The organism is Streptomyces sp. NPDC047017, from assembly GCF_040644175.1.
GTDB lineage: Bacteria > Actinomycetota > Actinomycetes > Streptomycetales > Streptomycetaceae > Streptomyces.
On the sequence record NZ_JBEYVW010000010.1, the window covers coordinates 66,562 to 181,904 of the forward strand.

Here is a 115,343-nt window from a genome sequence, read left to right on the forward strand (position 1 = left end):
CCCGCGCCCGGACGCCACCGCGCTGATCCTGACGCACGGCTGGCCGGGCAGCATCGCCGAGTTCGTCGACGTGGTGGACGAGCTGGCGGACCCCGAGGACGCGGACGCGCCGGCGTTCCACGTCGTGGTCCCGTCGCTGCCGGGTTTTGGTTTCAGTGACAAGCCGGCCACCACCGGGTGGGGCATCGAGAAGATCGCGGCCGCCTGGGTGGAGCTGATGGAGAGGCTCGGCTACCGCGAGTTCGTGGCCCACGGCGGCGACTGGGGAGGTGTGATCACCACGGTCCTCGGCGGCAGGTACCCGGGGCACGTCCTCGGCATCCACACGACGACCGCGCAGGCACCGCCCGGGCTGACGGCGGAAGGGCTGACGGCGGCCGAGCGCGCGTGGACCGAGGAGACCCGCGATTTCTGGCGGCATCGCGCGGCGTACGCGAAGCAGCAGGCGACCCGGCCGCAGACCATCGGATACTCGCTCGTCGACTCACCGGTCGGGCTCCTCGCCTGGATCCTCGACAAGTTCGCCGAGTGGACCGACACCGAGGACAGCCCGTTCGAGACGATGTCCAGGGACCGCGTTCTGGACGACGTCACCCTGTACTGGCTGACGCGGACCGGCGCGTCGTCGGCCCGCATCTACTACGAGAGCCACGACTCGCTCGATCCCGGACTCCGGGTCGATGTCCCGTCGGCGATCAGTGTGTATCCCCGCGACATCGAGAAGTGTCCGCGCGCCTGGGCGCAGGAGCGGTTCCGGCGGATCGTCCGATGGCGGGCGCCCGAGGCCGGAGGGCATTTCCCGTCACTGGAGGTTCCCGGATATTTCGTCAAGGATCTGCAAGAGGGCCTCGCGGCCGTGCTGGCCGCCCGTGGCCGCCGGTCATGAGGCCGTCGCCCCGCCGGGTCCGGATCACTCCGGGAGGGGCCAGGTGTACGGCCCCTCCGGGTGGTCAAGCCAGGCCCAGGCGCGCGGGCCGCGCACGGTGATGCCGTAACGCTCCCGGCGCGGGCGCCCCTCGCGCTCCCACAGGGCGTACGCCTGGCGCGGGTCCGTCCGGCCGCCGCTCAGCGCGAGCAGGAAGCGGAACAGTTCGTCCTCGCGGCCCCGGGCGGGCACGCCCGCCAGGCTGGGCGCCGCCGGTCCGCGGCCGCCGGTGCCGCGCAGCGGGACGAAGTAGGCGGGCGAGTCCAGGAAGCGGCCCTCGGCGTGCGCGGCGCCGTGGACGGTGAGCGCGGCCAGGCCGGTGGCGAGCGGGGTGAGGACCCGGCCGCCCGGGGCGCACTGGGCGAGCCAGGCGCGCGGGACCGAGGGCAGCTCGCAGGTGGCGATGATCCGCTCGTAGGGGGCGCGTTCGGGGACCCCGCGGGCGCCGTCGCCCGTGACGACGGCCGGCCGGTGCCCGGCGGCGGCCAGGTGCCGGCGCGCCGACTCGGTGATCTCCGGTTCCAGGTCGACGGTGGTGACCAGCGCGTCGGCACCGAGCCGGTGGGCGAGCAGGGCCGCGTTGTAGCCGGTGCCGGAGCCGATCTCCAGTACCCGGTCGCCGTCCGTCACCCGCAGCTCGGCCAGCATCAGCGCCATGAGCGAGGGCTGGCTGCTGGAGGAGACCAGTTCGCCGTCGCGCAGCCGGGTGGCCAGCGGCACGTCCTCGTAGGCCCCGCGCAGCCAGCGCTCGCGGGCCTTCGGGTCGGGGCTCTCGCTCCACCGCCGCTCGTAGCCGCGGGCCGTGGCGACGTAGTAGTACGGCACGAACAGGTGCCGCGGCACCCGGGCGAACGCCTCCCGCCACACCGGATCGGCCGCCCAGGCCCCGCTCGCCTCGATCTCCCGCACCAGCCCGGCCCGCGCCGCGGCGGCGCGGGCCGTCCGGTCCTTCTCCTCGCTGCCGTCCGCGTGCGCGCCCATGGCTCCACTGTGCTGTGCGATCCCCCGCGAGGCGAGCACCCGCGCCCACCGGCGCGTGGCCGCGGGCCCTGTCCGCCCGGTGGTCCTCAAGTCCCCGGTCCTGCGCCGGGCCGTCTGAGACGATGGAGGCGTGAATGAGATCCGTCGCGGCACGCTTCAGGAGCAGACCTTCTACGAGCAGGTCGGCGGGGAGGAGACCTTCCGCCGGCTCGTCCACCGTTTCTACGAGGGGGTCGCCGGCGATCCCGGCCTGCGGGCCATGTACCCGGAGGAGGACCTCGGCCCGGCGGAGGAGCGGCTGCGGCTGTTCCTGATCCAGTACTGGGGCGGCCCGACGACGTACGGCGACCAGCGCGGCCACCCGCGGCTGCGGATGCGGCACACGCCCTTCACCGTCGACCGGGCCGCGCACGACGCGTGGCTGCGGCACATGCGGGCCGCCGTCGACGAGCTGGGCCTGTCCGAGGAGCACGAGCGGACGCTGTGGAACTACCTGACGTACGCGGCGGCGTCGATGGTCAACACCGCGGGCTGAACCTCCCGGGACCACCGAAACCCCCGTCCCCCTTGCCCCCCCCCGAGTCACCCGGAGTCCCGAATTCCGGTCGTTCGACGCCGATGTCCGGTCACGATCCGATCAAGCTCGTGCTACCGGCGCTTACCGCGCACCGGTCTCCTCTGACAGCATCGCCCGCGGGTCCGGACAGCTTCGGGGGGAGCCGGGTGGCGGGATTCACGGCGTTCGTCCTGTCCCGGGCGCGCGCACACCGGCTGCTGCTCACCGCCGCCGTGCTCGCGGTGCTGCTGACCACGGCGGTGCTGGCGACGCTCACCGCCTACTCCGGCGCGATCGGCGACGCCGCGCTGCGCCACTCCCTGCGCGATCCGCGCACCGCGGCCGGTACGACCCTGGTGGTCAGGGCCGACATACCCGCGGCCGGGCGCGCCGCCGCCGACGCCGCGGTGCGCGAACGGGCCCGTACCGCCTTCGACGGGCTGCCGGTGATCGTGCGCGGCCTGGTCCGCTCCGGCCCCTACGCCCTGCCCCGCGCGCTCCAGCCCGCCGCCGAGCGGTCCGGCGACCCCGGCCTGACGTACTTCGCGGCCCTGGACCCGGCCGAGGTGCGGCTCGTCGCCGGACGCCTGCCCCGCCCCACGGCCACCGGCGAGCTGGAGGCCGCACTGCCCCGGTCCGCAGCCCAGCGCCTGCGCATCGGGCCCGGCGCCCTGCTCACCCTGGAGGACCGGCTCGACGGCCCGAGGGCCCGGGTGCGGATCACCGGGCTGTACCGGCCCGCCCGCGCCGACGCGCCCTACTGGCGGCTGGACGACCTCGGCGGGCGGGGCGTGCGCAAGGTCGACTTCACGACGTACGGCCCGCTGCTCGCCGACCCGTCCGTGCTCACCGGCGGGAAGGTGAGCGCCGGGCAGACCGCCTGGCAGGCGTCGGCGGACTTCTCGACGCTGACCACCGGGCGGACCGGCGCGCTGCGCGGCGCGGTCCGCGCCGGGGCGGCGGCGCTGCGCACGGCGGCCGGCGCGGGCGGCACGGCGGAGGTCAGCACCTCGCTGCCCGACGTCCTGGACCGGATCGACCGCTCCCTGCTCGTCGCCCGCTCGACCCTGCTGATCGCCGCCCTGCAACTGGCCCTGCTCGCCGGTTACGCGCTGCTGCTGGTGGCCCGGCTGCTGAGCAGCGAACGGGCCGGCGAGACCCGGCTGCTGCGGGCGCGCGGCGGCTCCCGGGCCCGGCTGGCGGCGCTGGCCGCCACGGAGGCGCTGCTGCTGGCCCTGCCGGCCGTGGCGGTGCTGCTGCTCGCGGTCGGGGTCGCCGTCGCGCAGGCGTGGTGGACGGGCCGCAGGGGCTCGGTGCGCGAGCTGCGGGCGGGGGACGCGGGATGAGGGGGCCCGCGCGGCACGCCCGCCCTTGCGGGCCTGCCGTCCCTTCCGCCCACGCCGCCTCTTCCGGCCGTACGGGCCCTCCCGGCCCGAGCCCCCGCCCCCACCGCCGTATCCGCAGCCGTATCCGCAGCCGCTGTGCAGGAGTCCGAGGAGTCCTCCGATGACGACGAATCCCACCCTCGCGGACCTGGCCCGACGGGCCGCCGCGGACCGCACCGGACCGGCCTACGGCCACGACGCCCTGATCACCTGCGACCGGCTGGTGCGCGTCTTCACCGCCGACGGGGTGGAGGTGCAGGCGCTCCAAGGACTCGACCTGCTGGTGCGGCAGGGTGAGCTGATGGCGCTGGTCGGTGCCTCGGGCAGCGGCAAGTCCACCCTGATGAACATCCTCGCCGGACTGGACACCCCCACGGCCGGCGCGGCCCGGGTCGGGGACCACGACCTGCTCGCGATGACCGCCAAGGACCGGCTGCGCTACCGCCGCGAGGTCGTCGGCTTCGTCTGGCAGCAGACCGCCCGCAACCTGCTGCCGTACCTGACCGCCGCGCAGAACGTCGCCCTGCCCATGCAACTGGCGGGCTCCCGTGGCCGCGCCCGCCGCGCCAAGGCCGAGCGGGCGGTGGAACTCCTGGAGCTGCTGGAGGTGGGCGACTGCCGGGACCGGCGCCCGCACCAGCTGTCCGGCGGCCAGCAGCAGCGCGTCGCGATCGCGGTGGCCCTGGCCAACGATCCGGCGGTGCTGCTCGCCGACGAGCCCACCGGCGAACTCGACTCCCACACCGCCGAGCAGGTCTTCGCCGCGTTCCGCACCGCCAACGAACACCTGGGCACCACCATCGTCACCCACGACCAGGCGGTGGCCACCGAGGTCCGCCGCACGGTCGCCATCCGCGACGGCCGCACCTCCACGGAGGTGCTGCGGCGCAGCGAGGTGGACGCGGCGACCGGCGACGAGCGGGTGGTGAGCCGGGAGTACGCCATGCTGGACCGGGCCGGCCGCCTCCAGCTGCCCGCCGAGTACACCCGGGCGCTCGGCATGCGCGACCGCGTGGCGCTGGAACTGGAGCCGGACCACATCGCGGTACGCCCGGACGACGGCGACCACGGCTGACCGCCCGCGGCCGGCGGATCAGCGGGCCGGCGGACAATGGCTCAGCGGACGCTGATGCCCAGCGTCCCGAGTCCGGCGGCCTGCCGTACCGCGATCGACCCGTAGGGGGTGCGCAGCCGCAGCCAGGCCCCCGACGCGAACAGCGCGAGACCGCCTTCACCGGCGGAGGCGGAGGAGGCCGAGGCGGAGGAGGCCGAGGCGGAGGAGGCCGAGGCGGAGGCGGATGCGGACGCGGCGGCGGCCCGCAGGAACCCCAGGGACTGGGCCGCGTGCACGGCCCGTACCGGCAGCCGGGTGCGCCCGACCGTCCGGGACCAGATCTCGTGCCCGATCCGGTCGAGTTCGCCGCGGGTGCGCCGCTCGGGCGGCAGTTCCCCGGTCCGGGAGCGGAACTCGGCGACGGCGGCGGACACCAGCGTGCGCAGGGCCTCCACCGGGGGCAGCCCCGGCTCCGGCCGCCAGCCGCCGCGCGGCGGCAGCACCCCCGCCCACGGCGGCCCGGTCACCGCGGCGGGCACGGCGGCCGTGGCCGCCGTCTCGTCGACCGACTCCAGCAGCTCGCCCGCGGAGACGGTCACGTCCAGGGTGACGTCGAGCCCGTTCTCGTACGGCTTGGCCAGGCGCACCGCGCGCACCGCCAGCACCTCGAAGGAGGCCGGCCGGCCGAAGACCGCGAGCGCGGTGCCCGCCGCCTGGAGGCGCACGGCGGCGGCCCGGTCGTAGTGCAGCAGCCGGGAGAGGAAGGCGGCGAGGTCGGCCGCCTCCGTCCCGTCGGCGAGGTGCAGCACCGTCATGCGGCGACGGCCTCCCCGGCCTCGTCCGCGTACTTCCCGAGCCACTCGCGTTCCTGGGCGGTGATCCGCCGCGGCCGCTGCTCCTCGAAGTCGAACGGTACGACGACGGTGGACGCCCGCACGTACACGGCGTCCGCGTCCTTCACCTCGCAGGAGAGGGTGAAGGACGCGGCCTTGATCTCCGTGACCCACAGCTCGATGTCCACCGGGTCGGGCCGGTGGACGAGCTGGCGCCGGTAGTCGATCTCGTGGCGCGCCACCACGGACCCCTCGGGCGACCGCGTGTCCCGGCGGGACAGGAAGTCGATGCGGGCCTCCTCCAGGTAGCGGAGGAAGACCGCGTTGTTGACATGGCCGTACGCGTCCATGTCCGACCAGCGCAGGGCGCAGCGGTACAGGTGGCGCAAGCCGATCAGCCCCGGGTCAGCTTCTTGTACGTGGCGCGGTGCGGCCGGGCGGCGTCCGGTCCGAGCCGCTCGATCTTGTTCTTCTCGTACGACTCGAAGTTGCCCTCGAACCAGAACCACTTGGAGTCGCCCTCGTAGGCGAGGATGTGGGTGGCGACCCGGTCGAGGAACCAGCGGTCGTGGGAGACGACCACGGCGCAGCCGGGGAACTCCAGCAGCGCGTTCTCCAGGCTGGAGAGGGTCTCGACGTCGAGGTCGTTGGTGGGCTCGTCGAGGAGCAGCAGGTTGCCGCCCTGCTTGAGGGTGAGCGCCAGGTTGAGGCGGTTGCGCTCACCGCCGGAGAGCACCCCGGCCGGCTTCTGCTGGTCCGGGCCCTTGAACCCGAACGCGGACACGTACGCCCGGCTCGGCATCTCGACGTGGCCGACGTTGATGTAGTCCAGCTCGTCGGAGACGACGGCCCACAGCGTCTTCTTCGGGTCGATGTTGGCGCGGCTCTGGTCGACGTAGGAGATCTTGACGGTCTCGCCGACCTTGATGTCGCCGGAGTCCGGCGTCTCCAGGCCCTGGATCATCTTGAACAGGGTGGTCTTGCCGGCGCCGTTGGGGCCGATGACGCCGACGATGCCGTTGCGCGGCAGGGTGAAGCTGAGGCCGTCGATGAGGACCTTCTCACCGAACGCCTTGTTCAGCTTGTCGACCTCGACGACCACGTTGCCCAGGCGCGGGCCCGGCGGGATCTGGATCTCCTCGAAGTCCAGCTTCCGCATCTTGTCGGCCTCGGCGGCCATCTCCTCGTAGCGCGCGAGACGGGCCTTGGACTTGGCCTGGCGCCCCTTGGCGTTCGACCGCACCCACTCCAGCTCCTCCTTGAGGCGCTTCTGCCGCTTGGCGTCCTTCTGCCCCTCGACCTTGAGGCGGGTGGCCTTGGTCTCCAGGTACTTGGAGTAGTTGCCCTCGTAGCCGTGCAGCCGGCCGCGGTCGACCTCGCAGATCCAGCCGGCCACGTTGTCCAGGAAGTACCGGTCGTGGGTGACCGCGACGACGGTGCCCTCGTACTTGGCCAGGTGCTGCTCCAGCCAGTTCACCGACTCGGCGTCGAGGTGGTTGGTGGGCTCGTCGAGCAGCAGCAGGTCAGGAGCTTCGAGCAGCAGCTTGCACAGCGCCACGCGGCGCTTCTCGCCACCGGAGAGGTTGGCCACGGGCCAGTCGCCGGGCGGGCAGCCCAGCGCGTCCATGGCCTGTTCCAGCTGGGCGTCGAGGTCCCAGGCGTTGGCGTGGTCCAGCTCCTCCTGGAGCTTGCCCATCTCGTCGAGCAGCGCGTCGGAGTAGTCGGTCGCCATCAGCTCGGCGATCTCGTTGAACCGGTCGAGCTTGCCCTTGACCTCGGCGACGCCCTCCTGGACGTTCTCCAGGACCGTCTTGTCCTCGGTCAGGGGCGGCTCCTGGAGCAGGATGCCGACGGTGTAACCGGGCGACAGGTACGCGTCACCGTTGGAGGGCTGCTCAAGGCCCGCCATGATCTTCAGCACGGTCGACTTACCGGCACCGTTCGGGCCGACGACGCCGATCTTGGCACCCGGAAGGAAATTCAGGGTGACGTCGTCGAGGATCACCTTGTCGCCGTGCGCCTTGCGCGCCTTGCGCATGGTGTAAATGAACTCAGCCAAGAGAAACCGTCCGGCAGCTTGAATCTGGCAGTGGGCAGATACACCCCATCTTGCCTGACCGCCACCCCTGGATGGAAACCAGTGCGTCGGCAGGGCTGTGAGCTGGTGCTTTTCCGGTGACGGCTGCGACTCGCTGCCACCGTCGGTCGCAGTTGTCCGGTCTTGGGCACCGTCGTGCGGCCCTGGGACGACCCAGTAGGTGATCACTCGGTGGGCGACGACGGGAGTTCCCGCGCTCGGGACTCGGGGACCACCTCGGCTTGAGCCGCTACCCCCAACCGTCACAGCTCGGGAACTCTGGGAGGGTCTCCTAAGATCCTCGGCCCACGCTCTGCTGCCAACCGTCCTCGACGCCAGCGGCCTGAACTTGGCCGTCTCGCAGATGGAACCATTGCAGCCGGGGCGGCCCACCACGGCCATCGAACTCCAGGTAGGCGGCCTGACGGTAATGCAGCTCACGCAGATAAGCGCGGAGCTTGGCGAGATCGAAGTCACGGTCACGACGCCGGGGATGCCCTCGCTTGGCCTCCAGAGCGAGCAGGTTGCGCTCTTGGAAGCAGCCATGCGGGTCATGGAGGATCAGATCCGGGTACACGGACCTGCGATCCGCTGCGTCGGAGCCGTCGACGTACAGGGCCTTCTTGATCACTCCGAACTCGGGGTGATGCCACCGGTCGTACTCGACGTCCACTCGCCATGGCCCGCCCCAGGACGTGATCGCCGCCTGCAGTGCGAGTGCGACGCGGGCGATGACGGCGCGCTCGTTCACACCCTCGCTCACCAGATCCGACTCCGTTGTCCACACCGTGAGCAGCGCCTGTCGGAGGGCATCGCGAATCTGCTGGTCAGTGACCGGGGCTGGAGGTCCCGCCGGCAGGGCGGGCTGGTCGGCCACGTCTCACTACTCCGGGCTGTCGCTCAAGTGGACGGGCTCAGGGGTACGCGCCCCGAGCCCACCGCCCAGGTTCCATGCGACGACGTCCAGAACGCGCAGCACGCTCACGTCGTCCGGGACACATGTCATCAGCGTCTTCCACGTATCCGGCTGCTCGTCCAGGTCACGCGCCATGGCATCGCCGAGAAGCCGGAGGAACTCCGCCCAGGTGCGCTGGGGCGACTTCTTGATCGGATACTGAGCAGCAGGCCCGCAGTAGCAGGCGTAGACCTGGGTGTCGTAGAGCGGCAGGAACAGGGGACGCTTGCGGTGCATGATCTTCATCAGAATCGTCCCGCCCACCCCTCGGAGCGGGGCCGGGCCATCGAGCATCCCGCCGATACGGTGCAATGGCTGCGCGTGCGTGCCGGAGGCGACCGCATCCTGCAGGGTGAGCCTTGGCGGGATCGCCGCGAGTACCGCCTCCAGGTCCGGGCGCACAGCTTGAAGGTTCAGGACGGCGTGCAGCTTCGGCGCGACGTTGAGCAGCACCGGTGCCAGGAGGTCCCCGTCGTTGAGTTCGTTCGGCCCGCTTCCGGTGTCCATCCGGTCGTAGGCCGGGAACGCATACGGTCTGCCCTTCACGGCTGCCGCAGCCGCCCGGTTCGCCTCAGCGTCGAAGTACTGGCATATCCACTGCGTGGCCTGGTCCAGCGCCACGCTTCGGCCGCCGACACGCACAGTCTCCCCGCTCATGCCCCTCCCCGCGCCCGCGCCGCACATGCGGCAGGGGGCAAATTATCAGGCAGCGATTCCCGCAAGGGAGCGGCCGCCTCGATATGCCACGGCTGGACGCTCGGATCATAGATCCGGCCTTGCCTGCCTTGGGCAACACGGTCCCCAACCTTGATTCCGTGATCGTCTTTTCATTGCTGACGGGACCGCAGGCGAGCACGCGGCCCGATCCTGTGCGAGTCAGGCCTGGGCTATGTCGTGGAAGTGCGATCCAATCACCAGGTCACCACTCCGGCCGCGAGGCTGAGCGTGCTCCGGACCGCCAACCGGCTGCCGACGCGGTCCTGGCAGCGGATGCGGACCGGCGCGGGACAAAAGGGGTATACGCGGCTGAGGCCGGGCGATGATCGTGGTCACCACCCTCGGCCGCGTGTCATCACCCAGCACGCGCTTCGAACAGCGGAAGCCATGGCTGCCCGTCCCCTCACTCCTGGGTCGCCCTCTTCTTGTGGATGATGCTCAGGACCGTGCCGCCCAGGACCAGGAGGCTGAGGCCGATGGCGGCGATCAGGGGGGTGGTGCCGGTGCTGCCGGTGTCGGCGAGGTCGGGGCCTGCCGGGAGGTTGCCGGCGGTGACCGGGGTGGGCTCGCTGAGGGTCTGGGTCCTGGTGCCGATCGTGCTGCCCTGGGTCTTGCAGTCGAGGACGCCGGTGAAGCGGTGGCCGCGGCCGTCGGGGCCGTTGACCGTGAAGTCGTAGGCCTGGTCCTCCTGGAGCGGGACGGTGACCGTGCGGTCCGTGCGCGCGGGGACGCTGTACCCGGTGCCCGTCAGGGCGAAGGCGAACGCCGCGTCGCCCTTGTTGACCACCCGGATGTCCAGGCCGCTCCTGGCGCAGTCCTTGGCCGCGGACAGGGCGGGTATCGGGCCCTGGGCGCCCCAGGCGGCGGTGGCGGTCGCGGAGACCGTCGACTCGCTGGAACCGGCCAGGATCTGCGTCTGGCTGCGGCTGTCGGCGCTGAAGGCGCGGCCGACCGGGACGGTGGTGGAGGCCTGGACGGTCAGTGCGGCCGAGCCCGCCGCGCCAGGCCGGACCGGCGCGGTGTCGGCGCCGGTGGCGCTCTTGGGCACGTCGAAGAACAGCTGGGTGCCGTTCCTGGCGGAGGTGACCGGCCTGCCGTTCTTGTCGACGATCCGTACTCCGCCGGCGGCGGCGTCGGCCGAGGGTGACACGGCCACGCTGCCCGCGCCGGTGCGGACCGTCACCGGGCCCAGCCGCTGACCGGGGTGCCCGGAGACCGCGGGCGGGTCGAGGCTCAGCGAGGCCGCCGGTTCCGCGACGCTGCCGGCCTCCTTCTGGAGGTAGCCGGCGAGTTTCTCCGCCTCCGGGTCGACGGCGTCGACGTGCGCGCCGTCGGAGTAGCGCCAGATGGCCACCTGGGTGCCGGCCGCCGCGTCCTGCTCGGTGAGGTTGCTGACCCCGGCCTTGGCGGCGAGCGCCGCCAGGTCGTTGACCTGCGGGTAGGAGTTGCGCAGGATCCAGCCGATCTTCCCGGCGTTCTTGTCGGCGCCGAGCGAGGTGCCCCGCCACGGGGTCTCGTGGTACTTGGCGTCCCGCTGCGCGGGGTTGTGGATGTCGACGCAGTACGTCTGCAGCATGCCGCCGCCGTCCACGGACATCTCGAACAGGCCCGCCGACATCGGATGGTCCCCGGCCGCGTCGTGGAGGACGGCGGCGCCGTACGTCTTCAGTCCGCCCAGGGTGGCGGTGGCGCCGCCCTGGCTCTGCGGCTCCGTGTCGGCGGCGGCCGCGCCGGCACCGGCCAGGGCGCCCGCGGCGAGCAGCCCGGATGCCAGGGCCGTGGCGGCGAGACGAGCCGCCCCTCGCCTGCGCGCGGCCGACGCAGCGTACGAAGCACTCACAGAATTCCCCTTCGAGCAGGACCCGTTGACGTGGGGGTGCGGTCCCACCAGCAGAAGCTTCAAGCTCACAGAGCTACTTCGGCATCCTATGGATCTCGCGCACCAGGGCTTGCTGTGTGATCGTCAGATGGGTGATCCGAATCGGAATCGTTATCGCCGTATCACCCGAAAGCCCGTCGTGAGCAGGGCTTATCGACAAATCCACCCGCGTGGGGAGCGGGTGCGCGTCCGCCGACAAGCCGTCGCTCCGCGGCCCGCCCGTGGTGACGGGCTGTCGCCGTCAGGTGACGGTGGCCGGCTCGCGCCGCGGTGTCTCCCAGGCCGGCTCGGGCTGCTCGGGCTGCCCGGACTGCTCCGGCGCGGTCGTGGTCCCCGTCGCGGCCGGTGTGCCCGGCTCAGCGCGGACGGAGCGGCGGAACGCCGCCGTTCCCCTCGCCAGGTCGTGGCCGATCGCCACGGCGTCGATGTCCGCCCAGGTGCGCGGGGCGCCGTCGCGGGTCTCGGTGCGCACCTTCAGGCGGCCCTGTACGACGACGGGGTCGCCCACGTTCAGCGACGCCACCGCGTTCGCGGCGAGCTGGCGGTTGGCCCACACCGTGAAGAAGTTGGTGTGCCCGTCGGTCCAGGCGTTCTTCTCGCGGTCCCAGTAGCGCGAGGTGACCGCCAGGCGGAACCTCGCCGACACCCCCGACGCCGGCTCCCGGTACATCGGCTGCGTCGCCACGTTGCCCACGACGCACAGCATCGTCTCGTTCATGGTCGTCCCCTCCCCCGTCCGGCCGTCCGGGCCGGGCGGACACACGTACGGGCCCGTCCCGTACGGCTGCCTCTGCCGCGGTGACCGCGTCCGTCGCGATCGCCGCGGAATCAGAGTGCCGGTACCGGGACGAGCCCGCCGGGCCCTGTGGACCGCCGCCCGCCTGTGGACAACTCCCTCACCCGGACGGGTGACGGCGTCCGCGTCCATGCTCTCGGCGGGTGCCGCTCCGCCTCATCCCGTGCCCGCCCCCGCGACCCGCGCGTACTGCTCCCGCACCTCCCGGTAGCGCAACAGCTCCGAGGCCACCGGGTCGAGGACCCGGGCCCGGCCGCACCCCGCGGCCGCCTCCCGCAGCCGGCGTTCCGCCTCCTGGCCGTAGCGCCGGGCCGGGCCGCGCGCGGCGATCCGGCAGCTCCACTCCACGATCGGCCCGCCGACGATGCCGGCGATCATCAGCAGCACCGGCACCCCGAGGTTCGGCGACAGCACGCCGGCGATCTGCCCGACCAGCCACAGCCCGCCGACCACCTGGAGGATCGTCATCGACGCCTGCGCCAGCACCGCCGCCGGCCACCAGCCCGGCCGCGGCGGGCGGCCCGGCGGCAGTCCGGCCCGCGCCGCCAGGTCGTCCAGCGCCTCGGGCAGCCCCTGGGCGCCGCGTACGGCGGCCTCGCGCACCGCCAGCGCCCACGGCGCCGGCAGCCCGGCCGCCGCCCGGTCGGCCACCATGCGCACCGCCTGTTCGACGCGCTGGCGCGCGGTGGCCTCCTCGTCCGGCTGCGTGCGCACCGGCAGCCGTCCGGTGGGGGGTTCGCGCCGGTCCTGGTACCAGCGCCACAGCCGCAGCCAGGGCGTCCCGCACGCCCGGCCCGCGTTGCGCAGCCAGGCGCGTTCGGCGGCCTCGCCCGCCGCGACGGCGCCCACCGCGTCCGCGAGCCGGGCTGCGAACTCCTCGCGGGCCTCCTCGCTGAGCCCGGCGCGCCGCCCGGTGGCGTAGACCGTCCGCAGCCGGGCCGCGGCCGCGTCCACGTCGGCGGCGATGCGCCGGGCCGCGGCCCCGCGCTCCGCGACGAACTGGCCGAGCGCCTCGCGCAGTTCCCCGACGCCGTCCCCGGTCAGCGCGGACAGCGCGAGCACGGTGGCGCCCGGCTCGCCGTACTCCCCCAGGGCGACCCCGTCCTCGTCGAGCAGCCGGCGCACGTCGTCGAGGACTTGGTCGGCGGCCTCGCCGGGGAGCCGGTCGACCTGGTTGAGGACGACGAACATGACCTCCGCGTGGCCCGCCAGCGGCCGCAGGTAGCGCTCGTGGAGGATGGCGTCGGCGTACTTCTCCGGGTCGACCACCCAGATGACCGCGTCGACCAGGCCCAGGATGCGGTCCACGTGCTCGCGGTGCTGCACGGCGGCCGAGTCGTGGTCGGGCAGGTCGACCAGGACCAGGCCGCGCAGCTGCGGGTCGGCGTCCGGGCCCTGCACGGGGCGCCTGCGCAGCCGGCCGGGGATGCCGAGCCGGTCGATGAGGCCGGCGGCGCCGTCGCTCCAGCTGCACGCGATGGGCGCGGCGGTGGTCGGCCGGCGCACGCCGGTCTCCGAGATCGCCACCCCGGCCAGCGCGTTGAACAGCTGCGACTTGCCGCTGCCGGTGGCGCCCGCGATCGCCACGACGGTGTGCTGCCCGGAGAGGCGGCGGCGCGCCGCCGCCTCGTCCAGGACGCGTCCCGCCTCCGCGAGGGTGCGGCTGTCCAGCCGGGTGCGGGAGAGGCCGACCAGTTCGCGCAGCGCGTCCAGGCGTGAGCGCAGCGGCCCGTCGTAGGCCAGCGGCGGCACGGGCAGGGACCGGGCGGGCCGCGGGTCGGCCTGTACGAACTCGGGGACGGCCGGGCCGGTCTCGGTGACCCGGCGCGCGATCAGCCCGTCGTCCCAGACCCCGTCGGCCTCGGCACGGCCCCGGGCGTCACCGTCCCTCCCGCGCGCGGGACGGTGGTCGTCGTCCCTCCCGCGCGCGGGACGGTGGTCGTCGTCCCTCCCGCGCGCGGGTCGGTCGTCGGCGTCCGCGCGCGTGGGGCGCTCGTCGCGCCGGGCGGGGGCGCGGTCGGCGGCGGTCCGTACGTCCGGGCCGTCACCGGCGGGTACGTCGTGGGCGGCGGCCACGGGGGCCGCGGGGCCACCCGGCCGGCCCGCGCGGGGCGGCCGGGCGCCCTCCGCCTGCTCCCTGGCCCCCCGTGGCCCCGGGGACCGCTCCGCGCCCACCGCCGCCCCCGCCGCCCCCGTCGTCCCCGCCGCCCCCGCCGTGCTCTCGGCACCCTCGGCCCCGTCGGCCCTCCGGGCACCCCTTCCGGGCCGCGGCCCCACCGGTTCCGAAGCACTCCCTGTGCTCCCGGCACCCCCGGTTCCCCCGGCACTCCCAGCGCTTCTGGTACTTCCGCCACTCCCGGCACTTCTGGTGCTCCCGGCACTTCCGGTGCTCCCGGCACTTCCGGTGCCGCCGGTGTCCGATGTCCTGTGTCCGTCCGTGGCGGCCGTGCCCTTCGTCCGAGCGGTGTGTTCCGTAGGGTCCTGATCAGTGACGGCGGTCACTGTCACCTCTCCTTCAGCAGTACGGACAGCGCGGCGATGAGTTCAGCCTGGGGCTCGGGGTGCACTTCCAGGGCGTCGAGCGGGGCCAGCCGGCGTTCCCGTTCGGTGTGCATCACCCGGTCCAGGTAGTCGGCGAGCAGCCGCCCGGCGCGGTCGCGCAGCCGCAGCGCGCCGTGCGCCCCGATCCGCTCGGCCAGGCCCTCGCCCGCGGAGCGTCCCCGGCGGCCCCCGAGCAGCCCGGTGGCGGCCAGGGCGGCGACGACCTCGGGGTCCGGCGCGATGCTCCGGTCCAGCTCGCGGACCTCCTCCTCCGCGAACTCCTCCAGCTCGCGCCGCCAGCGCCGTACCGCAAGACCGATGCGGTGCTCGGCGCTCTCCACGGCGGGCGCGTGGTCGCCCAGGCCCGGGGCGCCCGCGGCGGGATCGCGCCGCCAGGTGTCGTCGATGCGCTCGTCGGCGGCGGTCACGGCGCACAGCAGCAGGGCGCCCAGGCTCTCCACGAGCGCGTCGAGCAGTTCACCGGCGGTGCAGTCCAGCGGGAAGGCACGCCAGCGCTTGAGGGCGTCCCCGGCGAGCACGGCCCCCGACTGCAACCGGCCCCGCACGCGCGCGTGCTCGCCGTCGTAGGCGCAGTCCACCGCCGAGTTCAGCCGCAGCGCGGCCGAGTGCTGCGCGGCGGCGGCGCCGGCCAGCTCGGGCATCCGGGACTTGAGCGAGTCGAGGAGGCCGTGGGCGGTGCGGGCCATCGCGTGCTGCCGGGCGGCGGGGTCATGGGCCTGGTGGACGAGCCAGGTGCGCAGCGGCGCCACGGCGGTGGCGGGCAGCAGCCCGCCGCCCCAGGCCGACTCGGGCAGTTCGGGCACGGTGAACCGCGGTACGTCGCCGAGCCCGGCCTTGGTGAGCAGCGCCCCGTACTGCCGTGAGACCTCGGAGACGACCTGGTGCGGCACCCGGTCAAGGACGGTCACCAGGGTGGCGTCGTACTCCTTGGCGGTGCGCAGCAGATGCCAGGGGACGGCGTCGGCGTAGCGGGCGGCCGTGGTGACCATGACCCAGATGTCGGCGGCGCAGATCAGCTCGGCGGCCAGTACGCGGTTGTGGGCGATCAGGGAGTCGATGTCGGGCGCGTCCAGGAGGGCGAGGCCGGGGGGCACGGTCTCGACGGTCTCCACGCGCAGCACGCGCGCGGGGTCGTCCTCGGGTGTCGCCAGGTCGTCGCCGGGCAGGGCCGCCGCGGGTTCCTGGCGGGGCACCCACACGCGCGCGAGGTCGGGCAGCACGCGCATCCCGCTGAACCAGTGGTGGTCCTCCGGATGGCAGACCAGCACCGGGGTCCGGGTCGTCGGCCGCAGCACGCCCGCCTCGCTGACCCGCCTCCCGACAAGGGAGTTGACGAGCGTGGACTTCCCCGCGCCGGTGGACCCGCCGACGACGGCCAGCAGCGGCGCGTCGGGTTCCTTCAACCGCGGCACCAGGTAGTCGTCGAGCTGGGCGAGCAGTTCGTCGCGGTTGGCACGCGCGCGTGGGGCCCCCGCGAGGGGCAGCGGGAAGCGTGCGGCGGCGACACGGTCGCGCAGGGCGGAGAGTGCTTCGAGCAGCTGAGGCCGTACGTCCAAGGTCACCACATGCGAAGAATGCCCAATTTTAGGGGAATTCTGAAGCATATGAGCATGTCTGCGTGCCGACAGAACACAAGGGATGGAAGGGACGACTGGGGCAAGGGCACAGTCCAGGCATAACGAGTGCACAACACCCGGTACGCCAGGCGCCAAAAGCGATGCGCGATTCGCACCTGCCTGCGATTATCAGGACCGCTTCACCGAACCTCCACATCGAGCCACGGAGGCGAAGCAACAGGGGCAAGGACCCGGGAGCCCTATCCTTGTCCCCGGCCCCCACCAGGCCCCCGTAGCTCAGTGGATAGAGCAGGCGCCTTCTAAGCGCTTGGCCGCAGGTTCGAGTCCTGCCGGGGGCGCTCCGCTCACGCGGTGTGCGCGCCCTCCCTCCGGGAGGGCCTTTTTTTCGCGGTCCGGGCATCCGTGCCCCGCGGCCCGCTTCTTCTCCTCCGCCCGGGTTCCCGCAGTTCCTCCGCCCGGGTTTCCGCAGTTCGAAACGGGTGATCCCGGCCGATACGCCGTGACCGGGACGGTACGACCGCGTTGAAGGGGGCGTGCGGACGCGCGACCTGCTGCCGCACTCACCGAATCAGTTAGGAGAACGTGATGTCTCGCATCGCGAAAGCGGCTGCCGTCGCCCTCGGCACGGGGGCCGTGGTGATCAGCGGAGCCGGTCTCGCCATGGCGGACGCCGGCGCCCAGGGTGCGGCCGTCGGCTCCCCCGGCGTCGTGTCCGGCAACACGATCCAGATCCCGGTCAACGTCCCGATCAACCTGTGCGGCAACACCATCGACGTGATCGGCATCCTCAACCCGGCCTTCGGCAACACCTGCGCCAACCTGGGCCACCTCGGCGCGGGCGACTCCGGCGGCTACGGCGGCTGACGTCCTACGCAGGCACCGGACCGGCCCGTGAGGGCAGGATTCCCGGAAGAGCCCCGGCACCCTGAGCGCCGGGGCTCTCCCCGTACGCCTCACCGGTACCGGTAGATCCGGTCCACGTTCTCCAGCCGGTCCGGGGTGATGTCCCACGGCGGCAGCTTCTCGTGCCGTGCGACGATCCGGCCGTGCTGTACGTCGCCGGGGCCCGGCGGGTTCGCGGGCAGGTAGCGGGCGCCCTTGTGGCGGCGCTGCCAGCGGGTCCACTGCAGGTCGATGAAGGCGTGGTGGAGCCAGAACACCGGGTCGTTGACGGAGGCCGCGCCGAGCATGGCGCCGCCCACCCAGCGGTGCACCCGGTTGTGGTTGCGCCAGGAGGCGCTGCCCCGGCCGGTGCCCCACCCCTCCAGCTTGTTGCGGAATCCCCGGGTGACGGTCGAGTCCCAGGGCGCCGCGTCCCAGACGCCGTCCTTGAGCGCCCCCTCCAGCTCGGCCGCCGTGGGCAGGGCGATCGGGTCGCGCGAACGCCCCAGGTCCCGGGTGAGGAACTCCCCGTCGGTGACCCCCTCCCGGATGGTCCAGGCGCCGTGCGCGTAGGCGAACGGGCCGGTCGTCACCCGGCGGTCGGAGGGCCGGCCGTCGCCGCCCATCAGGTCCGCGCTCCAGGGCGCGGAGCCGGTCGTGCGGTCCCGCGTCCAGTCCCAGTACGGCACCGTCACCGAGGAGTCCACCCGGCGCAGCGCCCGCTCCAGCTCCAGCAGGAACTGCCGGTGCCAGGGCAGGAAGGAGGGCGCCATGTGGGCCGGGCGCAGCCCGCTCTCGCCGTCGGTGGTGAAGTACGCGATGTGGGTGCGCACGAAGTCGTCGTACTCGCCCCGCCGCTTGACCTCCAGCAGCGCGTCGACGAACCGCCGCTTCTCCTGGCGCGTGAGCTTGCTGACGTTCTTACGCGTGTACGCCACCGGGCTCTCCCCCCCTGTGCGGGTGCGGTGCGCCGAGGGGCCCCGGGGCCAGGTCGCGCAGCCGCCGGCCCGGGCCCATCTCGTCGACGGCGCCGCGGGCGGCCTCCAGCGGCGTCCGGTACGACCCGTAGTGGTCGACCATGCTCAGCCAGGTGCCGTCGGCGCGGCGCATCAGGTGCAGCGGGCGGCCGTCCACGGTGACGTACCACTGGCCCGCCCCGGTGGCGCCGTGCTCCCGCTCGGGGGTCCACACGCCCTCGATGCGCCGACCGCGGTAGGTCTCCTCGAAGGCGGTGCGGTCCGGGGCGTCCCACGGGCCGGCCGCCGGGCGCGGCGGCCGGGAGGCGGCGACCAGCGGGGCCGCCGCGGCGACGGCGGCGGAGGCCAGCAGGCGGCGGGTCACCTCCCGGCGTGTTCTGCCCGCGGCGGGCGCCGGTTCCGTCCCGCCCGCCGCGTCCACCGAGCCCGCCGCGTCCCCTGCGTCCGCCGCGTCCGGCGTGACCCGTGCTCCGCCGATGCCGTCGACCATGGCTCACTCCTCGTCCGGTTGTCCGGTTGTCCGGGTTCGGTTGTCCGGAGCCGTAACCGCCGAAGGCGCCGCGCGGTCACCGCCGTACGGCCAGAAGGGGAGCGGGCGGGGTCAGCGCGGGCCGGGGCCCGCCACGAGGTCGGCGCCCGGCGAGGCCCGCAGCACAGGGGCGAGGACGCCCAGCTCCGGCCGGGTCAGGTCGGGCAGGCCGGCCTGGCCGGGCCGCGGCGCGGTCAGCGGGGCGCCCAGGGACAGACCCGGCGACAGGGCCCGCAGGTCGGAGGCGGGCGCGTCCACGCCGACGTGGTCGAAGCCGTCACCGAGGACGTGCTCCAGCGGGGCGGTCGCGTCCAGGCCGGGCAGCCCCGCGTCGACCGGCAGCCGCGGCACCGCGCTGTCCGGGACGAGCCGCCCCTCGGTGAACCGCGGCCCCTGCGGGCCGCCCGCGGTCGGCACCGGAAGCTGCCCGCCCACCCTGGGCAGTTCCGTGCCCAGCGCGGTCTCGGCGCCGCCCAGCGGGACCGGGACGGGGACCACGCCGATCGCGGCGGCGGGCGTCGCGGTGGCGGCGCCGACGGCCGCCGCGACGCCCGCGACGACGGCGGCAAGGGTTCCTCGGGTGGTCGGCTTCATGACAGGCACGGCCCCTTCCAGGCTCGGTGACTCGACGTCCGAACGGTCAACGAGCCCGGTTCGGCCACCAGCGCACAATTCCCCCGGCTGCCGCAGTAGTACGACGGGTGGGACCCGTAGTACGTCGACGGGTACGACCCGTAGTACGTCGACGGGTACGCGCCCCCCGGCGACGGCAGCGGATCAGCCGGTCCAGAAGGTCCACCAGCGGGTCAGGACCAGCAGGCCGACCACCGCGAGGTGCAGCAGCGGCAGCACCCAGGTGAACTCGGCGAGGAAGGCCCGTACCCCGTCCGGAGCGGGCAGGCAGCCGGTGCGGACGGTGTGCGAGGCGACGTACCAGAACAGCGGGATGGTGGCGGCCCACGCCAGGCAGCACCACAGGCACAGCGCGCCGATCCGGTACAGCGACTCGAACTGCAGCCAGGACACGAACACGATGCCGAACAGGCAGCCGGCCGTGAGGAGCAGCCAGTACCAGCGGGGGAAGCGGGCGCCGGCCAGCAGGCTCACGCCGACGCAGACGACGACGCCGTAGGCGACCAGGCCCAGCATCGGGTTGGGGAACCCGAACACCGACGCCTGGGCGCTCTTCATGACGCTGCCGCAGGACACCACCGGGTTCAGGCTGCACCCGGGGGTGAAGTGCGGGTCCTTCAGCAGCTTGAACTCGTCGAGGGTGATCGCCCAGGAGGCCACGAGTCCGGCCGCCCCGGCGAGCGCCACCAGCAGGGCGAGCGCGCGGCCGGCGTCCGTGGCCTGGGGGCGGGGGTGGTCGTGCGGGCCGGCCGACACTGCGGGCCGCTCAGCGCTGCAACGGCAGGCCGCCGAGCAGCGGGGTCTCGTTCAGCGACTTGGTGGCGCCGTTGACGGTGTGCAGCAGGGAGCCCTTCTTCTGGGTGTCGAGGGCGTCCGACTGGTGCTTGATCGGGCTCACTACGTCGATGGGGTCCTTGGTGAGCGCGTTCACGGCGCCGTTCAGGCTGGTGGGGGTCAGGTCGGCGTCGTGGGCGAACGCGGGAGCGGCGGCGCCCACGGCGACCAGGGACCCGGCGAGGACAGCGGCGGCCTTCAGGGACTTCATCGTGTTCCTTTCCGCGGCGACGGCGGTCGCCGGAGGGGATGGGTCACCGTGCCCAACGAGTCCCGGGCGGAGCGGAAACCCCGGGGCGGGAGATTGCCGAGTCGTCATATGAGATCTTCCGCCGCCCTGTGAGTTCTTTCGCCGCTCTGTGAGTTCTTCCGCCGCTCTGTGAGTTCTTTCGCCGCTCTGTGGGCGGTCGTCCGCATACCGCAGCCGTCGTGCCGCCCGGGGCGGGCGGCACGACGGCTGGGTGGCTGGGCAGCGGGGTGGCTGGGTCTGGGTGGTCTTCGGTTCGCGGCGGCCCCTGCGGGGCCTGCGGGGCCGACGGTGGGTCAGGAAGCCGGCGCCGCGGGGGGCTCGGCCGGGAGCGTGATGTCGGGGATGGTGAGGGCCGGCAGGGTCGAAGCGGAGACGGCCGCCGGAGCCGTCGCCGAGGTGCTGGGCAGCGCGGTGAGGCCGGTGTCCGGCACGGCGGAGCCGACGAGGTCGGTCAGGCCCTTCATCAGGCCGGTGACCGCCGGCAGCACCTGGCCGGTGTCACCGGAGGTGACCGCCTTCAGCAGGTTGTCGAGGGCCGTCCGCAGCGCGGTCAGCGCGTCGCTCGCCGGGTCGGCGGCCCGCTGCCGGGACGCGGGGGCCGCGCCGGGGGCGGCCGCCCGCACGGCGGGCGCGGGCAGCAGGACGCTCCTCTCCGCCGGCGCTGCCTGGGCCGCCGCGGTGGTGAAGGGGACCGCCGGCGCGGACCCGGCGCGGGGGGCGGTGGCGGTGGCGGCCGTGGCTGCCGCCACCGCCGCGTCCGCCTTGGCGAGGGCGTCCTTCGCCGCGTCACCGAGCTTGGTGGCGTCGGCGGCGGACAGCGCGCCGGTGCCCGAGGTGAGGACGGCGGTCAGCAGATCGCGGATCGGGGCGAGCCGGCTGTCGAGGTCACCGAGGTTCTTGACCTGGTCGAGCAGGGCGTCGGCGTCCGGCAGCGGGGAGCCCGGCGCCGCCGCACGGCTGTGCTCGCGGGTCGAGTCGGCCGCCATGGCGGCCGGAGCGCCGATTCCGGCCAGGAGGGCGGCGCAGAGTGCGGTGGACGCGGCACGGCGGGCGGGCAGACCACGCATGGGGGTTCCTTTCGACGGACGTCGGATCTTGGAACCCACCGTGAAAGCGCTTGTCGCCGCCCGCAACCGAGCGCTCACCCGCCGTGCGGCCGTTCGGACGAACGACGACGGCCGCCCTCCCGGGGGGAACCGGCCGGGCCGAGGGGCCCGGCGGAACCCGTGAGGCCGACGGAACTCGGGGAACCGGGCCTCGGGGAGAGCGGCCGAACGAGCGAACGCGCGCGAACGTCAGCCGTTCACACAGGTGTTGCCGAACGCCGGGTTCAGCAGACCGATGACGTCGATGGTGTTGCCGCAGACGTTGACCGGGATGTGGATCGGGACCTGGATGACATTGCCCGAGATCACACCCGGCGAGCCGGCGGCGACGCCGCCCGCGCCGGCGTCGGCGGCGGCGATGCCGGCACCACCGGCGACAGCCGCCGCGGCGGCGGAGGTGAGGACCAGGGCCTTGGCGATACGCGACATGGAGAGGTGCTCCTTGAATTGACGCAAAAACATCCGGGCGGGAATGCCCGGCCTTGTGTCAACGCCTGGGATCGCCGGGAGTTGTGCCGCCGAAAGAGTGATCTCCGGAGCGGCGCGGCTTCACCAATCCGACACACTTGTCCCATTTCACGGCATTAATCCGATTCACCACTAGAGTTGCGGATCTCTCGGCCCACCTCTTCGACGGACACCCGGAAGAGGCGACGACGCGCGTTCCCGTCCCGTCCCGAGCGCCTTCTGAGCGAGGAATCCGCGCCCATGCACCAGTCACCCACCGACCACCGGCCGCGGATCCTGCACATCACCCAGCCCGTGGACGGCGGGGTCGCGCGCGTCGTCACGGAGCTGGTGCGGGCTCAGCTCGCGGACGGCTTCCATGTCGCCGTCGCCTGCCCGGACAGCGCGCTCGGCAGAGAGCTGCGGGGGCTCGGCGCGGACGTGCGCCCCTGGCACGCGACGCGCGCGCCGGGCGCGGAACTCCCGGGGGAAGTACGCCGGCTCGTACGGCTGATCGAGAGCGTACGGCCGGAGCTGGTGCACGCGCACAGCGCCAAGGCCGGGCTGGCCGGACGGCTGGCCCTGCGCGGGCGGGTGCCCACGGTGTTCCAGCCGCACGCCTGGTCGTTCGAGGCGGTCGGCGGGGGCGCCGCGGTGCTCGCCCGCGCGTGGGAGCGGTGGGCGGGTGCCCGGTGGACCGCGCGGGTGGTGTGCGTCAGCGAGCGTGAGCGTACGACCGGCGTGCGGGCAGGGATCGCCGCGCGCTGGTGTGTCGTGCCGAACGGGGTCGATCCGGAACGGTTCAGCCCGGACGGAGCGAGGGCGGAAGCGGAAGCGGAGGCGGAGGCGGAGGCGGAGGCGGAGGTGAACGGGCTCGGAGGGCCGGGCGACCTCGGGGTGCCGGACGGGCTCGGGGCCGTGGGCGGGGCGGGGGCGCCGCTCGTCGTGTGTGTGGGGCGGTTGTGCCGGCAGAAGGGGCAGGACGTGCTGCTGCGGGCCTGGGAGGCGGTCGGTGACCGCGTGCAGGGCGCGCGCCTCGCGTTGGTCGGGGACGGGCCCGAGCGCGACCGGCTGCGGCGGCTCGCGCCGGACTCCGTGCTGTTCGCGGGGGCCGTCGCCGATCCCGCCCCCTGGTACCGGGCCGCCGATCTCGTCGTCCTGCCGTCCCGCTGGGAGGGCATGGCGCTGGCCCCGCTGGAGGCGATGGCCTGCGGGCGGCCCGTGGTGGTCACGGACGTCGACGGCGCCCGCGAGAGCCTGCCGGCCGCCCTCGCCGCGCGGTGCCTCGTCCCGCCGGGGCAGCCGGCGGCGCTGGCGGCGGCGGTCACCGCGCTGCTGCTCGACCCGGCGCTGCGGGAGTCCCTCGGCCGGGCCGGGCGCCGCCATGTGCTCGCCGCCCACGACGTCCGCCGTGCCGCCGCCGCGATCACGGCCCTCTACCGCGACCTGCTCGCCCCCCTCCCCCGCCACGCGGTGGCAGCACCCCTGCCCGCCCATGCCGACCGCCCGGCCGGGGCGGACCTGGCGACTCCGGCGAACCTGGCGACTCCGGCAGCCCCGGCGACCCCGGCAGCCCCGGCGACCCCGGCGAACCTGGCGACTCCGGCAGCCCCGGCGACCCCGGCAGCCCCGGCGACCCCGGCGACCCCGGCGGCTCCGGCAGCCCCGGCAGCCCCGGCAGCCCCGGCAGCCCCGGCAGCCCCGGCGGCTCCTACAGCTCTGGCAGCCCCCGCTGACCCGCCCACCCCCACCGAACCCCCTGTGCCCCCCATGTCCCCTGCGCCCCCCGCGCCCCCCGCATCCTCCGTGCTCCCGCCCCTCCCACCCCTCCCGTCCCCGCCCCTCCCGTCCCCGCCGCCCCCGGCGTCCACCGCCGCCGGGACGCCCCGGTCACCGGCCGACGGGGCCGAGGTGCCGGGGTCGGGGGCGGCGCCGGGGGTCTCCCCGGTGCCGGCGGGGCGGCACGACGTGCCCACCGAGCCCAGGGAGTCCAGTCACTCGTGACCGCGGAAAGCACCGTCCCCTCGCCCGGCCTGGTCCCCGGCCGGCCACCACGGGACCACGGAACAAGGGCCGTACCGGTCCTCCCGCCGCGCGGTGCGGCCACCGGTTTCCGCTTCCCGGCCCGGCGGCGGCCCCCGCTGCGGCGGACCGTGCCGGCCGCGCTGATCGCCGCGGACACCGCAGCCGCCCTGCTGGGCACCCCGGCGTTCACCGAGGCCGGGCGGCGCCCGCTGCTGGCCGCCCTGCTGGTGGCCGCCTCCCTGCTGCTGCGCCCGCAGCCGCCGAGCCCGCCGGTGCCCTCGCTCCTGGACGAACTGCCCGCCGTGTGCGGCCGGATCGCCGTCGCGTGGCTGGCGGTGGCGGCGCTGGTGGCGGCGTACGGGCCGCGGCACGCGCTGCCTCCGGGCACCCTGCTGGCCGGCTTCCTGCTGCAGAGCGCGGCGAGCTGCCTGCTGCGCGGCGCCGTCCACGGCAGGCGGCGGGCCGCGCTGCTGCGCCGGCCGCAGGCCGCCCTCGTGGTCGGCCCGGCGGCGACGGCCCAGCGGGTGGCCGCGGCCGTGCTGCGGCACCCGCGGTACGGGATGCGGCCGGTGGGGGTCGTCGCGGAGCACCCGGACGGCGGCGCGGGCGGACTGCCGGTGCTGACCACCGGTGAGGAGGTCGAGCGGGCGGTCATCCAGAACGGGGTGCGCGCGGTGCTCGCCGTGCGCCCCGCGGCGCGCGGCGCGCACGGGCCGCTGCTGCGGGCGCTGGCCGAGTCGGGCTGCGCGGTCTGGGAGATCGACGCGGACTCGCCGTCGTACGCCACGAGGCAGCGGCTGGCCGGGTTCTCCTGCCGGCGGCTGCTGCTGTCGGGCGCGCGGCGCGGCAGCGCCGGCAAGCGGGCCCTGGACGTCCTCGTCTCCGGCGCGCTCCTGCTGCTGGCCGGCCCGTCGCTGCTGGTGTGCGCGGCGGTGCTGCGGTGGGCGGACGGGCCGGGCGTGCTGTTCCGCCAGGAACGGATCGGCAAGGACGGCCGGCCCTTCACGCTGCTGAAGTTCCGCACCCACCGGCCCGCCGACGCGCACGAGGCGGCGACCCGGTGGAGCGTGGCCGACGAGCACGCGATGCGCCCGTTCTGCCGCCTGCTGCGGCGCACCTCGCTCGACGAGCTGCCCCAGCTGTGGAACGTGCTGCGCGGCGACATGAGCCTGGTCGGCCCGCGCCCCGAACGCCCTTACTTCGCCGCCCTGTTCAGCCGGACCCACCCCGGTTACGCGGCCCGCCACCGGATGCGTACCGGTATCACCGGGCTCGCCCAGGTGCACGGGCTGCGCGGGGACACCTCCATCGAGGACCGGGCCCGCTTCGACAACGCCTACATCGACAACTGGTCGCTGTGGCAGGACGTCTGCATCCTGCTGCGCACCGCCGTCGCGCTGCTGCGGCCCACGGGGAGCTGACCGCGGTGACCCACGCGCTGCCCGTACGGCCGCCCTCGCGGCCCGTGGCACCCACCCGGCGGCCAGTGAGGTCCGTACGGCCGGTGGGGGCCGTGCTGCCCGTGGTCGCCGTCCTCGGGGCGCTCGCCGTGCCGTTCGGCGCGGGCGGCGCGGGCGGTCCGGGGCCCGCCGACGCGGTCTCCGCGCTGCTGGTGCTGTACTGCGCGCTGCGGCTCGCGCGCGCACGGCGGCGCCCGCTCGCGCCGGTGGCCGCCGTGGTGCTGGGCCTGCCGGTGGCCGGGATCGCCCTGGCCGCCATGGGCGCCGGGTCGCCGGCGGCGGGGTTCGCCGGGCTCGGCCGCTATCTCCAGGTCTTCGTCCTGGTCCCGGCGGCCGTCGTGCTGCTGGTCCGGGACCGGTCCGGATTCCGGCTGGTGGCCTGGGCGTTCGTCGGGCTCGCACTGTGGCAGGGCGCGGTGGGCACGCACCAGTACGTCACCGGGACCGGCGCCTCCTACCAGGGCGCGTACGTCCGGGCCGTGGGCACCTTCGGCCCCGCGGACGTGATGGGCATGGCGTCGGTGGTGGCCCTGGGTGTGGTGTGCGCGGTCGGTCTCGCCCTCGGCGGGGAGTCCGGCGTACGGCGCCGGGTGGCGGCCGCCGGGTGTGCGTTGGTGCTGCTGCCGCCGCTCGCGCTGTCCTTCAGCCGGGGCGCCTGGATCGCGACGGCCGTGGCCTGTGCGGCGCAGCTGCTGCTGGCCGGGGTGCGGCGGGCGGTGCGGGTGGGCGCGGCCGCGGTGGCGGCCGCGGTGGTGCTCGTGGGCGGGTTCGGGGTCGGGTCGGCGCTGCTGCAGGAGCGGGTCGGCAGCATCACGCGGGTCACCGACGCGCCCGACCAGTCCGTCCTGGACCGCTACGCGCTGTGGACGGCCGCCGTCGGCATCTGGCGCGACCACCCGCTGACGGGGGTCGGGCTGAAGAACTTCCCCGAGTACCGCGACGCCTACGCGCCGCTCGCGCTGTCCGCCGCGAGCGACACCGAGGGCGCGGGCGCCGCGTTCCGCAGGCAGCCGCTGCTGTCGCCGCACAACATGTACCTGCTCGTCCTCAGCGAGCAGGGCCTGGCCGGGCTGGTCGCGCTCGCCGGGAGCTGGCTGGCGCTGCTGGTGTGCGGGCTGCGGCGGGTGCGGGCGTCCGCGTTCAGGCACCGGTGCGGTCCCGGCGGCGGGCTCGACTGCGCGCTCGTCGCCTGCGGGCTGCTGGTCTGGCAGCTCACCGACTTCGGCTACGGCGACATCGGCGGCCCCTCGACCGTGCTGACCGCCGTCAGTCTCGGGCTGGCCGCGTGCTGGGCGCTGGCCGGCGGGGGCGTACCGGAGACGGACGCACCGGAAGCGGACGCGCTGGAGGCGGGCGTACCGCAAGCGGACGCGCTGGTAGCGGGCGTACCGGAGGCGGACGTACCGCTGGACCGGACCGGCGGGCGAGCCGAAGGACGAGCAGTCGGACGAGCAGGCGGACGAGGCGAAGGAGTGCTGACGCGATGACGGTGACCCCTCCGCCGCTGCCCCGTTCCGGCAATCCCGGTGGTGAGCACGGACCCGGGGACGGCGCGGCGACGGTCCCCGCGGCACGTGCCGCCGCGCCGGGCGCCACCGCCGGCGCGGCCCCGGCCTCGCGGGCCTTCCTCGCCCGGGCCACCCTGGTCACCGTCGCGCTGTCGCTGGCCGGGTCCGTGCTCGGCCTGGTCCGGGACCAGGCGCTGGCCCGGCTGTTCGGGGCCGGGAGCGACACGGACGCGTTCCTCGTCGCGTGGACCGTGCCGGAGTTCGCGGCCACCCTGCTCATCGAGGACGGGCTGGCGTTCGCGCTGATCCCGGCGTTCAGCGCGGCGCTGGCGCGGCGCGCCCGGGGCGCGCCCGGCGATCCGGTGCGCTCCCTGGTCACCGCCACCCTGCCCCGGCTGGCGTTCGGGTTCCTCGCGGTGGCCGCGCTGGTCATCGGCGCCGCTCCGCGGCTCGTCCGGGTGCTGGCGCCGGGGCTGCCCGACCCGGGGCTGGCCGCGGACTGCACCCGGCTGACGGCGACCTGCGTGCTGAGCTTCGGGCTCGCCGGATACTGCAGTGCCGTCCTGCGGGCGCACCGCCGCTTCCTCGCGCCCGCGGCGATCTACGTCGCCTACAACGCCGGCATCGTCGCGGCGATGTTCGGGCTGGGCGGCGGCTGGGGCGTCCGCGCGGCGGCGGCCGGGGTGGCGGTGGGCGGCCTGCTGATGGTGGCGGTCCAGCTCCCGGCGCTGTGGCGGCAACTGCGGCACCGCCCACGGGTGCGGGCCGTCGGCGACACCGCCGCCGGAGCCGTGGTCGGGTCCGGAGCCGTGGTCGGGGCCCCGGCCGGGACCGGAACCGGAACCGCGACCGGAGTCTCGTCCGAAGCCGCCGCCGGCCCCGGCGGCCCGATGGACTTCGCCCTGGTCGCCTCCGTGCTGCTGTTCGCGCTGTGCCGCCAGTCGCAGGTCCTGATCGAACGGTTCCTCGCCTCCTCGCTGCCCGCCGGGGCCATCTCCCACCTGAACTACGCGCAGAAGGTGGCCCAGATCCCGATGGCGCTGTCGCTGATGCTGTGCACGGTCACCTTCCCGGTGGTGGCGCGGGCGCTGGCCGACGGGGACACCGAGCGGGCCCGCAGCCGGGTGGAACGGGACCTGGCCCTGGTCTTCTTCGTGGTCCTGCTGGGCACCGCCGCGGTGATCGCCTGTGCCCCGCAGCTCACCGAACTGCTCTTCCAGCGGGGCGCGTTCACCGCGGACGACACCGCGGCCACGGCCGCCGTCATGCGGGTGTACGCGCTCGGGCTGCTGGGCCAGGCCCTGGTGGGCGTCCTGGTCCGCTCGTACTTCTCGCACGGCCGGCCCGCCTGGTACCCGGTCGGCGCGATGGCCGCGGGCATCGTGGTGACGTCCTGGACCGGCGCCGCGGTCGTCGGCCCCTGGGGCGTGGCGGGCATCGCCGCCGCGAACGCGGCCGGCATCACCGTCACGGCCGCGCTGCTGCTGGCCGGGACGCGTGAGCGCGAGGCCCGGCCGGCCGGCGCGGGAGGGGGCCCGGCCCGTGCGGCGCGTGGGGTGCCGGTCCGGCTCCGGCGGGTGCTGGCCGAGCTGAGCCGGCCGCTGCGCGCGGCGGTGGTGGCGACGGCGGCCGGGGCGTTCGCGGCGAGCCGGCCCCAGTCCGCGCAGGCGGGCCTGGTGGCGGGCTGCGTGACCGTCGCCGCCGTCCACTTCCTGGTCGCCCACGCGCTCGGCGCCCAGGGCACCGACCCCGTACTCCGCTGCGCACGCACCGTCACACGGAGGCTCCGGCATGGCCTGTCCCGCTGAAACCTTTTCCGCCGAAACCGTCCCCGCCGGCACCGTCCCGGCCGACACCGTTCCCCGCGCCCGTCCCGGCGAGCGGGCCGGGTCCGTCCCCTGGGTGGCGATGTACCACTCGGTGGGCGACCGCGCGTACGACCCGTACCGCATCACCGTCACCCCCGACCGGCTCGCGCGGCAGCTGCGCTGGCTGCGCCGGCACGGGCTGCGCGGTGTCCCGGTGCGGGACCTGCTGGCCGCCCGCGCCCGGGGCGCGGGGCGCGGCCTGGTCGGGCTCACCTTCGACGACGGGTACGCCGACTTCGTCACCACCGCCCTGCCCCTGCTGCACCGGCACGCCTGCGGCGCCACCCTGTTCGTGCTGCCGGGCCGGCTCGGCGGCGACAACGACTGGGACCCGCGCGGCCCGCGCAAGCCGCTGCTGTCCGCCGACGCGGTGCGGCACGCCGCCGCCGAGGGCGTGGAGATCGGCTCGCACGGCCTGACCCACGTCGACCTCACCCGCGCCGACGACCGCACCCTGGCCGCGGAGGTCACCGAGAGCCGCGCCCTGCTCCAGGAGCTGACCGGCCGCCGCGTCGACGGCTTCTGCTACCCCTACGGCACGGTCGACGCCCGCACCCTGACCGCCGTCCGGGAGGCCGGGTACGGCTACGCCTGCGCCATCGACCCAGGACCGCTGACCGGCCCGCACGCGCTGCCCCGGCTGCACATCGGGCAGCACGACACGGCCTGGCGGCTGCACCTCAAGCGCCGCCTGCACCGGTTGCGCCGTCGCCCGGTGGAGGGGGTGTGAGATGAGGGTCCTGCACGTCATCACCGGTCTCGGCGTGGGCGGCGCCGAGCAGCAGCTGCGGCTGCTGCTGCGCCATCTGCCCGCCGACTGCGAGGTGGTGACGCTCACCAACCCGGGCCCGGTCGCCGCCGGGCTGGCCGCCGACGGGGTACGCGTGATCCACCTCGGCATGGGCGGCAACCGCGACCTGTCGGCACTGCCGCGCCTGGTCCGGGTGATCCGGGCGGGCCGCTACGACCTCGTCCACACCCATCTGTACCGGGCCTGCCTCTACGGCCGGATCGCCGCCCGGCTCGCCGGGGTGCGGGCGGTCGTCGCCACCGAGCACTCGCTCGGCGAGGCGCAGCTGGAGGGCCGCCCGCTGTCGGCCGGGGTGCGCGCGCTGTACCTGGCCGGGGAGCGGCTCGGCCGCACCACGGTCGCCGTCTCCGCCACGGTGGCCGGCCGGCTGCGGCGCTGGGGCGTGCCCGCGCCCCGCATCGAGATCGTCCCCAACGGCATCGACCTGGACCGCTTCCGCTTCGACGCCGCGCTGCGCGAGCGGACCCGGCACCGGCTCGGCCTGCCCGGGGACGCGTACGTGATCGGCGGCATCGGGCGGCTCGCCGCGGGCAAGCGGTTCGACGTCCTGGTCCGCGCGCTGGCCCGGCTGCCCCGCGACCACCGGCTGCTGCTGGTGGGCGGCGGCCCCGAGGAGAGCGCGCTGCGCCGCATCGCCCACGAGACGGGCGTGGCCGGCCGGGTGCTGTTCGCCGGGGAGCGCCCCTGCGGGCCCGACGGCACCCCGGGCCCGGACCTGCCCGCGCTGGCCGCCGCCATGGACGTACTCGCCTCGCCCTCCCCCGAGGAGGCGTTCGGCCTGGCGGTCGTGGAGGGCCTGGCGGCCGGGCTGCCGGTGCTCTACGCCTCCTGCCCGGCCGTGGAGGACCTGCCCGCGCACGCCGCCACCGGCGCGCGGCGCGTCCGCGGCGGCCCCGAGGCGTACGCCCGCGCGATCACCGAAGTACGCGCCGCCGGTCCGCGCCCCCGCACTCCCCCGGACGCGGCCCGCCACTACGGCATCGCCCGCAGCGCCGCCCGGCTCATGGACGTGTACGCGGCGGCCGTGACCGGCGCCCTACCGACCCCCCGGCCCGCCTCACCCCAGGGAGCGAGTTCCCCATGACCGACCACCCCGCCCGGCCCCGCATCCGGCGCCGCACCCGGGTCCTCGCCCGCCTGCGGCGGCTGCCCCGCTGGTCCCTGGTCGCGGCCGGCACCGCCGCCGGCGGCCTGCTCGGCGGCGCCTACGGCGTGCTCCAGCCGCCCGCCTACACGGCGACCAGCTATGTCGTCGCCGTCCCCGCCGAGCGGACCGAAGCGGCCGCCGCGCTCGGTTTCGCCCAGGCGTACGGGCGGGTGGCCACGCAACTCGCGGTGCTCGCGGACGCGCAGCACCAAGTGCGGGTGCCGGTGCGCACGCTCCGGCGCGATGTGCGCACCTCGACCTCGCCGGACGCGCCGATGGTCGCCGTCTCGGCCACCGCCGCCCGCCCGGCGCTGGCCGCGGACATGGCCGACGCCGTCGCCGAGGCGCTGACCCGGCACGCCGCCGACACCGAGGGCAGCACCCATGTCCGGCTCGTGCCGTTCGCGCGCGCGGTGCTGCCGACCGACCCGTCCTCCGCCGCGCCGCCGGTGACCGGCCTGATCGGCGCGAGCGCCGGCGGCCTGCTGGGCGGCCTCGCGCTGCTGGCACGGCCGCGACGCGCCGAGCCCGGCCGCACTGCGCCGACCGCGCAAGCCCCCCGAGGACCGGCCGACGCACCGGCCCCGGCGGTACCCGCCCCGGCCCCGGCCCCGGCTGCCGCCACCCACGCTCCCGCGGCCCCCGCAGCCGCCGACGCCGCCGACGCCCGGTGACCCCCGCGCACCCGGCGGCCACCGCCCCCCTGCCCGGCCCCGCCGGGTCTCCGCCCGCGCCCGCCGCCCCGGCCCTCACGGCCGAACTCGTCACCGATCCGGACGAGTTCGCCGCGCTGGCCGTGCCGTGGACGCGGCTGTTCGGGCGGTGCGGTGCGGCCACCCCGTTCCAGAGCCACGCCTGGCTGCACTCCTGGTGGCTGTCGTACGGGACACCGGGGCGGCTGCGGCTGCTGCTGGTGCGCGAGGGCGGGGAACGCGAGGGCGGCGAACTGGTCGCGGCCGCGCCCCTGATGCTGCGTCGCACGCCGGTGCCCGCGCTGGTGCCGCTGGGCGGCGCGATCTCCGACCACGCCGACGTCCTCCTGGACGACCACCGCGCCGACCGGGCCGCCGGCATGCTCGCCGGGGCGCTGTCCCGGGCCGCCCGCACCGCGCTGGTCGACTTCCGCGAGGTGCGGCCCGGCAGCGCGGTCGAGCACGTCTACGCGCGCTGGGGCGGGCCGCGCCACCGGGTGCCCGACTCGCCGTGCCTGGAGCTGCCCGCCCTGCCCATGGACGACCTGCTCGCCCGGCTGCCGTCGGCCAAGGCCCAGCGGGTGCGCGCCAAACTGCGCAGGCTGCGCTCGCTCGGTGTGCGGCGGCGCGTCGTACCGCCCGAGGAGGCCGGGGCGGCGCTGCGGCGGCTGCTGGCGCTGCACCGGTTGCAGTGGCAGGGCCGCGCGGTCACGCCGGAGCATCTGCGTCCCCGCTTCCAGGAGCACCTGGTGCGCGCGGCGGAACCCATGGTGCGCGCGGGGCAGGCGGTGGTCACCGAGTTCCGCCTCGACGGGGAGGTGGTGGCCGTGGACCTGACGCTGCTGTCGCCCCGGCTGGCGGGCGGCTACCTGTACGGCGCCCATCCGTGCCTGCGGGAGCGCAAGGCCGACGTGGCGGTGATGCTGCTGGACGCCTGCGCCGGGCACCTCTGCGGCGGCGGCCCGGACACACTGAGCCTGCTGCGCGGCGACGAGCCGTACAAGCACCACTGGCGTCCCCGTCCGGTGGTCAACGAGCGGCTGCTGCTGGCCCGCCGGCGCACCGCCCCGCTGCTGTCGGCGGCGCTGTGCGAGGACGCCGTACGCCGGCGGGCCAAGGCGCTGCTGCGCCGGGAGGGCGGGCCCGGGGCCTGACCCGGACCCGCCGCCCCCCTCACCAGCTCTCACCCTCCTCGCCGCCCGCGTCAGCGGCCGGGCGTCCACCACTCGAAGCGCACGCACAGCTTGCCGCCGAGCCAGTGCTCCACCCAGCTGCCCAGGTCCACCGGTGTGCAGCCGGACGGGAGCGGGGTGCCGGGCCCGGCGGGTGTGGGCGTGGGCGTCGGGACCGGGGTCGGCGCGGACGGCGTCGGCGTGGGCGCGGGGGCCGTGGGCGTCGGGTCGGTGCGGCCGAAGAGGACCGAGCGGTAGACGCGGGCGGCGGCGGGGTTGGCGGCGCACTGCCAGACGCCGTGCGGGCAGTAGTCGGTCAGCGTGTTGTAGAGCGGCTTGTGCTCGTCGATCCAGGCGAGCATGCGCCGCATGTACTCGGCGTTGTCGCCGTTGCGGAACAGCCCCCACTCGGGATACGAGACGGGCTTGCCGTGCGCCTTGGCGAAGTCCACGTGGGCCTGGAGTCCGTACGGCTCCTTCACCTGCTGATCGAACGTCAGCCCGGCCGGCTGGTCGTAGGAGTCCATGCCGACGATGTCCACGACGTCGTCCCCGGGATAGCACTGCGGCCAGGGGACGGCGTCCCGCCCGCGGCTCGGCGCGAAGTCGAACCGGAACCGCTGCCCGGGCACGGACCGCATCGCCGTGACGATCCTGCGCCAGTACGCCCGCCACGCCTCCGGGTCGGGTCCGCAGCGGTGGGTGTAGGTGGTGCCGTTCATCTCCCAGCCGAGCACGATCACCGTGTCCGGCACCCGCAGGCCGACCAGCCGCCGGGCGAGGGCGCGGAAGTGCCCGTCGAACTCGCCGGCGGCGCCCCGGCGCAGCAGCAGCCGGACCGCGTTGTCGGAGAGGTGGTCCTCGTTGCGTTCCTGCAAGGGGACGTTGAGGACGAGCATCCGGTCCGGCGCGGCCTGCCGCCAGCGCGCCCACACGTCGAGGAAGCCGGGGTCGCCCTCGATGTCCCGCCAGCTGCCGCCGGGCAGATAGGTGTGGCCCACGCGCAGTTCGGCGCCGCCCAGCCAGGTGCTGAGCTGCGCCATCCGGGCCACGCCCCGCCCGTCCGACTCCAGGAAGGCGCCGAAGGCGGGGAGCCCGCCGGCCGGGACCTGGGCCGGTACCTGGGCCGGAAGCGGGACGGTGACCGGCGGTACCGGGGTCGGGGCGGACACGCCCACCGGCACCGGGACCGCGGACGCCGGGACCGGGACCACAGAGGCAGGGACCGGGACCACGGAGGCAGGGGCCGGAGCTGCGGAGGCAGGGGCCGGGACCGCCGGGGCCGGGGCCGGGGTGACGGTCTGCGGGGTGGCCGGCGGCGGGGTGTCCCGTGCCCACGCGGAGGCACCCGACGCCAGGCAGGCCGCCGTGGCGACGGCCGCCGCGGCGGCGGGCAGCCGCCGGAACCGGCTGTGCGGTGGAGCCATGCTGCGCCTCTTCTCCCTGGGTACCTGACGGTCAGTCATATGAAGTCAGGCACAGGAGCGGGGAGCGTGCCACCCCGGTTGCGGCGTACGGGTGCCCCGCTCGCCCGGTCGGCGGTACGACGCGACGAGCCGCCGCGACCGGCCCCGGTGCGGGGTGCGGTCGCGGCGGCTCGTTCCGGTGCGCGGCGGGTGCCCCGGGCCCCCGAGCCCGGGGGCGCCGGCCGCGCGCGGACGCTAGCGGTGGGAGCCGGCGGCCCGGCCGCGGCGGTAGAGGACCGTGCCGCCGGCGATCAGGGCCGCGCTGGCGGCCGAGGCCGCCCACAGCGCCGCGGTGTCGCCGCTGCCGGTCTGGGCCATCTGCGGCGGGGTCTGCTCGACCGGCGGCGGGGTGTGCTCGACCGGCGGGGGCGTGTGGTGGCGCGGGGGCGGCGGAGTCTGGGACGGCGGCGGGGTGGGCGTGGCCGGCGGGGTCGAGCAGTCGCCGGAGGGCGTGTGCCCGTACGCGCCCTGGTCGCCGCAGTCGTCGCCGTACGACGGCGGTGGCGTGGGCCTCGGCGTCGCGTGGCCGTTGGAGCACTTGTTGCCGAACGCCGGGTTGAGCGCGGCGGCACCGTCGACGGTGTTGCCGCAGGCGTTCACCGGTACCTCGACCGGCACCTGGACGGTGTTGCCGGACAGGACGCCGGCCGAGCCGTGGGCCGCGCCCTGGGCCGACGAGTCGGCGAAGGCGGGGCTGCCGTACAGGGACAGCACGCTCGTCGCGGCGGCCGCCACGAACACTCCCCTGCTCAGGGTCTGTCGCAATCTAGTGGTCTTCCTGCTCGAAGCCGCCGAAGCCGCTTGGGGAACATGGAGATGTGGCAGGGCCGGCCCTGGGGCGCGGGTCCCGCGTCCAAGGCCGGCCCTGACGCAGCCGATACGGCTGGTGTGTGCGCTCAGCCGTTGACGCAGGTGTTGCCGAACGCCGGGTTCAGCAGGCCGATGATGTCGATGGTGTTGCCGCACAGGTTGATCGGGACGTGCACGGGCACCTGGATGGTGTTGCCGGAGATCACACCCGGAGAGCCGACGGCGGCACCTTCGGCCCCGGCGTCGGCGAAGGCGGGGGCCGCCAGGCCCAGCGCCAGGAAGGCGCCCGTCGCGACAGCAACGCTCTTCTTCATGAAAGTTCCCTTCTCGGGGGGCAGGCCCCCCACGGCGGCGAGAAACCGAGTGAGCACGGCCTCACGGTCGCGACACTGAACGAGAAATAGACGTAATGGAAAACGGTGGAACGTAACTCGCCCGACAATTCACTCGATTGCCCCGCGCACCATTCGTCTCACCCGTGGCTGCTCGGGCGAAAAGATTTCTGTGGAAAAGCCCGGGCGTCCGAAGCCGCAGCCGCGGACGCCCGGGCAGGCCGGATCGGCCTCAGCCCTCGGTGTTGGCCGAGAGGACCGACAGGTCGTCCAGCGCGTGACCCAGGGCACCGTCCCGCTTGGACTGGGTGGAGTTGTCCGAGCACTCCTGGTTGAGGTGGTCGGACAGGATCGGCACGTCCTGGACGTTGACGATCTGCAGCACGCCCACGTTGGTCTCGTCCAGGCCCACGCACGGCTTGTTGAGCGTGCCCTCGATCAGCGAGAGCTGCGGGCTCATGTCGCCCTTCGTCGCGGAGTCACCGAACGACGTCGACGAGCCGTTGCCATTCGCGATGGACGGCCCGTTGTCGTTCCCGATGGCAAGCGCCGCGGGCGCTGCCGCCATCGACATACCGACGACAGATGCGGCGGCCGCAGCGGCGACCATTGCCTTCTTGAGCACTGCGCGTTCCTTTCCTCGTAGCGACGCAGGTCCTACGGGGTCATCAACACGGCGGGCGATGTTTGGTTGCGGGGGTTCACCCGGTTGGCCCGCACGGTACGACGAAACGCGTGAAAATCACGGAGTACAAAAAACACATGACCATTTCGCCGGTGTCCGCCGTGGGAGTGAACAGGAGAAACCAGGATGCGGTCGGGCAGTTGACCAAGGCGCTCCGTGACGGGGCTTCCTCAGAAAGGACCGGCCAGTGATCAAGAAGTTTGTCGCCACCGCGGCCATCGCCGCCTCCGCGATGGGCGCCACCGCCGCGGCGGCACCGCAGGCCCTGGCGATCGGCAACGACAACGGCCCGACGGCCGCCAACGGCAACGGCTCGTGGGAGAGCTACGGCAACGCCACCACCTACGGGACCATGAGCCCGCAGATGGCGCTCATCCAGGGATCGTTCAACCGGCCGTGCATCGCCGTGGACGAGCTGCCGGTCGGTGTGCTCCAGGTCGTCAACGTGCAGGACATCCCGATCCTGTCGGACCACCAGAACCAGCAGTGCACCTGGAACTCCACGCAGGCCAAGCGGGACGGAGCGCTCGCCCACCTGCTGCAGGACGTGTCGCTCCTGTCCGCGAACACCGAGCGCTGAGCACCGGCACGCTCCGGGCGCGAGAGCGGGCCGCCGGGTCTTCCCCGGCGGCCCGCTCTTCCGTTGCCCCCGGCCCCCTACGAGACGATGTCCTTGCGGGCGAACCCGCGGAAGGCCAGGGCGAACAGCACCAGGGCGTAGGCGGCGGAGACGGCCGTGCCCTGGATCATCCCCGACCACTCCGGATGCGGCTGCACCGCGTCGGCCCAGGCGTACTGCCAGTGCGCGGGCAGGAAGGCGCGCCAGTGCCCGAGGGCGGTGACGGCGTCCAGGACGTTGCCCACGATGGTCAGGCCGACCGCGCCGCCCACCGCGCCCAGCGGCGCGTCGGTCCGGGTGGACAGCCAGAACGCCAGGGCGGCGGTGACCAGTTGGGAGACGAAGACGTACGCCACGACCACCGCGAGGCGCTGGGCGGCGGTGCCCGGGTCGAGCGCGCCGCCGGTGGGGATCTTCAGCGGGCCCCAGCCGTAGGCGGCGGTGCCGGCGGCGAGCGCGACGACGGGCAGCAGCACCATGGCGGCCAGGCTCAGCCCGAGGCCCACGGCCAGCTTGGACCACAGCAGCCGGGCCCGGGGCACGGGCGCGGCCAGCAGGTAGCGCAGCGAGGACCAGCTCGCCTCGGAGGCGACGGTGTCCCCGCAGAACAGCGCCACCGGGACGACCAGCAGGAAGCCCGCCGAGACGAACAGGTTCACCGCGGCGAAGTTGGCGCCGGAGGCGGTGGCCGTGTCCATCAGGGTGACCTGGCCGTTGCGGCTGCCCGGGTCGCCGCCGATGGCGAAGGCGACGAGCAGCACGAACGGCAGCGCGGCCAGGACGCCGCCCATGATCAGGGTGCGGCGCCGCTTGAGCTGCCGGGCCAGCTCCACCCGCAGCGGCAGGGTGCGGGCGGCGCGGTAGCCGGGGGCGGCCTCGGTGAGCGCGCTCATGCGCTGCCTCCGATCAGGGTGAGGAAGGCGTCCTCCAGGCGGCGGTGCGGGCCCAGCGAGAGCACGGGCACCTGGAGCCGTACCAGCTCCACCACCAGTTGTTCGGCGGTGGCGCCGGGCTCCAGCCGGACCAGCAGGCCGTCCGCCTCGGACACCGCGGAGGCCACGCCGGGCAGGGCCGCGACCTTCTCCGCGACCGGGGCGGCCACCGGTGCGGAGGTGCCCACCAGCAGGGTGTCCCCGGAGCCGGTGATCTCCGCGACCGGCCCGGCCTGCACCAGCCGCCCGCGGTCCATGACGACCAGATGCGTGCAGGACTGCTCGACCTCGGCCAGCAGGTGGCTGGAGACGATGACGGTGCGCCCGCCGGCCGCGTAGCGGATCATCACCTCGCGCATCGCGCGGATCTGCGGCGGGTCGAGGCCGTTGGTGGGCTCGTCGAGGATCAGCAGGTCGGGCAGGCCGAGCATGGCCTGGGCGAGGGCCAGGCGCTGCCGCATGCCCTGGGAGTAGGTGCGTACCGCGCGCTCCAGCGCGTCGCCGAGCCCGGCGATGCGCAGGGCCTCCGTCACCTGGGCGTCCTCGGCCGGGCGGCCGGTCGCCCGCCAGTACAGGTCCAGGTTCTCCCGGCCGGACAGGTGCGGCAGAAAGCCGGCGCCCTCGACGAAGGCGCCGACCCGGGACAGTACGGGCGCGCCGGGCCGGATCGCGTGGCCGAAGACGCGGATCTCGCCGTCGTCCGGCCGGATCAGCCCCATCAGCATGCGCAGGGTGGTGGTCTTGCCGGCGCCGTTGGGTCCGAGCAGGCCGAGCACCTGGCCCTGTTCGACGCGGAAGGCCAGGTCGCGGACGGCATACCGGTCGGCGGAGCTGGCGTAGCGCTTGCTCAGGCCGGTGATCTGGAGCGGGACGGTGGCCAGGGCCGGGTCGGGGGCGGGGGCGGCGGTGCGGCGGCGGGCGGTCAGCAGCAGGGCGAGCGCGATCAGCGCGCCCGCGGCGGGCAGCCACCACACCCAGGCGGGCAGCGGGGCCGCCGCCGTGGTCACACCGGGCGCGGTGGGCACCTCCAGGTCGCCCTTGAGGGCGGCCGTGTACGTCGCCGGGGCGGCCGGGGAGGCGTAGGCGAGGTCGGTGGCGGCCAGCACCAGGCGCAGCCGGTGGCCCTTCTGCACGGCGTGGTCGATCGCCGGGAGGGTCAGCGTGACGTCCTTGCCGGCCCGGGCGCCCTCGACGCGCACCGGGTCGACCAGCTGGGCGGGCAGCACCGGCCGGGCGTCGCCCGGTCCGACGTCGTACACCTTGGCGAACAGCACCGCGTCGTCGCTGCTGGAGGTCACGTGGACGGTCGCCGTGGGCGATCCGGTGATCCGCAGTTCGCGGTCCAGGGGCGCGGACTCGAAGCTCGCGTACTGGCCGGGGAAGTCCAGGGAGACGCCGAGGCCGAGCGCGGAGAGCCGGCCCAGGCCGCTGCCTGCGGCGCCGAGGCCGGGCAGGGCGGAGACGGCGGGCGGAGTGGCGCCCGCGGGGTTCTGGAAGTGCTGTTCGCGGCCGGTCAGGGCGAGGGGGTGCCGGCCGCTCTCCAGCCCGGGGTACGCGCCGCCGCTCGCGCCGCGCAGCAGGGCCGTGCCGTCGGTGGAGTCGACGCCGCCGGTGCGGGTGACGCGGAAGGCCGGGCCGGTGGCGGCGTCCCGGTCGCCCTTGAGGTACCGGTCGAACCAGTTCTCCACCCGGGCCTGGACGCGGCCGTTCTCCAGGTCGCCGCCGTCGTGGCCGCCCGCGATCCAGTCCACGTCGACCGGTGCGCCGTTGGCCTTGATCGCCTGCTGGGCCGCGTCGGCCTGGCCGAGCGGGAAGAGCGAGTCGGTCTGGCCCTGGAGCAGCAGGGTCGGCACCTTGATCCGGGCGGCGACGGCGGACGGCGAGCGGGCCTCCAGGAGCCGGCGCGCCTGGTCGTCCGGCTTCCCGGACTCGGCGACCCGCTGGTACATCCGGCACAGCTCGGGCTCGAACTTCACGCAGCCGCCGCCGGTGCCGAAGAAGACGCCCGCCCACAGCTTCTTGAAGACGCCGTTCGGGAAGAGGGCGTCGGCGAGGTTCCAGTAGGTGAGCCCGGGGGCGATGGCGTCCACCCGGTGGTCGTACCCGGCGGCGAGCAGGGAGACGGCGCCGCCGTAGGAGGCGCCGGTCACGCCCACCCGCGGGTCGCCGGGGCCGTCCAGCTCGACCTGGGGCTGCCGCGCCAGCCAGTCGATCAGCCGGGAGACGTCGGCGACCTCGTGGGCGGGGTCGTTCAGGCCGACCTTCCCCGTGGACCGGCCGAAGCCGCGCGCCGACCACGTCAGCACCGCGTATCCGTGCCGGGCGAGGTCCTCGGCCTGCTGCCGTACGTCGTCCTTGCTGCCGCCGAAGCCGTGCGCGAGCAGGACGGCGGGGTGGCGGCCGGAGCCGGCCGGGGTGAAGTACGAGGTGTCGATGCGCGCCCCGTCGCCCGTGCTCATGACCCGGTCGGCGCGGTGCGCCGGGGGCGGGCCGCCGGCGGCGACGGCCGTCCAGGTGCCGGCTCCGGCGAGCACGGCGACGGCGGCCCCGGCGGCCAGCAGCCGCCGGGGCCGCCGCGGCAGCTCCCGGAATCCGGGCGGTCGAAGATCCATGCGTCCACGGTACGGGCCGCCGGCCGCGGCGGGAGCAGCCCGGGGAGCGAGCCCCGGGCCCTCCCCGGGGAGTACGGCGTCCCGGGGCCGTACCGCGGCCGTGGTAGGCGCGCCCGGCTCAGGCCTTGCGCGGGGCCGGGATGTCCTGGGTGGCGGGCTGCGCGTCCTCGGGGAGGGTGACCAGCCAGCGGGTGTCGCGGCGCGGGCGGAGGTAGAAGGCCCAGTAGAGGGTGGCGACGGCGACGATGCCGCCGGTCCACAGCAGGTAGCCGACCTCCTGCTGGGTGAGGATGTAGGCGAGGACCACGATCAGCAGTACGGGCACGGCCGGCCACAGCGGCATGCGCCAGGCGGCGGTGTGCCGGTGGGAGCCGCGGCGGGCCAGCAGGGCGGCGACCGCGACGAGCAGGTACATGCCGGTCACGGCGACGCCGGTGACGCCGTAGAGCGTGTCCAGGTTGACGAAGCACAGCACCGCGCCGGGCACGCCGACCGCGAGGGTGGCGACCCAGGGGGAGCCGAAGCGGCCCAGCTTGGCGAAGACGTCATTGACGGGGCCGGGCCACGCCTTGTCGCGGGCGGAGGCGAACAGCACCCGGGAGTTCTGGATGACCATGACGATGCCGGCGTTGATGATGGCCAGGGCCACGCAGAGGCTGACGAAGGTGCCGACCGCCGAGTTGGACCAGGCGGTGACCATCGCGCTCAGGTTTCCGGTGGTCAGTTCCTTGACGTCGGAGGCGCCCATGGTGATGGCGACGACCGGCACCAGGATGACCACGGAGGAGATGGCGAGGGTGGCGAGCACCGTGCGGGCGACGTTGCGGCGCGGGTTCTCCAGCTCCTCGGAGAGGTAGACGGCGGTGGAGAAGCCCTGGGTGGCGAAGAGGGCGATGGCGAGCCCGGAGATGACCAGCATGGCCGTCACCGGGTCGGTGTGCCCGCCCGAGCCGGCCACCTGCAGGGAGACCAGGCTGCCGACGCCGCGGTGGCTGTGGGTGAAGCCCAGCAGGGCCACCACGCCGGCCGCGATGACCTCCAGGACCAGGAAGATGCCGGTGATCCAGGCGTTGGCCCGCAGGTCGAGCAGGCCGGCCAGGGTGGCGAGCAGCATCACGCCGGCGCCGGTCATGGCCGGGTCGAGGTGCACGATCGGCGCGAGGTAGTCGGCCGTGCCCATGGCGATCACCGGCGGCACGATCATGACGACCAGCAGGGAGAGCACGAAGACCAGCCAGCCCGCCAGCCGTCCGGCCATCGTGGAGACCATGGCGTACTCGCCGCCCGCGCTGGGGATGAGGGTGCCCAGCTCGGAGTAGCAGAACGCCACGGCGATACAGAGCAGGGAGCCGATGGCGATGGTCAGCGCGGTGGCGGTGCCGAGCGTGCCGAACAGGTCGGGCACGACCACGAAGAGCGTGGAGGCGGGGGTCACGCACGAGAGGGTGAGGAGAGTGCCGCCGACGACCCCGATGGAGCGCTTGAGCTGCCTGGGGTTGTCCGTCGTCCCTGCGGGGCTGCCCGCCGCCTGGGCGACGGCGTTCTCGACAGGGCGGAGCGTGTCGGTCATACGGCGGTTCCGATCGACTCGTGCAACAGGTGAGGGGGCTCGGGAGCGCTATCGCCTCCGGCGGCTTCGCTCGTACGGTCTCGGTCTCTCTTCCGCTCCCGGCGCGAGCATCGAACCCCGACGAAAACCGTCACGTCAATGGCTGTTCACCTTCGGAATCCGCACTTGGGACCGCCCGTGTCACGGCTAGATTTCGCAGGCCACAATGGCATAACGAGGCATTCATCAAGCTTCAACAAAGTGTGACCTTGGTTTCCAAGGCGATGGAGTCGATAAGCCTCCGTCACCCGTTTCATCCCTCGTGCACGCAAATCGCAGGGCGCCGCGCAAAAAAAGTCGCGGCCGTCCGGTATCCGGACGGCCGCGAGGGAGCGTGGTGTGACGCTCAGTGGTTGCGCGGGAACCCGAGGTCGACACCGGCGGGGGCCTCGGAGGGGTCGGGCCAGCGGGTGGTGACGACCTTGCCGCGGGTGTAGAAGTGCGTGCCGTCGTTGCCGTAGATGTGGTGGTCGCCGAAGAGCGAGTCCTTCCAGCCGCCGAAGGAGTGGTAGCCCACCGGCACCGGGATCGGCACGTTCACGCCGACCATGCCGGCCTCGATCTCCAGCTGGAAGCGGCGGGCCGCGCCGCCGTCGCGGGTGAAGATCGCGGTGCCGTTGCCGAACGGGGAGGCGTTGATCAGCGACACGCCGTCCTCGTAGGTGTCCACGCGCAGCACGCACAGCACGGGGCCGAAGATCTCGTCCTGGTACGCCCTGGCCGTGGTCGGCACCCGGTCCAGCAGCGACAGCCCGATCCAGTGGCCGTCCTCGCGGCCCTCCACGGTGTGGCCGGTGCCGTCCAGGACGACCTCGCAGCCCTCGTCGGCGGCGCCCGTCACATAGGAGGCGACCTTGTCGCGGTGGGCGGCGGTGATCAGCGGGCCCATCTCGGAGGACGGGTCGTCGCCCGGGCCGATCTTGATCTTCTCGGCGCGCTCGCGGATCTTGTCCACCAGCTCGTCGGCGATCGAGCCGACCGCGACCACGGCGGAGATGGCCATGCAGCGCTCGCCGGCCGAGCCGTAGGCGGCCGAGACCGCCGCGTCCGCCGCCGCGTCCAGGTCGGCGTCCGGCAGCACCAGCATGTGGTTCTTGGCGCCGCCCAGCGCCTGGACGCGCTTGCCGTTCGCGGCGGCCGTGGTGTGGATGTACCGGGCGATCGGGGTGGAGCCGACGAAGGAGACGGCCTTGACGTCCGGGTGCTCCAGGAGGCGGTCGACGGCCGTCTTGTCACCGTGCACGACGTTGAAGACACCGTCGGGCAGCCCGGCCTCCGACAGCAGCTCGGCGATCCGCATCGAGGCGGACGGGTCCTTCTCGCTCGGCTTGAGCACGAAGGTGTTGCCGCAGGCGATGGCGATCGGGAACATCCACATCGGGACCATCGCCGGGAAGTTGAACGGCGTGATGCCCGCGACCACGCCCAGCGGCTGCCGGATCGAGGCCACGTCCACCCGGGTGGCGACCTGCGTGGACAGCTCGCCCTTGAGCTGGACGTTGATGCCGCACGCCAGGTCGACGATCTCCAGGCCGCGCGCGACCTCGCCGAGCGCGTCGGAGTGCACCTTGCCGTGCTCGGCGGTGATCAGCGCGGCGATCTCGTCGCGGTGGGCGTCCAGCAGCGCGCGGAAGCGGAACAGGATCTCGGTGCGGCGGGCCAGCGAGGACTGCCCCCAGGCCAGGTAGGCGTCCTGGGCGGCGGCGACCGCCGCGTCCACCTCGGCCACCGAGGCGAACGCCACCTTCGTGGTGACCGCGCCGGTCGCCGGGTCCGTGACCGGCCCGTACGTCCCCGAGGCGCCTTCGGCGGTCTTGCCGCCGATCCAGTGGTCGACGATCTTCGTCATGCCGGGTTACTCCTTCGCGGGGGGCGGCGTCGGGTCGAGACGTGCCGTTCGGGGTGCTCGCCGCGGTACCGGGACCGCCGGCGATCGGGTCGCGGTCGCGGCCACTGCTCCATCTTCACCGGGCGCGTGCCCCCGGCGCGCCCGACACTGTGTCTGCGGTTGCGGGCGTCGCGTAGACACATGTGGGAGTGTCCGCCGCCGGGCCGGGGCCGGGGACGGACGCCGGTGGCGGGCCGGGCGGTGGGCGAAGCCGCGGGAGGGGCGGCGGGCCGGACGGCGGGCGGGGACCTCCGGCGCGGGGCCGTAGCGGGCGGGGAGTCGACGCTCGCACTTCGCTCCTGCCAGGGCGAAGCGGCCTCCCGCGCCGGAGGCGATCGGTGACCGGGCGGCGCGCTGTGCCCGGGTGCCGGGACCCAACACGCGCTCACCGCCCGGGGTTTGGGAATCGTCCCGCACGGCGTGGCCGGCTGTCCGCACCGTACAACCGAAGTCCGTCCTCCGGGTGGTTCCGCCGCCGCCGGGGTCCTCGGACGTGTGTCCGCCGGCCGTCCTCACCGCACCGCTCCGGCGGCGAGCGTCGCCTCCACCTCGGCCTCGGTGGGCATCGCGGAGGAGCACTCCAGGCGGGAGGCGACGATGGCGCCGGCGGCGTTGGCGTGCCGCATGACGCGCTCCAGGTCCCAGCCGGCGAGCAGTCCGTGGCACAGCGAGCCGCCGAAGGCGTCCCCGGCGCCCAGGCCGTTGAGGACCTCGACCGGCAGCGGGGGCACCTCGGCCGTCTCGCCGGTGTCCCGGACGGCGAGGACGCCCTCGGGGCCCTGCTTCACCACCGCCAGTTCCACCCCGGCCGCCAGCAGCGCGCGGGCGGCGGCGTGCGGCTCGCGCAGGCCGGTGGCGACCTCCACCTCGTCCAGGTTGCCGACCGCGACGGTGGCGTGGCGCAGGGCCTCGGCGTACCGGGGGCGGGCGGCGGCCGTGTCCGGCCAGAACATGGGGCGCCAGTCGAGGTCGAGGACGGTGGGGCCGGACTTCGCCCGGTGCGCGAGCGCGGTGAGCGTCGCCGTGCGGCTGGGCTCCTCGCTCAGCCCGGTGCCGGTGACCCAGAAGACGCGCGCGCCGCGGACCGCGTCGAGGTCGAGGTCGCCGGGCTCGATCTCCAGGTCGGGGGCCTTGGGCCGGCGGTAGAAGTAGAGCGGGAAGTCGTCCGGTGGGAAGATCTCGCAGAAGGTGACCGGCGTGGGCAGCCCGGGCACCGGGGTGACCCAGCGGTCGTCCACGCCGAAGCCGCGCAGCGCCTCGTGCAGATAGGCGCCGAAGGGGTCGTCGCCGGTCCGGGTGATCACCGCGCTGCGGCGGCCGAGGCGGGCCGCGGCGACCGCGACGTTGGCGGCCGAGCCGCCGAGGAACTTCCCGAAGGTGCTCACCCGGGCCAGCGGCACGCCGGTCTGGAGCGGATAGAGGTCCACCCCGATCCGCCCCATGGTGATCACGTCGTGCGCCATCGGCTCCCCTTCGCCTCGACTCCCCCGGTTCTAGTGCCGGACGGAAGGCATGTCAATGCTTTGTCCGGACATATGGACGGGAAGGACTACGCATCCGCGGGAGTGCGCCGGCGGCGAAGGGCGGCTCCCCTCCGGCCGCTTTTCCTCCTTCCACCCGCCCCCCGGGCCGTAGCACCATGAGAAAAGGGGGAGGGGGCATGGCCGCAGCGGTGCGCGTCCTGGCGGGGCACGGCCCGGGCGGGTCCTGGGAACTGGCCCTCGCCCGGCCCGGTCCGCGGCTGCGGCCCGCGGTGCTCGGCTACCGCGGTGTCCGGCTCGCGGCGAACCGGCCGCGGCGCCGCCTGGAGGCCCCGATCGGCGCGGCGGCCCTGCTGCTCGGCTTCGCCGAACCGGTGCGCGTCCTGGGCCGCGGGCGGCCGCCGGTGACGCTGGTGTCGGTGTGCAGCGGACTGAACACCGCCCCGGTCATCGGGGAGCACGCCGGCCGGCTCTCCGGCATCGAGGTGCTGCTCATGCCCTGGGCGGCGTTCACCCTGTTCGGCACGGCGCAGTACGAACTGGCCGACCGCTGCCTGGACCCCGACGCCCTGCCGCACGCGCTCCCCCGCGTGCCGGGCGGCCGGCGGCCGGGCCGGCCCTGGCACTCGGTGGGCGAACTCTCCGCGGCGCTGGCCGCGCTGCCCACCTGGACGGACCGGTTCACCCTGCTGGACGACGTGCTCACCCGCTGGTACGCGGCCGGGCCGCCGAGTTCACAGCGGGTCGTGCGCGCCTGGTCGGAGCTGGTGCGCACGCGCGGCGCGATCCCGGTGCCGCGGCTCGCCGCCGAGGTGGGGTGGAGCGTACGGCAGCTGGAGAACCGCTTCCGGGAGCAGATCGGGCTCGGCCCCAAGGCCGCGGCGCGGGTGCTGCGGATGCAGCGGGCCCGGCGGCTGCTCGCGGCCGGGCACAGCGCCGCGGAGACGGCCGCGGCCTGCGGCTTCTACGACCAGGCGCACCTGAGCGGGGAGTTCAAGGCGATGACCGGGTGCACGCCGGCGCGGTTCACCGCGGCGCGCGGCGCCCCGCCGGCCTCGGCCCCCGGCGTCCCGGTGGCCGACCGGCTGCCGGGCGAGGCGACCAGCCTGATCCTGGAACCCCGGGCACAACCGGAACCGGCCGGCGCACCGGGCTGACGCCGTCAGTCGCCTCTGCGGCCGCGGTTGCCGGGCCGGGCGGCGGCCCAGGCGCGCACGGTGTCGGCGTACCAGTAGGGCCGGCCGCCCTCCACCCGGTCGGGCGCCGGCAGCAGGCCGTGCTTGCGGTAGGAGCGCACGGTGTCCGGCTGCACCCGGATGTGCGCGGCGATCTCCTTGTACGACCAGAGTTCTCGGTCGGTCATGTCGTGCACCTTCCCGCGCGCGCCACGGCGGCGGCCCGGGAAGGCCGTCGGGGGGCCGGGCGCGGCGCCGGTGATCAGCAAGCCTGTGCCGCGTGAACGAGCCGGCGGCGGCAGCGGCAAGGCCCTGTCGTCGGGGCGTGACGCGCGGGTCACGGAACCGGGACATGTGTGACGCGGAGGTTGCTTCTGTGACACACCCGCGGTGAAGGGAATCGCCCGGGTCGCGGCCGCGTCCCGCGTCGCCCCGTCCAGGAATACCCCCGAGGGGTATAGTGTTGGCTGTAACGAGTCGCTGTGGGACTCGCCTGCCCCACACATCACGGCACCACGACATCACGACATCACGACATCACGACGAGGAGAGCGACATGACCGCACAGACCGGGACGTCGGACGCCGTCACCACCGTCTACCAGGTGAGCGGGATGAGCTGCGGACACTGCGAGGGCTCCGTCTCCGCCGAGCTGTCCGAGCTGCCCGGTGTCAGCTCGGTGAAGGCCGTCGCCTCCACCGGCGAGGTCACCGTGGTCTCCGCCGCCCCGCTGGAGGAGGCCGCCGTGCGCGCCGCCGTGGACGAGGCGGGCTTCGAACTCGTCGGCCGCGCCTGAACGCTCGCGGCACCACCCGCGTATCTCTCGACACCGGGCCGTATCGACCAGCTGATACCGGCTCCGTACGGCCCGGTCCGCTCCCTGGAGTACGGACATGACCAGCACCACCACCAGCAGCAGCACAGCGGCCGTCCCGCAGACCGCCGGGACGGCCGAGGCCGAACTGCTCGTCGGCGGGATGACCTGCGCCTCCTGCGCGGCCCGCGTGGAACGCAAGCTCAACCGGATGGACGGCGTCACCGCCACGGTGAACTTCGCCACCGGAAAGGCCAAGGTCACCTACCCGCACGGGGTAACCGTCTCCGAGCTGATCGCCACCGTGGTGAAGACCGGGTACACCGCCGAGGAACCGCCCCCGCCGGAGCCGGCGCCCGCCGCCCCCCAGGACGCGCCGGGCGAGCCCGCCGCCGACCCGGAGCTGACCGCCCTGCGCGGACGCCTGGCCGTCTCCGCGCTGCTCGCCGTCCCGGTCGTGCTGCTCTCGATGGTCCCGGCCCTCCAGTTCGACAACTGGCAGTGGCTGGCGCTGACCCTGGCCGCGCCGGTCGTCGTCTGGGGCGGCCTGCCCTTCCACCGGGCGGCCCTCACCAACGCCCGGCACGGCGCGGCGACCATGGACACGCTGGTCTCGGTCGGCACGCTCGCCGCCTTCGGCTGGTCGCTGTGGGCGCTGTTCCTCGGGGACGCGGGCATGCCCGGCATGCACGACACGTTCCGGCTCACCGTCTCCCGGACGGACGCCGCCTCCACGATCTACCTGGAGGTCGCCTCCGGGGTGGTCGCGTTCATCCTGCTCGGCCGCTATCTGGAGGCCCGCTCCAAGCGGCGGGCGGGCGCCGCGCTGCGGGCGCTGCTGGAGCTGGGCGCCAGGGACGTGTCCGTGCTGCGGGACGGCCGCGAGGTCCGGGTGCCGGTGTCCGCGCTGGCCGTGGGCGACCGGTTCGTGGTCCGGCCCGGCGAGAAGGTCGCCACCGACGGCACGGTCGTCGAGGGCGCCTCGGCGGTGGACGCCTCGATGCTGACCGGCGAGTCCGTGCCGGCCGACGTGGCCGTGGGCGACGCCGTCACCGGGGCCACCGTCAACGCGGGCGGCCGGCTGGTGGTCGAGGCCACCCGGGTCGGCGCCGACACCCAGCTCGCCCGGATGGCCCGGCTGGTCGAGGACGCGCAGAACGGCAAGGCCCGGGTGCAGCGGCTGGCCGACCGGGTCTCGGCGGTCTTCGTGCCGGTCGTGCTGGTGATCGCCGTCGCCACCCTGCCGGCCTGGCTGTTCGCCACCGGGGACGTCACCGCCTCGTTCACGGCGGCCGTGGCGGTGCTGATCATCGCCTGCCCGTGCGCGCTGGGCCTGGCCACGCCGACCGCGCTGATGGTCGGCACCGGCCGGGGCGCCCAGCTCGGCATCCTGATCAAGGGCCCCGAGGTGCTGGAGTCCACCCGCCGGGTCGACACGGTCGTCCTGGACAAGACCGGCACGGTCACCACCGGCCGGATGACCCTCCAGGAGGTGTACGCCGCCGAGGGCACCGACGAGGAGGAGCTGCTGCGGCTGGCGGGCGCCCTGGAGCACGCCTCCGAGCACCCGCTCGCCCGCGCGGTCGCGGCCGGCGCCGAGCAGCGCGTCGGCGCGCTGCCGCCGGCCGAGCACTTCGAGAACGTGCCCGGACGGGGCGTACGCGGGCGCGTGGCGGGTCATGAGGTCGCCGTGGGGCGCCTGTTCGCCGAGCTGCCCGCCGGGGTGGCACGCGCCCGCCAGGAGGCCGAGGCGGCCGGGCGCACGGCCGTCGTGGTCGGCTGGGACGGAGTGGCGCGCGGTGTCGTCGCGGTGGCGGATGCGGTCAAGGAGACCAGCGCCGACGCCGTACGGCAGCTGCGTGCCCTGGGCCTGCGGCCGGTGCTGCTGACCGGGGACAACCGGACGGTGGCCGAGTCGGTGGCCCGCGCGGTCGGCATCGAGGCCGCCGACGTGATCGCCGAGGTGCTGCCCGAGGACAAGGTGGCGGCCGTCCGGCGCCTCCAGGGCGAGGGGCGGACCGTGGCCATGGTCGGCGACGGCGTCAACGACGCCGCCGCCCTCGCCACCGCCGATCTGGGCCTGGCGATGGGCACGGGCACCGACGCCGCCATCGAGGCCGGCGATCTGACGCTGGTGCGCGGGGACCTGCGGGTGGCGGCGGACGCCATCCGGCTGTCCCGGCGGACCCTGGCCACCATCAAGGGCAATCTCGTGTGGGCCTTCGGCTACAACGTGGCCGCGCTGCCGCTGGCCGCCGCCGGACTGCTCAACCCGATGATCGCGGGCGCGGCGATGGCCTTCTCCTCGGTCTTCGTGGTCACCAACAGCCTGCGGCTGCGCACGTTCCGCTGAGATCGAAGTTCGCCGAGATCGAAGTAAGAGTCCCTCTAGAGTCCGGCGCGCGGCTCACATAAGCTCTTCACAAGCCTCGCGCATCTTCCTTACGCTTGGGGCTCGATCGCCATATCAGGCTCTTGCGCGCCTAATGGGACATATGCAAGAGACGCAGCTCACAGTGATGTGAACGTAACCATCGAAGGGGTTCGAAGGTCTAAGTTTGGCGATGTCAGAAAGCGTCTTGGGGGGCGCGGACTGACATCTGGGGACGTCTTGGGGGACGTCTTCAGAGATGCGTTGCCGGGGCACGTACGTACACCGGGAAGCTTTGAGCGGCCCTCCCGGGCGTGCGTTGTCCCGGCAGATCGCACCCGCGTACTCGCGTACGCACGGCAGTGACGGCAGTACAGCGGTTCAGGCGCTGGTTCTCACAGACGCCCGGCCGGATCCCGTGGGGGGAATCCGATACCGGGACATGGGAAGGCGCCCTGGCCGCCGGCCCGTGGGGGGACCGGCGCACCGGGGCGCCTTCCGCTTTTGCCTCTGGCCCGGCTGCCTCTGGCCCGGCGCTTCGGCTCAGCGCCTTCGGCTCAGCGCTCTTCGACCGGGACGAAGTCGCGCTCGACGATGCCCGTGTAGATCTGGCGCGGGCGGCCGATGCGGGAACCCGGCTCCTTGATCATTTCCTGCCACTGGGCGATCCAGCCCGGCAGCCGGCCCAGCGCGAACAGGACCGTGAACATCTCGGTCGGGAAGCCCATGGCCCGGTAGATCAGGCCCGTGTAGAAGTCGACGTTCGGGTAGAGCTTGCGCTCGACGAAGTAGTCGTCGGAGAGCGCGTGCTCCTCCAGCTTGAGGGCGATGTCGAGCAGCTCGTCCGACTTGCCGAGGGCCGAGAGCACGTCGTGCGCGGCGGCCTTGATGATCTGGGCGCGCGGGTCGAAGTTCTTGTAGACCCGGTGGCCGAAGCCCATCAGGCGGACGCCGTCCTCCTTGTTCTTCACCTTGCGGATGAAGGTGTCGACGTCGGAGCCCGAGTCGCGGATGCCCTCCAGCATCTCCAGCACCGACTGGTTGGCGCCGCCGTGCAGCGGGCCCCACAGCGCGTTGATGCCGGCCGAGATGGACGCGAACATGTTGGCCTGCGAGGAGCCGACCAGGCGGACCGTGGAGGTCGAGCAGTTCTGCTCGTGGTCGGCGTGCAGGATCAGCAGCTTGTCCAGCGCGGAGACGACGACCGGGTCCAGGTCGTACTCGTCGGCGGGGACCGAGAAGGTCATCCGCAGGAAGTTCTCGACGTAGGAGAGGTCGTTGCGCGGGTAGACGAACGGGTGGCCGATCGACTTCTTGTACGCGTACGCGGCGATCGTCGGGAGCTTGGCGAGGAGGCGGACCGTGGACAGGTCGCGCTGCTTCTCGTCGAAGGGGTTGTGGCTGTCCTGGTAGAAGGTGGACAGCGCCGAGACGACGGAGGACAGCATCGCCATCGGGTGGGCGTCGCGCGGGAAGCCCCGGTAGAAGTTCTTGACGTCCTCGTGCAGCAGGGTGTGCCGGGTGATCTCGCCCTTGAACGACGACAGCTCGTCCACGGTCGGCAGCTCACCGTTGATCAGCAGGTAGGCCACCTCCAGGAAGGTGGAGCGCTCGGCCAGCTGCTCGATGGGGTAGCCGCGGTACCGGAGAATGCCCTGCTCGCCGTCGAGGTAGGTGACGGCGGATTTGTAGGCGGCCGTGTTGCCGTAGCCGCTGTCCAGAGTCACCAGACCGGTCTGGGTGCGGAGCTTCCCGATGTCGAAGCCCTTGTCGCCGACGGTGCTGTCGACCACCGGGTAGGTGTACTCGCTGCCGTCGTACCGCAGTACTACAGAGTTGTCGCTCACGTCTTCCCTCACCGACGTAGTGCCTCATCTTCGAGGTGCCCTGACTGTCTCTACCATCCCCCATTTGGCTCAGGAGAGTGCACTCGGGGTCGACCATTGGGCCTATCGGCGGCACTCAGTGCCGCCAACCTGCTCATCCTGCCCCCTTCGTCCGGCGACGGGAAGTGCTCTGTGACCTTTGCGACTCGTTTGATCGATCATTTTTCGTGATGCCGGGCCGGGACCGGAGGTTCGTGCGTGTTCGGTGCCCTTCGGAGACCTTTGTACGCCTTCAGGTGCCTTGGAGCCGGAAATCCAGCGCCGTGCAGCGGCGGCCCGCCGACACGGTCCGCACCGCCTGGCCGAGCGCCTTGCGCGAACCGACCAGCACGACCAGCTTCTTCGCCCGGGTCACCGCCGTGTAGAGCAGGTTGCGCTGGAGCATCATCCACGCGCCGGTGGTGACCGGGACGACCACGGCCGGGTACTCGCTGCCCTGGGAGCGGTGGATGGTCACGGCGTAGGCGTGCGCCAGCTCGTCCAGTTCGTCGAAGTCGTAGGGCACCTCCTCGTCCTCGTCCGTGAGCACCGTCAGGCGCTGGTCGACCTCGTCGAGCGCGGTGACCACGCCCACGGTGCCGTTGAAGACGCCGTTGGCCCCCTTGTCGTAATTGTTGCGGATCTGGGTGACCTTGTCGCCGACCCGGAACACCCGGCCGCCGAACCGCTTCTCCGCCAGGTCCGGGCGGCCCGGGGTGATGGCCTGCTGGAGCAGCCCGTTCAGCGCGCCCGCGCCCGCCGGGCCGCGGTGCATGGGCGCCAGTACCTGCACGTCCCGGCGCGCGTCCAGGCCGAACCGGGCCGGGATCCGCCGGGCCGCCACGTCCACGGTGAGCCGGCCCGCCGCCTCCGTGTCGTCCTCGACGAACAGGAAGAAGTCCTTCAGGCCGTCGGTGAGCGGATGCTGCCCGGCGTTGATGCGGTGCGCGTTGGTCACCACGCCCGACTGCTGGGCCTGCCGGAAGACACGGGTGAGCCGGACGGCCGGTACCGGACTGCCGTCGGCGAGCAGGTCGCGCAGCACCTCGCCGGCGCCGACGCTGGGCAGCTGGTCCACGTCCCCGACGAAGAGCAGGTGCGCGCCCGGCGGCACGGCCTTGACCAGCTTGTTGGCGAGCAGCAGGTCCAGCATGGACGCCTCGTCGACGACCACGAGGTCGGCGTCGAGCGGGCGGTCCCGGTCGTAGGCCGCGTCGCCGCCTGGTCTCAGTTCGAGCAGGCGGTGGACGGTGGACGCCTCGGCGCCGGTCAGCTCGGACAGCCGCTTGGCGGCCCGTCCGGTGGGCGCGGCCAGCACCACCTTGGCCTTCCGGGCGCGGGCCAGCTCCACGATCGAGCGCACCGTGAACGACTTGCCGCAGCCCGGCCCGCCGGTCAGCACGGCCACCTTCTCGGTCAGCGCCAGCCGCACGGCGGCCTCCTGCTCGGGGGCCAGCTCGGTCCCCGTACGGCCCTTGAGCCAGCCGAGCGCCTTGTCCCAGGCCACGTCCTGGAAGTACGGCATGCGGTCCTGGCCGGTCCGCAGCAGACGCAGCAGCTGGGCGGAGAGGGAGAGTTCGGCGCGGTGGAAGGGGACGAGGTAGACCGCGGTGACGGGCTCGGAGCCGCCGCCCTCGGCCGCCGGCACCTTCTCCCTGACGACCCCCGGGTCCTCCCCCTCCTCCGGGGTCCCGGACAGCTCGGCCAGGCACTCGATGACCAGCCCGGTGTCCACCTGGAGCAGCTTCACCGCGTCCGCGATCAGCCGCTCCTCCGGCAGGTAGCAGTGCCCCTGGTCGGCGGACTGGGACAGGGCGTACTGGAGGCCCGCCTTGACCCGCTCCGGGCTGTCGTGCGGGATGCCGACGGACTGCGCGATCCGGTCGGCGGTCAGGAAGCCGATGCCCCAGACGTCGGCGGCCAGCCGGTAGGGCTGGTTCTTCACCACGGAGATCGAGGCGTCGCCGTACTTCTTGTAGATGCGCACGGCGATGGAGGTGGACACCTCGACGGTCTGCAGGAAGAGCATGACCTCCTTGATCGCCTTCTGCTCCTCCCAGGCGTCGGCGATCTTCCTGGTCCGCTTGGGGCCCAGGCCCGGGACCTCGATGAGCCGCTTGGGCTCCTCCTCGATGATCCGCAGGGTGTCGGTGCCGAAGTGCCGGGTGATCCGGTCCGCGAAGACCGGCCCGATCCCCTTGACCAGGCCCGAGCCGAGGTAGCGCCGGATGCCCTGGACGGTGGCCGGCAGCACGGTCGTGTAGTTCTCGACGTGGAACTGCTTGCCGTACTGCGGGTGGGAGCCCCAGCGGCCCTCCATCCGCAGCGACTCCCCCACCTGGGCGCCCAGCAGCGCGCCGACGACCGTGAGCAGGTCGCCGGCGCCTCTGCCGGTGTCGACACGGGCCACCGTGTAGCCGTTGTCCTCGTTGGCGTACGTGACGCGTTCCAGCACGCCTTCGAGGACGGCGAGCCGGCGCTCCCCGGCCGGGGCCCCCGCCTGTGCCTGTCGGTCCATGATCCGACGGTACCGGTGGGGTGTGACAGCGGGCACCTCCCCTGCGGGTGCCCGCCGTGGTGCCTGTGGTGGGTGCCCGTGGTGGGTGCCCGTGGTGGGTGCCCGTGGTGGGTGCCCGTCGGGCGGTGTCAGGACTGGCAGTTGGTGAAGGTGCCGCTGGTCTGCACGCTGTAGATGCTGGCGCCGCCCGTGGGGTCGTTCTTCAGCGGGACGGTGAGGGTGTCGTCGGCCGTCCACGCGAAGCCGTTCTTGTCGAACGTCCACGTGCCGGTCACCTTCGTGGCCAGCTCCGACAGGGCGACCCAGCCGTACTGGCCCGGCGGGATCGTCGCGGACACCGAGTTGCCGAGGTCCTCGGTGAGGCTCAGGCTCACGTTGCCCGAGACGGTGCTCGCCACCGACGTGGCGATCGGGGACGCGCCGCCGGTGCCCAGGGACGCCGACAGCTGCCAGCCCAGCGAGCTGGACCAGCCGGTCTGCCGGCTGATGCTGAACGTGTAACCGGCCGGGCTCTGCGAGCCGTTGTACCAGACCGGGGAGACGCACTGCTTGGGCAGCGGGGCGGCCGGTGTCTGGCTCCGGGTGCTCCAGGAGCAGGTCGAGGTGTCCTTGGTGCACCGCGCGGCCGCGTAGTCGACCGCGAGGGCGAACGCGTCCTTCGCCGCGGTGCCCGTCCCCGACAGGGTCCAGCGCTGCGCGTTGGTGCCGTTGCAGGAGTAGTTGTCCGTCCAGGCGTCGTCGTAGTTGCCCGCGTACCAGACGTCCAGGCAGGAGTTGTCGCGCTTCTGCCGGATCATGAAGGTGTCCGCCCGGCCCGTGACGGGCTGGAAGTACCACTGCTCGCTCGCCCGGCCGTCGCAGGACTGCTGGCGCAGCGGCGTACCCGCGTCCACGCACTTGCCGGTGTCGGAGTTGACGATGCTGAACGAGCTGTCCGCGGGGTCGGGGCTGAGGCGCCACTTCTGGTGGTAGCCCGGCGAGCCGTTGGTGACGACGAAGACGCCGTCGCCGGTGTTGCCGTTCTGCGCGTCGAGGTTGCGGCCGTTGTTGACGTTGGTGATCGTGACGCCGTTCAGGCCCGTCGGGGGCGTCACCGCCGCCGTCCTGGCCGCCGCCGGGGAGGGCAGGGCCGACGCGCCGAGCGACAGGACGGCGACGCCGAGGAGCGCGGCGAGCCGTGCGGCGAGGCGTGCGCCGGGGCGGTGTCGTGTGCTGGTGGGCATGGTCCCTCGTATCCCAGGGTTGGGCATGACTCCTCGTTTCCCAGGGTGGTGAGCGCGGCGCCGGCCCGGCCGGACCGGGGCACTCCAAGATCTCCGACCGCCTCACCTCGCGTATTGGCCCGTGGCGCACGGTTGTTGGCGTGGAACGCACTGTCGTCGGCCGCGCCGGTGCTTTTGACTCGACCGAGGCGGAGCTGGCCCCACCGCGGATCCGAGGATGGCGAGGACGGCGAGGACAGCGAGGACGGCGAGGACGGCAGTGAGAGCGACAGTGATCGACACCGCCGAGCTGGCGGAGCGGGAGCGGGCCGACGTCTGGGTGGAGACGATGGCGTTGGCCCAGGTGACCCAGCGGGTGCGCTTTCTCGACGGCACGGCGTTGCAGGGGCGCATCGAGGTGATGCCGCTGGGTACCGGGCAGATCTCCGTCCTCTCCCACACCGCCGTGGAGGCCCAGCGGACACCGCGGCTGGTGCGGCAGTCGGACCCGGAGATGTACCACGCCGCGCTCGTGACCTCCGGCGAGGTGGGCATCGAGCAGTTCCGGCAGAGCACGCTGCTCAGGTGCGGGGACGTCGGGTTCTTCGACAGCTCCCACTCGTTCGACACCTTCACCGGGCCGATCCCGACCCGGACCCTGATCCTCCAGTTCCCCAAGCGCCTGCTGAGCGGCGGTGAGCGGACGTTCAAGGAGCTGTGCGGGCGCTCGCTCCCGGCGACCGAGGGGATGGGGCGGGTCTTCGCGACCTTCCTGGCCGAGGTGGCCGGGCAGTACGACGCCTGTACGCCGCAGGACGCGGTGGTCCTCCAGGACACGGCGCTCGACCTGCTCGGCGCGCTGCTGCGCCACCATCTCGGCCGCGACGCGACCGCGCCGCCCGCCTCCGGCACCGAGGCGATGTACCTGCGCATCGTCGCCCACATCGGCGAGCACCTGCACGAGCCCGGCCTGTCACCGGAGGACATCGCCCGCGCGCACAGCATCTCCGTGCGCTATCTGCACCGCATCTTCCAGCGGCACGGCACCACACCGCGCGCCTTCGTCCGCGAGCAGCGCCTGGAACGCTGCCGCCGCGACCTCAGCGCTCCCGAGCTGCGGAACGTCCCCGTCCACACCATCGCGGCCCGCTGGGGCTACCCCCAGGCCGACACCTTCTCCCGGGCCTTCCGCGCGCATACGGGGATGTCACCGCGGGAGTGGCGGGCGGGCCATGCGGGGCCGCGCTGAGCGCGCTCGTACGGGCCGGGCAGACCGGGCCGGGCCGGGCGTGCTGATCCGAGCCGGAGTGTGCTGATCCGAGCCGATCCGTCGGCGGGGACCGGCTACCCGCCGGCGGGGACCGGCTACCGACCGGCGGGGACCGGCTGGCCGCCGACGAGGACCGGCTACCGACCGGCTGCCCGCCGACGAGGACCGGCTACCGGCCGGCGGGGACGCACTCGGGCAGCGTGCCCACCAGCCTGACGGCCAGCAGATCCGGTGCGCCGCCGTCCGTCTCCGCGATGAACAGCAGGTGGTCTCCGGGCCGGATGGCGCCGGGCTTGATGTCGCGGACGCCGTCGCGGTGGTAGCCGGACGGGGGCACCACCTCCGTGAGGCTGCCGCGCGGGCGGCCGGAGGAGCCGGTGGTGCGGCAGGAGGCCGAGGGCACCAGCACCTTCGCGGGGATGCCGGCCTTGTCGAGCGCGGCCTGGAGCCCGGGAACGCCCTTCGTGTCGAACAACTGCACGGAGACCAGGCCGCCGGGCTGGGACCGGACGGCGTAGTCGGCGTCGACGATGTACAGGCCGGTTCCCGGGGTGCTCCGGGAGGCGGGGCCGGTGCTCGCGGTGAGGGGCGTCGGCGCGGCCTTCTGCGTGCTGTGCGCCCCGGAGTCCAGGGGGAGGGCGACGGCCACGGCCGCGGCTGCCGCGGCGAGGCCCACGGTCAGGACCGTCCGGCGGCGCGGCGCGCGGGGCCGCAGCACGACCCGGTGACCGGCGGGGGTGGACAGGGAGGTCGCGTGGGCGTGCAGCTCGTCGGCGAGCTGCTCCTTGAAGTGCGCGGGCGTGTTCACTGGGCGGCCTCCAGAAGGGCGGAGCGGGTGGCGTCGTGGGCCTGGCCGGCGGTGCGCAGGGCCTTGCGGGCGCGGTGCAGTCGTACGCGGGCGGTGGCCGAACTGATGCCCAGCGCCTGTGCCGCCTCGCGGGCCGTGAGCCCGTCCAGGGCGACCAGATCGAGGACCGCGCGCAGCGGCTCGGAGAGCGCGGCGTGGGCGCAGGCGAGTCCGCGGGCGGCGCGGTCGGCGTCGATCCGTCTCTCGATGGCGCTGACGTCCTCCTCGTCCAGCAGCCGCCGCCCGCTGATCCTGACCATCAGGTGCCGTTCGCGTGCGGTGCCGCGGAAGTGGGTGTGGATGACGTTGCGAGAGATGCCGTAGAGCCAGGCGAGGGGAGCGCCGCGCCGGGCGTCGTAGGTGTGGGCGCCCTCCAGGGCGGCCACAAGATGTCCGCCGTCAGGTCGGCGGCCAGATGTGCGCTGTCGACGCGCCGGGGGACGAACCCGAGCACGATCTCGAAGTGCTGCTCGTAGAACGCGGCGAACCCCGCGGGGTCCCGCGCGGGTGGTGCGGTCGGACGCTCCGTCGGCACGGACGGCTCCTCAAGGGCGAGTCGAAGGGGTGGTGCGTGACACCCCGTACTAGTCCGCGATCCGCGAGAGCGTTACATCCGCCCTGCGCCGGTCCGCCGGCGCCGGTCTCGTGGCCGGGGCCAGGGCTCGGCGCGTGCCCCGCCGCCGCGGTGCCCGTCACCAGACGCCCAGCGTCACGCACCCGTGGTCCAGCCACTGCGCGAAGGAGACGGGCACGCCACCGCCCAGGCGCATCGGCAGGATCAGGTCGCAGGTGGCGCGGGCGTCGCACCACATCTCGCCGCGGTGCGCTCCGGTGACGACGAGCAGCGTCGCGAAGCCGCACCCGTTCTCCTGCACGAACACGGCACCGGACGTCTTGTGGTCCTGTAGCACCCCGTACTCGTCGTCCCACTTCCCCCACGCCGCCCGATAGGCACCCTCGTCCGCGAAGTCCCCGCGCAGCGGCTCGCGCTCGTCCAGCCGGTCCTCGTGGTCGCGGTAGGAATCGGGGTGGGGGAAGTCGGTGCCGAGCAGGCCGTAATGGGTGAGGGAGTCCCCCTCCCAGCGCCAGCCCGCGGCGGTCCTGCGCAGCGGGTTGACCCTGCCCTTGCCCTGGCCGTTGCAGCGCAGCAGGTAGGCGCGGTACTCGTCCGGGAAGGTGACCTTGAGTTCTGACTCGGCTTCCTGGACTTCTCCTTGGGTGAGGGCGGCCGCCGCTGACGGTCCGAGCACGTCAACTCTCCACGGGGGCGGTGGGCGTGTTCTTCAGGCCGTCCACGAAAGCAGTGAAGGCGGGGGCCGGGAAGGTGAGGGTGGCTCGGGTGGGGGCTTTGGAGTCGCGGAGGGCGACGTGGGTGGGGACGTTGGCGATCTCTACGCAGTTGTTGCCGTCGCCCTCGCCGGAGTAGGACGACTTCCGCCAGTTGTCCATGGGACCTCACAGCTCCTTCGTCAGCCTGTGGATGAAGTCGCGCGAACGGTCCGGTTCGAGCGACACGGCTTCCACCCTATGGAAGCGCATCCGATAAGCCTTGAGCTGGGCCTCGGAATCGATCAAAAGCGCTCCGTGAGGTGCGTCCCGCGCAACCGTGTCCAGCTTGGGTACGCGCCCACCGATATACGTCAGCGTGCTTGAGGCTCTGGCGAAACCGTCCAGATCGAACGGGATGACGCGAAGCGTGATGCGGTCCGCTTCTCGGAAGCCTCAAGAAGCCGTACGAGTTGGGCCTGCGTCGCGGCACGGTCGGCAACCCTGATACGCAGAGCCGACTCGTGGATGACGATCTCGTGCGGGAAGGCGGCCTTGCTCTGCCGCGTCAGTCGGTGGTGAACCCGTAACTCAAGTTCCTCAGCCGTGAGTTCCGGAATCCTTCGTCACCACCCAGAGCAGCGCCACGGCCAAGTGGGCAGCCCGGCCCATCCGGCTGGGCTTTCCCGGCTGGCACTCGCTGACGGTGCGTCCGCTCGTGCTGGGCCCGGACAACGTTCCGGTGATCACGGACGAGCGGCAGGCCGAGCAGGACGTACCTCTCGCGGTGCTCTCGGCGATGACACACGGGCGTGGCCCGCAGGCTCCGGGCATACTGAAATCCCTGGCATCCGCCCTGCGGACCATCGACCCCGAGAACGCCGCAGTCTTCGTGCAATTCGTCGACTCCTGCCTGGCCGACCCCCAGGCGCAGCAGATGTGGAGGGACCTCATGACGGCGATCCAGTACTTCTGGCGGCACCCGCTGGCCGAGCAGGTGCGCGAAGAAGGACGAGAGCAGGGCCGGGAGCAGGGCCGGGCCGAGGCCAAGGCCGAGATGATCCTGCGCATCCTTGAATGGCGCGGCCTCCCTGTGCCCGACGACGTCCGCGAGCGGGTCGAAGCCTGCACGGACCTCGACCAGCTGGAGCGCTGGGCGCAGCGGGCCGTGCTCGCCACGGTCGCGGCGGAGCTGTTCACCGAGGAGTGAGCCCCTGGCCATCGGGCCACTCGTCTCGGTCGGAGGCATGTGACACCGGCCAGGAAGCGGGTGGCCCACGGTCGTCTCGCGCGCCGGGTGCGACACCGTCCGCCCTGGAGGACGCGTCATCCGCCCCCGGTCACGATTAGGTTTCAGCCACCTTCACCCCCTTGTCACGATCTCGTGTAATCGATTCCAATCCCTCGTGTAATCGATTCCACGAGGAGGTGGAGCGGGCGATGGCGAGTATCAAGGATGTCGCTGCCGAGGCCGGGGTGTCCGTGGCCACGGTGTCGCGCGTCCTGAATGAGCATCCGTCGGTCAGTGCCGACGCGCGCAAGCGGGTGCTGGCCGCCGTCGCGGCGCTGGAGTACCGGCCGAACGCCGTCGCCCGTTCGCTGCGGACCGATCAGACCCGCACCCTCGGGCTGGTCATCAGCGATGTGCTCAATCCGTACTTCACGGAGCTGGCCCGGTCCGTGGAGGAGGAGGCCCGCGCGCTGGGGTACAGCGTGATCATCGGCAACGCCGACGAGCGGCCCGACCTCCAGGACCACCATGTGCGGACCCTGCTGGACCGCCGTATCGACGGCCTCCTCGTCTCCCCCACCGACGGCGGGTCCCCGCTGATGCTGGACGCCGTGCGCGCGGGGACGCCGATGGTGTTCGTGGACCGGTGGATCAAGGGCGTGGACGTGCCGGTGGTGCGGGCGGACGGGCAGCGGGCCGTGCGCGATCTCGTCGCCCATCTGTACGGGCTCGGGCACCGGCGGCTCGCTATCATCGCCGGTCCCGCGGCCACCACCACCGGCAGTGAGCGGGTCGAGGCCTTCCGTGCGGCGCTGGGCGAGTACGGGCTCGCGCTGCCCGGCGCCTACACCGGGCAGGGCGACTTCCAGGCCGAGAGCGGGCGGCGGGTCACCGAGGGCTTCCTCGACCTGCCCGAGCCGCCCGAGGTGGTCTTCGCCGCCGACAACCTGATGGCGCTCGGCGCGCTGGACGCGATCCGGGCGCGCGGGCTGCGGGTGCCCGACGACATCGCACTCGCCGCGTTCGACGACATCCCGTGGTTCGTGCACACCGACCCGCCGATCACCGCCGTCGCCCAGCCCACGGGCGAGCTGGGCCGGGCCGCCGTACGGGCCCTGGTCGACCGGATCGAGGGGCGGACCCCGCAATCCGTGACCCTGCCCGCCCGGCTCGTCGTGCGCCGCTCGTGCGGAGCGGGACAGGGGCTCGTGGGGGGCGTAATCAACGCGACAGACGCGACCGACAGGAGCATGCCGTGAGCGACCCCGAGGAGTTGCTGCGCATCGAGGGCATCCGCAAGACCTTCCCGGGCGTGGTGGCGCTGGACAGCGTCGACTTCGACCTGCGCCGGGGCGAGGTGCATGTGCTGCTCGGTGAGAACGGCGCGGGCAAGAGCACGCTGATCAAGATGCTCTCCGGCGCCTACACCCCCGACGCGGGGCGCATCCTGGCCGGCGGCGAGGAGGTGCGCGTCCACGGCGCCCAGGACGCCGAGCGGCTCGGGATCGCCACCATCTACCAGGAGTTCAACCTCGTACCGGACCTGACCGTCGCGGAGAACATCTTCCTGGGGCGCCAGCCGCGCCGGTTCGGGATGATCGACCGCAAGCGGATGGAGTCCGAGGCCGCCGCCCTCCTCGAACGGGTCGGCGTCAGCGTCTCGCCCCGCGCCCGGGTGCGCGAGCTGGGCATCGCCCGGCTCCAGATGGTGGAGATCGCCAAGGCGCTCAGCCTGGACGCGCGCGTGCTCATCATGGACGAGCCGACCGCCGTGCTGACCTCCGAGGAGGTCGACAAGCTGTTCTCGATCGTGCGGGCGCTGCGCGCCGACGGCGTCGGGGTCGTGTTCATCACCCATCACCTGGAGGAGATCGCCGCCCTGGGCGACCGGGTCACGGTCATCCGGGACGGGCGCAGCGTGGGCCAGGTGCCCGCCTCGACGCCCGAGGAGGAACTGGTCCGGCTCATGGTGGGGCGCTCCATCGAGCAGCAGTACCCCAGGGAGCGGCCCGAGCGGGGCGAGGCGCTGCTCGCCGTGGACGGGCTCACCCGCGGCGGCGTCTTCCACGACATCAGCTTCCAGGTGCACGCCGGTGAGGTCGTCGGCATCGCGGGGCTGGTCGGGGCGGGGCGCACCGAGGTCGTGCGGGCCGTGTTCGGCGCGGACCCGTACGACCGGGGGGACGTGCGGGTCGCCGGTGCCCGGCTGCGGCGGCACGACGTGGGCGCGGCCATGGCCGCCGGGATCGGGCTCGTGCCCGAGGACCGCAAGGGGCAGGGCCTGGTCCTGGACGCCTCCGTCGAGGAGAACCTCGGCCTGGTCACCCTGCGGTCCACGTCCCGCGCCGGGCTCGTCGACCTCAAGGGGCAGCACACCGCCGCCGAACGGATCGCCGGGCAGCTCGGTGTGCGGATGGCCGGGCTCAACCAGCAGGTGCGGACCCTGTCCGGCGGCAACCAGCAGAAGGTCGTCATCGGCAAGTGGCTGCTGGCCGACACCAAGGTCCTCATCCTCGACGAGCCGACCCGGGGCATCGACGTCGGCGCCAAGGTCGAGATCTACCAGCTCATCAACGAACTGACGGCCGCCGGAGCCGCCGTCCTGATGATCTCCAGCGATCTGCCCGAGGTGCTCGGCATGAGCGACCGGGTGCTGGTGATGGCCCAGGGCCGGATCGCGGGCGAACTCCCCGCCGGCCGGGCCACGCAGGACGCGGTCATGTCGCTGGCCGTCAGTACTCCCACCGCAGACACAGACACAGTCGCAGACACAGAGGCAGACAAGGAGGCCCCCCGTGGCCACTGACACGCTCAAGAGCAGGGCGGGCGCGGGTGTCGCCCCGGGCGGCCTGCGCCGGCTGCTCCTCGACAACGGCGCGCTCACCGCGCTGATCGTCCTCGTCATCGCCCTGTCGGCGCTGTCCGGCGACTTCCTGACGACGGACAACCTGCTCAACATCGGCGTCCAGGCGGCGGTGACCGCGGTGCTCGCCTTCGGCGTCACCTTCGTCATCGTCGCGGCGGGCATCGACCTGTCGGTGGGTTCGGTGGCGGCCCTGTCGGCGACCGTGCTGGCCTGGACGGCCACCTCGCACGGGGTGCCGGTCGTCCTCGCGGTGCTCCTCGCCGTCGCCACCGGTATCGCGGCGGGCCTGGTCAACGGGTTCCTGATCTCCTACGGCAAGCTGCCGCCGTTCATCGCGACGCTGGCCATGCTGTCGGTGGGCCGCGGCCTGTCGCTGGTCATCTCGCAGGGCTCCCCGATCGCCCTGCCCGGCTCGGTCTCGCACCTGGGCGACACGCTCGGCGGCTGGCTGCCGGTGCCCGTGCTCGTCATGGTCGTCATGGGCCTGATCACGGCGTTCGTGCTGGCCCGTACGTACATCGGGCGTTCGATGTACGCGATCGGCGGCAACGAGGAGGCGGCCCGGCTGTCGGGGCTGCGGGTCAAGCGGCAGAAGCTCGCCATCTACGCCCTGTCCGGGCTGTTCGCCGCCGTCGCGGGCATCGTGCTCGCCGCCAGGCTGTCCTCGGCGCAGCCGCAGGCCGCCAACGGCTACGAACTGGACGCGATCGCCGCGGTCGTCATCGGCGGTGCCTCGCTGGCGGGCGGCACCGGCAAGGCGTCGGGCACGCTGATCGGCGCGCTGATCCTCGCGGTGCTCCGCAACGGCCTGAACCTGCTGTCCGTGTCCGCGTTCTGGCAGCAGGTCGTCATCGGTGTGGTCATCGCGCTGGCCGTGCTCCTGGACACCGTGCGCCGCAAGGCCGGGGCGACCCCGCAGGCCGCGGGCACCGGCAGTGGCGGCGAGAAGAAGAAGCAGGCGGCGACGTACGGGCTGGCGGCCGTGGTGACGGTGGCCCTGGTGGCCGCGACCTCGCTGCTGCACACCGGTTCCGCCGGCGCCGGCCAGAAGATGGGTCTGTCGCTGTCCACCCTCAACAACCCGTTCTTCGTGCAGATCAAGTCGGGCGCGCAGGCCGAGGCGAAGAAGCTCGGCATCACGCTGACCGTGACCGACGCGCAGAACGACGCCTCCCAGCAGGCCAACCAATTGCAGAACTTCACCAGTTCCGGGCTGGGCGCGATCATCGTCAACCCGGTCGACTCGGACGCGGCCGGCAACTCGGTCAAGGCCGCCGACCAGGCGAAGATCCCGGTCATCGCGGTGGACCGCGGCGTCAACCACGCCGACACCGACGCACTGGTCGCCTCCGACAACGTGGCCGGCGGCGAACTGGCCGCCAAGACCGTCGCCCAGAAGCTGGGCGGGCACGGGAAGATCGTGATCCTCCAGGGGCAGGCGGGCACCTCGGCCGCGCGTGAGCGCGCCGCCGGTTTCGCCCAGGGTCTCAAGGCGTACCCGGGCATCCAGGTGCTGGCCCAGCAGCCGGCCGACTTCGACCGCACCAAGGGGCTCGACGTGATGTCGAACCTGCTCCAGGCCCACCCGGACGTGCAGGGCGTGATCGCCGCCAACGACGAGATGGCGCTCGGCGCGGTCAAGGCGCTCGGCTCCAAGGCCGGCACGTCGGTGCAGGTCGTCGGTTTCGACGGCACCCCGGACGGCCTGACCGCCGTCAAGAACGGCACGCTGTACGCGTCGGTCGCGCAGCAGCCCAGCCGGCTGGGCCGGATCGCCGTGGACAACGCCCTCAAGGCGGTCCAGGGCAAGAAGGTCGAACCGACGGTGAAGGTGCCGGTCAAGGTGGTAACCAAGGAGAACGTGGCCGGGTTCAGCGGCTGACCGGCGACCCGTTCCGGTAAGGAGACACTGCACATGTACGACTACGACCTCCTGGTCGTGGGGTCGGCCAACGCCGACCTGGTGATCGGCGTCGAGCGGCGGCCCGCGGCCGGGGAGACCGTCCTCGGCTCGGACCTGGCGACCCACCCCGGCGGCAAGGGCGCCAACCAGGCGGTGGCCGCCGCCCGGCTCGGCGCCCGCACCGCCCTGCTGGCCCGGGTCGGCGACGACGCGCACGGGCGGCTGCTGCTGGACGCGCAGCGGGCGGCCGGGGTGGACCCGGCGGGCGTGCTGGTCGGCGGCGCGCCGACCGGGGTCGCGCTGATCACGGTGGACCCGACCGGGGACAACTCCATCGTGGTCTCGCCGGGCGCCAACGGCCGCCTCACTCCGGACGACGTCCGCGCGGCGGCCGAACTGATCGGCTCCGCCCGGGTGGTCTCCGCCCAGCTGGAGATCCCGCTGGAGACGGTCGTGGAGGCGGTACGGCAGCTCGCCCCGGGCGGCCGGTTCGTGCTGAACCCGTCGCCGCCGCGCCCGCTGCCCCGAGAACTCCTCGACGCCTGCGACCCGTTGATCGTCAACGAGCACGAGGCGAAGGTGATCCTCGGCGGGGACGGCGCCGGTGACGACCCCGAGGACTGGGCGCGGGCGCTGCTGGCGCGCGGCCCGCGGTCGGTGGTCGTCACCCTCGGCGGCGAGGGCGCCCTGGTGGCGTCGGCCGACGGGGTGGCCCGGGTGGCGTCGGTGAAGGTGGCCGCGGTGGACACCACGGGCGCGGGCGACGCGTTCACCGCCGCGCTGGCCTGGCGGCTGGGCGCGGGCGAGTCCCTGAAGGACGCGGCGGCGTACGCGGCCCGGGTGGGGGCGGCGGCCGTGACCCGGCGGGGCGCGCAGGAGTCGTACCCGACGGCGGCGGAGGTCGACGCCCTGTGAAGCGGGCGGGCATCCTGAACCGGCACCTGGCCGGGGCGCTGGCCGAACTCGGGCACACCGACGAGGTGCTGGTGTGCGACGCGGGGATGCCGATACCGGCCGGTCCGCGCGTGGTGGACCTGGCGTTCCGCGCCGGGGTGCCGTCCTTCGCCGAGGTGCTGGACGGGCTGCTGGCCGAGCTGGTGGTGGAGGGCGCGACGGCCGCGCAGGAGATACGTACGGCCAATCCGGCCGCCGCCGCCCTGCTGGACGGCCGCTTCCCCGCCCTCGCCCTGGTCCCGCACGAGCGGCTCAAGGAGCGGTCGGCGGATGCCCGTCTGGTCGTACGGACCGGGGAGGCACGCCCGTACGCGAACGTGCTGCTGCGCTGCGGGGTGTTCTTCTAGGGGCTGGTGCGGGCCTGGTACTGGCCGGCCGTGGTCCTGCCGCGGGCCGGCTGTGGGCCTGTGTCGTGTGCTGGACAGCTTCGAGGGGGCCCGGTCGTCGACCCGGCCCCCTCGGCTCTTCCCCTCCTGTGCCGGAACCCCGCGATCCCCCCCGGGTCCCCCCGCGGGCGTTCCGACGCCAGATACGACACGCCTGGCGCGGGAAGGGTTGCACTGCGGCACAAGATTCTTTACGGAGGGTCTCCCGGTGCCCTCCCGCTGATCTCCCGGTCAGCGGACGACGTGCTGTACGAACCGCTGGGCCGTCTCGGCCAGCACCTCGCGGCCGTCGCGGGCCCACAGCTCCTCGTTGAACAGCTCGACCTCGATGAAGCCGGTGTAGCCGGCGGCCTCCACGTACCCCTTCCACTCCCGCAGGTCGATCGCGCCGTCGCCGAGCTGGCCGCGGCCGTTGAGGACGCCCGCCGGGAGCGGGGTGGTCCAGTCGGCGAGCTGGAAGGTGTGGATGCGGCCGGCCGCGCCCGCCCGGGCGATCTGCCCGGGCGCCCGGTCGTCCCACCACAGGTGGTAGGTGTCCACGGCGACGCCGACCTGGCCGGCCGGGAAGCGTTCGGCCAGGTCCAGGGCCTGGCCGAGGGTGGAGACCACACAGCGGTCGGCGGCGAACATGGGGTGCAGCGGCTCGACGGCGAGCCGGACGCCGCGCTCGGCCGCGTACGGGCCGAGGCGGTCCAGGGCGCCCGCGACGCGTTCGCGGGCGCCGCGCAGGTCCCGGGAGCCGGCGGGCAGGCCGCCGCAGACCAGGACCAGGGTGCCGGTGCCGAGGGCGGCGGCCTCGTCGATCGCCGCGTGGTTGTCGGCCAGCGCCCCGGCCCGCTCGACGGGGTCGGTCGCGGTGAGGAAGCCGCCCCGGCACAGGGTGCTGACGGTCAGGCCCGCGTCCCGGACCAGCCTGGCGGCGGCCTCCACCCCGTACGCCCGCACCGGTTCGCGCCACAGGCCCACCGCGCCGACGCCCAGCCGTGCGCAGGCGTCGACGAGTTCGGGCAGGGAAAGCTGCTTGACCGTCATCTGGTTGACGGAGAAGCGGGCCAGGTCCGGGTCGTTCATGAGGTCACTCCGTGCAGGGACAGCAGGGTGCGCATCCGTTCCTCGGCCAGCTCCGGATCGGGGAACAGGCCGAGGCGGTCCGCGAGTTCGTAGGCGCGGGCCAGGTGGGGCAGCGAGCGGGCCGACTGGAGGCCGCCGACCATGGTGAAGTGCCTCTGGTGGCCGGCCAGCCAGGCGAGCAGCACCACGCCCGTCTTGTAGAAGCGGGTGGGGGCCTGGAAGAGGTGGCGGGAGAGTTCCACGGTGGGGTCGAGCAGGGCGCGGAAGCCGGCCGTGTCGCCGGTGTCCAGGACGCGGACCGCCTCGGCGGCCAGCGGGCCCAGCGGGTCGAAGACGCCGAGCAGCGCGTGGCTGAAACCCTGCGCGTCGCCGGCGATCAGCTCGGGGTAGTGGAAGTCGTCGCCCGTGTAGCAGCGCACGCCCCGCGGCAGGCGGCGGCGCAGGTCCACTTCGCGGTCCGCGTCCAGCAGGGAGATCTTGACTCCGTCGACCTTGCCGGGGTGGGCGGCGATGACGTCCAGGAAGGTGGCGGTGGCCGCGTCCAGGTCGGACGAGCCCCAGTAGCCCTCCAGCGCCGGGTCGAACATGGGGCCGAGCCAGTGCAGGATCACCGGTTCGGCGGCCTGGCGCAGCAGGTGGCCGTAGACCTCCAGGTAGTCGTCCGGGCCCTGGGCGGTGGCGGCGAGGGCGCGGGAGGCCATCAGGATCGCCTGGGCGCCCACGTCCTCGACGAGGGCGAGCTGTTCCTCGTAGGCGGAGCGGACGGCGGCGAGCGGGCCGCCCGTGATCTGGTCGGTGCCCACCCCGCAGGCGATCCGGCCGCCCACCGCCTTCGCCTCCGCCCCCGAGCGGCGGATCAGCTCGGCCGCGCCCGGCCAGTCCAGGCCCATGCCGCGCTGCGCGGTGTCCATGGCCTCGGCGACGCCGAGCCCGTGGGACCACAGGTGGCGGCGGAAGGCGAGGGTGGCGTCCCAGTCGACGGCGGCGGGCGCGTCGGGGGACCCGTCCGCGAACGGGTCGGCGACGACGTGCGCCGCGGAGAAGACCGTACGGGAGGTGAGGGGGGCAGCCGGGGCGGCGGTGGGCGTGCGGAGGGCGGCGCGGGGTTCGGCGCGGGGCTCGTAGGCGCGCAGGGTGCCGTGGGCGTCGGGCAGGCGGAGGGTCACAGCCGGACCTCCGGGACGGCGAGGCGGCGGCCCTCGGCCGAGGAGCGCAGGCCGAGTTCGGCGAGCTGGACGCCGCGGGCGCCGGCCAGCAGGTCCCAGTGGTAGGGGGCGTCGGTGTGGACGTGCTTGAGGAAGAGTTCCCACTGGGCCTTGAAGCCGTTGTCGAACACGGTGTTGTCGGGCACCTCCTGCCACTGGTCGCGGAAGGACTGGCCGGCCGGGAGGTCCGGGTTCCACACCGGCTTGGGGGTGGCGGAGCGGTGCTGGACGCGGCAGGTGCGCAGGCCCGCTACGGCGGAGCCCTCGGTGCCGTCCACCTGGAACTCGACGAGTTCGTCGCGGTGCACGCGTACCGCCCAGGAGGAGTTGATCTGGGCGACCGCGCCGCCTTCGAGTTCGAAGACGCCGTAGGCGGCGTCGTCGGCGGTGGCGTCGTAGGGCTCGCCGTGCTCGTCCCAGCGGCGCGGGAGGTGGGTGGCGGTGAGCGCCTGTACGGAGGTGACCCGGCCGAACAGCTCGTGCAGGACGTACTCCCAGTGCGGGAACATGTCCACGACGATGCCGCCGCCGTCCTCGGCTCGGTAGTTCCAGGAGGGGCGCTGGGCCTCCTGCCAGTCGCCCTCGAAGACCCAGTAGCCGAACTCGCCGCGCACCGACAGGACGCGGCCGAAGAAGCCGCCGTCGAGCAGCCGCTTCAGCTTGAGCAGGCCCGGCAGGAAGATCTTGTCCTGGACGACGCCGTGCTTGACGCCCCTGGCGTGGGCGAGGCGGGCCAGTTCCAGGGCGCCGTCCAGGCCGGTGGCGGTGGGCTTCTCGGTGTAGACGTGCTTGCCGGCGGCGATCGCCTTGCGGATCGCCTCCTCGCGGGCGGAGGTGACCTGGGCGTCGAAGTAGATGTCCACGGACGGGTCGGCGAGGACGGCGTCGAGGTCGGCGCAGACGTGCTCCAGGCCGTGCCGTTCGGCGAGCGCCCTGAGCGCGTGCTCGCGGCGGCCCACCAGGACCGGCTCCGGCCACAGCACGGTGCCGTCGCCGAGGTCGAGTCCGCCCTGCTCGCGCAGGGCCAGGATCGAGCGGACCAGGTGCTGGCGGTGGCCCATGCGCCCGGTCACGCCGTTCATGGCGATCCGCACCGTCTTGCGTGTCACGTCAGTCCCCTTCGTCGGCACGTAGCAAGCGCTTTCTACCGAGGGAGAAGCTAGCCGCTGGGCGGTGCCCGGGACAAGTGGCGCGCGAGCCGGAGTCGTTCGAGGGGTCGGAGGCGGGGGGCCGGTGGCCTTATGGTCTGCTCGGGGGACGTGAGCGTGGGCCTGAGCTGTACGGAGACGTACGGAACCGGGAGACGTACGCCCCCCGAGGACGAGACGCGCGACCGGAGGACGAGCAGATGACGGTGACCCTGGCGGACGTGGCGGCCCGCGCCCAGGTCTCGCCCGCGACGGTGTCGCGCGTACTGAACGGGAACTACCCCGTGGCCGCCGCCACCCGGGAGCGGGTCCTCAAGGCGGTCGACGACCTGGACTACGTGCTCAACGGCCCCGCCAGCGCGCTCGCCGCCGCCACCTCCGATCTGGTCGGCATCCTCGTCAACGACATCGCGGACCCGTTCTTCGGGATCATGGCGGGCGCCATCCAGTCCGAGATCGGCGGGCCGGGCGGCCGGGCCGGCGGCGAGCGGCTCGCGGTGGTCTGCAACACCGGCGGCTCCCCGGACCGCGAGCTGACCTATCTGACGCTGCTCCAGCGCCAGCGGGCCGCGGCGGTGGTGCTGACCGGCGGTGCCGTGGAGGACGAACCGCACGCGGCGGCGGTCGCGGCGAAACTGCGCAAGCTCGCGGAGGCCGGGACCCGGGTGGTGCTGTGCGGACGGCCGCCCGCCGCGGACACCCGTGCCGTCGCGCTGGCCTTCGACAACCGCGGGGGCGCCCGGCAGCTGACCGCGCATCTGACCGGGCTGGGCCACCGGCGGCTCGGCTACATCGCCGGGCCGCGCGAGCGCACCACCACGCGCGACCGCCTGGAAGGGCACCGCGAGGCGCTGGCGGCGGCCGGTGTCGAGGACGATCCGCGCCGGACCGTGCACGGCCGCTACGACCGCCGCTCCGGCTACGAGGCCACGCTGGAGCTGCTGCGCCGCGACCCCGGCCTGACCGCCGTGGTCGCCGCCAACGACTCGGTCGCGCTGGGCGCGTGCGCGGCGCTGCGCGAGTCCGGGCTGCGCATCCCCGAGGACGTGTCGGTCGCCGGCTTCGACGACCTGCCGTTCAGCATCGACGCGGTGCCCTCGCTCACCACGGTCCGGCTGCCGCTCGCCGAGGCGGGGGCACGGGCCGGCCGCATCGCCATGGGCCGCGAGGAACCACCGCCCGGCGGCATCGCGACGGTACGGGGGGAGCTGATGGTGCGGGGGTCCTCCGGGGTGCCTCGCGGCTGAGCGGGGGCCGTGTGTACGGCTGAGCGGGGACGATGTGGGCGGCCGAGCGGGGACCGCGTGGGCGGCCGAGCGGGGACCGCGTGGGCGGCCGAGTGCCGGGTGGCGTGCGGTCGACGTGGGGTGCGGCGTGCAGCCGACGTGACGTGCGGGCGGGGGCGGGGGCGCGGGTGCCGCGCGGCTGGGCGGGGACCGCGGGTACGGCCGGTCGCCGGGCGCACGGCTGAGCGCGAGCCGCCGACACGGCCGGACGCCAGGCGCCGCACGGCTGAGCGCGGGACACGGGTACGGCCGACCCCCGGGCCGCGCACCCCAGCGCGGGACGCGGATGCAACCGGACTCCGCCGGACACCGGACACCCGAGCACGGGACACGGGTACGGCCGACCCCCGAGGCCACGCACCCCAGCGCGGGACGCGGATGCAACCAGGCTCCGCCGGACACCGGACACCCCAGCGCGGGACACGGGTAGGGCCGGACCCCGGGGCCGCGCACCCCGGTGCGCGAGCCGCCTGAGCGACCGGACGCCGGGCACCCCGTGGCTGAACCGGAGCCACGCGTACAGCCGGACACCGTTCGCCGCGCGCCCGGGCATGAGCCGCTCGTGCGGCCCGACGCCGGGTGCCAGCGGCTGAGCGCGGCCCGCGTGCGCCGCCGGGCACCCCAGCGCGGCCCGCGTGTGTGGTCCGATGCCGGGGGTAGGGTCCCCGGCATGAAACTGGCGTTCTCCACCCTCGGTGTTCCCGGTCTGCCCGTGTCGGACGTGGTGCGGCTCGCGGTCGTCCATGGCTACCACGGGGTCGAGTTGCGCGCGCATCCCGAGGAGCCGGTCCACCCGGGCCTGGACCCCGCGCGGCGGGCCGAGGTGGCCGCCGCCTTCAAGGCGGCCGGTGTCGAGATCCTCGCAGTCGCGGGATACGCGCGGATCGCCGCGCCCGGCGACGACGAGGACGTGCTGCGGGAGGTCCGCGACCTGCTCATGCTCGCCCGCGACCTCGGCGCCCCCTATGTACGGGTCTTCCCCGGCGCCGACACGGACCGGCCGCGCGAGGAGAGCGACGCCCTGGCCGCCCGGCGACTGGCGGCCGTCGCCGAGGACGCCGCCGCGCTCGGGGTGCGCGTCCTGCTGGAGACCCACGACTCGCACCGCACCGGCGCCGACGCGATCCGCGTCCTCGGCCCGGTCGGGCACCGCCAGGCGGGCGCGCTGTGGGACGTGATGCACACCTGGCTCGGCGGCGAGCAGCCCTCGGACACCTACGCGGCCCTCGCCCCCCACCTCGGATATGTCCAGGTCAAGGACATCGCCTCGGCCGACGACCCGACCCCGCTGCCGCTCGGCGCGGGCGTCCTGCCGCTCGCCGAGTGCGTGGAGGTCCTCTCCCGCGCGGGCTGGGACGGCTGGCTGTGCTGGGAGTACGAGAAGCGGTGGCACGAGCAGGCGGCGCCGCTGCCGGAGTTGCTCGGCCCGGGGCGGGAGCATCTGGAGCGACTGCTCGGCGCGTCGGCGTAAGCCCCCCCCCCGGAGCCTCCGACCCTCCGCCCCGTGTACGAGACGTGCACGGGGCGTTCGGCTGCGCGCTGTCTTGACTGGCAGAAACTTCCCGGATATTGCTGACTCCTCGGAAGTTTCCTTCAGCGACACTCCAGCGGAACTCCTCCGGAAGGAGCGCACGTGCCCGACTCCGCACGCCCCTCCAGACGTACCGTCCTCGCCGCCACCGCCTCCCTCACCGGCGCCCTCGCCGTCCAGGGCGCCGGCACCGCCCCCGCTGCCGCCGCCGCGCCGCACGGCGACCGGCGGCTGCGCGCCCTCGTCTCCCGGATGACCCTGGAGGAGAAGGTCGGCCAGCTCTTCGTGATGCGGGTCTACGGCCACTCGGCCACCGACCCCGACCAGGCCGACATCGACGCCAACCTCAAGGAGATCGGCGTCCGCACCGCCGCCGAGCTGATCGCGAAGTACCGCGTCGGCGGCATCATCTACTTCACCTGGGCGCACAACACCCGCGACCCGCAGCAGATCGCCGGCCTCTCCAACGGCATCCAGCGCGCCTCCCTGGCCCAGCCGCGCGGCCTGCCCGTGCTCGTCGCCACCGACCAGGAGCACGGCGCCGTCTGCCGCATCGGCGCGCCCGCGACCCTCTTCCCCGGCGCCATGGCGATCGGCGCGGGCGGCTCCACCGCCGACGCCCGCGCCCTCGGCCGCCTCTCCGGCGCGGAACTGCGCGCGATGGGCGTCAACCAGGACTACTCCCCCGACGCCGACGTGAACGTGAACCCGGCCAACCCGGTCATCGGCGTCCGCTCCTTCGGCGCCGACCCGGACGCCGTGGCCCGGCTGGTCGCGGCCGAGGTGAAGGGCTATCAGGACGCCCGGGTCGCGGCGACCGCCAAGCACTTCCCCGGGCACGGCGACACCGCCGTCGACAGCCACTACGGCTTCCCCGTCATCACGCACAGCCGCGCGGTGTGGGAGACGCTGGACGCCGTGCCGTTCCGGGCCGCGATCAGGGCCGGAATCGACTCGGTCATGACGGCCCACATCCAGTTCCCCGCGCTCGACGACTCCGGCGACCCGGCCACGCTCTCCCACCCGGTCGTCACCGGCATCCTGCGCGGCGAACTCGGCTACGACGGCGTCGTGATCACCGACTCCCTCGGCATGGACGGCGTACGCACCAAGTACGGCGACGACCGGGTGCCGGTGCTCGCCCTCAAGGCGGGCGTGGACCAGCTGCTCAACCCGCCCTCCCTGGACATCGCCTGGAACGCCGTCCTGGCGGCCGTACGCGGCGGTGAACTGACCGAGGCCCGGCTCGACGCGTCGATCCTGCGCATCCTGCGGCTCAAGTCCCGGCTCGGGCTGCTCGACGACCCGTACGCCACCCGCTCCGGCGTCGCCCGCACGGTCGGCACCCGGCAGCACCGCGCGGCGGCCGACCGCATCGCCGAGCGGACCACCACCCTGCTGGCCGACGACGGCCGGCTGCTGCCGCTGTCCCGGCGCACCCACCGCACGATCCTCGTGGTGGGCGCCGATCCCGCCTCCCCGTCGGGCACCACCGGCCCGCCCACCGGCGTGCTCGCCGCCGCCCTCGGCGCACTCGGCTTCACCACCACGGCCCTCGCCACCGGCACCGCCCCGGCCGCCGCCGACATCGACCGGGCCGTCGCGGCGGCCGGGGACGCGGACGCCGTGGTGGCCGCGACGTACAACGTCACGGCGGGCAGCGGGCAGCAGAAGCTGGTGGACCGGCTGGCGGCCACCGGGAAGCCGGTGATCGCGGTCGCGATCCGCAACCCCTACGACGTCGCCCAGCTCCCCTCCGCCACCGCCTGCCTGGCCACCTACTCCTGGACCGACGTGGAACTGCGCGCCGCCGCCCGGGTGATCGCGGGCCGGACGCGACCGCGCGGCAGGCTGCCGGTGCCGGTACAGCGGGCGGACGATCCGACGCGGGTGCTGTACCCGATCGGGCACGGCCTGCGGTACTAGGGCCTGCTGACGCGGGACGGCCGCGCCCGGGGAATCACCTCCCCGGGGGCGGCCGCCGCTGTCAGTAGCCTTACGGGAGCCTTACGGGCGCAGGGCCGGCTCGCGTTCGGTGTCGCGTACGTCCAGCTTCGCGTCGTAGCGGGCCAGCGGCCTGGCCGCCGACGGGTCGGCCCGTACGGTGGCCGGGGCGACGCCCGCCCAGTCCAGGATCCTGGCCGTGGCCAGCGCCTGCTGCTGCGGGACGAGACCGGCGACGTTCGCGCCGTGGTTCATGCCGGGCGCGGTGAAGACGTACGAGTCCCGGGCGCCCCAGCCCAGGCGGAACCGCTCCGAGCCCCACGGGTCGTTCTGGCCGTAGACGAACAGCATGTGCCGCGCGTGGTGGCGCACCCAGGCGTCCACCTCGGGCATCACCCACGGCTGGGGCCGCATCGGGATGCTGCGCGGCACGAAGTTGCGCGGCGGCTGGTAGCCGTAGCGGATCAGCTGCTTCTCGATGTGCGGGAAGTGGATGGTGGGCGCGCCGAGCTGGGTGCCCGCCTGGTAGTAGTACGGGGTGTAGGTCTCCAGGCCCTGGTCGGTGTAGGCGGAGAAGCCGGAGATGGTCTCCACCGAGTCCCAGATCTGCTGGTCGGTGGCGTGCGGCGCGTCCGCGGGGACGGTGTCGCAGTCCTTGAGCAGGCTGTACTGCCAGAAGCCCCAGACGTAGTCGAGGACGACCGCCTCGTAGGCCCGGTCCAGGCTGCCGATGGTGGTGAAGGTGTAGCCGTTGCCGGCGGCGTACTGCGCGTACTTCTTCTCCAGCGGCTCGCGGCGCACCAGGGCCTCGCGCTGCACCCCGTTCAGCCGGTCGCGGCACTCCTTGGTGCCGACGGTCTCGAAGAAGCGGTCGTAGGCGGAGTCCTCGGCGTTGACGACGTCGTTGGGGGCGACGTAGGCCACGACGCCGTCCATGTCGCGCGGGTAGTACCGCTCGAAGTAGGTCGCCGTCATGCCGCCCTTGGAGCCGCCGGTGGCGAGCCACTTGTGCGGGTAGACCTTCTTCAGGGCCTGGAAGACGCGGTGCTGGTCACTGGCCGCCTGCCAGATGTCCAGCTTGGACCAGTCGGCCGGGGCGGGGCGGGACGGGGTGAAGAAGCGGTACTCCAGGGAGACCTGATTGCCGTCCACGATCCGGGTCGGCTCGCTGCGGCTCGGTGTGGTCGACACGTTGTAGCCGCTGGTGTAGAAGACGGTCGGCCGGTCGATCCCCTTGTGCAGCACGGTGATCCGCTGCTGGAAGGTGCCCCTGGACGGGTGCCGGTGGTCGATGGGCTGGGTGTAGTTCAGGACGAAATAACGGTATCCGGCGTAGGGCTTCTCCTCGATCAGGCTCATCCCCGGGATGGCCAGGAGCCGGTCCTTGATGTCGGTGTCGCCGGTGTCGCCGCCGGCCGCCGTGGAGGCGGTGGCCTCCGGCGGGGCCGCGGTGGCCACCCCCGCCGTGCCCAGCGTGCCGATGAGCACCGTGAGCGCGAGCAGCCATCTGAGCGCCTTGCGCATGCACACTCCCCTGTGAGACAGATGTGCGCCGGAAGCTATCGGAGCAACTCGGGTGCGCACCAGGGGAGTCGGCGAATTGGCCGTACGGCGCCGGGGGTGGGCCAGGGGTGGGTCGCGGGTGGGTCAGGGGTGGGCAGGGTTCAGCACAGGAACCAGCCGCTGGTCGCCGAGCCCGCCGCCACCGAGCCGCTCACCCGTACGCAGCGGTGGCCGGCGTACACCGTGACCGGACCGGCGCGCTGGGTGAAGCGGCCCTTGTCGGTGACCGGGCGCAGGCCGCGGGCCTGCACGGTGACCGACATGGACTGGGCTCGGCCGGCCTGCTTCGGCACGGTGACGGCGCAGACGTAGCCGTCCTGCCGGTAGACGCGCACCGAGCCGGTGGCGAACGCGAGGGTCTTGACCTGGCGGCCCGCACAGGTGGAGTCCGCCGCCTGCGCGGTGCCGGGCAGGGCGAGCGCCAGCGCGCCCGATCCGGCCAGTACGGCGAGGCCCAGGGCCAGCCTGCGGCGTATCGCGGCTCCGTCCACGGTTCGTCCCTCCCGCTGAGATGAGTGCTGAGGTGCGTGCTCAGGTGCGTGCTCAGGTGTGTGCTCAGGTGAGTACGGCCGCGGCGAGTACATCGATGTATCGACGCAGACGTACAGGTGCCACATACAGGTGCCACGTATTAGGTGCCACATACAGGTGCCACGTATTAGGTGTCACATACAGGTGCCACGTACAGGTGTACGGACGCACGGAGTGCCGGGACGGTTGCCCCGCCGGGGCCTGCGGGGACCGCTCACCGGGACGCGCCGACCTGCTCCTCCGGTTCGGCGGTGCCCGCGAAGGTGTGCCACAGCCCGGCGTACCGGCCGCCCAGGGCCAGCAGCTCCGCGTGCGTGCCGTCCTCGGCGACCCGGCCCCGGTCCATCACCACCACCCGGTCCGCGCGCGCCGCCGTGGTGAGGCGGTGGGCCACCACCAGGGTCGTACGGCGGCCCGCGAGCCGGTCGGTGGCCAGGTTGACCTGGGCCTCGGTGGCCAGGTCGAGGGCGGCCGTCGCCTCGTCCAGGAGCAGCACGTCCGGGTCGACGAGTTCGGCGCGGGCCAGCGCGATCAGCTGGCGCTGCCCGGCCGACAGGTTCCGGCCGCGCTCGGCGACCTCGTGCAGATAGCCGCCGTCCAGCGTGGCGATCATCCCGTGCGCGCCGACCGCGCGGGCCGCGGCCTCCACCTCGGCGTCGGCGGCGTCCGGGCGGCCGTAGGCGATGGCGTCGCGGACGGTTCCCGAAAAGAGGTACGCCTCCTGCGGCACGACCCCGAGCCGGTGGCGGTAGGCCGTCAGGTCCAGCGCGCGCAGGTCCGTGCCGTCGGCCATCACCCGGCCGCCGGTCGGGTCGTAGAACCGGGCCACCAGCTTGACCAGCGTGGACTTGCCGGCGCCGGTCTCGCCGACGAAGGCCACCGTCTGCCCGGCGGGTATGCGCAGGTCGATCCCGGTGAGCGCCTCCTCCTCGTCGCCGTAGGCGAAGTGCACGTCCTCGAAGGCGATCTCGCCGCGCAGCGCGGGCACCGCGCGGGGCTCGGCCGGGGGCCGGGTGGAGGTGGGCTCGCGCAGCAGCTCCTGGATGCGGCCCAGCGAGACGGTGGCCTGCTGGTAGCCGTCGAAGACCTGGGAGAGCTGCTGGACGGGCGCGAAGAACAGGTCGATGTAGAGCAGGTACGCCACCAGCGCGCCCGTGGTCAGGGTGGCCGCCTCCACCCGGCCCGCGCCCGCGATCAGCACGGCGGCCGCCGCGACGGACGACAGGAACTGCACGAACGGGAAGTACACGGAGATCAGCCACTGGCCGCGGACGCGGGCCCGGCGGTAGTCGTCGCTGCGCTCGGCGAACCGGCGCGCCCCGTCCCGCTCCCGCCCGAACGCCTGTACGATCCGCAGCCCGGCCACCGACTCCTGGAGGTCCGCGTTGACCGCCGAGACCCGCTCGCGGGCGAGCTGGTACGCCTTCACGCTGGCCCGGCGGAAGAAGAAGGTGGCGAGGACGAGCGGCGGCAGCGTCGTGAACACCACCAGGGCCAGCCGTACGTCGATCACCAGCAGGGCGACCATGATGCCGAAGAAGGTGACCACCGAGACGAACGCCGTGACCAGGCCCGTCTGCAGGAAGGTGGAGAGGGCGTCGACGTCCGTCGTCATCCTCGTCATGATCCGGCCGGTCAGCTCGCGCTCGTAGTAGTCCAGGCCGAGCCGCTGGAGCTGGGCGAAGATCTTCAGGCGCAGCGTGTACAGGACGCGCTCGCCGGTGCGGCCGGTCATCCGGGTCTCGCCGGTCTGCGCCGCCCACTGCACGAGCACGGTGAGCAGGCCGAGCAGGGCGGCCGCCCAGACCGCGCCGAGGGCGGCGCGGGTGACGCCCTGGTCGATGCCGTGCCGGATGAGGACCGGCAGCAGCAGGCCCATGCCCGCGTCCACGGCGACCAGCGCCAGGCTGACCAGCAGCGGCCGTCCGAAGCCGCGCAGGAGGCGGCGCAGGCCGTAGGAGTCCTCCGGGCGCACGGCCCGGTCCTCGTCGACGTCCGGGGTGTCGGTGGCCGGCGGCAGGGCGTCCACCTGGGCGAGCAGCTCGGGGGTGGCGGGCATGCCGGCGATCGCCGTGTCCCGGGGCTCGCGCTCCTGGGCCCACAGCGCGGGCGTGATGCCCCGCTCGGCGTCGAACTCGGCGTCCAGCTCGTCGCGGACGGAGGTGTCCTCGCGGGGCGCGGCGGGCCGGGCGTGGCCCGGGGAGACGCCGCCGAGTTCGTCGGGGTCGGTGAGCAGGCGGCGGTAGAGCGCGCAGCGCTCCTGGAGTTCGTCGTGGGTGCCGAGGTCGGCGAGCCGGCCACCGTCCAGGACGGCGATGCGGTCGGCCAGGTTCAGGGTGGAGCGGCGGTGTGCGATCAGCAGGGTGGTGCGGCCCGCCATGACCTGGCCGAGCGCCTCGTGGATCTCGTGCTCGACGCGGGCGTCCACGGCGGAGGTGGCGTCGTCCAGGACCAGCAGGCGCGGGTCGGTCAGCAGGGCGCGGGCCAGGGCGACGCGCTGGCGCTGGCCGCCGGAGAGGGTCAGGCCCTGCTCGCCGACCTTGGTGTCGTAGCCCTCGGGCAGCGCGGTGATGAAACGGTCCGCCTGGGCGGCGCGGGCGGCGGCCTCGATCTCCTCGCGGGTGGCGTCGGGGCGGCCGTAGGCGATGTTGGCGCGGACGGTGTCGGAGAAGAGGAAGGAGTCCTCGGGGACCAGGCCGATCGCGGACCTGAGCGAGTGGGCGGTCAGCTCGCGCACGTCGTGGCCGCCGACCAGGACGGCGCCGTGGGTGACGTCGTAGAAGCGCGGCAGGAGGAGGGAGACGGTGGACTTGCCGGAGCCGGAGGAGCCGACGACGGCGAGGGTCTCGCCGGAGCGGATCTCGAAGGACAGGCCCCTGAGTACGGGCTTGCCGTCCGCGTAGCCGAAGGACACGTCGTCGAACTCGACGGTCGCGGGCGCGTCGGCGGGCAGGTCCCTGGTGCCGTCGGTGAGGGTGGGCTCGGTGTCGATCAGTTCCAGGACGCGTTCGGTGCCGGCGCGGGCCTGCTGGCCGATGGTGAGCACCATGGCGAGCATGCGGACCGGGCCGACGAGCTGGGCGAGGTAGCTGGAGAAGGCGACGAAGGTGCCGAGCGTGATGTGGCCCCGCACGGCCAGCCAGCCGCCGAACGCCAGCATGGCGACCTGGCCGAGGGCCGGGACCGCCTGGAGGGCCGGGGTGAACTTCGCGTTCAGCCGGATCGTGCGCAGCCGCCCGGCGAACAGCCGCCGGCCGACCGCCCGCAGCTTGGCGGTCTCCTGGTCCTCCTGCCCGAAGCCCTTGACCACGCGTACGCCGCTGACCGCGCCGTCCACCACGCCCGCGACGGCCGCGGCCTGCGCCTGGGCGTACCAGGTGGCGGGGTGCAGCTTGGTGCGGCTGCGGCGGGCGATCCAGCCGATCGCCGGGGCGACGGCCAGGGCGACCAGGGTCAGCGGCAGGGACAGCCAGGCCATGATCACCAGGGAGATCAGGAAGAGCAGGACGTTGCCGATGGTCATCGGCAGCATGAAGAGCAGGCCCTGGATCAGCTGGAGGTCGCTGGTGGCGCGGCCGATCACCTGGCCGGTGGACAGCTCGTCCTGGCGGCGGCCGTCGAGGCGGGTGATCGACTCGTACATGCGCGTGCGCAGGTCGTGCTGGACGTCCAGGGCGAGCCGGCCGCCGTAGTAGCGGCGGACGAAGGCGGCCGCGTAGACGAGGAGGGCGGCGCCGATCAGGGCGCCGGCCCAGGGGGTCATGGCGCGGCTGTGGTCGCCTATCACGTCGTCGATGACGACCTTGGTGATCAGCGGGACGACCGCCATGACGGCCATGCCCGCCAGGGAGGAGCCGAGGGCCAGGACGACGTCCTTCGGGTGGCGCCACGCGTACGAGGCGAGCCTTCGCGCCCAGCCCCGTGTCTCCCCCGGTCGCGCTGCCACGTCGGTGCCTTCCTGACGGTCTGATCTTCCGGAAGGCACCAACACGGACGGGGGCGGATTTCATCCCGCTGTAACAAACGGCTCCGCCGGGGCGGAGGTCGGTGTTCCGCCTGTACCCGGAGGTATCAGCGGTCCGCCCGCACCCGGAGGTAGTAGAACCGCGTCGTCTGGGCCGGGTTCTGGTTGTCGTCGCTGACCAGGAGGACGCGGAGGCGGCCGCGGGTGTCCTGGCCGGTGATCGTCATGCCCTCGATGTTGTCGAGGAGGGGATTGGACTGGGGCAGCCGGCTGGTGGCGCCCAGGGTCGGGCAGGCGGCGAGGTCGGTGAGCAGGGTCTTCCTGATCAGGCGGACGCCGGGCTGTCCGGTCAGGTTCTCGACGCCGCCGGTGTCCGTGGCGCGGCGCGGGTCGGCGAGGTAGAGGCGGACGGTCATGCCCGTGCCCGCGGAGTAGCCGCGTTCCAGGACGAGCAGGCGGCCGTCGGGGGTGGCCTGGACCTCGGGGACGCCGAGGGTGGGGTCGTCGGTGCGGTAGGCGTACTGGGCGCCGAGGCGGAAGTGCCCGTCGCGGGTGCGCTGCCAGGTCTGGAAGCGGACAGTGCCGGGGGTGTCGCCGGAGAGGGCGTACTCCATCGACGCGAGGAGGGTGCGGCCGCCGGGCAGCAGGGTCAGGCCCTCGAAGGTCTGGTTGGTGGTGGCCCGGCCGGCCGGGGCGACGCGCAGGGCGGCGGGCACGGGCAGCCGGTCGAGGATGCGGCCGCCGCGGGAGTAGCGGCGGACGGACGGCTCGGTCTCCGAGCTGACCAGCCGGGTGCCGTCGCGGTCGACGACCAGGCCCTCGGAGTCGAGCGGGGCGCCGTTCTCGTCGGCGAGCTGGACCACGCTCGTGGGCTTGAGGGTGCGGGAGTCCAGGGTGAACAGCTGCGAGCGGTCGGAGAGCGCGGCGAGGTCACCGCGGCGGTCCGGGGCGAGCGCGGAGAGGTTGCCGACGTAGGTGTCCCGGTACGTCGTCTTGTCGAGCGCGTCGCTGAAGCGGTCGAGGGAGACCGACGGGGAGCAGGCGTGGTCCCGGGCGGCGGAGGCGGAAGCGGGTGCCGCGGCGGCGGCCGGCCCGGCGGCGAGGCAGGTGGCCGCCGCCAGGCCGGCGGTGACGGTCGCGAGTACGGTTCTCAGACGCATGACCGTCACCGTAGGGCTCCCCGGTGACCTTGAGGAGACCGCCCGGTGAAGGGTCAGCCGGCCGGCGGCACCGCCACGAACGCCTCCTTGGGGGTGGTCGTCGGGACGAAGCGCGGCGCGGTCTTCGGCGCGGGGACCAGATCCTTGTGGATGGCCTTGGCCACGTTCTGGATGGTGGCGACGCCGTAGTCCATGGTGGCGTTGTCCTGGGTGAGGACCGCGATCGTGTAGTCGTGGCCGGCGCCGTTGAACGTGCCGACGCTGTGCACCCGCCAGCCGTGGGTGGCCCGCTCCAGCCAGCCGTTCTTGACGTGCACGGCGACCCCGGCCGGCGCGCCCGCGGGGGTGCCCCAGCGCTGGTCGGTGATGACGTCGCCCATCAGCTGGAGGATGTAGGCGCGGGAGTTGTCGCTCAGCACCGTGTTCTTCGCCGTGACCAGGGCGAGCAGCTTCTGCTCGTCGCGCACGGTGATCTGGGTCAGGCCCCAGTAGCCGTCGGCGCCCGGCTGGGTCTGGGTCATGCCGGCGGCGGTCAGGAAGCCCTGGACCTTGCCCACGCCGAGCTGCTTCCACAGGGCCGTGGTCGCGTCGTTGTCGGACTGCTGGATCATGGCCTTGGTGAGGGTGATCTCGCGGTCGGTGAGGTAGCGCTCCGTCTTCTTCGCGTCCCACAGCAGGGTGGCGAGGACGGTGACCTTGACGACGCTGGCGGAGTCGTAGGCGGTCGAGTCACCGAGCGTGCAGGTCGTGTCGGTGGTGCGGTCGCGCACTCCGAGCGAGACGCTGCCGGTGCGGCCGGCCAGGGCGGCGGTGATGTCCTTCTGCAACGCGGCGGCCAGACCCGCCTGCGCCGAGGTGCAGCTGACGGCGGCCGGCGCGGCCGCGGCGGGACTCGCGGCCGCCACACAGGGGACGAGCATTCCGGCTCCGGCACCAGCCGCCGCGAGCATCCGGGCACGTCGGGATATCCGAGAAGTCATACCCCGTTGACGCGCGGTCGCGGGTCAACGGTTGTACGAAATAATGAAGATTGACAAGCTGTCACGCGGCCTTCTCAGGAAGTTCACAGGTGGGCCGCTAGCGGACGGGCGGGTTCAGTCCGGTGCGGGCAGGGGCCACGCTCCTGCGCAGGGTCAGGGCCGGTGGAACGGGATGGTCGGCCGGTACGGGGCCGACAGCGGCGGGAGCTTGCCGGACGTCGGGAGCGGCACCCGCGCGGCCCGGGCGTTCCCGTCCTGGCCGACCTCGGCGGCGGCCGCCGCCCGGTCCTCGGCAACCCCGACGGGAACCCACCGGTGCCCGTCCCACTCCTGGAGACCGCGCGAACCGCCCGGGTCGACGTGCCCGCCGCGCTGCGGCCGATCGAGCGGGGTGGCCCGCCGCTCCCCGGGGGCCGGCCGGCGTTCCTCCCGGTGCTGCGCCCACTTGTCCAGAGGCTCGTCATCCATGAGGTACTCCGTCCGTCGGCTTCTTCCAGTGTGCCGCGTGAGCCGCTCGCCCGGAACTGGTGCTGCTCAGAGTGTGGTTGACCAGCCGCCACGTGAGAGGGTCGTCTCTCCGTCGGGGGTGATGGTGACCTGGGCGCCGTACACGGGCAGTTCGCCGTGCTCCAGCCACCGCCAGCGGATCGCGTCGAGCAGGTCGTACAGGCGGCGCGGGCCGCCCTGGTGCACGGTCGTGGTCCGCTCGCCCCGCGCGGTGCAGGCCCGGGCCCAGGAGCCGTCCGCGTGGAGCATCCACGTCATGCGGCTGCCGTCGTCCCTGGTTCCGGTGCGGTGCTCGATGCCGGGGGCGGTCAGGGTGAGCATCGACCACACCTCCCACGCCTGCATGACGTCGAGCACGGGAAACGGGGAGACGGTGATCTGGCCGTCGTCGGTGGCGGCCGTGCTGAACAGCGCATTCAGGGCGGTCGGGTAGTCGGGGCCGACGCGGGTGGCCATGAACGATCCCCGGTCCCACTCGATCCGCCCGGCCGCGCCGCCGTCGCTGGTCTTGTCGGCAGTCAGGATCAGGCCGGTACCGGCGATGGTCGTCACGAGCCGGCCGCCGGTGTCGAGCGCCGTCAGCCAGTGGGCGGGGATACGGGGCACGGAGACCATGGACACGATCCGGTCGTAGGTACCGGGCAGGCCCTCAAGAGCGTCGCCGGTGATGACGATCGGCCGGTGGCCGGCCTGGTCGAGGCGGTCGGCCGCGGCCTGGGTGAGGTAGGGGTCGACGTCCATCGTCGTCACCAGATCGTCGCCGAGGCGGTGGCAGGCGAGGGCGGCGCTGTACCCGGAGCCGGTGGCCAGGTCCAGCAGCCGCATGCCCGTGGCGAGCCGACCATGCCGAAGCATGGTGACGACCAGGCTCGGCAGCGTCGACGACGACGTGGGATGACCGGTCACGGCCTGCCCCTCGGTGACCTGATCGGCGTGCGCCGGGCCGATGCGGGTCACCAGGGTGCGGTCCGCGTAGGCGGCGGCCGCCCAGGCCCGGTCGTCGGCCGGGCCGTCGACCGCTGTCCACCCTCGCTCGCCGGGCGCGAACCAGCGCGGGACCAGTTGGTGGCGTGGTGTCTCCGTGAGCGGCTCCCGCCATGGGGAGCCTGGGTGCGTGACCCGGGCAGCCAGTGCGACGGCGCACGGCTTCCAGTCGATCATGCGCAGGTGCCTCCTTGCAGTTCGTCAGCGATCGCCTCAGCGATCGGCAGGCCGGTCGCGCCCTGGATCCAATCCCACTGCCCGCACGGGTTAACCTCCAGGAATGTCCACATTCCGTCGGGGCTCACGATGAAGTCCGCTGCTCCGTAGCGGAGTCGCAACTGTCCCATCAGACGGCGCATGCCCGACTCGACGTCCTCGGGCACGGTCGTCACGGTGTAGGACAGGGACCCGTAGTCGCTGCGCCAGTCGATGTGCGCGGCGTCGCTGCCGGCGTGGATCGCCGCGGCGTACATGCGCGTACCGATGACGGTCAGCCGCACCTCGTACGCCTTGTCGACCCACGCCTGGAACAGGTGCGCGGTGGTGTCGATCCCCCGCAGGTCTTCCAGGTCTTCGGGGGCCAGGCGCTGGGTGTAGACGGATGTGAAGCGGCCGTCCTCGATGAGCACGGGCGAGGCCACCGGTTTGCACACGATCGGACCACCGACCTGGGCGGCGAAGACCCGCACCGCCTCCGGCCGGTTCGTCACGAGCGTGGCCGGGATGCGCAGGGCGCAGGCGCGGGCAGCGGCGAGCTGTACGGGCTTGTACTCGGCGCGCGCCATCGAGGTGGGGTGGTTCACCCACCGGCACGACTCCAGTGCGGACAGGACACCGCCGAGGCCGGCCCGGGCCTGAGCGGCGGCGAATCTCTCCTCCGGGCCGGACATGCCCTCGGGGAACTGGAACGCCCCGGGGGCGCGGTAGTAGACCGCGCCGACCCGGGACAGGTCCACCGTCCGGTGCTCGGTGGAGAGATCGCCCGTCCATGCGTGGCTCTGGTCGATCCGTCCGGCCAGAGCGAGCTGCTGCGGGAAAGCGGCGGTGTCCATGCGGAACACCTCGGCCCCGCGGTGCTCCAGCTCCACGACGACCCGGTCCGTGGGCCAGTCGCCGTCGGCCGCAACGATCAGGACGGGCGCGGCCATCAGTCCTTCGGCCCCTCGTCCAGCGGCGGCGGGTTCGTCATCGAGCCGTCCGGCACGGTCGGCGAGTGGGTGTTGGCCATACAGGTGAGCAGGCCGCCGCCGTCCGACAGGTTCACCTGGCGGCCGTGGTCGTACCCATGTGCCGGGATACGGACGGCGCCGGTCGAGTCGGGCACGCGGGCGAACCTCAGCACCCACGGCCGAGTCTCGGCGCTCGACGGCACCTCCGCGCTGAACGGGGTACGTCCGCCGGGCGGAGTGAGAGGGAACCCCTCACTTTCCAGGGCTGTCGTCACAGGTCGTCTCCGATCGGGCGGGTGGCTGGGTGGTACGCGTCGGCCGTGCCGGGGGGTAGGGGAATCGCGCGGCCGTGTCCTTCGCCACCGGGACGTACACGTAAAGGCGATGAGGGCGGCGTGGCGGTGGGGGCGATCGATGACGTCCGCTCGTTCCGGCCGGGGCGGTGCAGGTGTGGAGCACGACGCTCACGCGGGAGCGGGAAGGGAAGCCTCCGGCCGCGTCCGCGAGCGCGCGGCGCCGGGCGGTGCCGCCGGGTGTCCTCGTCATGCCTGTAACGATCCCGCTACCTACCGTGCGGGTACAGAAACGAGGCGGACGACTTCAGGAATCCGCCGGGCTCCAAGTCGTACGTCACGCACGGCTGTTGACGGGGCAACAACCGAAAGTCGTCCGCTGCATACCAGTCACGACGTCACAATGCCGTCCTTGCCGTCGCCGGCAGGAACCCCTGCCCGCCCGGAGACACCCCGATCAGCTCCGACACCCGACGCAGCTGCGCCGTCGACGCCCGCCCGACCTTCGCCACGATCACCCCGGGCAACGTCTGGTGCCGGGCCCAGTCCGGCGACGCGCGCAGGGTCTCCTCCAGGGTGTCCAGCGACGCCTCGAACTGCCGGGCGTCGGCCTGCGCCAGCGCTTTGTCCATCGCGTACCGGTTCCGCGCGGCCTCGGTCAGATCCGAGACGTCGTGGATGGAGTTGATGAGGTCGAGGGCCTTCCCGGTCTCTCCCAGGGCCACCTTGATGCCGACGGCCTGCGTCGTGGCACTCACCGGACCGAACAACGTGCCGTGCGCCCTCACCTCCCGGCCCATTCGCGCGCCGGTGGCGTGCGACTGCGACAGGAAGTCCGCCGCCCGCTCCTTGTCCCCCATCCGGGAGGCCACCACCGCCGCGAAGTTGACGTGACTGCCGTACGCCGTCAGCTCCTCGGGCGTCGCCCGGCTGAACTGCGGCTCGATGTCCGACGCCGCCTTCTCCGCCAGTTCCAGCGCCTCCGGAAGACGGGCGTCACGCAGGTACACCCACGCCCGGCCCGAACCGACCAGAGCCACCCGCATGGCGTCCGCGGCCCGCTCGGCGGTGGTCTGCGCGTGCCCGATCGCCGCGTACGCCAGGTCGCGGGCCCCCATGAGGTTCGCGACGTACCCGGCGAGCCGGTAGGCATCCGACAGGACACCCAGCGCCTCCGCCTGCTCCCCGGCAGCCTGCTCGTGCAGCCGCGCCGCGGCGGCGGTGAGGAACGGCGCGATGACGGCGCCGGCCTCGATGTACCGGCCGCGCCAGTACAGGCTCCAGCAGCGGTCGGTGGTCGCCCGCAGCTCCTCCAGGGGCGCCGCCTCGGCGTCCGCCGGAAGAAGCCCGGCAGCGGTGTCGTGCACGGCCCGCGACAGGTCGCGGACCATCATGCGGTCACCCTGCTCCATCGCCCGGCGCGGCGCCTGCTGGCCGAGGATGACCGACGTGTCGACGCTCAGCGCGTCGGCGACGGCAAGTAAGGTCGGCAGCGACAACGCCTTGTCCTGCTCCGCCTTCTGAATGGTGACGACGGACAGGCCCGTCATCTCCGCAAGGTCGGCCTGCCGGATCTCCCGGCCGCGCAGGATCTTGATCCGCTCACCTGTGCTGTAGTCGCTCCACTGAGGCATATTGACTCCCTGTCCTGACTCGACATCAGAACCGTACTCACGGCCCGCGCAGCCGGTACAGGGAAAGCCCCACCGCTCCTTCTTCGAGCGGTGGGGCTTCATCGTGCGCTCAGAGGGACTTGGCAGAATGATGATCTACTGGCACGTCGAGCGGAAGTCGATGCGCGTCCGCACCCGGCTCGACTCCGGTACGGCTTCCGATGCCGCCTCGATGGTCAAGCGAGTCGGCACCCGGTCACGCCTCGAAGTCGTACTCCAGGACGTACGCCGACGAGTCCAGCACCATCTCGTTGACCTCGACGACGGCTCCTTCGGCGTCGTAGGCGGTGCGGGCGACGAGGACCACCGGGACACCCGCCGGTAGTGCGAGGCGCTCGGCCTCGTCCCGGCTGGGCATGCGCGAACGGATCTCCTCACGGAAGCGGACCGGCGCGTGCCCCAGTTCCGCGAGCCGGGCGTACGTGCCGCCCGGGCCGGTGTCGGGGCGCGTGACCGGTGTGCCGGCGACGAGCGTGGCAGGCAGGTACGAGGTGGAGAGCAGCACGGGCTTGCCGTCGAGCACGAAGCGGCGCCGGCGGACGCAGACCGGTGCGTCCTCGGCCAGTTCCAGGACCGCCGCCACCGCGCCGGGCGCGGCCTCCTCTTCCGTCACCTCGACCGAGTCGACGGTCAGGTCCCGTTCGCCGATGTCGGCCGCCCAGACGGAGCGCCCCTGACCCCACTGGCCGCGCGCGAGACGTTCGATGCCGCGCCGCCGGACGGGCCGGAAGTCCCGGACGAAGACCCCGGCGCCCTTGCGCGCCTCGGCGATGCCCTCCGCCTGGAGCACACCCAGCGCCTGCCGCGCCGTCATCCGGGCCACGCCGTGCTCGGCCATCAGGTCGTTCTCGCCCGGCAGCCGGTCACCCGGCCCGTACCGACCGGCCTCGACGGCCGCCCGCAACTCGGCGGCGATGCGCTGGTACTTGGGCTGCCGCCCTGTCTCCCGGCTGCTCATCCCGACCTCTCCTCGCGCTCGCGGTCCGTTGGGGGCGCTGCCCGCGGCGGCACTGCGTCGGCAAGGCGATCTGGGCCGAGCTGTGCCTGTGGTCCTCGTCTCAGGACGAGTGCGTCGGCGCGAACATGCGCAGGACCGCCGGGAGGACGACCACCGAAGGGCCCGGGGTGGACAAGGACTTCGCCAGGTCCGCCTCCAGGGTCTCCGGGGTCGTGCGCACGCCGGGGACGCCGAAGGACTCGGCCAGGGCGACGTAGTCGGGGCGGGTGAGTTCGGTCGCGGTGGGGCGGCCGAAGGCGTCGGTCATGTACTCGCGGAGGATGCCGTAGCCGCCGTCGTCGACGATCAGCCAGGTGACGTCCAGGTCGTGCTGGCGGGCGGTGGCCAGTTCCGCGATCGAGTAGAGGGCGCCGCCGTCGCCGGAGACGGCGAGGACCGGGCGGGTGGGGTCGGCCACCGCCGCGCCGAGCGCCGCCGGGAAGCCGTAGCCGAGGCCGCCGGCGCCCTGGGCCGAGTGCATGGCATTGGGCGCCTTGGCGTCGAAGGCCGACCAGGCCCAGTACGCCAGGATCGTCATGTCCCAGAAGGACGGGGAGGCGGCGGGCAGCGCGCGGCGGACCGCGGCCAGGACGTCCTGTTCGAGGGTGAGGTCCTGGGCGGCGATGCGGTCACGGACCTTGGCCAGGGTCTCCCGTACGCGGTCGGCGGCGGTCGGGTCGGCGCGCTCCCCGACCGTTTCCAGCAGGGCCTGGAGGGCCAGGCGGGCGTCCGCGTGGATGCCGAGGGCGGGGTGGTTGGACTCCAGCTTGCCGGCGTCCGCCTCGATCTGGATCACCCGGCCGCGCGGGGCGAACGTGTGGTAGTTCGAGGAGAGTTCGCCGAGGCCCGAGCCGACGACGAGCAGGACGTCGGCGTCCTCCAGGAAGTCGGTGGTGTGCCGGTCCTCCAGCCAGGACTGGAGGGACAGCGGGTGGTGCCAGGGGAAGGCGCCCTTGCCGCCGAAGGTGGTGACCACGGGAGCCTGGAGGCGTTCGGCCAGCGCCCGCAGCTTCTTGGAGGCGTCCGCGCGGACCACTCCGCCGCCCGCGATGATCGCCGGGCGGGCCGCACGGGAGAGCAGGTCGGCGGCGACGGCGGTCAGTTCGGGGCGCGGGGCCAGGTCCTCGGGGGTCGCGTCCATCGCGGTGACCACCGGCAGGCGCGTCTCGGCCAGCAGGACGTCCTGCGGGATCTCCACCCACACGGGGCCGTGCGGGGCGGTGAGCGCGGACTGCCAGGCGGCGGCGATCGCGGAGGGGATCTGCGACTGGGTGCGGGCGGTGTGGACGGACTTGACCACGCCCCGGAACGAGGCCGCCTGGTCGGGCAGTTCGTGCAGGTAGCCGTGGCGTCCGCCGCCGAGTCCGGCGGCCGGGACCTGGCTGCCGATCGCCAGCACGGGCGCGGAGGCCGCCGCCGCCTCCTGGAGCGCGGCCAGCGAGGTGAGCGCGCCGGGGCCGGTGGACAGCAGCAGCGGCGCCGCCTCGCCGGTGATCCGGCCGTAGGCGTCGGCGGCGAAGCCCGCGTTGTTCTCCACCCGCAGGCCGATGTACCGCAGGTCCGAGCGGCGCAGGGCGTCGAACATGCCGAGGGCGTGCTGCCCGGGCAGGCCGAAGACGGTGGTCGCGCCGAGTCCGGCCAGGGTCTCCACGACCAGGTCTCCGCCGTTGCGGCCGGGGGGAGGATCGAGGGCGGCCTCCGTCTGCGCGGGCGTCGGGCGGAGTACCAGATCGTGGTCGTGGGTCACTTGGCTGCCTTCTCCCGGGCGATCTGGCGGGACATGATCGTGGTGAGTTCGTACGCCGTGTGGGAGGCGGCCACCGAGGTGATCTCGGCGTGGTCGTAGGCCGGGGCGACCTCGACGACGTCGGCGGAGACGAGGTTGCAGGAGGCCAGGCCGCGCAGGATCTCCAGGAGTTCGCGGGAGGTCATGCCGCCGGCCTCGGGGGTGCCGGTGCCCGGGGCGTGGGCGGGGTCGAGGCAGTCGATGTCGATGGAGATGTACAGCGGGCGGTCGCCGATGCGCTGGCGCAGCTGGTCGGCGATCTCGTCGGCGCCGCGCCGGTAGACGTCCGCGGAGGTGACGATGCCGAAGCCCATCTTCTCGTCGTCGGTGAGGTCCTGCTTGCCGTAGAGCGGGCCGCGGGTGCCGACGTGGGAGAGGGCGGAGGTGTCGAGGATGCCCTCCTCCACCGCGCGGCGGAAGGGGGTGCCGTGGGTGTACTCGGCGCCGAAGTAGGTGTCCCAGGTGTCGAGGTGGGCGTCGAAGTGGAGCAGGGCGACCGGGCCGTGCTTCTTGGCGACCGAGCGCAGCAGCGGCAGCGCGATGGTGTGGTCGCCGCCCAGGGTCATCAGGCGGGCGCCGGTGCCGAGCAGGTCGTCGGCGGCGGCCTCGATGGTCTCCACGGCCTCGTTGATGTGGAAGGGGTTCACGGCGATGTCGCCGCCGTCGGCGACCTGGGCCAGCGCGAAGGGGGAGGCGTCCTGCGCCGGGTTGTAGGGGCGCAGCAGCCGGGACGCCTCGCGGATGGCGTTGCCGCCGAAGCGGGCGCCGGGCCGGTAGGAGACGCCCGAGTCGAACGGGACGCCCACCACGGCGACGTCGGCGGTGCCGACCTCGTCCAGGCGGGGCAGCCGGGCGAAGGTCGCCGGGCCGGCGTACCGCGGGACGCGGGAGGAGTCGACGGGGCCGCGGGGCGTCTCGTTGCTGCTCATGAGGGAATGCCTTCTTTCCTGCGCTTCGTCGCGCATGTACTGCTTTCCTGACGACTCTACTGGTGAGCCGGGACCTGTTCGGACGCGAGTTCGGGACTGTGTCCGGCGAGGCGGGCGCGCCAGACGGTGAGGACGGCCTCGTCGGTGGGCCGGGTCGCCAGGGAGACGGCGACGTAGGCGACCAGGGAGGACAGCAGGCCGTAGTAGACGGGCTGGTTGGCGAGGACGCCGTAGCCGGCCATCAGGCCGATGACGGCGAGGCCGCCGACGACGACGGAGGCGAGGGCGCCCTGCGCGGTGCCGCGCTTCCACAGCAGACCGCCGAGGATGGGCACGAGCAGTCCGCCGACCAGCAGGTTGTAGGCGACGGTCAGCGCCTCGACGACATCATTGAGGGCGATCGCGGTGCCGATCACGCCGACGCCCATGATCAGGATGAAGAGGCGGTTGCCCTTGACCTCGTCGTGCGCGGTGTCGGACGCGGCGCCGTCGGCGGAGCGCTCGGCGGCGCCGCGCAGCCGGGACCAGATGTCGTTGTTGGCGACGGTGGCGCAGGCGATCAGCGCGCCGGAGGAGGTCGACATCACGGCGGCCAGGGCGGCGGCGAGGACGAGTCCGCGCACCCCGACCGGCAGTTCGTCCTTGACGATGGTGGCGAAGGCGTCGTCGGCGCTGCCCAGGTGCGGGTAGAGCACCTTGGCCGCGGTGCCGATGACGGCGCCGGCGAGGGCGTAGACCAGGCAGTAGGTGCCGGCGACGGTGCCGCCGAGGCGGGCGACCCTGTCGCTGCGGGCGGTGAACACGCGCTGCCAGATGTCCTGGCCGATGAGCATGCCGAAGGTGTAGATCAGCACGTAGGTGAAGATCGTCTCGCCGCCGATGCCGAGCGGGTCGAAGTAGGAGGTCGGCAGCTTGGCCTCCATGCCGCTGAAGCCGCCCGCCTTGACGATGGCGATGGGCAGCAGCAGGAGCAGCACGCCGATGGTCTTGACGACGAACTGCACCATGTCGGTCAGGGTGATGGACCACATGCCGCCGAGCGTGGAGTACGCGACGACGATGGCGCCGCCGATCACGATGGCGAGGGTGCGGGGCAGGTCGAACAGGACGTCGAAGATCGTCGCGTAGGCGATGGTGGAGGTGACGGCGAGCATGAGGGTGTAGGACCACATGACGATGCCGGAGATGACGCCCGCCCGGCCGCCGTAGCGCAGGTCCAGCATCTCGGAGACGGTGTACACCTTCAGCCGGGCGATGCGCGCGGAGAAGAAGACCGACAGGGCGAGGATGCCCAGGCCGATGGTGAAGACCATCCAGGCGCCGGACAGCCCGTACTGGTAGCCGAGGCCCACGCCGCCGATGGTGGACGCGCCGCCGAGGACGATCGCCGCCATGGTGCCGGAGTACATCGCGGGCCCCAGGCGGCGGCCCGCCACCAGGAACTCGCTCTTGGACTTGGCGCGGCGCATGCCCCACCAGCCCATGGCGAGCATGCCGGCCAGGTAGACGACGATCACTGTGTAGTCGACGGCCATGGGGGGCCTCCTTCGCGTACTTTCCGGTGGCGGGTCGTGCAGGGGCGGGCGGGGACGCCGGCAGCGGCACGCGGGGACATCCGCCCGTACCCGCGGGGTGCCGGTCCGGATCGACATTAGGTGGCCGGAAAGCGACTGCGAAGTGTACGTTTCCTCCATCCCCACGGCGCTGGATGGAGGGAACGCACACCATGCCGGACACTTCCGCCCCAGCGGTCCCCCCGACCCCACCCGTCCCGCTGGCCGCGCTGCTGGCCCGCGAGGACCTCGCGCTGCGGCAGCTCGCGGGACCGGCCGGCCCGGACGTGGTGATCCACTGGGCGCACACCTCGGAGATGGCCGACCCCTACCCGTACCTGCTCGGCGGCGAGCTGCTGCTGACCGCGGGCGTGCACATCGCGGGCCCGGCCGGGCGCGAGCGGTCCTTCGACGGGTACGTCGCCCGGATCGTCGCGGCGGGCGGCGCGGCCCTGGGCTTCGGGGTGGCGCCCGTGCACGACACGGTCCCGCCCGCCCTGGGCGCCGCCTGCGAGGCCCACGGCCTGCCGCTGCTCGAAGTCCCGCCGCAGACCACGTTCTCCGGTGTCGCCCGGGCCGTGTGGCAGCTGATGGCGCAGGCCCGGCTGGCCGAGCTGCGCCGGGTCACCGAGGCGCAGCAGAGCCTGGCCGCCGCCGCCTCCCGCCCGGACCCGGTGCCCTCGGTGCTGCGCCGGCTGGGGCAGCGGCTGGACGGCCGGGCGGTGCTGTTCGGGCCGGACGGCACCCCGGTGGCGCGGGCGGGGCGGGAGCCGGCGCAGGAGGTGCGCACGGCGCTGGCCGCGCTGGCGGCGCGGGTCCGCCCGGGCGGCACCGGCGGGCCCGGCGGCGCTGGCGGCCCCGGCGGCCCTGGTAGTCCCGGCGGCACCGGCATCGCCGGCAGTCCCGGCAGCCCCGGTGGCTCCGGCGGCTCCGGCGGCTCCGGCGGCTCCGGCGGCTCCGGCGGCGCGCAGCCCGGCCCGCCGGCGCCCAGTTCGGCCACCGACACCGTCGCCGGCCGCCATCTCGCCGCGTACGCGCTGGGCGCCGGGCAGGGTTTCGTGCTCGGCGTCGCCACCGCCCGCCGCGAGCCCGGGGACCACACGATCGCCTCCGTGGCCGCCGTGCTGCTCTCCCTGCTCACCGGCGAGCAGCACGGCTGCACCGGCGCGGCCCGCTCCGCCGCGCTGGTGCGGATGCTGCTGGGGGCGCCGGCCGAGGAGGTGGCGCCGCTGCTCGGCGCGGACCGGTGGGTCGTGGTGCACGCGCGGCCGGACGGGCAGCCGGCGGACGCCGTGGCCGCCTCGGCGCTGGGCGCGGCCCTGGGGTCGGCGCTGGTGGACCCGGCCGGGGACATCGTGCGGGTACTGGTGCCGGCCGACCGGGTGCCGGCGGCGCAGCCCGGCTGGACGCTGGGCGTCAGCGCGGCGGCCGGGCCGGGCGAGTGGCCGGTGGCCGACACCCAGGCGGCCCGCGCGCTGGCCCGGGCCCGGGCCACCCGTGGCGCGCTGGTCCGGCACGGCACCGGGGCGCACCTGGGCGCCCTGGTCGCGCCCGAGGACGCCGAGGCGCACGCCCGCGCGCTCCTCGCCCCGCTCGCCGCCACCCCCGCGCTCACCGAGACCCTGCGGGCCTGGCTCTCGCTGCACGGCAGCTGGGACCGTACGGCGGTGGCGCTGGCCGTGCACCGCAACACCGTGCGGCAGCGGATCGCCCGCTGCGCGGCCCTGCTGGAGGCGGACCTGGACGATCCCGACGTGCGGATGGAGCTGTGGTTCGCGCTCCGGCACCGCTGAGTGACCCGCGTGCCCGGCACCGCTGAGTGACCCGCGTCCCAGCACGCGGTATCCGGGGGAAGCGCACAGCGTGCTGCCCCACAATGGGAGCCATGCCGATATCCGGGACACCCAGCCGCGCCGAACTCGTCGACCATCTCGTGAGGACCCGTATCGCCGGGGACGTCGCCACGCCCCGCGAGAACAACCTCTCGCACTACCGCAAGCTGGCCAACGGCGACCGGAACTTCTGGCTCGGACTGGAACTGGGCGACCGCTGGAGCGACGAGCAGGACGTGCTCGCGGTGATGGCCGAGCGGGTCGGCGTCAACGACGACCCGGAGTACCGCCAGGGCCAGGACACCATCGATCCCGAGCTGACCGTCGACGGCCTGGAGCGGCTGGCCGGCCGGCTGCGCAAGGCGGCCGACGGCGGCCAGCGGGTGCTGTTCGCCACCGGGCACCCGGGCGGCCTGCTGGACGTGCACCGGGCCACGGCGGCGGCGCTGCGCGGCGCCGGCTGCGAGATCGTCGTGATCCCGGAGGGACTGCGGACGGACGAGGGGTACGTCATGCAGTTCGCGGACGTGGCGGTGCTGGAGCACGGGGCGACGCTGTGGCACACGCACTCCGGGGAGCCGATGCGGGCCATCCTCACCGGCCTGGAACGGGCCGGCCGGCCGCTGCCGGACCTCGTGGTCGCCGACCACGGCTGGGCCGGATACGCCGGTCAGCACGGCGTGGACTCCATGGGCTACGCCGACTGCAACGACCCGGCCCTGTTCCTGGCCGAGGCCGAGGGGACCGTCCAGGTGGCGGTCCCGCTCGACGACCACGTGACCAGCCCCCGCCACTACGACCCGATGACGGCGTACCTGCTGGACCGGGCGGGGCTCGCTGCTCAGTGATCCCGGGGGACCCGGACCACGCCCTCCTGGATCACCGAGATCGCCAGCCGTCCGTCCTGGGTGTGGATGCGGGCCTGCCCGAGGCCGCGCCCGCCGTGCGCGGAGGGCGACTCCTGGTCGTACAGCAGCCACTCGTCGGCGCGGAAGGGCCGGTGGAACCACATGGCGTGGTCCAGGGAGGCCCCGACGACGTCCCCGACGGCCCAGCCGCCGCGCCCGTGGGCGAGCAGCACCGAGTCGAGCAGGGTCATGTCGGAGACGTAGGTGGCGAGGACGACGTGCAGCAGCGGATCGTCGTCGAGCTTGCCGTTGGTGCGGAACCACACCTGGGAGTGCGGCGCGCGCGGCTCGCCGAACCTGCCGTACGGCGGCTCGTCCACATAGCGCAGGTCGACGGCCTCGCGCGCTTCGAGGAAGCGGGCGACGACCTCGGGCGCCAGGTGGCCGTAGGAGCGCAGCCGGGCGGCTGAGGTGGGCAGGGTCTCCGGGTCCGGGGCGGCCGGCATCGGGGCCTGGTGGTCGAGTCCCTCCTCGTACGTCTGGAAGGACGCGGAGAGGTGGAAGATCGGCTGCCCGTGCTGGACGGCGACGACACGGCGGGTGGTGAAGGAGCGGCCGTCGCGGATGCGGTCCACGCTGTAGACGATGGGCGCGCCGGGGTCGCCTGGGCGCAGGAAATAGGCGTGCAGCGAGTGCGCGTGCCGGTCCTCGGGGACCGTGCGGCCGGCCGCGACCAGCGCCTGGGCGGCGACCTGCCCGCCGAAGACCCGGGGGACGACGGCGGAGCGGGAGTGGCCGCGGAAGATGTCCTGCTCGATCCGCTCCAGGTCGAGCAGATCGAGCAGGGACTCCAGTGCCTGGCTCACGGGTGGTTACAGGCCCATGTTCTTGGCGATGATCGACTTCATGATCTCGCTGGTGCCGCCGTAGATGCGGTTGACGCGGTTGTCGGCGTACAGACGGGCGATCGGGTACTCGTTCATGTAGCCGTAGCCGCCGTGCAGCTGGAGGCAGCGGTCGATGACGCGGTGGGCGACCTCGGTGCAGAACAGCTTGGCGGAGGCGGCCTCGGCGGGGGTCAGCTCGCCGGCGTCCAGGGCCTCGGTGGCGCGGTCGGCGACGGCCTCGGCGGCGTCCACCTCGGCCTGGCAGGCGGCCAGCTCGAACTTGGTGTTCTGGAAGTGGGCGACCGGCTTGCCGAAGACCGTGCGGTCCTGGACGTAACTCTTGGCGAACCGGACGGCGGCCCTGGCCTGCGCGTACGCGCCGAAGGCGATGCCCCAGCGCTCGGAGGCCAGGTTGTGGCCGAGGTAGGAGAAGCCCTTGTTCTCCTCGCCGAGCAGGTCTTCGACGGGGACCTTGACGTCCACGAAGGCCAGCTCGGCGGTGTCGGAGGTGCGCAGGCCCAGCTTGTCCAGCTTGCGGCCGACGGAGTAGCCCTCGGACTTGGTGTCCACGGCGAACAGGGAGATGCCGAAGCGGCGGTCGTCCTCCTTGGGCGCGGAGGTCCGGGCGCAGACGATGACCTTGTCGGCGTGCACACCGCCGGTGATGAAGGTCTTGGCGCCGTTGAGGACGTAGTGCGTGCCGTCCGCGGAGAGCTTGGCGGTGGTCTTCATGCCGGCCAGGTCCGAGCCGGTGCCGGGCTCGGTCATGGCGATGGCCCACATCTCCTCGCCGGTGACGAACTTCGGCAGGAAACGCTTCTTCTGCTCGTCCGTGGCCAGCATCTTGAGGTACGGCAGGGCGAGCAGCACATGCACGCCGGAGCCGCCGAACTGGACGCCCGCGCGGGCGGTCTCCTCGTACAGCACCGCCTCGAACTTGTGGCTGTCCATGCCCGCGCCGCCGAACTCCTCGGGCACGTTGATCCCGAAGATGCCCAGCTCACCGAGCTTGTAGTAGAAGTCGCGCGGCGCCTGCCCGGCGGCGAACCACTCGTCGTAGACCGGCACGACCTCGGACTCGATGAAGTCCCGGAGGGTCTCCCGGAACGCCTCGTGATCCTCGTTGAACACCGTACGGCGCACGCCGCCACCTCCACGTACCTCGGCTGTCTAAGCGCTTGCTCACACAAACGTACCGACGAGTACGGCGTCGAGTAAAGCCCGGAACCGGTAACGCTCGTCACGCTTCGAAGGGGCGCGGGGAACTGCGCGGGCAATCCCCACCGCCCCGCACCCGCCCGCAAGGCGCACCCACCCGCCCCGTGGGCGAAGGGGGCACGGGGCAGAGCCCCGCCCCCACCCCGCTCAGCCCGCCGCAGGCGACGCCGCCGAGAAGGCCCCCCGGGCCATCCGGTGCAGCAACTCCGCCGTGGCCCCCCGTCCGGGCAGGACCCCGCGCCGCCCGAGATGCGGCGTGGAGTTCAGCAGCCCGAACACCGAGTGGACGGCCGACCGCGCGGCGGGCTCGGTGAGGCCGGGATGGACCTGGCACACCACCTCCACCCACAGCTCGACGTACTGCCGCTGGAGCTGGCGCACCAGCTTGCGGTCACTGTCCCGCAGGCGGTCCAGCTCGCGGTCGTGCAAGGTGATGAGGGAACGGTCGTCGAGCGCGAAGTCGATGTGCCCCTCGATGAGCGAGTCGAGGACCGCCTCCGGCCCCGCCGCCCCGTCCGCCTCCGCCAGGCGCCGCTTCGCTCCGGTCAGCAGCCGGCCGCTGATGCCGACCAGCAGCTCCGCGAGCATCGCGTCCTTGCCCGGGAAGTGCCGGTACAGACCGGGTCCGCTGATGCCCACCGCGGCGCCTATCTCGTCGACGCCGACGCCGTGGAAGCCGCGTTCGGCGAAGAGCCGCGCGGCTTCCCTGAGGATCTGCTCGCGGCGGGTGGGGGCGTCGGTTCGCGTGGCCATGAGGACAATTCTAGACAGGGACGTTAGCGCTCGTTAACCTGGAGGCGATGGGTTAACGCTCATTAACAAGTGGACCACGTCGACCACCGGGTGAGGGGACCACAGGGATGCACGAGGCACCGGAGCTGACGAGCGATGGGGGTGCCCCCGCGCGAGTCCTTTCGAGCGTGGGGGAGGACCCCGCGTCGGCGGCCTGGCAGGCCAACGAGGAGGCCCACCGGGCGCTCGTCGCAGAGCTGCGCGGCAGGCTGGCCGCCGCGCGGCTCGGCGGCGGCGAGCGGGCGCGGGCCCGGCACACCGCGCGCGGGAAGCTGCTGCCCCGGGACCGGGTGGACACGCTGCTCGACCCGGGCTCGCCGTTCCTGGAGCTGGCCCCGCTGGCCGCCGAGGGGATGTACGACGGGCAGGCGCCGGCCGCCGGGGTGATCGCCGGGATCGGGCGGGTCAGCGGGCGCGAGTGCGTGATCGTCGCCAACGACGCCACCGTCAAGGGCGGCACGTACTACCCGATGACGGTCAAGAAGCACCTGCGGGCCCAGGAAGTGGCCCTGGAGAACCGGCTGCCCTGCCTGTACCTCGTCGACTCCGGCGGCGCCTTCCTGCCCATGCAGGACGAGGTGTTCCCCGACCGCGAGCACTTCGGCCGGATCTTCTACAACCAGGCGCGGATGTCCGGGGCGGGCATCCCGCAGATCGCCGCGGTGCTCGGCTCGTGCACGGCCGGCGGGGCGTACGTCCCGGCGATGAGCGACGAGGCCGTGATCGTCCGCAACCAGGGCACGATCTTCCTGGGCGGCCCCCCGCTGGTGAAGGCGGCCACCGGCGAGGTCGTGACGGCGGAGGAGCTGGGCGGCGGCGAGGTCCACTCCCGGGTCTCCGGGGTCACCGACCATCTCGCCGAGGACGACGCGCACGCCCTGTCCATCGTGCGCACCATCGTCTCCACCCTGCCCGCGCGCGGGGCGCTGCCCTGGGAGGTGACCGCGCCCGTCGAGCCGAAGGCCGACCCCTACGGGCTGTACGGCGCGGTGCCGGTGGACTCCCGCACGCCCTACGACGTCCGCGAGATCATCGCGCGCGTGGTGGACGGCTCGCGCTTCGCCGAGTTCAAGGCCGAGTTCGGGCAGACGCTGGTCACCGGCTTCGCCCGGGTCCACGGCCACCCGGTCGGGATCGTCGGCAACAACGGCATCCTGTTCGCCGAGTCCGCCCAGAAGGGCGCCCACTTCGTCGAGCTGTGCGACCAGCGCGGCATCCCGCTGCTGTTCCTGCAGAACATCTCCGGTTTCATGGTGGGCCGCGACTACGAGGCGGGCGGCATCGCCAAGCACGGCGCCAAGATGGTGACGGCGGTGGCGTGCACCAGGGTGCCCAAGCTGACCGTGGTCGTCGGCGGCTCCTACGGCGCGGGCAACTACTCCATGTGCGGCCGGGCCTACTCGCCCCGCTTCCTGTGGATGTGGCCCAACGCCAAGATCTCCGTGATGGGCGGCGAGCAGGCGGCCTCCGTGCTGGCCACCGTCAAGCGGGACCAGCTCGAAGCCCGCGGCGAGGAGTGGTCCACCGAGGACGAGGAGTCCTTCAAGGCGCCCGTCCGCGCCCAGTACGAACACCAGGGCAGCGCGTACTACGCCACCGCCCGCCTGTGGGACGACGGTGTGATCGACCCGCTGGAGACCCGTCAGGTGCTGGGCCTGGCCCTGACCGCCTGCGCCAACGCTCCGCTGGGTGAACCCCAGTTCGGCGTCTTCCGGATGTGAGGGGGACCTGTTGACCATGTTCGACACAGTTCTGGTGGCCAACCGCGGCGAGATCGCGGTCCGTGTCGTCCGCACCCTGCGCGCCCTCGGGGTGCGCTCGGTGGCGGTCTTCTCGGACGCCGACGCCGACGCCCGGCACGTCCGGGAGGCCGACACCGCGGTACGGATCGGCCCGGCGCCCGCGGCCGACAGCTATCTGCGCGCCGACCGGCTCCTGGAGGCCGCCGCCCGCGGCGGCGCGCGGGCCGTCCACCCCGGGTACGGCTTCCTCGCGGAGAACGCGGAGTTCGCGCGGGCCTGCGAGGCGGCCGGGCTGGTCTTCATCGGCCCGCCGGCGGACGCCATCTCCCTGATGGGCGACAAGATCCGCGCCAAGGAGAGGGTCGCGGCCGCCGGGGTGCCGGTGGTCCCCGGCTCCTCCGGTTCCGGGCTGAGCGACGGGGAGCTGGCCGAGGCGGCCCGCGCCATCGGCATGCCGGTGCTGCTGAAGCCGTCGGCGGGCGGCGGCGGCAAGGGCATGCGCCTGGTGCGCGAGGCGGACCTGCTGGCCGAGGAGATCGCCGCCGCCCGCCGCGAGGCCCGCGCCTCCTTCGGCGACGACACCCTGCTGGTGGAGCGCTGGGTGGACCGGCCCCGGCACATCGAGATCCAGGTCCTGGCCGACGGCCACGGCAACGTGATCCATCTGGGCGAGCGCGAGTGCTCCCTCCAGCGGCGCCACCAGAAGATCATCGAGGAGGCGCCGAGCGTGCTCCTCGACGAGGCCACGCGCGCGGCGATGGGCGAGGCGGCCGTGCAGGCGGCCCGCTCGTGCGGCTACCGGGGCGCGGGCACGGTGGAGTTCATCGTGCCGGGCGGCGACCCGTCCTCGTACTACTTCATGGAGATGAACACCCGCCTCCAGGTGGAGCACCCGGTCACCGAGCTGATCACGGGCCTGGACCTGGTGGAGTGGCAGCTGCGGGTCGCGGCCGGCGAGCGCCTGCCGTACGCGCAGGAGGACATCACCCTCACCGGGCACGCCGTCGAGGCGCGGCTGTGCGCGGAGGACCCGGCGCGCGGCTTCCTGCCCTCGGGCGGCACCGTGCTCAGGCTGCGCGAGCCGCAGGGCGACGGGGTGCGCACCGACTCCGGGCTGAGCGAGGGCACCGAGGTCGGCAGCCTGTACGACCCGATGCTGTCCAAGGTGATCGCCCACGGCCCCGACCGCGCCACCGCGCTGCGCAGGCTGCGCGCGGCCCTGGCGGAGACGGTCACCCTCGGCGTGCAGACCAACGCCGGGTTCCTGCGCCGGCTGCTGGCCCACCCGGCGGTCGTGGCGGGCGAGCTGGACACCGGTCTGGTGGAGCGGGTGGTGGCCGAGCTGGTCCCCGCGGACGTGCCGGAGGAGGTCTACGAGGCCGCCGCCGCGGTACGTCTTGAGGCGCTGCGGCCGCGGCCCGCGGGCGAGGGGGGCTGGACGGACCCGTTCTCCGTGCCCAGCGGCTGGCGGCTGGGCGGGGAGCCGAAGCCGGTGGCCTTCCCGCTGCGGGTCGCCGACCCCGTGGCGTACGCCCCGCGCGGCACCCACTCCGTCACCGCGGACACGGTCGCCGTCACCCTCGACGGCGTCCGGCACACCTTCCACCGGGCCGCCGACTGGCTGGGCCGCGACGGCGACGCCTGGCACGTGCGCGACCACGACCCGGTGGCCGCCTCGCTCACCCGGGCGGCCCACGGCGGCGCCGACTCGCTGACCGCCCCCATGCCGGGCACGGTCACGGTGGTGAAGGTCGCCGTGGGCGACGAGGTGAGTGCGGGCCAGAGCCTGCTGGTGGTGGAGGCGATGAAGATGGAGCACGTCATCTCCGCCCCGCACGCCGGCACGGTCGCCGAACTGGACGTCACCCCCGGCACCACGGTCGCCATGGACCAGGTGCTCGCGGTCGTCGCGCCGCACGACGAGGAAGGGACGGTGGGGACATGACCACCGAGGCGGTCACCGGGGCACTTCCCATGGTCGTCCCGGCCACCGGCCTGCCCGCGCGGGTCAGGGTCCACGAGGTCGGCCCGCGCGACGGCCTGCAGAACGAGAAGGCGACCGTGCCGACCGAGGTCAAGGCGGAGTTCATCCGCCGGCTGGCGGACGCGGGCCTGACCACGATCGAGGCGACCAGCTTCGTCCACCCGAAGTGGGTGCCGCAGCTCGCCGACGCCGAACAGCTGTTCCCGCTGGTCGACGACCTCCCGGTGGACCTGCCGGTGCTGGTGCCCAACGAGCGCGGCCTGGAGCGGGCCCTGGCGCTGGGCGCGTCCCGGGTGGCCGTCTTCGCCAGCGCCACCGAGTCCTTCGCCAAGGCCAACCTCAACCGGACGGTGGACGAGGCGCTGGCCGTGTTCGAACCGGTGGTGGCGCGCGCGAAGGAGGCCGGCGCGCACGTGCGCGGCTATCTGTCGATGTGCTTCGGCGACCCGTGGGAGGGGCCGGTCCCCGTGCACCAGGTGGTCCGGGTCTGCCGGGCCCTGCTGGGCATGGGCTGCGACGAGCTGAGCCTCGGCGACACGATCGGCGTGGCCACCCCCGGACAGGTGCTGGAGCTGCTGGCCGCGCTGGGCGAGGCGGGGGTGCCGGCCGACGTCCTCGGGGTGCACTTCCACGACACCTACGGCCAGGCGCTCGCCAACACCCTGGCCGCCCTCCAGCACGGCGTCACCACCGTGGACGCCTCCGCGGGCGGCCTCGGCGGCTGCCCGTACGCGAAGTCCGCCACCGGCAACCTCGCCACCGAGGACCTGGTGTGGATGCTGCGGGGCCTCGGCATCGACACCGGGATCGACCTCGGCCGCCTCGTCGCCACGAGCGAGTGGATGGCCGCACGGCTGGGCCGGCCCAGCCCCTCCCGTACCCTCCGTGCCCTCTCCCACAAGGAGCAGTGATCGACGATGAACCACCGCCTCACCCCTGAGCTGGAGGAACTGCGCCGCACCGTGGAGCAGTTCGCCCACGACGTCGTGGCCCCCAAGATCGGCGACTTCTACGAGCGGCACGAGTTCCCGTACGAGATCGTCCGGGAGATGGGCCGCATGGGCCTGTTCGGGCTGCCGTTCCCGGAGGAGTACGGCGGCATGGGCGGCGACTACCTGGCGCTCGGCATCGCGCTGGAGGAGCTGGCCCGGGTGGACTCCTCGGTGGCGATCACACTGGAGGCCGGGGTGTCGCTGGGCGCGATGCCGATCCATCTGTTCGGCACCGAGGAGCAGAAGCGCGCCTGGCTGCCGAAGCTGTGCGCGGGCGAGATGCTGGGCGCGTTCGGGCTGACCGAGCCGGACGGCGGCTCGGACGCGGGCGCGACCCGGACGACGGCCCGGGTGGACCCGGCCACCGGCGAGTGGGTGATCAACGGCACCAAGTGCTTCATCACCAACTCGGGCACGGACATCACCGGCCTGGTCACGGTCACGGCGGTCACCGGCCGCAAGGCCGACGGCAGGCCCGAGATCACCGCGATCATCGTGCCGTCCGGCACCCCCGGTTTCACCGTGGCGCCCGCCTACTCCAAGGTCGGCTGGAACGCCTCGGACACCCGTGAGCTGTCCTTCGCCGACGTGCGGGTCCCGGCGGCCAACCTGCTGGGCGAGGAGGGCCGCGGGTACGCGCAGTTCCTGCGCATCCTCGACGAGGGCCGGATCGCCATCGCCGCGCTGGCCACCGGGCTCGCCCAGGGCTGTGTGGACGAGTCGGTGAAGTACGCCAAGGAGCGGCATGCCTTCGGGCGGCCGATCGGCGCCAACCAGGCGGTCCAGTTCAAGATCGCCGACATGGAGATGAAGGCGCACACCTCCCGGCTGGCCTGGCGCGACGCGGCCGCCCGGCTGGTGTCCGGCGAGCCGTTCAAGAAGGAGGCGGCACTGGCCAAGCTGTACTCGTCCACGATCGCCGTGGACAACGCGCGCGACGCCACCCAGATCCACGGCGGCTACGGCTTCATGAACGAGTACCCGGTCGCCCGGATGTGGCGCGACTCCAAGATCCTGGAGATCGGCGAGGGCACCAGCGAGGTCCAGCGGATGCTGATCGCCCGCGAGCTGGGCCTGGTCGGCTGAGCGGGGCCTGGTCGGCCGGGCGGGGGCGGCGGGGCCGGGGTGCCCCGCCCCCTGGACAGCAAATGAGGTTAGGCTAACCTGCCTTCGAACCCGTCCGGCGGGCGCCCCGCCCCGTTCGAAAGCAGTCGCATCCATGTCCCACGCCCGTGCCACTCTTCTCTCCCGCCGCGGTGTGCTCGCCGCCGGCGGCGCCCTCGGTCTCGGGGCCGCGCTCGCGGCCTGCGGGGACGACAAGAGCAAAGGGTCGGGCAGCGGCGGCTCGGGGGCCGCGAAGTCGGGCCCGTGGACGTTCAAGGACGACCGCGGGCAGACCGTCAAGGCGGACAAGGTCCCTTCCGGCATCGTCGCGTTCGTCGGCGTGGCCGCGGCGCTGTACGACTACGGCATCCAGGCCAAGGGCGTGTTCGGCCCGACGACGACCAAGGACGGCAAGGCCGATGTGCAGGCCGGCGACATGGACGTCAGCAAGGTGACGGTGCTGGGCAACGAGTGGGGCCAGTTCAACATCGAGAAGTACGCGGGCCTCGCCCCCGACCTGCTCGTCTCGACGATGTTCGACGGCGCGGGCACCCTCTGGTACGTCCCGGACGCCTCGAAGAAGAAGATCCTGGGCGTGGGCGCCCCCTCCGTGGGCATCTCCGTCTACGACCGGCAGCTGCCCGAGCCGCTGGAGCGGATGCTCGCGCTCGCCAGGTCGCTCGGCGCGGACGTCACCACCGACAAGGTCAAGCAGGCCAGGAAGCGCTTCGAGGACGCGGCGGCCCGGCTGCGCGCCGCCGCCAAGTCCAAGCCCGGCATCAAGGTGATGGTGGGCTCCGCCAGTCAGGACCTGTTCTACGTCTCCGGCAGCAACCTCTCCATCGACCTGGAGTACTTCAAGGCGCTCGGTGTGGACCTCGTCGAGCCCCCGGAGAGCGCCAAGAAGCAGGGCGGCGGCTGGTACGAGTCGCTGAGCTGGGAGAACGTCGACAAGTACCCGGCCGACATCATCATGATGGACAACCGCACCTCGGCCATCCAGCCCGCCGCCATCACCCAGGGCACCTGGAAGAAGCTGCCCGCGGTGAAGGCCGGCCAGGTCATCGCCCGCAACCCGGAGCCGATCCTGTCCTACGACAAGTGCGTGCCGCTGCTCGACGACCTCGCCAAGGCCATCGAGACGGCGAAGAAGGTCGGCTGACCCCCGCCCCTCCCCCGCCGCCGGAGCCGCCGTACATCCGGCCGGCGGGGACCGGCGCATGACGACGGGCCGCAGCACCCCGTCCGTACCGCCCGCACCGCGGGTGGCGGACCGGGCCGCTGCGGCCCGTCGGCGTTCCGGGGCCCCGCACCGCCGCGGCCCGCCCTGACGCCGGATCAGGCGGTCCGCCCGGAGTGACGCCGGTCACCGCGGGGTGGAGTTTCCCGAGGGTGACGTTAGGTTAGGCTTACCTAAGTCGATCGCGCGAAGCCCCTCGTTCGCCCTTCCGCGAACCGTCCCCATCCCCCGGAGGCTCCCCCCATGCGCTCCCACCTGCTCAACGACCGGACGGCGGAGCACTACCGCCGCTGTGTCACCGAAGGGGTCGAGCGGGTCGCCGCCCGGCTCGCCGGCACCGAGCGCCCCTTCACCGGCATCACGGCCGACTCCCTCGCCCCCCGCGTCGACGGGATCGACCTCGACCGCCCGCTGCACGACACCACGGCCGTCCTCGACGAACTGGAGGAGGTCTACCTGCGGGACGCGGTCTACTTCCACCACCCCCGCTACCTCGGCCACCTCAACTGCCCGGTCGTCATCCCGGCCGTGCTCGGCGAGGCGGTGCTGTCCGCCGTCAACTCCTCCCTGGACACCTGGGACCAGTCCGCCGGCGCCACCCTCATCGAGCGCCGGCTCGTCGACTGGACGGCCGCCCGGATCGGCCTCGGCCCCGCCGCCGACGGCGTGTTCACCTCCGGCGGCAGCCAGTCCAACCTGCACGCGCTGCTGCTCGCCCGGGAGGAGGCCAAGACCAGCGCGCCCGAACGGCTGCGGATCCTCGCCTCCGAGGCGAGCCACTTCAGCGTCCAGAAGTCGGCGAAACTGCTGGGCCTCGGCCCGGACGCGGTGATCACCGTCCCCGTCGACCACGAGCGGCGCCTGCGGCCCGCCGCGCTCGCCCGCGCACTGGAGCGCTGCCGCCAGGACGATCTGGTCCCCATGGCCGTGGTCGCCACCGCCGGCACCACCGACTTCGGCTCCATCGACCCGCTGCCCGAGGCCGCCGAGCTGTGCGACCACTACGGCGCCTGGCTGCACGTGGACGCGGCCTACGGCTGCGGCCTGCTGGTCTCCCCCACCCGGCGCCACCTCCTGGACGGCATCGAACGCGCCGACTCGGTCACCGTCGACTTCCACAAGTCCTTCTTCCAGCCGGTGAGTTCCTCCGCGCTGCTGGTCCGGGACGGGGCGACGCTGCGGCACGCCACCTACCACGCGGAGTACCTCAACCCCCGCCGCACCCTCGCCGAGCGCATCCCCAATCAGGTCGACAAGTCTTTGCAGACCACCCGCCGCTTCGACGCCCTCAAACTGTGGACGACCCTGCGCGTGATGGGCGCCGACGGCATCGGGCGGCTCTTCGACGAGGTGTGCGACCTGGCCGCCGAGGGCTGGCGGACGCTCGCCGCCGACCCGCGCTTCGACGTCGTCGTGCAACCCGCCCTGTCCACGCTGGTCTTCCGCTACATCCCGGCCCGGGTCACCGGCCCGGACGCCATCGACCGCGCCAACCTGTACGCCCGCAAGGCCCTGTTCGCCTCCGGTGACGCCGTGGTCGCGGGCACCAGGGCCGACGGCCGCCACTACCTGAAGTTCACCCTCCTCAACCCCGAGACCACGGCGGACGACCTCGCCGCCGTCCTCGACCTGATCGCCGGCCACGCCGAGCAGTACCTGGGAGCGTCCCTTGACCGCGCGTCCTGAAGCCCGTACCGAGCCCTACGACTTCGTGGGCATCGGCCTCGGCCCGTTCAACCTCGGCCTGGCCTGCCTGACCGAGCCGATCAGCGGCCTGGACGGCGTCTTCCTGGAATCCAAGCCCGACTTCGCCTGGCACGCCGGGATGTTCCTGGACGGCGCCCACCTGCAGACCCCGTTCCTGTCGGACCTGGTCACCCTGGCCGACCCGACCTCCCCGTACTCCTTCCTCAGCTACCTGAAGGAGAAGGGCCGGCTGTACTCGTTCTACATCCGGGAGAACTTCTACCCGCTGCGCGTCGAGTACGACGACTACTGCCGCTGGGCGGCGAACCGGCTGAGCAGCGTCCGCTTCGGCACCACGGTCACCGAGGTGACGTACGACGAGGGCGAGGAGCTGTACGCCGTGCGCACGCGCACCGGGACGACGTACCGCACGCGCCGGCTGGTGCTGGGCACCGGCACCCCGCCGCACCTCCCGGACGCCTGCCGCGGTCTGCCCGGCGACTTCCTGCACAACTCCCGCTACCTGGAGCACAAGGAGCGGCTGCGGCACAAGGAGTCGATCACCCTGGTGGGCAGCGGCCAGTCCGCCGCCGAGATCTACCTCGACCTGCTCAGCGAGATCGACGTGCACGGCTACCGGCTGAACTGGGTGACCCGCTCGCCGCGCTTCTTCCCCCTCGAATACACCAAGCTCACCCTGGAGATGACCTCCCCGGAGTACGTCGACTACTACCACGCGCTGCCCGAAGCGACCCGCTACCGCCTCACCGAGCAGCACAAGGGCCTGTTCAAGGGCATCGACGGCGACCTGATCGACGAGATCTTCGACCTGCTGTACCAGAAGAACCTCTCCGGGCCGGTCCCCACCCGGCTGCTCACCAACTCCGCGCTGACCGGGGCCGCCTGGGAGGACGGCGGCTACCGCCTCACCTTCCGCCAGGAGGAGCAGGGCAAGGACTTCGAGCTGCGCAGCGACGGCCTGGTGCTGGCCACCGGCTACCGCTACACCGAGCCGGAGTTCCTGGAACCGGTCAGGCACCGGCTGCGCTACGACGCGCGCGGCAACCACGACATCGGCCGCAACTACGCCATCGACGTCACCGGGCGGGGCGTGTTCCTGCAGAACGCGGGCGTCCACGCGCACAGCATCACCAGCCCCGACCTCGGCATGGGCGCCTACCGCAACAGCTGCATCATCCGTGAGCTGCTCGGCACCGAGTACTACCCCGTCGAGAAGACGATCGCTTTCCAGGAGTTCGCCGTATGACCTTCACGATCCGCCCGCTCGACCCGCTGAAGGACGCCGAACTCGTGCACGGCTGGGTCACGCACCCCAAGGCGGCGTTCTGGATGATGCAGGACGCCAGGCTCCAGGACGTCGAGCGCGCCTACATGCAGATCGCGGCCGACGGCCACCACGACGCCTTCCTCGGCCTGCGCGCCGGGGAGCCGGTCTTCCTGATGGAGCGCTACGACCCCGCCCTGCGCGAGCTGACCGGGCTGTACGAGCCGGAGCCGGGCGATGTCGGCATGCACTTCCTGGTCGCGCCCACCGACCGGCCGGAGCACGGGTTCACCCGGGCCGTGCTCACCGCCGTGATGCGGCACCTGTTCGCGGACCCGGCCGCCCGGCGGGTCGTGGTCGAGCCGGACGTACGCAACACGGCCGTGCACACCCTCAACGAGGCCGTCGGCTTCGTCGCGGACCGGGAGCTGCGGATGCCGGAGAAGACGGCGCTGCTGAGCTTCTGCACCCGGGAGCGGTTCGAGCGGGCGGTGGCCGCGTGAGCCCCGCCGACGCCGTCGCCCACCTCTCCCCCGAGCGCTGGGCCGCCGCCGACCGCCTCCTGATCCGCAAGGCGCTCGCCGAGTTCGCGCACGAGCGGCTGCTCACCCCCGAACCGGACGGCGACGACCACTACACGCTCCGCAGCGACGACGGCCTGACCCGCTACCGCTTCACCGCCGTCCGCCGCGCCCTGGACCACTGGCAGGTCGACGCGGACTCGATCACCCGCCACCGCGACGGCACCGCCACCGCACTGTGCGCCCTGGACTTCGTCATCGAGTTCAAGGAGACCCTCGGGCTGAGCGACGAGGTCCTGCCGGTCTACCTGGAGGAGATCTCCTCCACCCTGGCCGGCACCTGCTACAAGCTCACCGGGCCGCGGCTCACCTCGGCCGAGCTGGCGAACGGCTCCTTCCAGGACATCGAGACGGGCATGACCGAGGGCCACCCGTGCTTCGTCGCCAACAACGGGCGGCTCGGCTTCGGCGTCCACGAGTACCTGTCGTACGCCCCGGAGACCGCGAGCCCCGTCCGGCTGGTGTGGCTGGCCGCGCACCGCTCGCGGGCCGCGTTCACGGCGGGCGCCGGCATCACGTACGAGTCGTTCCTGCGCGCGGAGCTGGGCGAGGAGACCGTGCGCCGCTTCCACGGCGTGCTCACCGGCCAGGGCCTGGACCCCGCCGACTACCTGTTCCTGCCCGTGCACCCCTGGCAGTGGTGGAACAAGCTGTCCGTCACCTTCGCCGCCGAGGTCGCCCGCCGGAATCTGGTCTGCCTGGGCGAGGGCGACGACACGTACCTGGCCCAGCAGTCGGTGCGGACGTTCTTCAACGCCTCCCACCCGGAGAAGCACTATGTGAAGACGGCCCTGTCGGTGCTCAACATGGGCTTCATGCGCGGCCTGTCCGCCGCCTACATGGAGGCCACCCCGGCCATCAACGACTGGCTGCACCGGCTGATCGAGGGCGACCCGGTGCTGAAGGAGACCGGGCTGACCATCATCCGGGAGCGGGCGGCGGCCGGCTACCGGCACCTGGAGTACGAGAGGGCGACGGACCGCCACTCGCCCTACCGGAAGATGCTGGCCGCGCTGTGGCGGGAGAGCCCCGTGCCCCGGCTCCAGGGCGGCGAGTCCCTGGCCACGATGGCCGCGCTGCTGCACGTGGACCACACCGGCGCGTCCTTCGCCGGCGCGCTGGTCGAGCGCTCCGGGCTGCCGCCCCGGCAGTGGCTGCGCCAGTACCTGCGCGCCTACCTCGTCCCGCTGCTGCACAGCTTCTACGCCTACGACCTGGCCTTCATGCCGCACGGCGAGAACGTGATCCTGGTCCTGGAGGACGGCGCGGTGCGGCGGGCGGTGTTCAAGGACATCGCGGAGGAGATCGTGGTGATGGACCCGGACGCGGTGCTGCCGCCGGAGGTCGCCCGCATCCGCGCCGACGTCCCCGAGGAGCACAAGCTGCTGTCCCTGTTCACGGACGTCTTCGACTGCTTCTTCCGCTTCCTGGCCGCGATCCTGGCCGAGGAGGGGCTGCTCGACGAGGACGGCTTCTGGGCGACGGTCGCCGAGGTGGTGCGCGGCTACCAGGAGTCGGTGCCCCACCTCGCCGACCGCTTCCGCCAGTACGACCTGTTCGCACCCGAGTTCGCGCTCTCCTGCCTCAACCGGCTCCAGCTGCGCGACAACCGGCAGATGGTGGACCTGGCCGACCCGTCGGGCGCCCTGCAAATGGCGGGCACGCTGGCCAACCCCCTGGCGGGCCGCTAGTCCCGCCGCCCCCGAGAACGGGCGGGCGCCCCGGAGACGGTCCTCCGGGGCGCCCGTCTGCGTGACCGGTCAGCCGCTGGTCCAGGGCACCTGGGGCGAGCGGTAGTAGCCGATGCCCAGGGCGTCCCAGCGCGGTGCCTGCGCGGCGAGCCGCACCTTGTAGGTGTCCCAGTCGTGCGTGGCGGCGGGCGACCAGCCGAGTTCGGCGGCGCCCGGCAGCCTCGGGAAGGCCATGGTGTCGAGCTGGGCGGAGGTGGAGAGGGTCTCCGACCACATCGGGGCCTCCACGCCCCGGACGGCGGACGCGGGCGCGCCCGGCAGGTAGGCCGCCGGGTCCCAGTCGTAGGAGCGCCGCACCTCGACGTAGCCGGCCCAGGCCAGCCCCAGCGGGGTGTCCTTGGTGTACTTCATGTCCAGGTAGACCCGGTCGGCCGGGGACAGGATCAGTCCGGTGCCGTGCCGGGCGGCCCGGGCGACCTGCGCCTTCTCGGCGGCGCCGGTGGAGTCCAGGCCCCAGTACTGGGCGAGGGCGCCCGGGGCCGGGGTGGCGGCGGTCAGCTGGTGCCAGCCGATGACCGTCTTGCCGTACCGGGCGACGATCGGCTGCACCTTGTCCATGAAGGTGACGTAGTCGGCCTGGCTGGTGGAGTGCGCCTCGTCACCGCCGATGTGGAGGTAGCGGCCCAGGGTCATGGCGGCCAGTTCGCGCACCACGTCGTTCACGAAGTCGTACGTGACGGGCTTGTGCACGCACAGGGAGCTGAAGCCGACCTCGGTGCCGGTGTAGAGCGGGGGCGCGGTGCCGTCGCAGTTGAGGGCGGCGTAGGAGGCGAGCGCCGCGTTGGTGTGGCTCGGCATGTCGATCTCCGGTACGACCTCCAGGTAGCGGGAGGCGGCGTAGCGGACGATCTCGCGGTAGTCGGCCTTGGTGTAGGAGCCGCCCGTCCCGCCGCCGACCTCGGTGGAGCCGCCGTAACCGGCCAGGCGGGGCCAGGAGGCGATGGCGATGCGCCAGCCCTGGTCGTCGCTGAGGTGCAGATGCAGCTCGTTGATCTTGTAGAGGGCGAGTTCGTCGATGTACCGCTTGACCTGGGCGACGGTGAAGAAGTGCCGGGAGACGTCGAGCATGGCGCCCCGGTAGGCGTAGCGCGGGCGGTCCTGGACGGTGCCGCCCGCCACCGTCCACGGGCCGGGCTGCGCGGACTTCTTCTCCACGGCGGCGGGCAGCAGCTGGCGCAGGGTCTGCACGCCGTGGAAGAGGCCGGCCGGCGTCCCGGCGGTGATCGTCACGCCCCGGGCGCCGCTGTCGAGGCGGTAGCCCTCGGCGCCGTACGCGCCCTTGGCCAGCCGCAGCCGGAGGCCGCCGGTGCCGTGCGCGGTGAGCGGCAGGCGGTAGCCGGTGGCCGGGCGCAGCAGGTCCGCGAGGTAGCCGCCGACCTGGCGGGCCTCGCGGGAGCCGTCGACGCGGATGCGGGTGGCGGACGTGATGCGGTACGGGGAGCCGCCGGGCACGGCGGAGGCGGGGGCGGGGACGATCCGGCCGAGCGGGGTCGCGGCCCGCGGCTGGGCGGCGGGTGCCGGGGCGGCGCCGCCGGCGAAGGCGCCGGCCGCCGTCACGAGCAGCAGCGAGCCCAGGGCGCGGGCGATACGAGGGACCGTGCTGTGGTGCCGTCTCACATGTGTTCCCTTCACCTATGGACGGGGACAGCGGGGGCCTGGGGGCGCCCCGACGGTACAGACCACTCTCGGCACCACTGTCTCGCACAACCGGGGAAACGGTCCCCCGGAGGCGGAAATCAACCGGACGGCCTCCGTACGCGCGTACGGGCGGCCCCCGCGTGGAGGCGGGAGCCGCCCGTGGGCGGTGCGGGGCCGGTACGGTCCGGCGGGGCCTACTTGGCCCGGCGGGACACCGTGAAGTGGTCGACCTGCGCGCCGGTCTCGGCGATGCCGCGCACGGTCAGCGTGGCCTGGCGGCCCCGGGCGGCCGGGGTGACGTCCACGCGCAGGAAGGAGTAGTCGAGGTAGCGCACGCGCGACCAGTCGACGGTCTCCTTCTGCTGGGCGCCGTCCTTGAGGCAGACGAAGGAGGAGACGGCGTCGATGTCCTTCTCATGGCCCTCGTAGGACTGGTCGGCGCTGAACGCGTACAGGCTCCGGCCGGCCGCGCCCGCGGTGACGTAGACGACGCCGTCGGTCTCGGGGTAGGCGGTGCCGCCGATGGGCAGCTTCTTGGCGACCTTGCCGCCCTTGATGACGTCGGTGCGCTCGTAGACGTGGTTGTGGCCGTTGATGACCAGGTCCACGGTGTACTTCTCGAACAGCGGCACCCACTCCTGGCGCACGCCCCCCTCCGAGGCGTGCGCGGTGGAGGTGCAGTAGGCGCAGTGGTGGAAGAAGACGACGACGAAGTCGACGTCGCGGGAGGCCCGGAACTTCTTGAGCCGGTCCTCCAGCCACTTGGTCTGGGTGCCACCCGAGATGCCGAGGTTGGCCGGGATCTCGAAGGAGATGTCGTTGGCGTCCAGCGAGATGACGGCGGTGTTGCCGTAGACGAAGGAGTAGACGCCCGGCAGGTTCTCGGGGTCGGGGCCGTTGTCCGGCAGCGTCCAGCGGGCCTCCTCGCCGCCGTAGCCGTTGGGCGAGTACCAGGCCTCCATGTCGTGGTTGCCGTAGGAGACCATCCACGGGATCTGCTTGGCGACGGACTCGGTCTGGTACAGGAACTGGTCCCAGACGCGGGAGTCGAAGCCGGTGTCGTTCGTCTTGCCCTGGCCGGCCGGGTCGCCGTAGGCGATGTCGCCGGCGTGCAGGTGGAAGGCCGGGTTCTGGCCGAGGATCAGGGCGTCGTTGGCCAGGCCGTGGTAGCTGACGCCCTGGTCGCCGAAGGCGGTGAAGGTGAAGGGCGCCTTGTGCTCGGGCGCGGTGGTGAAGGTGCCCAGGGTGCCCGCGAGGTGGCGCTCGGCCGGGTCGAAGCCCTGGTGGCCGACGCCGTAGTAGTAGGTGCGGCCCGGGCGCAGGTGAGTGAGCTGGGCGTGCAGGTAGTACTGGGTGCGGTCGCCGCTCGCGCCGACCCCGGCCGGGGTGTAGAGGGTGCGGATCTCGGCGGGTATCTTCCGGGACAGGTCCCAGGGGTGCGCGCCGACGCGGATGAACGGCTTCTTGACGGCGACCGGGACCTGCCAGGAGACGGTGATCTCGGTGCGCGGGTCGTTGCCGAAGGCGAGGTGGCGGCCGAAGGGGGCGACGAGGGCGCCGTCGACGGCCCCGGTCGCGGAGGCGGGCGCCGCGGCGGCGGTGCGCTGGGCCGGTACGGCGGCCTGGGCGGCGGTGCCCGTCACGAACGCGCCACCGGCGACGGTGCCGAGGGTGACCGCGCCGCCCCTGATCATCGAGCGCCGGGAGAATTTGGAGCGCAGGTACTCGTGCTGCTCGGCCATGCTCATGCGCTCGGCCAGCTTCTCGGGTACGCCCATGCGAGGAATGTCCATGGCGTCTGAAAATGGTGCACCGGCGCGACGGGACGCGGGACGCCGGGTGGACGGCACACGAACAGCGCTCCACCACTGCCTGAACAGCCGCCTGCCCGATATCGGGCAGGATTCTTGCGAAAGCGACCCCCGTACTCCAAGATCTACCGGGTGCACGACGAACTCGTAGATCATCTGACGCGGTCCACGCCCCTGAGCCGGGGCGAGGCGCTGCGGGTGGTCCAGGACGTGCTCGCCTACTTCGACGAGACGACCGAGGAGTTCGTCCGTCGCCGCCACCGCGAACTGCAGGCCCAAGGCCTGGTGAACGCGGAGATCTTCGAACGGATCGCGGCGGACCTGAAATACCGCGCGGTGGCGCCGCCGGACCTGTCGCTCCGGCAGCTGCGCCGCATCGTCTACGGCTGAGGGGGACCCCCACCCATGTGCGGAATCGTCGGATACATCGGCAGGCGCGACGTCGCCCCGCTGCTCCTTGAGGGCCTGCAGCGCCTGGAGTACCGCGGGTACGACTCCGCGGGCATCGTCGTCACCTCGGCGAAGACCCCGGGCCTGCGGATGGTCAAGGCCAAGGGCCGGGTCCGCGACCTGGAGGCCAAGGTCCCGGCGCGCTTCAAGGGCACCGCCGGCATCGCGCACACCCGCTGGGCCACCCACGGCGCCCCCTCCGACGCGAACGCCCACCCGCACATGTCGGCCGACCACACGGTCGCCGTCGTGCACAACGGCATCATCGACAACGCCGCCGACCTGCGCCGCAAGCTGGAGGCGGACGGCGTGGAGTTCCTCTCCGAGACCGACACCGAGGTGCTCGTCCACCTCATCGCGCGCTCGGCGGCCCAGAAGCTGGAGGACCGGGTCCGCGAGACCCTGCGCCTGATCGAGGGCACCTACGGCATCGCCGTCATGCACGCCGACTTCCCCGACCGGATCGTGGTGGCCCGCAACGGCTCCCCGGTCGTGCTCGGCATCGGCGAGAAGGAGATGTTCGTCGCCTCCGACGTGGCCGCGCTGGTCGCCCACACCCGGCAGATCGTCACCCTCGACGACGGCGAGATGGCCACCCTCAAGGCCGACGACTTCCGTACGTACACCACCGAGGGCACCCGTACCACCGCCGAGCCGACCACCGTGGAGTGGGAGGCCGAGTCGTACGACATGGGCGGCCACGACACGTACATGCACAAGGAGATCCACGAGCAGGCCGAGGCCGTGGACCGGGTGCTGCGCGGGCGGATCGACGACCGGTTCGCCACCGTGCACCTGGGCGGCATCAACCTGGACGCCCGCGAGGCGCGCGCGGTGCGCCGGGTGAAGATCCTCGGCTGCGGCACCTCGTACCACGCGGGCATGATCGGCGCCCAGATGATCGAGGAGCTGGCCCGCATCCCCGCCGACGCCGAGCCGGCCTCCGAGTTCCGCTACCGCAACGCGGTCGTGGACCCCGACACGCTGTACGTGGCGGTCTCCCAGTCCGGTGAGACCTACGACGTGCTGGCGGCGGTGCAGGAACTGAAGCGCAAGGGCGCGCGGGTGCTCGGCGTGGTCAACGTGGTCGGCTCCGCGATCGCCCGCGAGGCGGACGGCGGCATCTACGTGCACGCCGGGCCCGAGGTGTGCGTGGTGTCCACCAAGTGCTTCACCAACACCACGGTCGCCTTCGCGCTGCTCGCGCTGCACCTGGGCCGCATCCGCGACCTGTCGGTGCGCGACGGCAAGCGGATCATCGAGGGCCTGCGCAAGCTGCCCGCGCAGATCTCCGCGATCATGGAGCAGGAGGGGGAGATCGAGGAGCTGGCCAAGAGCTTCGCGGACGCCCGCTCGATGCTCTTCATCGGCCGGGTGCGCGGCTACCCGGTGGCCCGCGAGGCCTCCCTGAAGCTCAAGGAGATCTCCTACATCCACGCCGAGGCGTACCCGGCCTCCGAGCTGAAGCACGGCCCGCTGGCGCTGATC

General features: G+C 73.5%; 94 protein-coding genes, 1 tRNA gene and 5 pseudogenes (2 of these 100 only partly in view). 41 read left to right on the forward strand and 59 right to left on the reverse strand.

The window, feature by feature from the left end; all coding sequences use genetic code 11:
- A protein-coding gene (locus ABZ858_RS18455) for an epoxide hydrolase (RefSeq protein WP_361379007.1) crosses the window boundary here: on the forward strand, positions 1 to 886 show its 3' portion. Its footprint begins 296 nt before the window's first position; only the last 886 of its 1,182 coding nucleotides appear in the window; its start codon lies beyond the left edge, outside the window; the stop codon is at positions 884 to 886.
- A gap of 24 nt (positions 887 to 910) precedes the next feature.
- On the opposite strand, the gene ABZ858_RS18460 is transcribed toward ABZ858_RS18455, so the two are convergent.
- Positions 911 to 1,906 (reverse strand): methyltransferase domain-containing protein, encoded by a 996-nt coding sequence (locus ABZ858_RS18460; RefSeq protein WP_361379010.1) that lies wholly within the window; start codon positions 1,904 to 1,906, stop codon positions 911 to 913.
- Positions 1,907 to 2,036: 130 nt separating this feature from the next.
- Between ABZ858_RS18460 and ABZ858_RS18465 the strand changes: the two genes are divergently transcribed.
- From ABZ858_RS18465 to ABZ858_RS18475, 3 genes are all read left to right on the forward strand, one after another.
- Positions 2,037 to 2,441 (forward strand): globin, encoded by a 405-nt coding sequence (locus tag ABZ858_RS18465; RefSeq protein WP_361379013.1) that lies wholly within the window; start codon positions 2,037 to 2,039, stop codon positions 2,439 to 2,441.
- 188 nt (positions 2,442 to 2,629) lie between these two features.
- Complete coding sequence (locus ABZ858_RS18470) at positions 2,630 to 3,808, forward strand: hypothetical protein (RefSeq protein WP_361379016.1); 1,179 nt, start codon at positions 2,630 to 2,632, stop codon at positions 3,806 to 3,808.
- 160 nt (positions 3,809 to 3,968) lie between these two features.
- The gene (locus ABZ858_RS18475) at positions 3,969 to 4,922 is read left to right on the forward strand and encodes an ABC transporter ATP-binding protein (protein WP_361379019.1); all 954 of its coding nucleotides are present in this window, start codon (positions 3,969 to 3,971) and stop codon (positions 4,920 to 4,922) included.
- 41 nt (positions 4,923 to 4,963) lie between these two features.
- On the opposite strand, the gene ABZ858_RS18480 is transcribed toward ABZ858_RS18475, so the two are convergent.
- The 9 genes from ABZ858_RS18480 to ABZ858_RS18520 form a co-directional block, all read right to left on the reverse strand.
- Entirely contained in the window at positions 4,964 to 5,716 is a 753-nt protein-coding gene (locus ABZ858_RS18480; RefSeq protein WP_361379022.1) for a hypothetical protein, read from the reverse strand.
- Entirely contained in the window at positions 5,713 to 6,123 is a 411-nt protein-coding gene (locus ABZ858_RS18485) for a thioesterase family protein (RefSeq protein ID WP_361379025.1), read from the reverse strand. Before ABZ858_RS18485 ends, ABZ858_RS18480 begins: the two co-directional genes overlap by 4 nt.
- Before the next feature lie 5 nt (positions 6,124 to 6,128).
- Positions 6,129 to 7,793, reverse strand: a complete 1,665-nt coding sequence (ettA, locus tag ABZ858_RS18490) for an energy-dependent translational throttle protein EttA (protein ID WP_361379028.1) — start codon at positions 7,791 to 7,793, stop codon at positions 6,129 to 6,131.
- Positions 7,794 to 8,103: 310 nt separating this feature from the next.
- Positions 8,104 to 8,688, reverse strand: coding sequence for a hypothetical protein (locus ABZ858_RS18495; RefSeq protein WP_361379031.1), 585 nt, complete (start codon positions 8,686 to 8,688; stop codon positions 8,104 to 8,106).
- A 6-nt stretch (positions 8,689 to 8,694) separates the two neighbouring features.
- Positions 8,695 to 9,423, reverse strand: a complete 729-nt coding sequence (locus ABZ858_RS18500; protein WP_361379034.1) for a DUF6308 family protein — start codon at positions 9,421 to 9,423, stop codon at positions 8,695 to 8,697.
- A gap of 463 nt (positions 9,424 to 9,886) precedes the next feature.
- A complete protein-coding gene (locus ABZ858_RS18505) occupies positions 9,887 to 11,323 on the reverse strand; it encodes a Cys-Gln thioester bond-forming surface protein (RefSeq protein WP_361379037.1) in 1,437 nt (478 codons plus the stop codon).
- A gap of 280 nt (positions 11,324 to 11,603) precedes the next feature.
- The gene (locus tag ABZ858_RS18510; RefSeq protein WP_361379040.1) at positions 11,604 to 12,080 is read right to left on the reverse strand and encodes a single-stranded DNA-binding protein; all 477 of its coding nucleotides are present in this window, start codon (positions 12,078 to 12,080) and stop codon (positions 11,604 to 11,606) included.
- 234 nt (positions 12,081 to 12,314) lie between these two features.
- On the reverse strand, positions 12,315 to 14,234 hold the full coding sequence (locus tag ABZ858_RS18515) for a YfjP family GTPase (RefSeq protein ID WP_361379043.1): 1,920 nt from the start codon (positions 14,232 to 14,234) through the stop codon (positions 12,315 to 12,317).
- A gap of 428 nt (positions 14,235 to 14,662) precedes the next feature.
- Entirely contained in the window at positions 14,663 to 16,285 is a 1,623-nt protein-coding gene (locus tag ABZ858_RS18520; RefSeq protein WP_361379046.1) for a dynamin family protein, read from the reverse strand.
- 277 nt (positions 16,286 to 16,562) lie between these two features.
- Here ABZ858_RS18520 and ABZ858_RS18525 point away from each other — a divergent pair.
- Positions 16,563 to 16,635 (forward strand) — tRNA-Arg (locus ABZ858_RS18525).
- Positions 16,636 to 16,882: 247 nt separating this feature from the next.
- On the forward strand, positions 16,883 to 17,161 hold the full coding sequence (locus tag ABZ858_RS18530; RefSeq protein WP_361379049.1) for a chaplin: 279 nt from the start codon (positions 16,883 to 16,885) through the stop codon (positions 17,159 to 17,161).
- An 89-nt stretch (positions 17,162 to 17,250) separates the two neighbouring features.
- Here the strand turns inward: ABZ858_RS18530 and ABZ858_RS18535 are convergent, their stop codons facing one another.
- From ABZ858_RS18535 to ABZ858_RS18565, 7 genes are all read right to left on the reverse strand, one after another.
- On the reverse strand, positions 17,251 to 18,117 hold the full coding sequence (locus ABZ858_RS18535; protein ID WP_361379052.1) for a tyrosinase family protein: 867 nt from the start codon (positions 18,115 to 18,117) through the stop codon (positions 17,251 to 17,253).
- The gene (locus tag ABZ858_RS18540) at positions 18,101 to 18,646 is read right to left on the reverse strand and encodes a tyrosinase family oxidase copper chaperone (RefSeq protein ID WP_361379055.1); all 546 of its coding nucleotides are present in this window, start codon (positions 18,644 to 18,646) and stop codon (positions 18,101 to 18,103) included. Before ABZ858_RS18540 ends, ABZ858_RS18535 begins: the two co-directional genes overlap by 17 nt.
- 111 nt (positions 18,647 to 18,757) lie before the next feature.
- A complete protein-coding gene (locus ABZ858_RS18545; protein WP_361379058.1) occupies positions 18,758 to 19,279 on the reverse strand; it encodes a hypothetical protein in 522 nt (173 codons plus the stop codon).
- Positions 19,280 to 19,462: 183 nt separating this feature from the next.
- Positions 19,463 to 20,074 (reverse strand): vitamin K epoxide reductase family protein, encoded by a 612-nt coding sequence (locus ABZ858_RS18550; protein ID WP_361379061.1) that lies wholly within the window; start codon positions 20,072 to 20,074, stop codon positions 19,463 to 19,465.
- A 10-nt stretch (positions 20,075 to 20,084) separates the two neighbouring features.
- The gene (locus ABZ858_RS18555) at positions 20,085 to 20,363 is read right to left on the reverse strand and encodes a hypothetical protein (protein WP_361379064.1); all 279 of its coding nucleotides are present in this window, start codon (positions 20,361 to 20,363) and stop codon (positions 20,085 to 20,087) included.
- Between the two features lie 332 nt (positions 20,364 to 20,695).
- Positions 20,696 to 21,469, reverse strand: coding sequence for a hypothetical protein (locus ABZ858_RS18560; protein WP_361379067.1), 774 nt, complete (start codon positions 21,467 to 21,469; stop codon positions 20,696 to 20,698).
- 228 nt (positions 21,470 to 21,697) lie between these two features.
- The gene (locus tag ABZ858_RS18565) at positions 21,698 to 21,937 is read right to left on the reverse strand and encodes a chaplin (protein WP_361379070.1); all 240 of its coding nucleotides are present in this window, start codon (positions 21,935 to 21,937) and stop codon (positions 21,698 to 21,700) included.
- 279 nt (positions 21,938 to 22,216) lie between these two features.
- Between ABZ858_RS18565 and ABZ858_RS18570 the strand changes: the two are divergent.
- The 8 genes and pseudogenes from ABZ858_RS18570 to ABZ858_RS18605 all read left to right on the forward strand — a co-directional run.
- Positions 22,217 to 23,407: pseudogene (locus ABZ858_RS18570) on the forward strand (glycosyltransferase); the annotation flags it as partial.
- Between the two features lie 548 nt (positions 23,408 to 23,955).
- Positions 23,956 to 25,401 (forward strand): exopolysaccharide biosynthesis polyprenyl glycosylphosphotransferase, encoded by a 1,446-nt coding sequence (locus ABZ858_RS18575; protein ID WP_361379073.1) that lies wholly within the window; start codon positions 23,956 to 23,958, stop codon positions 25,399 to 25,401.
- Positions 25,402 to 25,466: 65 nt separating this feature from the next.
- On the forward strand, positions 25,467 to 26,927 hold the full coding sequence (locus ABZ858_RS18580) for an O-antigen ligase family protein (RefSeq protein ID WP_361379076.1): 1,461 nt from the start codon (positions 25,467 to 25,469) through the stop codon (positions 26,925 to 26,927).
- The gene (locus tag ABZ858_RS18585; protein WP_361379079.1) at positions 26,924 to 28,756 is read left to right on the forward strand and encodes a lipid II flippase MurJ; all 1,833 of its coding nucleotides are present in this window, start codon (positions 26,924 to 26,926) and stop codon (positions 28,754 to 28,756) included. Before ABZ858_RS18580 ends, ABZ858_RS18585 begins: the two co-directional genes overlap by 4 nt.
- Positions 28,740 to 29,546 (forward strand): polysaccharide deacetylase family protein, encoded by an 807-nt coding sequence (locus ABZ858_RS18590; protein ID WP_361379082.1) that lies wholly within the window; start codon positions 28,740 to 28,742, stop codon positions 29,544 to 29,546. The genes ABZ858_RS18585 and ABZ858_RS18590 overlap by 17 nt, the downstream gene beginning before the upstream one ends.
- Before the next feature lies 1 nt (position 29,547).
- On the forward strand, positions 29,548 to 30,711 hold the full coding sequence (locus ABZ858_RS18595; protein ID WP_361379085.1) for a glycosyltransferase: 1,164 nt from the start codon (positions 29,548 to 29,550) through the stop codon (positions 30,709 to 30,711).
- Positions 30,708 to 31,448, forward strand: a complete 741-nt coding sequence (locus tag ABZ858_RS18600; RefSeq protein ID WP_361379088.1) for a lipopolysaccharide biosynthesis protein — start codon at positions 30,708 to 30,710, stop codon at positions 31,446 to 31,448. Before ABZ858_RS18595 ends, ABZ858_RS18600 begins: the two co-directional genes overlap by 4 nt.
- A gap of 29 nt (positions 31,449 to 31,477) precedes the next feature.
- Positions 31,478 to 32,620, forward strand: a complete 1,143-nt coding sequence (locus ABZ858_RS18605) for a GNAT family N-acetyltransferase (protein WP_361379538.1) — start codon at positions 31,478 to 31,480, stop codon at positions 32,618 to 32,620.
- 50 nt (positions 32,621 to 32,670) lie between these two features.
- On the opposite strand, the gene ABZ858_RS18610 is transcribed toward ABZ858_RS18605, so the two are convergent.
- The 4 genes from ABZ858_RS18610 to ABZ858_RS18625 form a co-directional block, all read right to left on the reverse strand.
- On the reverse strand, positions 32,671 to 34,065 hold the full coding sequence (locus tag ABZ858_RS18610) for a glycosyl hydrolase (protein ID WP_361379091.1): 1,395 nt from the start codon (positions 34,063 to 34,065) through the stop codon (positions 32,671 to 32,673).
- A 234-nt stretch (positions 34,066 to 34,299) separates the two neighbouring features.
- The gene (locus ABZ858_RS18615) at positions 34,300 to 34,869 is read right to left on the reverse strand and encodes a chaplin (protein ID WP_361379094.1); all 570 of its coding nucleotides are present in this window, start codon (positions 34,867 to 34,869) and stop codon (positions 34,300 to 34,302) included.
- 131 nt (positions 34,870 to 35,000) lie between these two features.
- Positions 35,001 to 35,228 carry a chaplin gene (locus tag ABZ858_RS18620; RefSeq protein ID WP_361379097.1) on the reverse strand — a complete coding sequence of 76 codons (228 nt, stop codon included), beginning with the start codon at positions 35,226 to 35,228 and terminating at the stop codon, positions 35,001 to 35,003.
- A gap of 250 nt (positions 35,229 to 35,478) precedes the next feature.
- On the reverse strand, positions 35,479 to 35,871 hold the full coding sequence (locus ABZ858_RS18625) for a rodlin (protein ID WP_361379100.1): 393 nt from the start codon (positions 35,869 to 35,871) through the stop codon (positions 35,479 to 35,481).
- A gap of 247 nt (positions 35,872 to 36,118) precedes the next feature.
- Between ABZ858_RS18625 and ABZ858_RS18630 the strand changes: the two genes are divergently transcribed.
- Positions 36,119 to 36,511 carry a rodlin gene (locus tag ABZ858_RS18630; RefSeq protein WP_361379103.1) on the forward strand — a complete coding sequence of 131 codons (393 nt, stop codon included), beginning with the start codon at positions 36,119 to 36,121 and terminating at the stop codon, positions 36,509 to 36,511.
- A 77-nt stretch (positions 36,512 to 36,588) separates the two neighbouring features.
- Here the strand turns inward: ABZ858_RS18630 and ABZ858_RS18635 are convergent, their stop codons facing one another.
- From ABZ858_RS18635 to iolC, 7 genes and pseudogenes are all read right to left on the reverse strand, one after another.
- A complete protein-coding gene (locus ABZ858_RS18635) occupies positions 36,589 to 37,443 on the reverse strand; it encodes an ABC transporter permease (protein ID WP_361379106.1) in 855 nt (284 codons plus the stop codon).
- A complete protein-coding gene (locus tag ABZ858_RS18640) occupies positions 37,440 to 40,094 on the reverse strand; it encodes a CocE/NonD family hydrolase (protein ID WP_361379109.1) in 2,655 nt (884 codons plus the stop codon). The genes ABZ858_RS18635 and ABZ858_RS18640 overlap by 4 nt, the downstream gene beginning before the upstream one ends.
- A 118-nt stretch (positions 40,095 to 40,212) precedes the next feature.
- Positions 40,213 to 41,664 carry an APC family permease gene (locus tag ABZ858_RS18645; protein ID WP_361379112.1) on the reverse strand — a complete coding sequence of 484 codons (1,452 nt, stop codon included), beginning with the start codon at positions 41,662 to 41,664 and terminating at the stop codon, positions 40,213 to 40,215.
- A gap of 385 nt (positions 41,665 to 42,049) precedes the next feature.
- Positions 42,050 to 43,552 (reverse strand): CoA-acylating methylmalonate-semialdehyde dehydrogenase, encoded by a 1,503-nt coding sequence (mmsA, locus tag ABZ858_RS18650; protein WP_361379115.1) that lies wholly within the window; start codon positions 43,550 to 43,552, stop codon positions 42,050 to 42,052.
- Positions 43,549 to 43,751, reverse strand: a pseudogene (locus ABZ858_RS18655) (hypothetical protein); the annotation flags it as partial. The gene mmsA and the pseudogene ABZ858_RS18655, both read right to left, overlap by 4 nt.
- A gap of 86 nt (positions 43,752 to 43,837) precedes the next feature.
- Positions 43,838 to 43,945: pseudogene (locus ABZ858_RS18660) on the reverse strand (5-deoxy-glucuronate isomerase); the annotation flags it as partial.
- A 158-nt stretch (positions 43,946 to 44,103) separates the two neighbouring features.
- Complete coding sequence (gene iolC, locus ABZ858_RS18665) at positions 44,104 to 45,054, reverse strand: 5-dehydro-2-deoxygluconokinase (RefSeq protein ID WP_361379118.1); 951 nt, start codon at positions 45,052 to 45,054, stop codon at positions 44,104 to 44,106.
- A gap of 197 nt (positions 45,055 to 45,251) precedes the next feature.
- Here iolC and ABZ858_RS18670 point away from each other — a divergent pair, with 197 nt between their 5' ends.
- Complete coding sequence (locus tag ABZ858_RS18670; RefSeq protein ID WP_361379121.1) at positions 45,252 to 46,229, forward strand: helix-turn-helix domain-containing protein; 978 nt, start codon at positions 45,252 to 45,254, stop codon at positions 46,227 to 46,229.
- A 5-nt stretch (positions 46,230 to 46,234) separates the two neighbouring features.
- On the opposite strand, the gene ABZ858_RS18675 is transcribed toward ABZ858_RS18670, so the two are convergent.
- On the reverse strand, positions 46,235 to 46,435 hold the full coding sequence (locus ABZ858_RS18675) for a MerR family DNA-binding transcriptional regulator (RefSeq protein WP_361379124.1): 201 nt from the start codon (positions 46,433 to 46,435) through the stop codon (positions 46,235 to 46,237).
- Positions 46,436 to 46,803: 368 nt separating this feature from the next.
- Here ABZ858_RS18675 and ABZ858_RS18680 point away from each other — a divergent pair, with 368 nt between their 5' ends.
- Both ABZ858_RS18680 and ABZ858_RS18685 read left to right on the forward strand, forming a co-directional pair.
- Positions 46,804 to 47,043: a heavy-metal-associated domain-containing protein gene (locus ABZ858_RS18680; RefSeq protein ID WP_361379127.1), complete on the forward strand. Its 240-nt coding sequence runs from the start codon at positions 46,804 to 46,806 to the stop codon at positions 47,041 to 47,043.
- Between the two features lie 97 nt (positions 47,044 to 47,140).
- Positions 47,141 to 49,414: a heavy metal translocating P-type ATPase gene (locus ABZ858_RS18685; protein WP_361379130.1), complete on the forward strand. Its 2,274-nt coding sequence runs from the start codon at positions 47,141 to 47,143 to the stop codon at positions 49,412 to 49,414.
- A gap of 575 nt (positions 49,415 to 49,989) precedes the next feature.
- On the opposite strand, the gene ABZ858_RS18690 is transcribed toward ABZ858_RS18685, so the two are convergent.
- From ABZ858_RS18690 to ABZ858_RS18700, 3 genes are all read right to left on the reverse strand, one after another.
- Positions 49,990 to 51,279, reverse strand: a complete 1,290-nt coding sequence (locus tag ABZ858_RS18690; protein ID WP_361379133.1) for a citrate synthase — start codon at positions 51,277 to 51,279, stop codon at positions 49,990 to 49,992.
- A 271-nt stretch (positions 51,280 to 51,550) separates the two neighbouring features.
- Positions 51,551 to 53,815: an ATP-dependent RecD-like DNA helicase gene (locus tag ABZ858_RS18695; protein WP_361379136.1), complete on the reverse strand. Its 2,265-nt coding sequence runs from the start codon at positions 53,813 to 53,815 to the stop codon at positions 51,551 to 51,553.
- A gap of 128 nt (positions 53,816 to 53,943) precedes the next feature.
- Positions 53,944 to 55,038, reverse strand: a complete 1,095-nt coding sequence (locus tag ABZ858_RS18700) for an RICIN domain-containing protein (RefSeq protein WP_361379139.1) — start codon at positions 55,036 to 55,038, stop codon at positions 53,944 to 53,946.
- A 259-nt stretch (positions 55,039 to 55,297) separates the two neighbouring features.
- Between ABZ858_RS18700 and ABZ858_RS18705 the strand changes: the two genes are divergently transcribed.
- Positions 55,298 to 56,266: a helix-turn-helix domain-containing protein gene (locus ABZ858_RS18705; protein ID WP_361379142.1), complete on the forward strand. Its 969-nt coding sequence runs from the start codon at positions 55,298 to 55,300 to the stop codon at positions 56,264 to 56,266.
- 190 nt (positions 56,267 to 56,456) lie between these two features.
- Here the strand turns inward: ABZ858_RS18705 and ABZ858_RS18710 are convergent, their stop codons facing one another.
- The 5 genes and pseudogenes from ABZ858_RS18710 to ABZ858_RS18730 all read right to left on the reverse strand — a co-directional run.
- A complete protein-coding gene (locus ABZ858_RS18710) occupies positions 56,457 to 57,095 on the reverse strand; it encodes a hypothetical protein (protein WP_361379145.1) in 639 nt (212 codons plus the stop codon).
- Complete coding sequence (locus tag ABZ858_RS18715) at positions 57,092 to 57,520, reverse strand: RNA polymerase sigma factor (protein ID WP_361379148.1); 429 nt, start codon at positions 57,518 to 57,520, stop codon at positions 57,092 to 57,094. The genes ABZ858_RS18710 and ABZ858_RS18715 overlap by 4 nt, the downstream gene beginning before the upstream one ends.
- 306 nt (positions 57,521 to 57,826) lie before the next feature.
- Complete coding sequence (locus ABZ858_RS18720) at positions 57,827 to 58,384, reverse strand: SMI1/KNR4 family protein (protein WP_361379151.1); 558 nt, start codon at positions 58,382 to 58,384, stop codon at positions 57,827 to 57,829.
- A gap of 1 nt (position 58,385) precedes the next feature.
- The gene (locus ABZ858_RS18725) at positions 58,386 to 58,583 is read right to left on the reverse strand and encodes a DUF397 domain-containing protein (protein WP_361379154.1); all 198 of its coding nucleotides are present in this window, start codon (positions 58,581 to 58,583) and stop codon (positions 58,386 to 58,388) included.
- Between the two features lie 6 nt (positions 58,584 to 58,589).
- Positions 58,590 to 59,023: pseudogene (locus tag ABZ858_RS18730) on the reverse strand (Scr1 family TA system antitoxin-like transcriptional regulator); the annotation flags it as partial.
- Positions 59,024 to 59,031: 8 nt separating this feature from the next.
- On the opposite strand from ABZ858_RS18730, the pseudogene ABZ858_RS18735 reads away from it, so the two are divergent.
- The 6 genes and pseudogenes from ABZ858_RS18735 to rbsD form a co-directional block, all read left to right on the forward strand.
- Positions 59,032 to 59,610 (forward strand): annotated as a pseudogene (locus ABZ858_RS18735) (hypothetical protein); the annotation flags it as partial.
- Positions 59,611 to 59,840: 230 nt separating this feature from the next.
- Entirely contained in the window at positions 59,841 to 60,890 is a 1,050-nt protein-coding gene (locus ABZ858_RS18740) for a LacI family DNA-binding transcriptional regulator (protein ID WP_361379157.1), read from the forward strand.
- On the forward strand, positions 60,887 to 62,437 hold the full coding sequence (locus ABZ858_RS18745) for a sugar ABC transporter ATP-binding protein (RefSeq protein ID WP_361379160.1): 1,551 nt from the start codon (positions 60,887 to 60,889) through the stop codon (positions 62,435 to 62,437). Before ABZ858_RS18740 ends, ABZ858_RS18745 begins: the two co-directional genes overlap by 4 nt.
- On the forward strand, positions 62,427 to 64,379 hold the full coding sequence (locus tag ABZ858_RS18750; RefSeq protein WP_361379163.1) for a substrate-binding domain-containing protein: 1,953 nt from the start codon (positions 62,427 to 62,429) through the stop codon (positions 64,377 to 64,379). Before ABZ858_RS18745 ends, ABZ858_RS18750 begins: the two co-directional genes overlap by 11 nt.
- Positions 64,380 to 64,412: 33 nt before the next feature.
- Positions 64,413 to 65,315 carry a ribokinase gene (locus ABZ858_RS18755; protein WP_361379166.1) on the forward strand — a complete coding sequence of 301 codons (903 nt, stop codon included), beginning with the start codon at positions 64,413 to 64,415 and terminating at the stop codon, positions 65,313 to 65,315.
- Positions 65,312 to 65,701: a D-ribose pyranase gene (gene rbsD, locus ABZ858_RS18760; RefSeq protein ID WP_361379169.1), complete on the forward strand. Its 390-nt coding sequence runs from the start codon at positions 65,312 to 65,314 to the stop codon at positions 65,699 to 65,701. The genes ABZ858_RS18755 and rbsD overlap by 4 nt, the downstream gene beginning before the upstream one ends.
- A gap of 270 nt (positions 65,702 to 65,971) precedes the next feature.
- Here the strand turns inward: rbsD and ABZ858_RS18765 are convergent, their stop codons facing one another.
- Genes ABZ858_RS18765 through ABZ858_RS18775 form a run of 3 tightly spaced genes read right to left on the reverse strand, consistent with a single transcriptional unit; the run spans position 65,972 to position 69,125 of the window.
- Positions 65,972 to 66,811, reverse strand: a complete 840-nt coding sequence (locus ABZ858_RS18765; RefSeq protein WP_361379172.1) for a sugar phosphate isomerase/epimerase family protein — start codon at positions 66,809 to 66,811, stop codon at positions 65,972 to 65,974.
- Positions 66,808 to 67,977: a dihydrodipicolinate synthase family protein gene (locus ABZ858_RS18770; RefSeq protein ID WP_361379175.1), complete on the reverse strand. Its 1,170-nt coding sequence runs from the start codon at positions 67,975 to 67,977 to the stop codon at positions 66,808 to 66,810. The genes ABZ858_RS18765 and ABZ858_RS18770 overlap by 4 nt, the downstream gene beginning before the upstream one ends.
- Positions 67,974 to 69,125 carry a Gfo/Idh/MocA family oxidoreductase gene (locus tag ABZ858_RS18775; RefSeq protein ID WP_361379178.1) on the reverse strand — a complete coding sequence of 384 codons (1,152 nt, stop codon included), beginning with the start codon at positions 69,123 to 69,125 and terminating at the stop codon, positions 67,974 to 67,976. Before ABZ858_RS18775 ends, ABZ858_RS18770 begins: the two co-directional genes overlap by 4 nt.
- Positions 69,126 to 69,364: 239 nt before the next feature.
- On the opposite strand from ABZ858_RS18775, the gene ABZ858_RS18780 reads away from it, so the two are divergent.
- From ABZ858_RS18780 to ABZ858_RS18790, 3 genes are all read left to right on the forward strand, one after another.
- A complete protein-coding gene (locus ABZ858_RS18780; protein ID WP_361379181.1) occupies positions 69,365 to 70,411 on the forward strand; it encodes a LacI family DNA-binding transcriptional regulator in 1,047 nt (348 codons plus the stop codon).
- Between the two features lie 709 nt (positions 70,412 to 71,120).
- Positions 71,121 to 71,921: a sugar phosphate isomerase/epimerase family protein gene (locus tag ABZ858_RS18785; protein WP_361379184.1), complete on the forward strand. Its 801-nt coding sequence runs from the start codon at positions 71,121 to 71,123 to the stop codon at positions 71,919 to 71,921.
- 162 nt (positions 71,922 to 72,083) lie between these two features.
- Entirely contained in the window at positions 72,084 to 73,907 is a 1,824-nt protein-coding gene (locus ABZ858_RS18790) for a glycoside hydrolase family 3 N-terminal domain-containing protein (protein WP_361379187.1), read from the forward strand.
- 81 nt (positions 73,908 to 73,988) lie between these two features.
- Here the strand turns inward: ABZ858_RS18790 and ABZ858_RS18795 are convergent, their stop codons facing one another.
- The 14 genes from ABZ858_RS18795 to ABZ858_RS18860 all read right to left on the reverse strand — a co-directional run bounded on the left by ABZ858_RS18795 (position 73,989) and on the right by ABZ858_RS18860 (position 91,996).
- Positions 73,989 to 75,449 carry a S28 family serine protease gene (locus ABZ858_RS18795; RefSeq protein WP_361379190.1) on the reverse strand — a complete coding sequence of 487 codons (1,461 nt, stop codon included), beginning with the start codon at positions 75,447 to 75,449 and terminating at the stop codon, positions 73,989 to 73,991.
- Between the two features lie 140 nt (positions 75,450 to 75,589).
- Positions 75,590 to 75,979, reverse strand: a complete 390-nt coding sequence (locus ABZ858_RS18800; protein ID WP_361379193.1) for a hypothetical protein — start codon at positions 75,977 to 75,979, stop codon at positions 75,590 to 75,592.
- Between the two features lie 254 nt (positions 75,980 to 76,233).
- The gene (locus ABZ858_RS18805; protein WP_361379196.1) at positions 76,234 to 79,965 is read right to left on the reverse strand and encodes an ABC transporter ATP-binding protein; all 3,732 of its coding nucleotides are present in this window, start codon (positions 79,963 to 79,965) and stop codon (positions 76,234 to 76,236) included.
- 125 nt (positions 79,966 to 80,090) lie between these two features.
- A complete protein-coding gene (locus tag ABZ858_RS18810) occupies positions 80,091 to 81,143 on the reverse strand; it encodes an esterase-like activity of phytase family protein (RefSeq protein WP_361379199.1) in 1,053 nt (350 codons plus the stop codon).
- A gap of 53 nt (positions 81,144 to 81,196) precedes the next feature.
- Positions 81,197 to 82,063: a serine hydrolase gene (locus ABZ858_RS18815; protein WP_361379202.1), complete on the reverse strand. Its 867-nt coding sequence runs from the start codon at positions 82,061 to 82,063 to the stop codon at positions 81,197 to 81,199.
- A 213-nt stretch (positions 82,064 to 82,276) separates the two neighbouring features.
- Complete coding sequence (locus tag ABZ858_RS18820; protein WP_361379205.1) at positions 82,277 to 82,591, reverse strand: DUF6087 family protein; 315 nt, start codon at positions 82,589 to 82,591, stop codon at positions 82,277 to 82,279.
- Positions 82,592 to 82,657: 66 nt separating this feature from the next.
- Positions 82,658 to 83,791, reverse strand: coding sequence for a protein-L-isoaspartate(D-aspartate) O-methyltransferase (locus ABZ858_RS18825; protein ID WP_361379208.1), 1,134 nt, complete (start codon positions 83,789 to 83,791; stop codon positions 82,658 to 82,660).
- Positions 83,788 to 84,762, reverse strand: a complete 975-nt coding sequence (tgmB, locus tag ABZ858_RS18830) for an ATP-grasp ribosomal peptide maturase (protein ID WP_361379211.1) — start codon at positions 84,760 to 84,762, stop codon at positions 83,788 to 83,790. The genes ABZ858_RS18825 and tgmB overlap by 4 nt, the downstream gene beginning before the upstream one ends.
- Positions 84,762 to 85,058, reverse strand: coding sequence for a putative ATP-grasp-modified RiPP (tgmA, locus tag ABZ858_RS18835; protein WP_361379214.1), 297 nt, complete (start codon positions 85,056 to 85,058; stop codon positions 84,762 to 84,764). Before tgmA ends, tgmB begins: the two co-directional genes overlap by 1 nt.
- A 416-nt stretch (positions 85,059 to 85,474) precedes the next feature.
- Entirely contained in the window at positions 85,475 to 86,710 is a 1,236-nt protein-coding gene (locus tag ABZ858_RS18840) for a helix-turn-helix transcriptional regulator (protein ID WP_361379217.1), read from the reverse strand.
- 235 nt (positions 86,711 to 86,945) lie between these two features.
- Positions 86,946 to 87,707, reverse strand: a complete 762-nt coding sequence (locus ABZ858_RS18845; RefSeq protein WP_361379220.1) for a GntR family transcriptional regulator — start codon at positions 87,705 to 87,707, stop codon at positions 86,946 to 86,948.
- 100 nt (positions 87,708 to 87,807) lie between these two features.
- The gene (locus tag ABZ858_RS18850; protein WP_361379223.1) at positions 87,808 to 89,493 is read right to left on the reverse strand and encodes a thiamine pyrophosphate-binding protein; all 1,686 of its coding nucleotides are present in this window, start codon (positions 89,491 to 89,493) and stop codon (positions 87,808 to 87,810) included.
- Positions 89,490 to 90,461 carry an agmatinase gene (gene speB, locus ABZ858_RS18855; protein WP_361379226.1) on the reverse strand — a complete coding sequence of 324 codons (972 nt, stop codon included), beginning with the start codon at positions 90,459 to 90,461 and terminating at the stop codon, positions 89,490 to 89,492. The genes ABZ858_RS18850 and speB overlap by 4 nt, the downstream gene beginning before the upstream one ends.
- 56 nt (positions 90,462 to 90,517) lie before the next feature.
- Complete coding sequence (locus ABZ858_RS18860) at positions 90,518 to 91,996, reverse strand: sodium:solute symporter (protein ID WP_361379229.1); 1,479 nt, start codon at positions 91,994 to 91,996, stop codon at positions 90,518 to 90,520.
- A 191-nt stretch (positions 91,997 to 92,187) separates the two neighbouring features.
- Here ABZ858_RS18860 and ABZ858_RS18865 point away from each other — a divergent pair, with 191 nt between their 5' ends.
- Together ABZ858_RS18865 and ABZ858_RS18870 are read left to right on the forward strand one after the other, a co-directional pair.
- On the forward strand, positions 92,188 to 93,807 hold the full coding sequence (locus tag ABZ858_RS18865; protein WP_361379232.1) for a PucR family transcriptional regulator ligand-binding domain-containing protein: 1,620 nt from the start codon (positions 92,188 to 92,190) through the stop codon (positions 93,805 to 93,807).
- Positions 93,808 to 93,899: 92 nt separating this feature from the next.
- Positions 93,900 to 94,694 (forward strand): phosphatase, encoded by a 795-nt coding sequence (locus tag ABZ858_RS18870; protein ID WP_361379235.1) that lies wholly within the window; start codon positions 93,900 to 93,902, stop codon positions 94,692 to 94,694.
- On the opposite strand, the gene tesB is transcribed toward ABZ858_RS18870, so the two are convergent.
- The 3 genes from tesB to ABZ858_RS18885 all read right to left on the reverse strand — a co-directional run bounded on the left by tesB (position 94,688) and on the right by ABZ858_RS18885 (position 97,552).
- Complete coding sequence (gene tesB / locus ABZ858_RS18875) at positions 94,688 to 95,560, reverse strand: acyl-CoA thioesterase II (RefSeq protein WP_361379238.1); 873 nt, start codon at positions 95,558 to 95,560, stop codon at positions 94,688 to 94,690. The genes ABZ858_RS18870 and tesB overlap by 7 nt on opposite strands.
- Before the next feature lie 6 nt (positions 95,561 to 95,566).
- Positions 95,567 to 96,724 (reverse strand): acyl-CoA dehydrogenase family protein, encoded by a 1,158-nt coding sequence (locus ABZ858_RS18880; RefSeq protein WP_361379241.1) that lies wholly within the window; start codon positions 96,722 to 96,724, stop codon positions 95,567 to 95,569.
- Between the two features lie 222 nt (positions 96,725 to 96,946).
- Positions 96,947 to 97,552: a TetR/AcrR family transcriptional regulator gene (locus tag ABZ858_RS18885; protein ID WP_361379244.1), complete on the reverse strand. Its 606-nt coding sequence runs from the start codon at positions 97,550 to 97,552 to the stop codon at positions 96,947 to 96,949.
- Between the two features lie 167 nt (positions 97,553 to 97,719).
- Here ABZ858_RS18885 and ABZ858_RS18890 point away from each other — a divergent pair, with 167 nt between their 5' ends.
- The 9 genes from ABZ858_RS18890 (at position 97,720) to ABZ858_RS18930 (ending at position 109,896) form a co-directional block, all read left to right on the forward strand.
- Positions 97,720 to 99,312 (forward strand): carboxyl transferase domain-containing protein, encoded by a 1,593-nt coding sequence (locus ABZ858_RS18890; protein WP_361379247.1) that lies wholly within the window; start codon positions 97,720 to 97,722, stop codon positions 99,310 to 99,312.
- 16 nt (positions 99,313 to 99,328) lie between these two features.
- Positions 99,329 to 101,278 carry a biotin carboxylase N-terminal domain-containing protein gene (locus tag ABZ858_RS18895; protein ID WP_361379250.1) on the forward strand — a complete coding sequence of 650 codons (1,950 nt, stop codon included), beginning with the start codon at positions 99,329 to 99,331 and terminating at the stop codon, positions 101,276 to 101,278.
- Entirely contained in the window at positions 101,275 to 102,228 is a 954-nt protein-coding gene (locus tag ABZ858_RS18900) for a hydroxymethylglutaryl-CoA lyase (RefSeq protein WP_361379253.1), read from the forward strand. The genes ABZ858_RS18895 and ABZ858_RS18900 overlap by 4 nt, the downstream gene beginning before the upstream one ends.
- A 6-nt stretch (positions 102,229 to 102,234) precedes the next feature.
- The gene (locus tag ABZ858_RS18905; protein ID WP_361379256.1) at positions 102,235 to 103,395 is read left to right on the forward strand and encodes an acyl-CoA dehydrogenase family protein; all 1,161 of its coding nucleotides are present in this window, start codon (positions 102,235 to 102,237) and stop codon (positions 103,393 to 103,395) included.
- 133 nt (positions 103,396 to 103,528) lie between these two features.
- A complete protein-coding gene (locus ABZ858_RS18910) occupies positions 103,529 to 104,575 on the forward strand; it encodes an ABC transporter substrate-binding protein (protein ID WP_361379259.1) in 1,047 nt (348 codons plus the stop codon).
- A 321-nt stretch (positions 104,576 to 104,896) separates the two neighbouring features.
- On the forward strand, positions 104,897 to 106,339 hold the full coding sequence (locus ABZ858_RS18915; RefSeq protein ID WP_361379262.1) for an aspartate aminotransferase family protein: 1,443 nt from the start codon (positions 104,897 to 104,899) through the stop codon (positions 106,337 to 106,339).
- Positions 106,323 to 107,606, forward strand: coding sequence for a SidA/IucD/PvdA family monooxygenase (locus ABZ858_RS18920; RefSeq protein ID WP_361379265.1), 1,284 nt, complete (start codon positions 106,323 to 106,325; stop codon positions 107,604 to 107,606). Before ABZ858_RS18915 ends, ABZ858_RS18920 begins: the two co-directional genes overlap by 17 nt.
- Positions 107,603 to 108,127, forward strand: coding sequence for a GNAT family N-acetyltransferase (locus ABZ858_RS18925; protein ID WP_361379268.1), 525 nt, complete (start codon positions 107,603 to 107,605; stop codon positions 108,125 to 108,127). Before ABZ858_RS18920 ends, ABZ858_RS18925 begins: the two co-directional genes overlap by 4 nt.
- The gene (locus ABZ858_RS18930; protein WP_361379271.1) at positions 108,124 to 109,896 is read left to right on the forward strand and encodes an IucA/IucC family siderophore biosynthesis protein; all 1,773 of its coding nucleotides are present in this window, start codon (positions 108,124 to 108,126) and stop codon (positions 109,894 to 109,896) included. The genes ABZ858_RS18925 and ABZ858_RS18930 overlap by 4 nt, the downstream gene beginning before the upstream one ends.
- Before the next feature lie 69 nt (positions 109,897 to 109,965).
- Here ABZ858_RS18930 and ABZ858_RS18935 read toward each other — a convergent pair whose 3' ends face one another.
- Together ABZ858_RS18935 and ABZ858_RS18940 are read right to left on the reverse strand one after the other, a co-directional pair.
- Positions 109,966 to 111,573, reverse strand: coding sequence for a beta-N-acetylhexosaminidase (locus ABZ858_RS18935; RefSeq protein WP_361379274.1), 1,608 nt, complete (start codon positions 111,571 to 111,573; stop codon positions 109,966 to 109,968).
- 215 nt (positions 111,574 to 111,788) lie between these two features.
- Complete coding sequence (locus tag ABZ858_RS18940) at positions 111,789 to 113,372, reverse strand: metallophosphoesterase family protein (protein ID WP_361379277.1); 1,584 nt, start codon at positions 113,370 to 113,372, stop codon at positions 111,789 to 111,791.
- Positions 113,373 to 113,537: 165 nt separating this feature from the next.
- Between ABZ858_RS18940 and ABZ858_RS18945 the strand changes: the two genes are divergently transcribed.
- Entirely contained in the window at positions 113,538 to 113,795 is a 258-nt protein-coding gene (locus tag ABZ858_RS18945; RefSeq protein WP_361379542.1) for a hypothetical protein, read from the forward strand.
- A gap of 15 nt (positions 113,796 to 113,810) precedes the next feature.
- On the forward strand, positions 113,811 to 115,343 hold the 5' portion of the coding sequence (glmS, locus tag ABZ858_RS18950; RefSeq protein WP_361379280.1) for a glutamine--fructose-6-phosphate transaminase (isomerizing). The gene runs 285 nt beyond the window's last position; the window shows 1,533 of its 1,818 coding nt (coding positions 1–1,533); the start codon lies at positions 113,811 to 113,813; the stop codon falls past the right edge of the window.

Bases quoted from the DNA above. Each gene is read 5' to 3' on its own strand.
- ABZ858_RS18725 (WP_361379154.1), bottom strand. From the start codon at position 58,583: ATGGACAACTGGCGGAAGTCGTCCTACTCCGGCGAGGGCGACGGCAAC.
- ABZ858_RS18905 (WP_361379256.1), top strand. From the start codon at position 102,235: ATGAACCACCGCCTCACCCCTGAGCTGGAGGAACTGCGCCGCACCGTG.
- ABZ858_RS18610 (WP_361379091.1), bottom strand. From the start codon at position 34,065: ATGGCTCCACCGCACAGCCGGTTCCGGCGGCTGCCCGCCGCCGCGGCG.
- ABZ858_RS18530 (WP_361379049.1), top strand. From the start codon at position 16,883: ATGTCTCGCATCGCGAAAGCGGCTGCCGTCGCCCTCGGCACGGGGGCC.
- ABZ858_RS18785 (WP_361379184.1), top strand. From the start codon at position 71,121: ATGAAACTGGCGTTCTCCACCCTCGGTGTTCCCGGTCTGCCCGTGTCG.
- ABZ858_RS18645 (WP_361379112.1), bottom strand. From the start codon at position 41,664: ATGACCGACACGCTCCGCCCTGTCGAGAACGCCGTCGCCCAGGCGGCG.
- ABZ858_RS18600 (WP_361379088.1), top strand. From the start codon at position 30,708: ATGACCGACCACCCCGCCCGGCCCCGCATCCGGCGCCGCACCCGGGTC.
- ABZ858_RS18870 (WP_361379235.1), top strand. From the start codon at position 93,900: ATGCCGATATCCGGGACACCCAGCCGCGCCGAACTCGTCGACCATCTC.
- ABZ858_RS18860 (WP_361379229.1), bottom strand. From the start codon at position 91,996: ATGGCCGTCGACTACACAGTGATCGTCGTCTACCTGGCCGGCATGCTC.
- ABZ858_RS18595 (WP_361379085.1), top strand. From the start codon at position 29,548: ATGAGGGTCCTGCACGTCATCACCGGTCTCGGCGTGGGCGGCGCCGAG.
- ABZ858_RS18865 (WP_361379232.1), top strand. From the start codon at position 92,188: ATGCCGGACACTTCCGCCCCAGCGGTCCCCCCGACCCCACCCGTCCCG.
- ABZ858_RS18910 (WP_361379259.1), top strand. From the start codon at position 103,529: ATGTCCCACGCCCGTGCCACTCTTCTCTCCCGCCGCGGTGTGCTCGCC.
- ABZ858_RS18900 (WP_361379253.1), top strand. From the start codon at position 101,275: ATGACCACCGAGGCGGTCACCGGGGCACTTCCCATGGTCGTCCCGGCC.
- ABZ858_RS18885 (WP_361379244.1), bottom strand. From the start codon at position 97,552: ATGGCCACGCGAACCGACGCCCCCACCCGCCGCGAGCAGATCCTCAGG.
- ABZ858_RS18590 (WP_361379082.1), top strand. From the start codon at position 28,740: ATGGCCTGTCCCGCTGAAACCTTTTCCGCCGAAACCGTCCCCGCCGGC.
- ABZ858_RS18475 (WP_361379019.1), top strand. From the start codon at position 3,969: ATGACGACGAATCCCACCCTCGCGGACCTGGCCCGACGGGCCGCCGCG.
- ABZ858_RS18815 (WP_361379202.1), bottom strand. From the start codon at position 82,063: ATGCTCGTCCCCTGTGTGGCGGCCGCGAGTCCCGCCGCGGCCGCGCCG.
- tgmB (WP_361379211.1), bottom strand. From the start codon at position 84,762: ATGGCCGCGCCCGTCCTGATCGTTGCGGCCGACGGCGACTGGCCCACG.
- ABZ858_RS18510 (WP_361379040.1), bottom strand. From the start codon at position 12,080: ATGAACGAGACGATGCTGTGCGTCGTGGGCAACGTGGCGACGCAGCCG.
- ABZ858_RS18545 (WP_361379058.1), bottom strand. From the start codon at position 19,279: ATGAAGCCGACCACCCGAGGAACCCTTGCCGCCGTCGTCGCGGGCGTC.
- ABZ858_RS18740 (WP_361379157.1), top strand. From the start codon at position 59,841: ATGGCGAGTATCAAGGATGTCGCTGCCGAGGCCGGGGTGTCCGTGGCC.
- ABZ858_RS18700 (WP_361379139.1), bottom strand. From the start codon at position 55,038: ATGCCCACCAGCACACGACACCGCCCCGGCGCACGCCTCGCCGCACGG.
- ABZ858_RS18795 (WP_361379190.1), bottom strand. From the start codon at position 75,449: ATGCGCAAGGCGCTCAGATGGCTGCTCGCGCTCACGGTGCTCATCGGC.
- ABZ858_RS18680 (WP_361379127.1), top strand. From the start codon at position 46,804: ATGACCGCACAGACCGGGACGTCGGACGCCGTCACCACCGTCTACCAG.
- ABZ858_RS18640 (WP_361379109.1), bottom strand. From the start codon at position 40,094: ATGGATCTTCGACCGCCCGGATTCCGGGAGCTGCCGCGGCGGCCCCGG.
- ABZ858_RS18925 (WP_361379268.1), top strand. From the start codon at position 107,603: ATGACCTTCACGATCCGCCCGCTCGACCCGCTGAAGGACGCCGAACTC.
- ABZ858_RS18670 (WP_361379121.1), top strand. From the start codon at position 45,252: ATGGCCGCAGCGGTGCGCGTCCTGGCGGGGCACGGCCCGGGCGGGTCC.
- ABZ858_RS18675 (WP_361379124.1), bottom strand. From the start codon at position 46,435: ATGACCGACCGAGAACTCTGGTCGTACAAGGAGATCGCCGCGCACATC.
- ABZ858_RS18765 (WP_361379172.1), bottom strand. From the start codon at position 66,811: ATGAACGACCCGGACCTGGCCCGCTTCTCCGTCAACCAGATGACGGTC.
- ABZ858_RS18555 (WP_361379064.1), bottom strand. From the start codon at position 20,363: ATGAAGTCCCTGAAGGCCGCCGCTGTCCTCGCCGGGTCCCTGGTCGCC.
- ABZ858_RS18540 (WP_361379055.1), bottom strand. From the start codon at position 18,646: ATGGTCGACGGCATCGGCGGAGCACGGGTCACGCCGGACGCGGCGGAC.
- ABZ858_RS18755 (WP_361379166.1), top strand. From the start codon at position 64,413: ATGTACGACTACGACCTCCTGGTCGTGGGGTCGGCCAACGCCGACCTG.
- ABZ858_RS18845 (WP_361379220.1), bottom strand. From the start codon at position 87,707: ATGAGCAGCCGGGAGACAGGGCGGCAGCCCAAGTACCAGCGCATCGCC.
- mmsA (WP_361379115.1), bottom strand. From the start codon at position 43,552: ATGACGAAGATCGTCGACCACTGGATCGGCGGCAAGACCGCCGAAGGC.
- ABZ858_RS18780 (WP_361379181.1), top strand. From the start codon at position 69,365: ATGACGGTGACCCTGGCGGACGTGGCGGCCCGCGCCCAGGTCTCGCCC.
- ABZ858_RS18825 (WP_361379208.1), bottom strand. From the start codon at position 83,791: ATGATCGACTGGAAGCCGTGCGCCGTCGCACTGGCTGCCCGGGTCACG.
- speB (WP_361379226.1), bottom strand. From the start codon at position 90,461: ATGAGCAGCAACGAGACGCCCCGCGGCCCCGTCGACTCCTCCCGCGTC.
- ABZ858_RS18585 (WP_361379079.1), top strand. From the start codon at position 26,924: ATGACGGTGACCCCTCCGCCGCTGCCCCGTTCCGGCAATCCCGGTGGT.
- ABZ858_RS18560 (WP_361379067.1), bottom strand. From the start codon at position 21,469: ATGCGTGGTCTGCCCGCCCGCCGTGCCGCGTCCACCGCACTCTGCGCC.
- ABZ858_RS18635 (WP_361379106.1), bottom strand. From the start codon at position 37,443: ATGAGCGCGCTCACCGAGGCCGCCCCCGGCTACCGCGCCGCCCGCACC.
- ABZ858_RS18565 (WP_361379070.1), bottom strand. From the start codon at position 21,937: ATGTCGCGTATCGCCAAGGCCCTGGTCCTCACCTCCGCCGCCGCGGCG.
- ABZ858_RS18695 (WP_361379136.1), bottom strand. From the start codon at position 53,815: ATGGACCGACAGGCACAGGCGGGGGCCCCGGCCGGGGAGCGCCGGCTC.
- ABZ858_RS18840 (WP_361379217.1), bottom strand. From the start codon at position 86,710: ATGCCTCAGTGGAGCGACTACAGCACAGGTGAGCGGATCAAGATCCTG.
- ABZ858_RS18480 (WP_361379022.1), bottom strand. From the start codon at position 5,716: ATGACGGTGCTGCACCTCGCCGACGGGACGGAGGCGGCCGACCTCGCC.
- ABZ858_RS18940 (WP_361379277.1), bottom strand. From the start codon at position 113,372: ATGGGCGTACCCGAGAAGCTGGCCGAGCGCATGAGCATGGCCGAGCAG.
- ABZ858_RS18620 (WP_361379097.1), bottom strand. From the start codon at position 35,228: ATGAAGAAGAGCGTTGCTGTCGCGACGGGCGCCTTCCTGGCGCTGGGC.
- ABZ858_RS18915 (WP_361379262.1), top strand. From the start codon at position 104,897: ATGCGCTCCCACCTGCTCAACGACCGGACGGCGGAGCACTACCGCCGC.
- ABZ858_RS18810 (WP_361379199.1), bottom strand. From the start codon at position 81,143: ATGCGTCTGAGAACCGTACTCGCGACCGTCACCGCCGGCCTGGCGGCG.
- ABZ858_RS18820 (WP_361379205.1), bottom strand. From the start codon at position 82,591: ATGGATGACGAGCCTCTGGACAAGTGGGCGCAGCACCGGGAGGAACGC.
- ABZ858_RS18685 (WP_361379130.1), top strand. From the start codon at position 47,141: ATGACCAGCACCACCACCAGCAGCAGCACAGCGGCCGTCCCGCAGACC.
- ABZ858_RS18895 (WP_361379250.1), top strand. From the start codon at position 99,329: ATGTTCGACACAGTTCTGGTGGCCAACCGCGGCGAGATCGCGGTCCGT.
- iolC (WP_361379118.1), bottom strand. From the start codon at position 45,054: ATGGCGCACGACGTGATCACCATGGGGCGGATCGGGGTGGACCTCTAT.
- ABZ858_RS18500 (WP_361379034.1), bottom strand. From the start codon at position 9,423: ATGAGCGGGGAGACTGTGCGTGTCGGCGGCCGAAGCGTGGCGCTGGAC.
- ABZ858_RS18460 (WP_361379010.1), bottom strand. From the start codon at position 1,906: ATGGGCGCGCACGCGGACGGCAGCGAGGAGAAGGACCGGACGGCCCGC.